This is a genomic window from Bacillus sp. ISL-4 (assembly GCF_018613275.1).
GTDB classification, from domain to species: Bacteria; Bacillota; Bacilli; order Bacillales; family DSM-1321; genus Peribacillus; species Peribacillus simplex_E.
Window position 1 is genome coordinate 1 of sequence record NZ_JAGGQN010000011.1, and the last position, 101,826, is coordinate 101,826.

The window sequence follows — 101,826 nt, forward strand, 5'->3', positions numbered from 1 at the left end:
CCCATGCCGGGCGCACGAAAACCCTCACATCAAAATAAATCAACACATCAAGATATACACCCGCTTTTCCAGCCTCATTCCTGACTCCTGAGCAACAATAACAAGGGGTGTGTATCTCCCCATTAAAACACACACCAAACGCATTGAAGAGAGTAATTCAAGCTCTAAATAACCTGTTTCAAAACAAGGTTACATCAAACTAAAACCCGATTGGTATGGTATAATTACAGAAGGGTGAATTTTTGCTTCAGGAGGTTAAATAATGACGATCAGCAGCATCATATTGGTGGTAGGTGCAGTCTTTATCGGCGCCTTGATGCGGACGATGTTCGGGTTCGGTGAAGCGATAGTCAGCATGCCCCTGCTTGCCTTGCTTCACATTCCGCTTAATACTTCGGTTTCCCTGATTGGATTGGCAGGTCTTACCGTTGCCTCACTAACTGTCGTTAGCGGATGGCATCATATCGAACGTTCGGTATTAATCAGACTCGCTCTTGCAACGGTCATCGGCATACCAGCCGGCCTCGCTTTGCTCCATTATGCACCTTCGATGATCATTACTTCTGCACTCGGTGTTTTTTTGATGGCATATGGAGGATACTCCCTTCTTAAGCAAAAACTTTTCCAGGCTGTGGATAAACCGTTACTCACCTCGAAGGGCTGGGTATGGCCGTTCGGTTTTGCGTCGGGAGTCCTTGGCAGCGCATATAACTTTAATGGAGTGCCGGTCGTCGTATATGGTACTTTACGAAAATGGAAACCAGATCGATTCCGCGGAACATTGCAAGCCCATTTTCTTATATCCGGAATCCTTGTCGTGACGGGGCATGCGCTAGGCGGACTGTGGACAGCCGATTCATTAATTCTCTATGTTTATTCCATTCCAGCCATATTACTGGCGACAGGTCTCGGAATCTTCATGAATAAGCGAATTCCTGCGAAGAAATTCGAAAGCTATTTATTCTTTATCATCATTGCGCTAGGTGTACTATTATTGCTACCCCATGGCTGAAAACCAATAAAAGCCTGATTTCTCATTGAAACATCGAGAAATCAGGCTTTTTGCAGGAATAATAGAATCATAGTCGAAACGTTAACCCCGGATATCCCGTTTGTTATATCCGATAAAGCCAACAGCCAGTAATACCATGGCTATGATGGTAAGTATGGATACTTTCATGAAGTCCATATTTTCAACAGGAAGTTTCGGAATATGGCCAAATGGTGTCAGTTTACCCATCCATTCCGGAAATTGAAGCATTCCCCCTAAATAAACGACTAAGATTGAGTATGTCAAGTAAAGCCAAGTCAAGCCAGATAATTTTGGTGCAATGCCAATAAACAGCACTGCGAGACCAAGCATGATCCACATTGCAGGCAGGTAGACCATTGCTGCGCTATATAAAGTGCCGAAAGCAATCCCTTCATCCATCACCGAATTCCCAACTGCCCAAAGACCGATTGCAGCAAGGGTAATCATGAGAAAACCGCCCATGACGGAGATGATAAGATAGCTGCCCATAAGCCTTGTACGGGATACAGCGCGACTCAGTAAATGTTCAGTACGGTTCTTTTTCTCTTCCCCTTTAAGCTTTAACATCGCCATTAAAGGCGGAATGGTGCAAATCATGGAGATGACTGACATCAACATCGTCAAAAATTGTTCTGTCAGCGAATAGCCTTCAACAGGCGTCAATAGTTCGGCCATCATTTCATTTTTTGCAAAAAAGGATTCCAAATCACCTAAAACAGAACCGTAAGATGCTCCCAAAATGAACATTCCGGCAGCCCACGCAATTAATCCTATACGCTGAAGCCTTAGCGCAAGGCCAAGCGGACTTTTTAAAAACGATGAAGCATATTTCCTGCCTGGCTTAGCCGGTATGAATCCAGCTTCCAAATCTCTGATGGCATTCAAATATAGAGATAGGACAACCAAAGTGATTGCCGCACCGATCGTAAGGATGATGGGCCACCAATAATTTTTCACATATACTTCTGAACCTAAAACCCAACCCAATGGAGAAAACCAGGAAAGGGTATCATTGCTAACGTCCCCAATCGCCCGAATAAGATAGGAGAGAAGCAATACAGTGATGGAATAACCAATCGTACCTCGCGCACTCTCCGTAAGCTGGGCAAATAATGCCGTTATCGCCGAGAAGAAAATACCTGTTGCCCCTAAAGCTGCTCCATACATAAGGGAACCTTCCAAATCCATGCTTTCAATTCCCAGGGCATACAATCCGAAACCCGTTATTATCGCGATCAATGCATTCGTTCCAAACGATACGGAAATGGTTGCAAATAAATTAGCCAACCGGCCAGCCGGCAAAGAACGGATCATCTCGATGCGGCCGTCCTCTTCATCTGCGCGTGTATGGCGCGTAACAAGTAAAATACTCATTATCCCCACGGCCATGGCAGTTAAGAGTAACATTTGATGCGCCATCATCGCTCCGTTTGTATAGTCATCCAGACCGTAACCTTTCCCCACCATCGCTGTCATTGCAGGGTTCCTCATCGTTTCTGCAATGGTTTGCCTTTCTAGCCCAGTCGGGTACAGATCGGTAAATGCCATTGCAACCATAAATGAAAGGACCGATAGGGAAATTATCCAAACAGGGATCCGAATCCGATCTTGCCGTACGATGAATCGGGAGAGCCTTCCTGTATTATGATAGGACAGGTTCGCCATTATAACGCACCTCCCGCCCGAGTATCAGAAGTCTTCCTTTCGCCTTCATAATGGCTCATGAATAAATCTTCCAATGTAGGCGGCGCGCTTTCCAATTTCACAATTCCAAACTGGCTTATATACTTCATGACATTATCCAGTTCATTTGTATCCACTTGGAATGAAAGTGCTTGATCTTTCTTCACGATATCCCGAACACCGTTTACATTCCCTAAAGCAGGGATAGGTTGCTTCGTTTCGACAAGCAAGCTTGTTCTCGTTAAATGACGTAACTCATCCAATGTTCCCGTTTCAATGATTTGTCCTTGCCGAATGATGCCCACTTTATCGCATAATCTTTCCACTTCAGAAAGAATGTGACTGGAAAGTAATATGCTTTTCCCTTCATTTTTCCCATCCAGCACACATTCCTGGAAAACTCTTTCCATCAATGGATCTAAACCTGATGTTGGTTCATCCAATATATAAAGGTCGGCATCAGATGAGAAAGCAGCAATCAAAGCAACCTTTTGCCGGTTCCCTTTTGAATATGTCCCGCATTTCTTGGAAGGATCCAAATCGAATTTTTTTATAAGTTCTTCACGTCTGCTTTTATTGTTTGCCCCGCGTAATTCAACAAATAGGTCAATAACTTCCCCGCCTGTTAAGTTGGGCCATAGGTTCACATCTCCTGGAACATACGCGATCCGCTTGTGAATTTCAACGGCATCTTTCCATGCATCCATGCCAAAAATCTTCGCCTCCCCATCCGTCGCTTTTAAAATCCCGAGCAACACACGGATCGTTGTTGATTTTCCAGCACCATTAGGACCGATGAATCCAAACACCTCACCTTTATTCACTTCAATGTTCACCCCATTTAAAGCGGTAAACTTTCCAAACTTTTTCGTTAAATCCGTTGTTTTCAACACTGATATTCCTCATCCACCTCTTCCTCATTGGATTAAATACGAAAGAAATTATGAAATATTTTAATTGATTTAGTTCATAATATATAAAATATTATTTCCTGACAATAGTTTATGAACTTATTTTATTGTTCTATTACATATTTTTAATTAAACTAAAGTTGAGGTGAAATTAATGGACGGATTTCAACGCCGCAGGGAACAAAAAAAACTGAATATACTAGAGGCTGCCTTGGCTTTATTCATGGAGTATGGTGTCCAAAAGATTTCGATTGGAGAAATAGCCAAAAAAGCAAATGTATCTCAAGTAACGATATATAATTACTTCGAAAGTAAACATAACTTGATTCATGAGGTTTTTATTCATTATACAAATATAGCCTTGGATGAATTTGAACAAATACTTACCAGCAACATTGCTTTCCCTGAAAAAATAAAGCAGCTGATGTTCACGAAGAATGAAACTGCGAAACACATTCATGAAGATTTTTATCAATATTTAATGAGGGAATACACTTCCGGAGTCAATTATATGGAAAAAATATATACAGAAAAGGCTCTGCCACGCTTTATGGATCTGTTTAACCAAGGAAAGGAACAAGGATATGTTGATCCAAATTTATCCAATGAAGCGATTTTATTTTATATAAAAGCGATGAATGAATATATCCAACGGAAAGAGGTTTATCAAAGCATCCTGCCTTTGACTGAAGATATTATGAAGATTTTGTTTTATGGGATAGTTGGGAAAAATGAGAAATGAACCATAACCGCGGATTTAAAAAGGTGGTGTGAATCGATAACTCCAATTCACACCACCTTTTTAAGTCAATGTTAATAGTTTGGCAGAAGTATAATTATACTTCTCGATTGATAAATCAAAAACGGCTCCCGCTTTTAAAAAGACCGTACTTTCGACTATTAAGGTCGGATCTCCTGGCTGCAGGTCCAACAGCTTGGCATCATCATCATTTAGTTTTTCACACGAAATGATTTTATCCGCAAACCCGATATTCAACTTCAAATCATCGACTATATATTCATAAATGGAACCATTTGCGATTTCTTTATTTATGATGGGGATGATGTCTTTATTAAAAAAGGACTCTTCTATTACAATGGGTGCACCATTTAAGTATCTAACCCGTTTGAGGTTATAGATTTTGGTTTTTACCTGGCATTTCATTTTCTTGGCCAATTTTTCATCAGCTTCTATTAACTCTAACTTCAACACTTTACTTTTCATTTCATCATTTGGAAACACTTTGGTTAAGCCACTCATATCCCTCATCGAAATGCATCCCGGTCTGGAAAACTCCCTTAGGAATATGCCGCTTCCTTGCACTTGATAGATATAACCTTGCTCAACCAATATATTGATCGCTTTTCTAATGGTATTCCTGCTGACATCGAACCTCTTCATCAACTCTTCTTCAGTAGGTAACTTAGTATTTAATGTATATTTTCCTTCTACTATTTCTTTCTCCATTTGTTCTACGACCATTCTATACTTTACATCCATATTTCCATATACCTTCCTCTATACATAATGATTTAGAACAATACTTTAGACTGAATGATAGGTTTTCTTTACAATAGTTTATTTTATAACGATTGTAAAGAAACCTCTGTTTCATTCAGACTGTAGACAAATTCGAAGGAAATCCAGTTTACATATAGTTTTCTCTAAGAAATAATCCAGTTGATTGGAACGGAAGGTACGAGACTCCTGCGGGGAAAGCGCGTCCAAGGGAGACCCCACAGGCGCAAAAGCGACGAGGAGGCTCCCGGACCGCCCGTGGAAAGCGAGTGCTTGGAGTGGAAATCAACGCTCCTTTTACAAACACTCAAATAAATGTTTCAGTGTTTCCAGAAATCCGCTCCCTTTCCGCCAACTGTCTGTCAAGCCTCATCAAAGCAAGCTACTTGATTGGCACTATCAATTTTGCACTTTCCTTTATATCATCTAAAAAAAGACGTCCTATCGATTAACGATAGGACGTCTCCAAATCTATAGAATTTCAACTGTCCCCAGACATGCAGTTTATAAATCCTTCATCCTCTTTAATGTGTAAACAAAGTATTCCCAGTTGTTTATGGTCGAAGGGATGCTTACGTGTTCTTCAGGTGTATGTACGGAAAACATATCCGGTCCGATTGAAACAGTATCCAATCCTGGTAACTTATCTATGAATACCCCACACTCGATCCCTGCATGTACAGCGATGATTTCAATATCTTCATGATATTTTTCTTTGTATGTTTCTTCAAATAATTTCTTGAGTTTCGAATCAGGATTATAGGGCCATTCCGGATAATCCGCGTCAACCAATAGCTTGCACCCAAGCGTGTCGGCAATCGCCTTTGCTTGCGTGACCATATTATATTTGATGCTTTTGACCGAACTCCTGATTTCACTTTCGAATATCATTTCCGCTTCATTTGTTGTAACGACACCTAGATTCGTCGAACTTTCCACTAATCCTTCTATTCCCATGCTCATTCCTTGAACGCCATGCGGGATTACGAGTAAGGAGGTAATGGCTTTTGTCACCGTCTCTTTGGAAAAAACATTTGAAGAAACCGTTTCGATCTTTTCAAACCTGATCGATACCTCAGGGTCGGAAGATTGCAGTTCATTTTTAAAAGTATCTTCCCATTGCTGGAGTCTCTCCGTTATCTTCTGAACATCTTCTGCATGAATCAGTACAGTTGCCTCTGCTTCACGAGGAATTGCATTCCCTTTCAGGCCCCCGTTCATTTGCTGTATGTAGCAAGGGAAGTCTGTCGTTAGTTCATGTAATACTCTGCCCAAAAGTTTATTGGAGTTCCCTCTTTCCTTATGGATGGACATACCGGAGTGTCCGCCCTTCAACCCTTTAATCCTGATGTTATAAGATACAGCATCAACAATAGAAGCCAATTCCCATCCGATTGGCAGGACCTGCCGAACGCGTATTCCTCCTGCAGAGCTGACCAGCAGCTTTCCATCTTCCTCCGAATCGATATTGATCATCATTTTTCCCTTGAAGTGAGCCGGATCCACGGCAAGTGCACCGTTCATTGTCGTTTCTTCTTCAGTCGTCATGACTATTTCCAGGGAGGGATGCGGAATATCATTTGCATCCAATAATGCCAAAGCATACGCAACAGCAATTCCATTATCCGCCCCCAAAGTTGTATCCGTCGCATACAACATGTCTCCCACAATCCTTAATTGAAGCGGATCTTTCTCAAAATCATGAAGCGTACCCTTGTTCTTTTCGCAAACCATATCCATATGCCCCTGGATAATGACGGTAGGTGCACTTTCATATCCAATTGTGGCAGGCTTTTTGATGATGACATTCAGCGCCTCATCCTGGATCACCTCCAGGTCCCTATCCTTAGCGAAGTGAACCAGATAGTCACTGATCGCTTTTTCATTAGCCGATCCTCTTGGGATTTCGGAAATCGCTGCAAAATAATGAAACACCGGATGGCTCGATAATTCTTCTAAAGTGCTATACATGAAAAAACACCCTTTCATTTAAAATATTTGTACTCCCTCTCATGCTTTTACTTTTCCATACTGGAACACTGCCACTCTCGTGAACAATGGATACAGAACGTACCCCAGATAAACACCACTCATATTCAGGATAAGGTCATCGACATCCAAACTTCCGCGCCGAAAAACAAACTGACAGATTTCGATGCCCGAAATCGAAAGTAATGGATAAAGCAATTTCCTTTTAGCGGAGGGCTCTTTCCCTTACCTGGACAACAAATACAGCCCGAATGGAATGAACAGACCCACATTGGCGCTAAGGTTATAAAATGACACAAGCCCGTTCATTTCGTTCGATAAATAGAAAAGAATCGTAGAAAAAGGAATCAAATTATACGAATATACCTGCCCTTCTGGTCGAAAGAACAGCAAAATCAATAATGATAAACTGTAGCCAAACAATACAGCCTGCCACAAAAGGCGCGGAATTCGGACCGTTTCACCTCGAAAAAAAAGTACCGCAAACGAAACGAAAAGAAGTATACAAAACCAGACAACGATGATCACTAAAGGATTCAAATATAATCGGAGCTGAAGGAAAAAAGGCAAACCGCACAAAAACAATGCTTGCGACAGCAAAAGGGAAAGCATGACCGATTTTAGAGACATATAACTCCCCCCTTCTATTTCTTTCCAAATCATTGCATATGCTTATATCCTAGGACAACTTTAAGAACCCGTCAATAAACTGCATTAACCTGTCAGTAGAAAACCGTTCGTCGAGGGGACGCTTTTTCGAATAAATCAACCGATGGGAAGGATAATTCGGCCTTCTTCCGGTAAAACAAAAAAGCCGGTTCCCCATGTTCCGGGAATCCTGCTTTTTTGTTTAATCATTTTATAGTGAACGGTACTTTTTCAAACTAATAATATTGATGGTGATAAAAACGGCTGCAAATGCAAGGAGAATGAGGAGATCCAGTAATACCTCATTGAACGTGAAGCCTTTATACATAATGCCGTTCATGGCATCCGATGCGTAATAGAGAGGCATGATCTTCCCGATTTTTTGCAGCCAGTCTGACATGCCATCCAATGGAAAAATCCCTGTAAAGAAGACTTGCGGCACGATGACCAGTGGAATGAATTGTACCATTTGGAATTCAGATGTCGCGAAACTCGATAGTAATGTACCAAGCGATAATGCAACGAGCGCGACCAGTATATTGGTCAGTAAAACGAGCCAAATGGAGCCAACAAGGACGATGTCCAATACATTGACAGCATATAGGACGACAATTATGGTTTGAACGAGAGCAAATAAGCCATATCCAATCACATAGCCCGCTACAATTTCGTATCTTTTAATCGGGGTGGCAAGCAGCCGTTCCAATGTACCACTTGTACGCTCTTTCAAAAGCGCAATCCCCGCTATTAAAAATACAAAGAAGAAAACGAAAAAGCTGACGAGCATCGGACTGAAAGTATCAAAACCTTTTGTGCTGGCATCCCCGTATACATATTGCTTCTCAATTGAAGGAGTGTTTTTTTCATTCCCTTGCAAAGCCTGCATCATTTGCATTTGAATGGCCTTTGCACGTGATGGTTCGTCGTTCAATAGTGTCAGTTTCATTTTGCCATTTTCAACATGCAGCCAGCCATCCGAATCATTTTCAATCATTTTCCCCTGTGAAAATTCCTCAGCAGCCGTTACTTGAAAATCCGCTTGTTTCAATGCTTTGACCATGGTTTCATCACTGCCTGTAACAACGAGTTTCAAATCACTTGCTTCTGTATCGAAAATAAAATACATGAGCGTTAAAATGAGCAATGGAGCCAGGAAAAATAAAGCCAGTGTCCTTCGATCCCGGCGCAGCTGCTGGGTAATTCGAGTAATAAGAGAGGCAATTCTCATTCTTGGCCACCTCCAATCCTTAAAAAAACATCATCAAGCGTTTCCGCAGCAAATTGTGTTTTTAAAGCTGCCGGGGTTCCAGCCGCGATGATTTCACCTTCACGCAGCATCGCCAGTTTATCGCATCGTTCCGCTTCATCCATCACATGCGTCGTGATGATGATTGTCTTATGATCTTCATTTCTTAAACGCTCAAGTTCCTGCCAAATCGATTGTTTCAGCAAAGGGTCTATTCCTACTGTCGGTTCATCCAAAATGAGAATCGCCGGATTTTGGATGAGTGCAACCGCCAGTGACAGACGGCGTTTCATTCCCCCGGAATAATGCGCAACCCGAACATTCAAGTCATTCGTCAACTGTACGATTTCAGCTGCATATTGAATGCGTTCCCTTCGTTCCTTTTTCGAAAAACGGTATAGCTTCGCAAAAAATTCGAGATTTTCAGCTCCCGTCAGTTCTGTATATAAAGCATCGGACTGTGCCATATAGCCGACATCCATTAACAGTGCTTCATTTGGCACTTCATGATCCAGAACCTTGACCTTACCCGCATCAGGCTTAATCAATCCGACAATCATTTTAATCAAGGTCGTCTTTCCGCATCCGGATGGACCTAGCAAGCCAAAAATTCCGCATTTTTCAATATTCAGGCTCAATGGCTGAATGACCTTTTTCTGATGAAAACCTTTGGAAATTCCTTCAATGGAAATCGCGTTTTTCAATGTACACACATCCTCTCTCTTTAATTAACACGGTGTTGAGTGTATCATCATTCTAAGGTAGCATTTGGTCTAATACAATCAACACATTTGGAAAAATGTTCAGTGAAGGAGACATTCCATGGCATCGATTCATGAGGATATGGTACAAAAGACGAAAATGCAGATACAATATCATTTCATTGCACTCGTTGAAGCAGAAGGGTTCTCACATGTATCAGTGAAGAAAATTGCAGAGCGCGCCAACATTAATCGGGGCACGTTCTATTTGCATTACACAGATAAATATGAATTGATGGATCACTTACAGCAGGAATTGTTAAATGAACTTCAAACTCGCATTACTGCCATTTTGCCGAAAGAGGCTTTTATGGCTCTTCATCAACAACAGCTTTACCCGCCCTTCGTAGAGATTTTTCAATTCATCAGTGAACATGCCAACGCTTTGAGGGCCATTCTTGGTGATCAGGGCGATCCTTCTTTTGCCAAAAAAATAAAGCGCGTATTCGGTGAAGTTCTATTGGAGCGTTTGATCAGCCAGCATCCAGCAGCTAAAAATGAAGCGTTCCGCATGTATATGCACGCCTTCCTGACATCGGCGATTTTAGGGGTGATACAGGAGTGGCTGGAGAATTGTGAAGAGCAGACGGCGGAAGAAATGGCGAAAATCCATTTTCAAATCTTGAACTTCATCAGCCAATTGCGCACATTCATACAATGAACGATCAAAGGCATGTTCCATCAACATACCTTTAAATCTGATTACATCCTGGCTTCCGCTCCTATATTACCAACGGAATAATACCTGCTCTTAGAGATGCTCATAGCAAAAAAACTCATTTAAAATAAATGAGTTTAAAAGCAAAACAAGATATGGATTTTTCGCTCAGCGTTCCCGGATAGAGCACAGGGATTTCATAATTGAATACCGCTAATGATGTTAGGATTTTAGTTGATTTACCTTAGGGAAAACAATTTTAAAAACGGATTCTTTTTCTTATCCGTTATCCTTAACTCATCCATGATGATTTGATCCTCATGATCGGCTATCCATTTCCTTAGTGCATCTTTATCCTGGCATTGTGTTAAATATGTCTGGCCACCCTTGCCTGTAGCATTAATAACATATCTATTGAACGTCTTCTCCATAATTGCCCGCCTTTTTAATAAAATGTATTGAATTTTTAAATACGAATGCATTGCTTTTTTTCTTTATCATTTACACAAGAAGCATAATATTATATATTACAAATTTTGATTGGCAAATAGCATGTTCTGCTTGAAATTATTGAATAAAGTACATCGTTGCTGGTTATAATAATCGGATTAATCGAACCTATCATAATGTGCTAACTAATATTTGTCAATACGTTTTTAAAATGTAAATGAAACGTAAATTTTCAGTCTTGTTAAAGAAATATTTTTTTACGATTTAGGGGTTTACAACTGCTAAATGATGGGAGTAGAATACGTTTATCAATTTAATGCATTTCGGCCTAAACTCAAGGGAATTGAGTACGGAGGACCCAATCAATTGGGGTTAATTCTGCCTTGCAGAAGGGATGAGATCAGCTCTTTCGCCATCCTACCCGTCAGCTAACTTCGTCGGCTAAAGCGAAGGAGGTCATAAGACCGCCTATTTCGGGAGTTTTTTTGCACGCTTTTTGTGGCAAAATACTGTTCGTTGTTTTCGCTGGTCTTTTTATTATGCCTTTAAAAAGATTTCTGAAAGCAGATTGATGATTAAAATACCATACAGTTTTACACATTTTTTTAGGTAGGGATGATCATTTGAGAATGAAAAAAAATTTATTGGATCCGCCCAAAATACTTGTACTAGGCTTTGCCTTCCTGATACTTATTGGGGCCTATTTATTAACCCTGCCGATTTCCACAGAAAACGGCAATGGTCTTTCTTTTCTGGATGCTTTATTCACCTCGACTTCCGCTACATGTGTAACAGGACTGGTCGTAGTGGATACAGGAACGACCTTCACCACTTTTGGTGAGTTGGTCATCTTAACACTGATACAGATAGGCGGTTTAGGGTTCATGTCATTTGCGACATTTTTCTTTTTCCTTTTAGGCAAAAAGATTTCTTTAAAAGGCAGGTTACTCTTGCAGGAATCCTTAAATAATCTATCCATGGCAGGTGTAGTCAGGTTAGTGAAACGGCTTTTAATTTTCACGGCCATCATTGAGGGCATGGGTGCCCTTATTCTATCGATTCGCTTTTCTTTTGACATGCCAATCGGCAAAGCAATCTATTACGGGATTTTTCATTCCATATCGAATTTCAATAATGCCGGCTTTGATTTAATGGGGGAATTCAAGAGTTTAACCCCTTATGTATCGGATCCCTTCGTAACCCTTACGGTCGTCTTCCTCATCACGTTTGGCGGAATAGGTTTTATCGTGATGAATGAAATATACGAATACCGTGATACCCATCGTTTATCCATACATACGAAGGTTGTTCTGACGACTAGCTTGGCACTTACGATTGCCGGCGCAATTTTAATCTTTTTATTCGAGTTCGGCAATGCCAAGACATTGCAGCCTTTATCTTTCATGGGTAAAATGCTGTCATCATTATTTCAATCGGTATCACCAAGGACGGCAGGCTCCAATACGCTGAATATCCCTGATTTAACTCAGCCTACATTACTGCTCATCATTTTCTTGATGTTCGTCGGGGCTTCACCCGGATCGACTGGCGGCGGGATTAAAACGACTACATTGGCAACGCTTATCGGAACGGTTTGGTCACAGATTAAAGGAAAGGGTGATGTGGTATTATTCCGGCACCGCATTGTGAGTGAAACGATCTTTAAAGCATTGTCCGTTACATTCATTGGCGTATTCATGGTTTCAATCATCTCCATTCTGCTGACCATCACTGAAAGCGGAAGTGACTTCTTGATGATTTTATTTGAAGCCACTTCAGCATTTGCCACCGTGGGACTTTCAATGGGTTTGACCCCCGAATTATCACCGGTTGGCCGGATGCTCATCATTTTCACGATGTTTGCAGGCCGTGTGGGTCCTTTGACTTTGGCCTTTGCCATCGCTATGAGGCGCAAACCAGATCCGTTCCGACGTCCAAAAGGGAAAATCATGATTGGTTAAACATAAATGAAGGAGTGTAAAAGATGGGAAAACGACAATATGCCGTGATCGGTCTAGGCAGATTCGGAACCAGTGTGGCCCATAGATTATATACGGCTGGCCAAGAGGTATTGGGTATTGATGTCAACGAGGAAAGAGTCGAGAATGCGGAACTGAGCGTTACCCATGCGATCATGGCGGATACGACTGAAGAAGAGACATTGAAATCAATCGGAATCCGTAATTTCGATTGTGTCATCGTAGCCATCGGAAATGACATGCAATCGAGCATTTTAACTACCTTGCTTTTAAAAGAGCTTGGGGTCGATAAGGTCATTGCCAAAGCACTTAATAAAAATCACGGTCAGGTGCTTACTAAAGTCGGAGCCGACTGGGTCATCTATCCTGAGAGGGATATGGGGGAGCGGGTCGCGAACCAACTCCTTTCCCCTAACATGCTGAACTATATAGAACTCTCTAAAGAATACAATATCGAGGAAATCATCCTCCCCATGAGCATGAAGGGAAAAAGCCTCAGGGAGCTTGATCTACGGGCAAAATATAATATCAGCGTCATTGCCATCGTGAGTAATGGAGAAATCATCATAGCCCCCTCACCGGATCAGGATATCCATGAAAATGATATACTTTTAGTGGTTGGCAATAAAGAAGATCTAGCCGTCTTTGCCAATATTGAATAATCCAACAGGTTCCGGCTCATGCTTTATGGACCCTGTACCTATTTTGAATGCAGCATCACTTATACATGCGAGAAGACCGCCATATGGAGGTCTTCTCGATGATATTTTTAACGAGCATCTCTATGCCCTGGATGTATGTATTATTTTATCGTAGTGATTGCTTGGGCAAGAGTGGACTTTATCGTCACTTTATCAAAAGGCAGATGAAGCTTAACGGTAGTCATGGCTATTTCCGGCCGAAGTCCTGAAAGGGTTGTTTGAATACCGATCAAATGTAAGGATTCAATCAATTGTGACAGCTGGTGAGCGGATGCACCATCAATTGCATGAACGCCCGATAGGTCAATGAAAAGCCTTGTGACATTTTTTTCAGCGCACTTTTGTAATGTGTTTTCAAGCAAGGACATGCCCCTAGTCGTGTCAATATCGCCTATCAGGGGAAGCAAAGCCGTGTTCTCTTTAAGGGAAATGATGGGCGTGCTCAATTCATCGATCGTTGCCTGTTGGGCTTTCAAGATTTTATTGGCATATCTATGATTCGCTTCCGTAAACCTCTCCATCACTTCACTGAACACCTTCACCACTATCCGATACCAGGAATTTATTTCTTCCTGCGTATATTTATCTCCATGCAATCCCACAAACCGGTCAATATAATCCAGGTATTGCTCTTGCGTTCGAAAGAATTCCCTCAATATAAAATAGATGGGTGTGTTTAAATGCTGCTCATCCTGACCGATATCTTCAATCCAATCACCAAGCCAATTAAAGAATTCCCTCTCCTCTGTAACAAAGATCTGAAAGAAACGTAAATGGAATTCATTATTTTGCTGCTTAAGTTTTTTAATCACTTTGAAATCGGTTGAGCTATAAACCCCCGCCTTATCGTTCTTATTCAATGTTGCGTACCAATCCTCAGTTAATTGTCCTGCCACACCCAATAAAAAGGAATATAGTTCTTTATTTCTGTGCATAAGTTTCTCCACCTATTTTTTTTATAAAATAGCATTCCAATTGGTCTCAGTAATCAATACATCCAATGCAGCTAATTACAGAAATCAGTATTGTCAGGTTATTGAAATATCATCATCAAAGTAAGCATCGAAGATAACCTCTTCCATACTTAAAATCTTATGATCTGATACCCATTGGTCCCCTCTTTCCATATACCTTCCCAGCCGTTTTTGAAACCATACAAACACTGTTTTTCAAAAAAAAAAATCTGCAAGAACCTACATCTATTATTCTGGTAAATCTGCGTTCACCCAAATAGCATTTTATTATTACAGTTTACCATTTTTATATTTAGTTAACAAATCCTCCCTTTTCTTCCCTGCTCCCAGCCCCTCCGTTCATCACCATTTCGCCCATCTTATGAGAATTACTTTTTCATAAATAAGGCCGTCCATAAACCTTGCACCCCAAAAGTTTCATCCGATTGTTCCATATTCCTCATTTTACGTATTTCCGGCACGTCAAATTCCTTGAAGATCATTCTGAGTTTTTCTTCAGTAAAACCTAATCCGCCTTTAAGGCTTCTTTGCCTATATACTTCCCAATCTGAAAGATCTGCACCACCCAATATGCCGCCTTCGACAAAACAAGTAATCGAATACAATCCCTTAGGCCTTAACGCCTTTTTCACCATCTCCAAATAATTGATCCTTCTATGTGGAGCAATATGGTGAAAACAACCTGAATCATACACGAAGTCATATTGCCCTTCCTCAATATCCAAATCAAATATATTCCTTTGAATGAAGTTCACGTGCACTTTCTTTTCTGCCGCTCGTTCTTTTCCCCAGTCCAATGCTTCCTTCGAAAGATCCACCGCATCAACGGAACAGCCCTTTTGAGCAAGGTAAATGGCATTTCTTCCAGGTCCGCACCCAAGCTCAAGAACCTTTCCTGGCCCAATTAACCCACCATCAAAATATGTAACCAAATTCTCATCAGGGAGATTTTCGAAAAAGGGGACCCCCTTTTCACGGTCTTCATAAAAATCATTCCAGAATGCAGTTGGCTCACGCAATAACGAGTCCAGCATATTCAATAAATCTTCATAGGTTGTAATCGTCTCCGACAATACCTTCACCTCTTCCCATTTTATCCCACCATTTAATTATACTGGTTTCAGCCTGTGCCTATGTAACAGCTGCATCAAAAATTCTTAACATATGGCGTTCAGACACTATTGGACCTTTTTGTTTATATAATGGTCACTGGAATTTAAGGGCATCAAAGATGTCTTCAAACTACCTTCCGATGGTAAGATCCATTCTTACTTAATAACCCGATGAACAGCTCCTTATCCATGTTAGGGAAGACATGGCTTTCATACATGCATTACATGCTCTTTACAGCATTCAGGTTAAACAGGCTATCCCAAGGGAAATGAGGAGTCAGGATCATTTTTTTAGCTTCCAAACAACATTACTCAGCTCTATGATGTATCCTGATGTCTTTGAATCCGCGTTGTATCAAGTTACCTTCTATCTCCTTTATGGAATACAGTTTAAAGTCCTTTGTTCGCTCCATCAATACCATTTTGGACTTATCCATTATTGATAATAGGAGCCTTCCACTCGGTTTTAACACTCGGTATGCTTCACTTAAACCGCGTCCAATATCATCCCAAAAATAAATCGTATGGACGGTGAATACTTTATCAAAGAAGTCATTTTTAAAAGGTAAGCTATCGATATCGGAAACCTGTATTTCCACCACCCCAGCATTTAGATGCTTCCTATTCTTCCTCATTGCTGCTTTGACCATCTCTTCTGAAATGTCGACACCGTAATTCTTGCCAAGAATGTTCACTTGAGCCAATCTGGATAATGTGGGGCTATTCAATTTGGATAGGGGTCCTTTCGGATTTTTCAATTGGCTCCAGATCCACTTCTGAAACATGCCTCCTCCATCACCTTCCTCACATACGTTTACGGATGATTATCTTCCTATACATTCCATTCAGCATGATCGGTCGATCTTCTTCAATTTTCACATTCGTATCATGTCTACCTGAACAAGTCTTCAAACCGCAAACCAATATCCGTTCCTAAAAATCTAATGATGGGCCGCAGAAACTTTTTGGGTAGTGAAAGCACTTCATCTTTAGGGATAAACTTATCGAATAGTATAATTTCCCCCTCGCCTTTTAAAACCCTGATCATCTCCCGAAGGCATTCACCGGCATCAGGTACGACGGAAAGAATCAAACTTCCCACTATATAGTCAAACGATTCATTATCGAATTCCATATGCTGTGCATCCATATCGAGAAAATTGATTGATGTATTATCAAATTTCTCCATCGCTTTTTTTAGCATATCAGCTGATAGGTCTATCGCCGTTATCTCAAGGTCAAGGTTCTTGACCAGCTCCAAATCGGCCCCCGTACCTACGCCCACAAACAGAACCTTTGCATGATCTTGAAAATGCATCTCTTCAAATATTCTTTTCCTGGCATCTAAAAAGAGATGAGAATTGAAGATTTTATCATAAATCGGCGACCAAACCTTATAAATCACTTTATTCCACGAATTATTCAGCATCCCCACCCCTTTGCTTACTTTTTCTATAAAGCATTAAAAATCCCTTCCAAACGGATATTATATCTGACTAATTAGTAAGATTAATCTCCATGCTGCGCTTCCCTGCCCGCTTAAATGCAGACATTACACCTGCGCGATTCATTTCAAATACATTACCTTGACTGTCATAGTAATATACTATAAGATATACCAAAGGAGGTGAGGATTTGGTTCAACGACAACTATCCTCTGACTTGCTTCGCGGACATGTAGATACGATGATTCTAAAACTCCTGCAAAGTGGCGATAAATATGGTTATGAAATCAGCAAACTGATATATATGGATTCGGATGAGCAATATGAAATTAAGGAAGCGACGATGTATTCCAGCTTAAAACGACTGGAAAAGGACGGATGCATCATCTCTTATTGGGGAGATGCCACACAAGGCGGGAGAAGGAAATATTACAAAATCACCCCGATCGGGGAAGACACATATATCCAAAATAAAAATGACTGGGAGCAGGCCAAGCGAATACTTGAGCGCCTCTTGTAAGAAAGGAAGATGAAATGTGATTGAAAAACTGAATGCACATGTTCATAACATTTTTGCCCCGTACAAAAGTGCAAAGACAGCAAAGGAATTGGAAGAAGAACTGCTGCAAAACTTACTGGAAAAATACAATGACCATAGAGGGAATGGTGCCAGTGAGCAGGAAGCGTATAAGCTGACTGTGGATTCGATTGGGGAAGTATCAGAGCTCATGGAATCGCTCAATCTGCAATACAATGTGCTTGAGCAGGCGATAAGCATGGACTATTCCAGGCAACGCTTATTGGATTCCGACTTCCGCTCAGTTTCGGTCCATGATGGAAAATTTAATTCCTGCGATTTAAGCCGTTCTGATTTCAGCCATTCCGACCTGACGAACAGCACATTTAAAAGCACTAACTTAAATAATTGCATCTTTGAAAACGCCAATTTAACCAGTACCTTATTTAAAAGCGCAAATTTAAAAGGAGTAACTTTCAAGAACTGCATTTATAATAAAACCCATTTTAAAGGCTGTAATTTATCTGGTCTTATTTTTGATAAGGAAACATTCAAACAAACCATTTTCGAGGGTTCTTCATTGAAAAAGGCATCATTTCGCGATGCCACACTCATCAATGTTCAATTTCGGATGTCCGATTTAAAGAAAATCGACTTTACTGGAGCTTCGATGGATAAACTCACTTACAACTTTTTACATGGAGCTAAGGTTGATCTTAGCGGCGTGACCATCATCTAAAGGAGGGTTTGACTTTACCGACAGTGATTGTAAGTATCCACCTCAATCATTTGCGTGACCGTGTTTCTGACTGCGGTCGTTTTAAAAGGAATGAGCATGGGAGAATGATTCAATAAGAACCTTGTGCTAAGACATGAAACGTCTTAGCACAGGGTTTTTATATGCTTATCATTCAACCGCCCACCCGCATCTGTATGAACCTTTAGACTTCCACTTCAAATTCTTTAACGTAGACAGCATTCCCGGTGATTTCAATATCGTATATGTCATGGTTTTTGGTAACCGTAACGCGAACTCTCCCATCCTTCCCGATTTCATGTCCCTGTTCGATTAACAGGTGCACCTCATCTTCAAGACCATCCTTTATGTATTTTGCATAATAAGCGCCCATTACACCTGAAGCCGTTCCCGTAACAGGGTCTTCAAGCGTACCTGAAAATGGTGAGGAAAAATGCCTGGCATGCATATGGGCATCACTATCATACGTTTCCAGACAAAAGGGATGAACAGAAGCTCTTGGCATTTCCTTTAATAATTGCGGAAACAGTTTATTGTTCGCCTTCATCCTTTTGAATGAATCGCGTTCTTTTACCGGAACCAGTAAAGTCCATAAGCCTGTACTTCCATAAACAATAGGTAATTCATTTTCCAGATCTTCTATATCAAGTCCCAGGGAACTGGCCAAGCTGCCTTTATCTCCGCTGAACTCTTCAAACTGTGGAGCGGCCTGCTTCATCGTAATGTATACCTCTTGATCCGCGGTCGTATGGATCTTGATTGGCAATATTCCCGCTCCTGTTTCAATCATCAGCTCATCTTTATCCAATAATCCCCTGGTCTTCAGTGCATGGATGGTAGCCATTGTCGCGTGTCCGCAGAGATTCATTTCGTGCCCTGGTGTAAAATAACGGATTCTAAGATCGGCAATATCGGACTCCATGGGAAAAGAGGTCTCATTGAACCCCACCTTCAGCGCTATATCCTGCATTTCCTTTTCCGTCAGTCCATCCGCATCTAAAACCACACCTGCCGGATTTCCTTTATACGGTTTACTACTGAACGCATCATAATGAAAAACCCTTACCCTTTTCAAATCTAACATCTCCTATTAAATGAATGGTACTTCTCTTTTAATAGTAATTCTATATCTTCATTAAAATCCCTCTTTCGTCCTATACTCAGTGAAACGACCATTGATTTTATTTTCTGACTATTGTACAATTACTCAAATTCATCTAATTGTAAAATTCCATGAAGGGAAGGAGTACGTTATAGCTTCTGTTCCAAAGAGAGCTGGTGCTTTGCTGAAAGCCAGTGTCCAGAATATAACCGAAAATCATCCCCGAGAAGTAAAGCCGAATCTTCAGTAAGCTTTACCGGTTTCCCCCGTTATATGGGACAACGTATTATTGTGCGTTTGTAAAGGGTAGTAAAGTGCTTTCGAAGCATTTTATTAAACAAGAGTGGTACCGCGAGTTCAAATCTCGTCTCTTAATGAGTCGGGATTTTTTGTTTTGATCATAATCAATGAAAATAACGGAAAAGCAGGTGCGGGAATAATGCAGACACTATTATTCGTAACAGATTTATACTATGAAGCAAAAGGAAGAAATTATTATGAGGAGGATTTGTTCCTTACTTCGAAACTTAGAGAAGATTTTCAATTAGTACTTTGCCATCCTGAAGACATTGAAACGTTTGAAAAGGATTTTGACCTAATCGTATTTCGAAATGCTGGTCCAGTCGCGAATTTTAAAGATAAGTATCTAGCATTCCGTAACAGAGTGGCTGCTGGTTATTTGAAAACGTACAATTCATTTGTTGGAAAGGCTGATATGAACGGGAAGGAATACTTAATTGAACTGACGAATGCTCAATTCCCTGTCATTCCGACCATCGATACACTTGAATCCTTAAATAAACTTCCTGATGTGGAAACGTATATCGTCAAGCCGAAGGATGGCGCGGATTCCATCGGTTTGGAATTTGTCACGAAAGAAGAATTGGGAAATAAAGTGGATTCAGAATCAAAGAACACATTGGTGCAGCCATTTATCAACTTTGAGTATGAAGTCTCTTTTTATTTTATCGATACAGAATTTCAGTATGCCCTTTATGCGCCTGACAAAGAGAAAAGATGGGAATTAAAAGAATATATACCTACAGAGGCAGACCTGGCCTTTGCTAAACGATTTATTGAATGGAACAATCTTGATTGGGGAATCCAACGCGTTGATGCCTGCCGGAATGAACAAGGTGAACTTTTATTAGTAGAACTGGAAGATCTAAACCCCTATCTTTCCCTGTTGGAATTAACCGATGAAACACGCCGGAGTTTTGTAAAAGCCATGAAAAAATCCTTACAGAAAGCACTGGAAGCTTAGAATGAAAACTGCCGGGTACGAGGTAGGTCGAATAACTGGCTAGCCGAGACCCCAAAGGAAGGGAGAGGTTTTCTGAAATCAACTGCAACCTTTTTACAAATAAAAAAACTGCAGGCAAACTCGCTTTTCTTCGAGTTTGTCTACAGTCTGAAACGACTTTTAATCTATCCGGACCTTTATTTCAAAAGAGATTTATGCCATTTCCACGCACTTTCAATGATTTCTTCCAAATCTATCGATGCTTTCCACCCAAGTTCTTCATATATCTTATTAGCCGAAGCAACAAGACGGGCTGGATCTCCAGGACGACGGTCTGCATACTCGATGGTCGGTTTCACTCCCGTGACTTTTTCACAAGTGTCGATTACATCCTTAACCGAAAATCCTTTTCCATTCCCAAGATTGTAGGTGGCCGTATCCTTCTTTCCGGATAAAAGGGCTTGAAGCGCGATTATATGGGCTTGAGCCAAATCCGTTACATGGATATAATCACGGATGCAAGTGCCATCTTCTGTGTCATAGTCCGTACCAAACACGGAAATCTTCTCACGTTGCCCTAATAAATGCTGTAAAATAATCGGAATCAAGTGTGTTTCCGGGTCATGGCTTTCACCGATTTCTGCCGATGCATGTGCTCCGGCCGCATTAAAGTAACGCAAGACGACATAATGAAGTCCATATGCTTTTGCGAAGTCTCCTAATATCTGCTCTACCATCAATTTCGAGCGGCCATATGGATTAATCGGATTGGTTGGCTGATCCTCATCAATCATATCAACGTTCGGTATCCCGTAAGTAGCTGCCGTTGATGAAAAAATGAAATTCTTAACATCATGCTTGAGCATGGTATTCAACAATGTAAGAGTTGCACCTACATTATTTTCATAGTATTTATAAGGATCTTGGACAGACTCCCCAACCAAGCTATTTGCAGCAAAGTGCATAACAGCTTTAATGGGATACTTAAGGAATATATCATTCAAGACCGCTTCGTCCCCTAAATTTCCTTCCACCAAGATGGCCTTCGAATCGACCAGCGAACGAAAACCGGTTGAGAGATTATCCAGAATGACAACCTCTTCAGTATTCACTAACTCTTTTACAAGATGACTTCCAATATATCCTGCACCGCCAACGACCAAAATCATATAGAATTTCCCCTTTTACTTTAAGCTTAAATGAATTCTTGCCAATTTTCTCAATCTATATATGCCATTAGTGTGAGGTCAAATTATAAGAACCTCCCTCATTTTATAAGCATTTATTGAAGGTTTCCATGGCCAATCCATTATATTGGGTGTAATCAAACTTCGCTAGTTTAGGATTATCATGACTAACCATGGTAGATAGGCCCTTTTCCAGTCCATCTATGCTATTTTCGACAAGTAAACCATATTTACCGTTTTCCAAAACGGTTCGGTTAGCCACTATATCAGTAGCCATGATTTTCATTCCTAAAGTCATTGCCTCCAATAATACCATAGGCTGCCCTTCATAATGTGAGGAAAGAACGAAGCAGTCACATTTTTCCATGAACGAAAATGGATTTTCAAGCTGGCCCAAAAGATGAATGGAATGATTTAAGTCCAGCTCATCAATGATTGCCTGCAAATCTTCCTTTAAAGGTCCTTGACCTAAAATATACAGTTTACTATTTTTGTGTTTTTCATGAAAGCCTGCGAATGCACGTATCAAATTATCTTGACCTTTTTCAGGTGATAATCTTCCCATATTGACAAAGTTAAAATCACTTTTATCAGGATATGGAACGAATTGATTATTCACTTCCAATCCATGGACCTCTTGTACGATTAACGCCTGTTTATCGATCCAGCCTATAGAAATCCCGTCCAATAATATATGGGCATAAGTGCCAAGTTGGGTAACCGATTCTTTATCGAATTCCACGATCCGGCCATTGAAGCTTGGCCCATTTTCCAAGACCATGGCATCTTGCAGCCCATAAGGCTTATCCCAAATATTATAATCGCCTAAGTTAATTTCGGCAGTGCCGCGCACTTCCCGTTCTTTTAACAGGATTGGCTCTTCTATGACTTCGAATGCACCCGTATTTAACCAGCCAATTTTCTTATTATCGATTTCGAAAAGGTAATAGCCGCCTTTGTTGGTTCTGTTATACTTTATGATTCTGACGATTTGCCCTTCAAAATCGATTGCCTTGCTCACTCTTTTGGCCTTGTAGTTCGGATAAGCCTTCGTCCAGATCGTATGGTCCTCCGGATTAGTTATTTTTCCGTACTTCTGATTACCCGTGTTTATTTCCTTCAGCGTCCTATTCTCAATCTTATCAATGAATTTTTTATTGTTTTTATAGTTTCTGGATATTATATACTTTCTTTTCATCATGATTTGCAGCTTGTCATTTAAGCTCATGTCTTCATTGATTGTACAGTGTTCAAGCATGGATAAAGCCGAATTATCTATCCAGCCTATTATTTTATCTTTTACAGATATTCTGCTATAAATCGAATGCTGGGTTTTTGCTTCCTTATCGACGTTTACAATGATCCCTTTAAAATCATGACTGCCAGAGATTTTGTACGTTCCTTCAACCTTATACGGCAACGACCAAATATAGTTTGATCGAGGTCTTACTAACCTTGCAATTTTATCCACTTCTTTTTCATAAATGATGCTGTCTGGCAACAGCTCCACAGCTTCATCACTAATCCAGCCAATGACTTGATTGTTATGGCTGAATTTGTAAAAAGTATTCTGATTAGCATAGGCCTTTCTCGAAATCACGATTTCAGCACCTTCAAATCGTTCTTCCAATGGAAATTGAGTGGCATTCGAAATTCCTGGAAGGGTATTCCAAACATGATTATCCTTAACATCCCTTAATATCGCCCTTGCTTTGAAGCTTTCTGTGATCAATGCCTTTTCATCATTTTCGATAACTTCAGATTCATTTGACTCGATTTGAAGGATTTTATCCGGGTTGATCGAATTCATTACATAATCAAATTTATCGAAGTCTGCATACTCCAATAGATTCTTTCGGTTTAATTCCATCGTTCCCTCAGAAACACTCACCAGTTTATCAAATCGATTGTATACCGAAAAAATACCTCGTAGATTAATACGGTGAGGTCTCTTTCCATTAATGATGCGCTCACTATCAGAAAGCAAATCATTATGCATATAACAAACTTTCTTTTTTGCATCTGCCGCCAGCAGATATTTAGCCCAATAATGGCTATATCCGCTAAAATCGATCACAAAATCAAACTTCGTTTTACCGAATAAACGTGCATGCTCCCTAATATAGGCATTTTCCGGGTAAAGCTTCTTCCCTAAGAACCCTCTTTCCCCTCTGTTATGGATGAATTTATCTTTGTAGACTTCCAAAAATTTATACACAGGCAAGCCAGGTTTGAATAGAAAACGCACATTCTTATTAACCTTGCCCATATTCTTCAAAACCTCGTGCGAGTGAGGAGTGGCAGTAAAACAGCTGACATCATATTTCTCATAATCAATATTATTCATTAAGTTAAGGAAAGAGGATGTAATTCCGTTATCCCTCAATCCGCCCGGATAAATCAATATTTTTTCCTTTGCGGAATCCATGCCAGTAATTGTGTTCAGTTGTTCCGTAGACTTATTGAAAATATTATGGACTATTCTCTCTGTTACTTTTCCATCCTCATGGTTCGTGAATTTTTCCTGCATTTTTTTATATTTATCGGAATATCTCGATTTCACATTTTTAATATCTTTAATGGCCAGTGCCAATTCTTTTGAGTTAAAAAGCATCGGTCCCGGGAGTTCGTCATTTTGGAGATATTGTCCCCTTTGCTCAGCATAAACGTCCGTATCCCATGTGTAAAACAGAATGGGCTTATCGGTAACAAGGTAATCAAAGAAGATACTGGAATAGTCGGTGATAAGCAAATCAACTGCAGCAAGCAATTCATTTGTATCCACATGGTCAGGTATTAGTCGATCCTTGATTTCCGAAAGCTTGGCAGCTTCTTTATATAGAAATGGATGCACCTTAATGAATAGGTTATATCGTTCACCGATTTGACTTTGTAAATCATTAATATCTGCAATGATTTGCAGAAGATCGTTATCTACTTTGGCCAGATTCGTCCCCTTCCAAGTCGGGGCATATAAAATATTTTCCTTAGCATCACTGATTTTCAAACCTAGCGTTCTTAGATAATCCTTATACTCCTCCGGATTCGTGTTCAGCGTCAAATCGATCCTCGGATATCCTTCTTCTATAATTTCACCTTTATACAATCCATTTAACTTATAGCTATGTGTAAATATGTTGGTAGTATGGGCATTAGGGCTCAAAATGAAATCCGCACTTAAAAAGTTCCTAACGACGTTTTGAGAGACCGAAGGGTTACCGGGTATATCAAAGCCCATATTCTTAAGGGGCGTTCCATGCCAGGTATTGATGTAAATTTGATCGCTTTTAGGGATGAAGAAAGACTGGAATGTGGAGTTATTGATTAAATACTCACTCGTTGCCAACCATTTTAAATATTCCTTTGAATTACGTTGAACAAATTGAACATTCGGCATATCCTTATACTTCGCCATTACACCTGAGAGGACACTGAAATCCTGGATGGACCAAATGTGCATGAAATCTTGATAGTCCTGATTTTCCAGCATATATTTAAACATCGCGTATGGACTGTCAGTCATACTGTTTCCATCACGACTCTCATATAGTATTGTGTTTTTTTGCACGCTTAATCTCTCATAATACTTTGCATATCTATTTACTCGCTGATGGTTTTCCTTCATTAAGAAATTGCCGATAGGCTGTTTAAGGAAATCGACTTTTCTTTTTATTACCTTCTTATTCACTAAATAGGCTCCCCTTTTATTGATTTATATTCACCATTTAAAAATATGTTTGCCGTTCATAAACCAAAATAACAACTATGAATGATCAATAGTTGGAGATTTTTTAAAATGATTACTCTATTAAATTAAAAGTTTATGAATGGGCAGTAAAAGTTTATTTGTCCACTGCCTTGTGCAGGTCCAGGATATTTTCCATTACTTTTATGATATCGTCTCTTAAATCAGGACGCTTCAGGGCAAATTCAATGGTCGTTTTCACAAAACCATCAACAACACCGACATCAAAGCGTTTTCCTTCAAAATCGTAAGCGAAGACTTTTTGGATTTCATTCAGTTTTTGGATGGCATCCGTTAACTGGATTTCACCGCCGGCTCCTGTTTCCTGCTTGGCCAGGAAATCGAATATTTCCGGAGTCAGGATGTATCTTCCCATGATGGCTAAATTGGATGGTGCCGTTCCTTGTTTTGGTTTTTCGACGAAACGGTTCACTTCGTATCTTCTGCCTTCTTGCGTAAGCGGGTCAATGATGCCGTATCTATGTGTTTCGTTCTCATTTACCGGCTGCACTCCAATGATGGACGAACCCGTCGCATCATATTCGTTGATTAATTGACGTAGGGAGGGCACATCGCTTTCCACGATATCATCGCCTAAAAGGACGGCAAAAGGCTCATCACCAATAAAATTACGCGCACACCAAACAGCATGTCCGAGGCCTCTCGGTTCTTTTTGCCTAATGTAGTGGATATTAGCTAAATTGGATGGGTATTGCACCTTCTCCAATAAATCGAATTTCCCTTTATCCCTCAAATTATTCTCTAGTTCGTAAGCATTATCAAAATGATCTTCTATCGCTCGTTTATTCTTTCCTGTGACAATGATTATATCTTCGATTCCCGCTTTCACGGCTTCTTCTATAATATATTGAATAGTTGGTTTGTCGACTATTGGCAGCATTTCTTTAGGCATTGCCTTCGTTGCGGGCAAAAATCTAGTTCCCAAGCCTGCTGCAGGTATAATGGCCTTTTTAACTTTTTTCATTCTTTGTAACTCCCTCATATTAAAATAAATCTACAAAAAACACCAATTTTTTCTGAATCATCCTTTTTATAGTAACATAGACTCGTTTTTTGTAAATATATTAACAGAAAAAATACCCTTCTTTTGTAAATGCACCCATAGTTAAAACTTCCATCCAATGCAATATCCCTCTTATAAATAAGGCCATTCCCCGATATTTCAGGAAAAGGCCTTATTTTTTTCACTATACGAATGATAGGTCCAAGGACCTGATTATTTAGCTCCACTCATCATTTCATTCGTCGTTTTTAACGAGTCGTCTGCATCCGGATCTGTTGCGAACAACAGGTCTGCCTATAATTCGGCCATTTCAACGTAAAAAAATGGACGTCACCACAAGGAGCGACGTCCACTAAATTATTCAGCTTCGGCAACAACGGTAAAGCGTTGGTTGATGTGCTGCGGATTTTCAATTTCATCAAGTACTGCAAGGGCAAAATCGGCATAACTAACATAGCTTTCACCCTTTGAGTTTACAAGAAGGCTGTCTTTACCCAGTGTATACCGACCTGTTCTATTTCCTTGCGGATCAAAGAAGGCGGAAGGACTGATGAACGTCCATTGGATACCAGTGGCATTTTGTAAATCGCCAAGGTTCTTGGATTGATTATAGGCTGTTGCAAAGTACTCTTTAGGGAACTCAGGCGTATCCAGCACGCGGATCGTTTTTGCCTCGTCAACGAAAAGGCTTCCAGCTCCGCCAACAACGATCAGTTTAGTTTGAGGAGCCCCTTTCATAGCCTCAATCAAGATTTTTCCTGCCTCGACATGCAGATGTTCTTTCCCTGGAGCAGCGCCAAATGCATTCACTACCACATCGAATCCTTTAATATCCTCAGATTTCAGATCGAATACGTCTTTTTCCAGTACGAATGCTCCTTGAATTTGGACTTTAGCTTCATCCCTGACAATCGCCGTAACATCATGTCCCCTAGTCAATGCTTCCTTTAAAATCAGACTTCCAGCTTTTCCGCTCGCACCAATAATACCGATTTTCATTTTAAATTCCTCCTATATATTGTTTATGAAACTTTAATTGTAACTTAATTACTTACATGTAATAATATAAGTTACAGGTTGCCGTTTTGTCAACTTTATTATTTAGAACAGTTCGGAGATATATACGAGTTTCGTCGATAAATTGCAATTTTCGGAGATATATCCTGGTTTTTCATCGATATATTGCAATTTCCGGAGATATATTCCGGTTTTTCATCGATATACTGCAGGGTTCGGAGATATATCCCGGTTTTTCGTCGATATATTGCTGTTTTCGGAGATATATTGCTGTTTTCGGAGATATATTCTGGTTTTTCGTCGATATATGGCAATTTCCGGAGATATATCCTGATTTTTCGTCGATATATGGCAATTTCCGGAGATTTATCCCGGTTTTTCGTCGATATATTGCAGGGGCCGGAGATTTATTCTGGTTTTTCGTCGATATATTGCTGTTTTCGGAGATATATCCGCTTTTTTCGTCGATATATTGCAGGGGCCGGAGATATATCCTAGTTTTTCGTCGATATATATATATAAAAGCACCATTCCTTTTAGAATGGTGCGCTTAAATTAGCTGTTTTTCTTTTTCATTAGCAGTCCCATGCAGATAGTGATGAGAGTAAACGCGATAAAGGCCAAAAACGGGATTGTGATGAATCCTAGCCAATTTATATACTCACCTGAGCAGGGAACACCACTTTGACACATTTCAAAATGCTTTAGTGCTGGGATTTTTTGCAGACTATAGTGATACCCTGACACCAACATGCCCATAATCGATAATGGGAGGATGTATCGGTGAATTTTCAGATCTTGCTCATAAAAGGCACGACCCAATAAAATAACGAGCGGGTACATCAAGATCCTTTGATACCAACAAAAGGTACAGGGTACATAATGGAGAATCTCACTAAAGTAGAGACTTCCAGCAGTGGCGATGATCGATAGGATCCAAGAAAATAATAGTGGCTTGTTCATCACTATTTCTCCTTCGCTGCATCATCAACCATTTTCTCTAAATCATCAATTGTATTTCCTTCAAACTTCTTGCCATTGACAAATAAGGAAGGAGTTCCAGAAACGCCCAATTCGTCGGCCAAATCCATATCTTTGTTCCATTGGTCCTCGGAATTACCGGCTTTAAAGGAGGAAACTACTTTTTTCACATCTTTGTCATTTGCGATTTCTTTCAATGTTTCTTCTAAGAATTTGTCCGTGAACACATCTTTCTTTTCATACTTCAGGTCCTCTGGCTGCTTATCGTACAGAAGCTCATGGAATTTCCAAAAGGTATCATTTCCTAATTCCTGATAAACACTTTCCGCAAATTTAGCGGATCTGGATGAATCGACGTTAATGAACGAATAATTCATGAAATAAAATTGCGCTTTTCCTGTATCAATCAATTCACTTTGTATAGAAGGAAAGAATTGCTTCTCGAATGTCTTACATACTGGACATTTATAATCACCAAATTCCACTATTTGGACAGGTGCTGATTTTTCACCCAAATAAGGCTGTGATTTATAATCAATTTCATTAACGGCTGTATCTTCGTCCTTCCCCTTTGCCAAAAATATAAAGCCAATAATGATTACAGCAATTAACCCTATCATCCAAAACATGAATGCAGAAGATTGTTTTGGATTACCCTTTTTTTTATTAGCCATCATATACCTCCATCACTTGTAGTTGTGTCGATATTCCTTCTCCAGCCATAGCGGCCGATTTCGATTCCCCCTTCCTGTTGCTTTCACCTGTAACTGATTCATTTACACGTTATAATATAAGTTTCACCATGCTGGTTTGTCAATTACACATACTTTTTATTTTTGCCTTTGCAGAAACGGCGTTACTTGACAAGGATACGGTTAATGGATAAATATTATTCTTGCAGGCCATTATAACTTGTAACCACTTGAATTACATGTTAAATAATTTATACTATATAAGAATAGAGATTTTAAAGGAGAGAAAAAAGAGATGTCCATCAGTACCCGCTTTTCCGTAGGGATCCATATATTATCTCTTTTAGAAATAAACAAAGAAGGCGTTAACACTTCTGATTTTATTGCAAAAAGTGTAAACACCAACCCAGCCTTAATCAGAAAAATCACCGGCATGCTGAAGAATGCTGGCTTAGTGAACGTTCGTCCGGGTATCGCCGGAGCAACATTGGCCAAGGAATTATCGGATATCACTTTGCTTGATGTTTATCAGGCTGTCAACGTTGCCTCCGATAAAGAATTATTTGGAATCCATGAAAATCCTAATCCAGCATGCACTGTTGGAAGAAATATACAAGATACAATAGAACCCATCTTTTCAGTTGCGGAACTTGCCTTGGAAAAGGCATTGGGAGTGGTAACGATCGAGGATGTCGTTAGGGGTATTCTGGAAAAGGATAAAACTTAATAGGAAAAAAAACACATGAGCCTGACCCATGTGTTTTTTGCCGTTTTCTTATTTATACTTAGGAACTTCAATCGTCAATTTATAGGAATCTAGTAAACTATACAAATTATAAATCTGTTTCACTTGTTTTGTTGCCCAGCCAATATCAGTCGCATACTGGTGTGAAGCATATCCATATTTCTCTGCGGCTGTAGGATTCCATCTCATTTTATAAAGCGTGTCCTGTCCAGCAGAGATATACCCTTTGGCGATGAATTCGGCACCGCCTATGATGGCCGCCTCCGGAGTGAACCAGCCAGCATTATAGGCGTATTGAGCGCCGCTGCTTAGCGCCGTTCCGTCAAATGCTCCCACTCCATACATATTATAGACCGTTTTCCCGTTAACCTTTACGCCAGTCGCTAATGGTGAAGTGCCATTCCCGGTCTCCAGCAAAGCATGTGAAATCAGGTAGATTTCATTGACCCCATATTTCTCCCCTGCCGCAGTGAAAGTTGCAGCTTGCCCTTGTAGAATCCCTTTACCTGAAAGGATTCTATTATTCACTTCAGAAACGTTCATGTTGGTGACTTGAGAGAGCTTGACGAATTGGAATGATTTGACTGAATCATTCACAAAATTATTCGGGTTAAGATTATATTCTATATCTTCCGGACTGGCATTTACCCATGTCTTGTTATAATCCACCTCATACCAATAGTATCCGTCAGATCCCTTTACTTTTGATTTAATATTCAATGATTGATTATTGCTGACAGGACCGACTACCCAATAATTAGATCCAGCTCCGCCCCTGACACGCCATCCGGTTCCTTTAACCGTACCTTTTGTAGAATTGATTAAAGTTAATCCATCTTCGCGTATGTAGGTTTTATAATTTTTATCCGTTTGACCATTTACGGCCATTTGAATTTCAACCATCTTTTCCATCGTAAGATCATACTCTTTATCGATCCTGATTATCGATCCATTCGAACTTCCTGGACCTTCCGGTGCTTTGACCGTTAAATATTGCGTACTGACATATCCCGTTTTTCCATTGGCCGTGACTCTTGACCAGCCATTAGATTCTGAATACACCGTTACTGCCGTATTGTTTACAAGCTTGGCTATAATTGAAGCGGAAGCTGATGCTTGTGACCGCATATTCAGACTGGAGCCATCATTCACATTTACATATTTAACTAACGTGTTTTCTTCTCCGTCCGGATTCAGCCCCGGTAAAGAACCAGGCTTCGTTGCTGATAGATAATGCGTACTGACATAACCTTCTCCGCCATACACTTTAACTTTTGACCATCCATTTGATTCCGAGATGACTTCTACCTCTAAACCCCTTGCCAATTTCACAATGACGGAAGCACTTTCTGACGGCTTATTCCGCATATTCATTGAACCCGAGCTGACATTTACATATTTCGTTGTCGTTTTTTCAGGTATGGATGGTTTGGAGTCCATTTCAGGCTTTGTCGTCGAGAGAAAGTCAGTACTGACATACCCATCCTTCCCATTGGCCTTGATTTTCGCCCAGCCTTTGGATTCCGAATAGACCGTCACTTCCGTTGCTTTTGACAGCTTTGCGACTATGCTCGCGCTTTCCGACCCGCTTTTTCTCATATTGAGCGTTCCAGAGCTTACGTTTACATATTTCGTCGTCGTTTTTTCAGGCGTTACTGCCGTTGATCCTGTTCCTGGTTTTGTTGTCGATAGATATTTGGCACTGACATGGCCGTCTTTTCCATTGGCTTTGACTTTGGCCCAGCCTTTGGATTCCGAATAGACCGTCACTTTCGTTCCTTTTGAAAGCTTCGCGACTATGTTCGCGCTTTCCGATCCGCTTTTTCTCATATTGAGCGTTCCAGAGCTTACGTTTACATATTTCGTTGTCGTTTTTCCAGGCGTTACTGCCGTTGATCCCGATCCTGGCTTTGCCGTCGAAAGATATTTGGTGCTGACATACCCGTCCTTTCCATTGGCTTTGACTTTGGCCCAGCCATTGGATTCCGAATACACCGTCACATTCGTTCCTTTTGAAAGGATTGCGACTATGCTTGCAGTAGCTTTTCCACTTTTTCGCATATTGAGGGAACCCGTGACATATTTCGTCGTCGTTTTTGCAGGTGTGGCTGACGTTGCTCCCGATCCTGGCTTTGAAGCAGACAAATATTTGGCGCTGACATATCCATCCTTTCCATTGGCTTTGATTTTCACCCAGCCATTAGCTTCCGAATAGACCGTCACTTTCGTCCCTTTTGAAAGGATGGCGACAACGTTTGCGGTAGCCTTTCCACTTTTTCGCATATTAAGGGAGCCCGTGCTCACATTCACATATTTCGTTGTCGTTTTAACCGTTACCGCAGCTTTGGTTACCGTTCCTGGCTTCGTTGCCGATAGATACTTCGTACTGACATATCCTTCTTTTCCATTGGCTTTGATTTTCGCCCAGCCTTTGGACTCCGAATACACCGTTACCTGTGTGCCTCTTGTCAGCTTTGCGACTATGCTGGCACTATCTATCCCGCTTTTCCGCATATTAAGTGAACCTGTGCTCACATTCACATATTTCGTTGTCGTTTTAACGGTCGCCGCAGCTTTGGTTACCGTTCCAGGCTTCATTGCCGATAGATACTTCGTACTGACATATCCTTCTTTTCCATTGGCTTTGACTTTCGCCCAGCCTTTGGATTCCGAATACACCGTTACCTGTGTGCCTCTAGTCAGCTTCGCGACCATGCCGGCACTATCACTGGCGCTTTTTCGCATATTCAATGAACCTGTGCTCACATTCACATATTTTGTTGTCGTTTTAATCGTTATTGCACTTTTTGTTAAAGTCCCTGGCTTCGTTGCCGATAAATACTTGGTACTGACATATCCATCTTTTCCATTGGCTTTGATCTTCGCCCAGCCTTTGGACTCCGAATACACCGTTACCTGTGTGCCATTTGCAAGCTTTGCAACTATGCTTGCATCCTCCGCCCCGTTTTTTCTCATATTGAGCGAACCGGAACTTACATGTACAAACATGACGCCCTCAATACTGGCCTGTTCCGCATGTAGTGGAGCTGCAGATATTTTTTCTTCGAAAGCAACTGTAGACAACACTGCAAAACAGAAAGTTGGTATAATTAATTTCTTCATCTCATTCTCCCTACTAAAGAATTATGTTTTAAACATTTATTTAAATATCGGTTAAAATCAGTATAATAGTATAGGTATATATGCTCATTCGTCTAAAATATATCATATTCCTTTAGATCTATAGGGAGATAAAAGAGATTGTAACATAATAGTAAACTAATAGACATTTAAGTAATAAAATAGAAATATTCGCAAAGAAGCCTCCCCGGCAAGCAAATGATGAATATAAAGTATATTGATATAATTACTTACCACTCAAATTAATGCTTATGAGACGAGCATCTTTCTGCATTTACTGAATATACATAAAGAGTGAGCACACGATCCTTAGTATTTGACGGATCGAGGCAATAACCTATATAATTACTGTATATAACTTATAAGAATCCTTCTGTTAAGGGGAGTAGCTATACAATAAAGTCGTCAGTACAGGATTGAATCCTCGGCTTTATTGGCAACTGATTTTAGTTGTTTGCAAGACCTTGCCGATTATTTGGTGAGGTCTTTTAATTTTTAAAAGACGGTATGACCAATAATCGGTTATACCGTCTTTTTTGATTCGAAAAATTGCACAATAGAGGTGAAAAGTATGCAGAACTATAATGAATTAGCTCAAAGCGTTAAGATTTCCGATGATAAAAAGCATATATTGCTTGATGCCGACCCATCTTTATCACTTATCGGAAAAGGCCGCAGCGCATATGTATTCAAAATACATTCCACCAATAAGGCACTAAAAGTGTTTTTCCCGGATCATACTCACACAGCTAAAGTTGAAGCTGAAATATACAAAACCGTCCAATCCATTGAATATTATCCAACCCTATATGATGCGGGGGTAAATTACCTGGTTATAGATCACATTGAAGGCAACACTCTTTTTGAATGTTTAACATTGGGAATCCCGATAACGGAAGAAAACATTGCGGAGATAGACCATGCCCTGCAATTGGCAAGGAAAGAGGGATTGAACCCTTCGGATATCCATTTACGAAACATCTTCATCACTTCCGAAAAAAAGGTGAAGATCATTGACGTTGCAAGGTTTAAGCAAGTGAAATCCTGCAATCAGTGGCACGATTTGAAAAGTGCATTTCACCTTTTCTATTCGAAGTCATTTTTTCCGAAGAAGATCCCCAGCTTCATACTGAATTCCATTGCAGCGATTTATAAAAAGAGATTTCTGCCCATCTGATCCTTCCTATAAAAAAATCACATTGGAGGCATATATGAAAAAAATAATGACCATTGCTCTGCTTTCCATCCTTACATTAAGCGGATGCTCAGCTTTAGAAGAAGTCAATTCATCATTGGAGTATGCCGATAATGCTACGGAGTATGTAAATACCGTTAAGGAATTTTCCAATGAGGTGCCTGCATTGTCACAGGACGCCGTCACGAATGCCGAAGCAAGAGCAAATCTTGAAAAAGAACTGGAATTGATGAAAACAGAGATTGAAGAATTCAATGCAACGGAACCACCCCAAATCGCTGAAGGCATCCATGAGAAGATCGTCAGCTCGAATCAACAGCTTTCGGATGGAATTGAATTATATCTGAATAATATTGAAAATGGCCAAATTGACCCTAAGGCATTGGAAGATTCAGAGATAATGAAATCAATCGATAATATAACAGGATTGGCAAAACAAATTGAAAAATTGGGGAATTAAGCATCCTGCAATGAATAAAATCGAATCGCTTGAAACAAATTATTGACATGAAACCATAAGGTTTTATATAATCAACAAAGCAAAACCAATTGGTTTCATATTTTCAGTTAAAAAGGAGAATCAGTATGGAAAATCAACATACACTACAGGATATCAAGAAGACGGTTATTCTTGAAGCCCCCATCCAACAAGTTTGGGATACAGTTTCGACTGCCGAGGGCATAGCTTCATGGTTCATGCCAAATGATTTTCAACCGAAAGTGGGACATGAGTTCCATGTGCAATCACCTTTTGGTCCATCTCCTTGTAAGGTAACGGAGTTAGATGCTCCTCATCGTCTTTCATTCAGTTGGGATACGGACGGTTGGTTCATTTCCTTCATTTTAAAAGAACTGGATGGCAAAACGGAGTTCTCCCTTATTCATGGTGGTTGGAAAGAGCCTGAAACGATTCTTCCGAAACCGAATGAAAAAAGCTCAGTGATTCGCGATAGAATGGATCATGGCTGGGAACAGATCGTTCATGCAAAACTTAAAAAGGTTGTTGAGGGCTAAGTGTCTGCAGCAGAAAAGCATGATGTATTTCAGGCTATCGCCGACCCAACCCGCCGAAAGGTCCTGCAATTGCTTGCTGAAGGGGATTTACCCATTTCAGAAATCACTTCTCACTTTTCCATGAGCCGTACAGCGATTGCCAAGCATCTTCATATCCTTTCTGAAGCTGAATTGGTCAGTGGCCGGAAGGTAGGCAGAGAGAAACGATTTAGGCTTCAGCCAGAACCTTTAGCGGAATTGAAACAGTGGCTTTCTTTTTATGATCAATTCTGGGATAACAAATTATCCATCCTTAAACATGTGATTGAAAATTCAGGGGAAAATGGATTGAAAGTCATCGATAAAGAAAAGGACACGGATGAACCATCATAATGAAAAATCCCCCCGGCGCATTGCACCGGGGGTTTTTTTCATTAGTTTATGCATCCATCTCCACATTGTGTTCTTTGCGCTTCTTGATGACCATTGTTAGCAATAGTAGTAGATTAAAGACAATGATGCATCCAGTAAGGAACACTATACTCGTTGTCAATGCATCCGCTCCAAGGCTCGTACTCATCGCCTGACGAAAGCCCATGACAGAGTATGTCATTGGTATGAACGGGTGAACATGACTGAAGAAGTTATTGGTCAGTTCCACGGGGAACATTCCTCCGCTTGCACCTAGCTGTAATACAAGGAATATCATCGCTAATAAACGACCCGGATTTCCAAATCCTACGGTCAAGAAGGTGACGATGAACATGAAGGTAAGGGAAGTCAATATGGAAACCCCAATGAATTGCCCCATGTTCTCGACCTGTAAATCCATTCCCCAAATCATGATCGCATCCAACACTAATGCTGAAAGCGTCGCTTGGATAAATAGGACCGTAAATTTACTGAACCACCATGCCACTCCTGAAGTAGGCCTTGTGGAAGGCAACCCTGTCGGGAACCCCATATTGAAGGCTATAGCTCCTACAAATAAGCCAAGAGACAATACATAAGGTGCTAGTGCATGACCATAATTCGGCACGTCACTGCTTTTTTGTTCTTTAACCTGTGTCGGTTCAGCAATCATGCTGTAATTATCATCGGTTGTTTTGTTTTCACTTATTTCTTCTGCTCCATCACCGAGTTTTTCCGAAAGCTCGACCGTTCCATCTTTAAGTGAGGATATGCCATCACCCAATTTACCGGAACCTTCAGCAAGTGCTGATGAACCTTCATTGATCTTACCTGCCCCATCGGCAAGCTGGATGACTCCATTGCTTAAAGTAGGCAGATTGCTTGCCAATTGTTCAGTGCCCTTAACAAGTGCTGATGAGCCATCGTTCAAGGCAGCTGAGTTGGCATTCAGTTCATTGGCCCCACTAGCAAGTTTGCTTGCCCCTTCGCCAACTTGGCTAACACCAAACGCATACTTCTCAAGACCATCCCCAAAGGAGGTTGACCCTGCTTGAAGTTGTGAAACTCCATCAACCAGCTGACCAGATCCCTCAGTTAGTTTTGATAGGCCATTATTCAACGAGGAACCGCCTTGTGCTAACTGGTTGATCCCCTTCACTAATTCTGGTGTCCGTTCATTTAAACTTTGTGTTGCCGCCGTTAATTGATTGCTGCCATCAACAGCCTCATTCAAGCCGCCATTTAATTGGGTTGCACCAGGAATCAATTGTTCTTCAAGTGCGTTCCTTATTGCCGTATATCCGTTTAACGCTGAAACGGCGTTTGGATTGACTTTATTCACCGCATTATTTAAATTGGCCACTTGTTCTGGAAGCTGGCCTAATCCATTCAATACAGGCATCACTTTATCCTTTAATTGCGTTGATAAGTCGGATACACTTGCAGCAAGAGTCGATGCGATTTGTTTTTGTGCATCCGCTTGGTTTTGAAGTTCATTTTGAATGGCCCCGATTAATTCGGATTGTTGTTCACTGGTCATGCCTTTGAATGCTTCCGTGTTTTGAACGGCATTGATCGTGCTCTGACCATTATTCGCAATTGTTGATTGAAGTTCCGTTAAGGCCGCTTGACTGTTATTGAGGTCATCAGTAATGCCAGATACGGTACCGGACGCGCTGCTCCCTGCAGGAACCGCTTTTTGCAATTGATTTACACCGCTTTGAATGCTTGTCAGTCCTTGCTTAAGCTGACTCAGCTGTTCTTCTGCGGGCAATTGGCCATCCATTTTTTTCAGGCCGTCATTTAACGCCTGGCCTCCTTCTGCCAGTTTATTGATTCCCTCATTTAAACTTTGCTGACCTGCTGCCAATTTTGGAATTCCTGTCGATTGGTCCGTCAGCTGGCTTGCATTTTGTGATAATTGATTCAACCCATTATTCAAATTCGCACTGCCTGTTTGCGCTTGTGCCAATCCCGTATTTAAAGTTTGCGCTCCTGGAACCACTTTGGCCAGCCCAGTGGAAAGTTGGGATGAACCTTGTATAAGTGCTTCACTATTATTTGTTAATTCCCCTGTGCCTGATGCAAGTTCGTCCGCACCCTTTTGCAATTGACCGACACCGGAAGTATAGTGTGAAATTCCCTTATTTAATTCCGACGCTCCACTTTCAAGCTTGTTGGCTCCTTCCAAAAACTCGCCGACGCCGATTTGAAGTTTATTCGCGCCATCTTTAAAAGTTAATGTACTGGAAGCTAATTTATTCAGATTTTCCGTCACTTCTTTGTTTCCATCATGCAGTTTTTTTGCGCCGTCATCCAGTTTTGATGCCCCATCTGCTGCATCATTGAAGCCATCTCCGATTTCATCCAGCTGGGAGAAAATCGCTTCCGCATATTCTTTTGTGACACTTTCGGCAATTTCCGTTTTCAAATTATTCGTTGCCTGTTTTCCGACCGTTTCAGAAACGAAACTGCGTCCAGGATTCACGTCATACGTCAAATTCATTTTTTTTGGCTTATCATCCATGACGGTTGCAGCATTTTTCGAAAAGTCCTCAGGAATGGTAACGACCATATAATATGTACCATCATCAAATCCTTTTTTCGCCGCTTTTTCCGTTACGAAATGCCATTCTAAATCATCATTGTCCTTTAAATTCTCGATTAGCTCATTACCGACTGTTAAGGTTTTACCCTCATATTCCGCCTTCACATCCTTATTCACGACTGCAACAGGCAATTTCCCTGTATTCCCGTATGGATTCCAAGCGGAACTAAGAAATAGCCCCCCATAAATAATCGGTACGAACAGTAAAACGATTGCGACACCGACCAGTTTTCGATTTGTAAGGAAAAGCTTCCATTCTTGTTTAAGCATGTTCACTTCTTTTCACCTTTCTTTTCACGCAGTACATCACTCAATGACGTTGAATTCCAATTAAGAGTCGGTATGTCCGTGGTGCCAAAGCTTTCTTTCAGCAAATCTGCCACTGTTTGGCTGGAAAAGAACTCTATCAAAAGTTGATCCGCCCGAGAAAACATCCGACGAAGGACGTCCATTCCCTTCTCTGCATACTCTCCATCTTTAAACGCTTTTTCTATAAGTCCCGTATCCGGAAACATCGAAATGGGGCCTTCCATCGCCTCAATGATTTCAAGGTTTTTAATCTTATCTACACTTTTGGCAAGAGTAAGGCCGCCATTATTACCAGGAACGGAAGTGATTATCTGCTTAACGACCAATTTCCTTATGATTTTTTTCAAATAAGAAGGAGACACCTCCAATCGCCTGCTGATCTCATTAGACGAAAGCGGTACATTTTTATCCTGGGTGGAGAGGATAACAATGATGCATATAGCTTGCTCGACCCCTTTTGTTAATTGCAAATCAGTTCACCTCTTTCAGAATCTATGTAGATGTTTGATATCCATAATGGATATTCGGTATCTATAATTAAAACCTGTTTCATCCTAGAAATCAAGTTAATTCTAGAAAAAATTTCTAAAAAAAAGGTGAACCCCTTATGACAGCATAATAAGGGGTTCACCTTTCAAGTTTTTTTATAGGTCATTTAGAAACTCATTGACCGCTTCTGGAGTTTTAGCATTTGCACTGTGCAGATGTGCAACCTTTTCCCCATTCTTAAATACTAATAGTGATGGAATTCCCATTACCGTTTGCTCTTCAGAAACCTCAGGGAACTCGTCACGATCGATTGTAAACCACTGTTTGTCTTCATGTTCTTGAGTGATCTCATCGATGAACATGTCTAAACGTTTGCAGTCCGGACACCATGTAGTTGTAAAAATCCCGACCGTCAGTCCCTCTTGATTGATTTGTTCACGGTATTCTTGTTCAGTATTGATATTTTTCATGATCGTCTCCTCCGGGCTTTCTTATCATCATACTTTAATCCATGAATTAATGTACTCAAGGATTAATATATAATTAATTCCTTTACAGCACAAACGGTTTATCCTGGATCATCTAACTTCTGCCCGGTTCATGTACCTTTTCTATGCTTTGGGCAAAGCCGCATTTTCTTGGAGTCCTAATCTCTCGTTTATGAAAGAGGACATCCTTGAAATGAACTCCCTATTTTCATCAATGAAAAGATAATGACAGCTTTTTTCAAAAATGATCAATTCACTGTCAGGAATTTTTTCGGCGATGAGAATGGATGCCTCTACAGGAGTGATCCAATCATGACGGCCTCCCGCCACTAATGTGGGGCACGGTATTTGATCCAGTTGGTCCACTAAGTCAAATGTTTTCAAAAACTTGGCCCCTTCATTAGCCGCTTCCCAATTAAAATTCGATTTCTTCTTTTGCATCATCTCTTTTTCCGCTTCAGTTCTTACTTTTCCCCTTGATGAGTAAAAATAGAGCGGTTCCATGACCATACTGAATTCAGCCATATGCTGGTTTTCCATAGCCCCCTCAAATAGAAGTTTTGCCATCCTTTTTTGATCATCCGTCCCGGTTTCCTCTATTTTCACCAAGGCCTCTTCTCCGAAAATGTGACTTGGTGAAGTTGCGATTAGAAGAAGGGCAGCCACACTGTCCGGATAGCGAATGGCGTACTTTTGTGCAACCATCCCCCCGTAAGAATGGCCCAATATAATAACCTTTCCCAACCCTAAATAGTTCCGGATCGCCTCTAGATCCTCCACGTTATTCTCCAGGTTATATGTCGATTTCGGACCGCGATCAGAACGGCCGCAACCGCGCTGATCAATGTAAACCAACTGCATCGATGCCGAAAGCGGCGTGAGGAATGGTTTAAATCCAATGTGCTCGCCCCCAGGTCCGCCATGAATGACGAAACAGACCGGCTTCTTTCTCCATGAATTCCCTTCAGGCACCAATTCCGCCCCTTCCACATCGAAATATATCCTTGTTCCGTTAACTTTCGCAAACATCATGACCCTCCTCTTTTAAATCATCTTTTTATTATCAAGCAGCTTCCAATTCACCTTTATTATCCTTGGAAAATTTCCTTGCAATAAGACTGACTCCAATCATTACAATCACATTTATGAGGAGAGCGACAAGACCAATGTTCAAATCTTTAATGGCTTGCGGCAATGCCGGGAAAAGTGTCCCAATTGTAGCGCTTGTTATGGTTGTATACCCAACAGTGGCTAAACCGGCAATGATGCCCGCTGACGCACCCACTTTCGTCACAAAGTTTTTTTGCAGGAGACTGGCGATGAAAGATGGGAATAATTGAGTCACCATGCTGTATCCCATCAATAAAAGGGCCACGATCGTATTTCCTCCAGTCAAAGTAAAATACACGGCAATGAGAGCAAGAACAGGTACGAGCAACTTGGCAATGGTCGTGATTTGTTTATCCGAGGCGTAAGGAGAAAAGTGCTGATACACGTTTTGGCAAGCAGCGTCGCTGAACTCATTAAAATCATCGAGCCTGGAACAAGGGCGGTCAATAGACCCGCTGCCCCGATGACCCCCACAAACCAAGGATCGAAGGTATTGATCGAAAGCTTCAATAGCGCAAGATCCATATCCGATCCTTGCAAACCAGGAACTTTAATGATGGCGGCATAGCCGACAAAGATCGCACCGACGGATAATGCTCCGTAAAGCGGAAGGATGAACGCATTTTTACGGAATGTCTTGGCACTCTTAGCTGTATATGCAGAACCGAACGTTTGCGGCCACATATAGAAACCTAACGTCGTCAAGATGATCGTGGATATAAACCATGAAGCACTCATCCCCATATCCGGGAGTGTCAGGAAATCAGGCTTGACGGCATTGACTGCTTCGAACATCGGCTGGATTCCGCCAAAATAATGAAGCGGAATGTAAATCCCTAAAAATAACGCGACCAAAGCGATCATGATATCTTTGAGAACAGCTGTCCAGACCGATCCATGGATACCTGAAATCATCACATAAACGGTAACTGAAACAGCTCCGATCCAAACGGCAACCGTCGGGGAAATCGAACCATAGGAAGTAGTCGAAACGATGATTCCCAGACCCTTTAATTGCAGCACCAAAAACGGTACCAGTGCCAAAACACCGACGATCGAAACAAGTACCCCCAATAACGGACTTTTGTACTTTTTAACATAAAAGTCTGCTTGTGAAATGAGCTTGTGTTTATTTCCGTAGCTCCAAATGGCGGGATAAATCCAATAAGAAAACAGGTAGCCCAATGCTGCGAACGCCGTTCCGTACAATGCCGGACCGCCTATACCATATGCCCACCCGCTGGAGCCCAGGAAAGTGGAGGTGGAATAAATCTCTCCCGCCAGTAAAATCATGATGATGAAAGGACCGAACCCGCGTCCGCCGACTGTCCACTGTTCAAGGTCCATGTCCTTGCCTTTTCTTGCCCTAATCCCTAAATAAAGTGACAGCAACAGGAAACTGAAAATAATGATGATCGCAATATTCATTTCTCTTCCCTCTCTTTATTCTTGGGATCTAGCATATAAATGATAAAAACGACTAAAGCGGTAAAGATCAGCCACGAAAAGTTCCAGAAAAAGAATAGCGGCATGCCAAGAATATACGATTCGATACTATTAGCCCAAAAAGGCCCGCCAAGTATGGCGATTACAGGAATTAAAGAAAGAAAATAAATTGGTTTCATGGGATTCTCCTCTTGTCTAATGATATGAACTAAATGTGGTAACACGAAGATCGATATCTTTGATTCATCACCTGCGCAGCAACTCGTGAAAAAGTGCGGATCCGCCGCAGTAGTCCCCCTTTCTGCCGTCGTCAATATGTGATATTACTTTTAATCTAGCAATCCGCATGCCAATGTTGGAATTTTCAGAAACATGCGGAGTGAATGGGGTATATATCAAGGAAAGCAGTTGGGCAAAACGTATTATCGAGGATGCATCGGCGTGTTATTGATGTGGGAATCCGTCTTAAACAGTAAAAAAATTTTTACTGGTAAAAATTTTTTTCATCCCTTATAGGGAACAAGAGTCTCTTCAGTTTTTTTACATTCCAAGTGATTTCAGAAATCAGCTCCCTTTCCGCCGACTGTCTTCCAAGCCTCATCAAAGCAAGCGACTGTGGGCTCTCGGCTAACCAGTTATTCGGCAGGAGTGTCGCAAATTTCTTCAGGTAAGGTCGAAAAAATTGCGAACCAACTTTTTTAATAAGACCTGGTTGTACTACTGATTTCACTCCAGGTACTCGCTTTCCGCGGGCGGTCCGGGAGCCTCCTCGGCGCCTTTGCGCCTGTGGGGTCTCCCTTTGACGCGCTATTCCCGCAGGAGTCTCGCACCTTCCGTTCCAATCAACCTTGTTTAAAAAATTCAGATAGAAACCCTTTTTTCAACAAAAGGAGGTTCGGAAGTGTCTCATCCCAAACCATGGTTTTAAAACAAGACTAATTATCCTTCATGTTTTTTACTGTAACCCTCACGAGATTCGACCTTCACCGCACTTTTTTCGACCATCCACGCCTCATGGTCCGGGGTGTCACTTACGAACACCTTTGGTCAACAAACTGAAAAAAAGCCACTATCCAGTGGCTTTTTTCACATCAGTCATATTGGGAGAGTAAGTTGCCAGGAAACACCAAATTTATCAGATATCCATCCAAACTTCTTACTAAAGGAATAATCACCCAATGGCATAAGCTCTTGTCCTCCATCAGCTAAGCTCGAATAAAGCCTGTCAATTTCCTCTTCACTATCACATGTAAGGAATATTGAAAACGAAGGTGTAAACGTAAATTGATGCTTAACATTGCTATCGATGCACATAAATTCCTGATCTTTCAAGGTAAAGGTGGCCTGCATGACACTCCCCTCTGTACCTGCTTCATTGGCACCATACCGTATCATGCTGGTTATTTTCGATCCTTCGATTAAAGATGTGTAATAATTCATTGCTTCTTCCGCATTTCCTTCGAACATCAAGAAAGGTGTGACTTTCATCATTCTCATCAAACTCCTGTTCATCTCTAATTAAGTTTCTTCATTGAATCACGGCGCCCACCAGTTACCTGAAGCCACGATCATTGTCTGTAATTTTATCGTATTGGCAAAATAGTCATCATCGTCTTGTTTCTGTATCGTCCTATCCCATAATTCGTTGATCCATTGCTGGTTGGAGGAATCAACCATGGCACTCACCATGAATGGAGCAACGAAGGTTGTACTATTCCCTTCTTCCACGGCTTTTCCGCTCAGCGTATAGCCGGATTGGATATTTTCAGGATTGCCATCCGTTTCCGCTTTAATCCAATCATTCATCTTCTTCAATTGCGGCAGGGCTCTTTCATCACCAGTCAGTAAGAAATCGAGTGTATAGCGCCATGGTGTCCTGCTGCTGTTCCAGCTGTAATTGCCGTCATTCTCCCCTTCTAAAAAATCAGCATGAGCCGGCTGATATTCTCCCCTGGATTGTACAATGAAGTCCGGCATAAGACCTGTATTGCCGCTTTTATCCTCATAAATCGAATGAATGACCGCATAAGCCTTATCCGTTACATCTTTCCATTCATCAGTCCCGGTTGCCGCCTCAAATGACTTAAAATGATTAAGAAGAAGGTCAGATGAACGAGTCGATTGTCCGTATACCTCACCTTTATCTTCCACCCAGTCCCCTAGCTTAACCAAGGACTGCGACCGATTTATCTCATTCGACATGATCGCAGCCAAGATGTCCTTTGCACTGGCAAGATAGTCGATTTCCCCTTCACTTCCCCACTGGCGATCGGCCAATAACAACGAATAGGCGATATCCATATCGCCATCAGTTGCTGAATTGGCGTCCCCTGGCGTATTGATGATTTTACCCGACTTATCCTTAACTTGCTGCCATGCCATTAAGGAAGGGTCATTATCACTTCCATGGGCTTTATAAAAACGATAAAGACCATCGAAGTATTGCTTGTCCTGGCTGCCTGCCATGATTGCCGTTATCATCATCCCATACCCATGCGCTTCAGAGACGGTCACTGCATTCTTGGGCTCTGCATATCCTTTATCATTGTAAAAAATATAATATTGATCATTTTCATCAGCTGGCTGCTTAAGATATTCATTTTTCCAGGCTTTATAAAAATTCGCTACGCCAGCATCCAACTCCCCCTGTGAAACATTGTCAGGTTTTATCGTACCCGCTTGATAGACAGTATGCTGAGGAAATGCCCTTTTACCGACAAGCTCTTTCTGTTTGGTTTGAGGTACCAATGCTATCGAAGCAATGATCCCAAAAACGATCACGCCCAATGCTATCAATAAACTTCTTTTTTTCATGGCAGTCTCCTTGAGTTATGCTGCAGTATTCACTGCTATTGTATGTTAGGCTATGAACATAAAAATGGTGCTGTTAAAATATATGTCACCAATTCTTCCTCTATTAAACATGACTTTTCTTATGTAATTGCACTATATCATAAGTTATTTTGGATATTTATGTTATTATAAACGTCGAATTCTGAGTGTTTCTACTTAAGTATTTTAAAAAGGAGTGTTTTAATGAAAAGAATCTGTAATCAGTGCCAAACTGAAATGATAGATGATTGCCAAGTAAATGTTCAAGGCGGAATGTATGGAATTAAGATTAGTCAAAAGAAAGGACTTTTCAGTAGTGTTTCTGCAAACCCTAAAGCATCTGTATGCCCAAATTGCGGTTATGTAGCTTTCTATATTGATGAGTTTAGAGAATTTATTAAGTAAAAATATAAATATATACAGCTAACTGACGTTTGTGAGGATAGTAAGTTAGCAAGTATATATTTATGTAAGGAAGAAATATCAGATTATGCTTATCATAGCCTTATTTAAAGAAAGCTGGTATTAATAGTAATAAGTTTATACATGAATCAGTAATAAGATTAAATGGTGGTTTGGAGATACATCAATGGCAGGCAGCCCTGCTTCTGCGTTAGCTTTCATGATTGAATCGATCGAATGAATATAAAACCTACATCATTCTACTTTTTTCAATTCCATAACTCCTTTGCCATCCATTGAAATATACAGTTGCTGATTTATGACTATCGAAAGCGGAAAGATTTCCGACTCTTTATTCGAAAAAATCCACCGCCGTTTCCTTGGACCTAAAAGTAAAAACGAACCTGCTTCAAATTCCCCCATGAAATTCAATCCACTTTCACTTATCGATTCACCATTCCTTACAGGTACACCATTTCTGATCAACTGATTTCCAAAAGCCCTTACTTCATCTGTCGTAATGTTTATTTCACTGATGCACAGGACGTTTTGAGCTAAAAAATACTTAGCCTCGGATTTGGGTGATACGGAATATCTCGATATGAACTCGACAATGTTGCCTGAAGGGTCTGTAAAATAAAAAGCATGTGCGTCCAAATGGCTGAAATAAACTTCGTCATAATCATCTTCTATAGTCAATTCCACTTTTGATTTCGCCCAGGCTTTTGCCGATGTAAATAAATTGGTTGGAATGTTCAGGGCAAAATGATAAAAAGGCTTTTCTTTGTGATGAAATCTTTTAATTTCAAGCACACTTTCCCCTGCCTTAATTTCAAAAACATCATCAGTTTGCGATAATAACTCAAATCCTAACACATCAACATAAAAATTCCGCATTTCTTCCCATGCATGACTATACAAAGTGACCTTATTGATAATCAACGTTCACCCCCCCTTCTACCTAACAAATATTGTAAAGCAATCCTGTATTTGTGCAAACATTCCGTACTTTTCAAAATCATATATTCATATACACGCTGCCCATTTTTACTACAAATCGCCAACAATTAGCGACATGCCAACTCAAAAAGGACCACCAAATTCGGTGGTCCCTCGTGTCAGCTCCATTGAGTCATTTTTTCATCTTAAAAGGTTCACTCTTTAATTTTCAGGCCCAGCATGGCTGCAAATACTATCGCTTGGTCCGGGGAAACTTCACATCCCTTTAAATCTTCCATTGATACGGTAAGCCTTTGAAATGTAGAACTGCTAATATCAATTCCTTTGAGGGGTGTCCGGGAAAAGTTCACTTCATTTAATCTACATGTTTCGAACTTCACTTTGATGAATTTACACTCATAAAAATCAGCACTTTCCAATGAGCAATGATCGAACTTCACTTGCTTTAAGCTGGAATAACCAAAAGCACTTAAATTCAAGTTGCAATTCTCAAAGTAGACATTCCCTAAACTCGCGTCAGACAGGTTAATGCCTAATAGTTTGGACTCTTTGAATTCCACCCGATGAATCGAGCCGCCCATGAAATCAGCATTCGTCAAATCGCAATGATCGAAAATGACATCCGTCAGCTCGATATTCCTGAATGATACATCGCTGAATGTCACATTTTTAAAAACTACCTGTGATAATACGATTTTGTCCATCTTTTCTCTATCGATCGTACAATTGGTTATAATACATGAATCCAGATAAGGCTCATCTTGATAATATATTTCCTGAAAGTTCGTTTGAGTTAAGTCTTGAGGGATCTTTGGCTGTTCAATTCTGATTTTGCCTGACATCTTATCACCTTTTCACTTTATTTCTTCAATCACTGGATAACTTTTTTCCAACTGCATCACACTTCTTTACCGGAAACGGTATGATTTATATTTTAAAGGTCTGAACCGATATGGGTCCACCGCTGGTAATATACTAACCGTAAGCTATATTTCAGTGAAGTTCAATCTAAGAATTTCGCAAAAATGACTATTATTTTTCGTTATTTTGTGTCATCTTCCATCAACATTTTGCAAAAAAAAAGCTGCCTCATCGGCAACTTTTCAACTTTAAACTTCAGTATGTAATCCTGTTGGCATCAGGAAATAATATAGCGCTGCACCTATTATGGCCATCATCCCGCCTATCAGAAAGAAAGCTTGAAAGATATTCCCTCCCACAGTTGGGGAATTGGATACAAAACCAGTTGAAAGCAGAAAAAGGACACCCAATCCCAACAAGAAAAGAGCCATTTTTTTAATACTTCTTTTGAATTGGATATATCCCGTAAGTATGATTAAGTACGATGCTGTGATGACCATAAGAAATGGAAATAATGGTTTGAATTTTGCGGCATACACGAAATAATCGAAATTCGAAATATCATATGCATCCATCGCTTGATCATCATTTACTTGTGTGAAATGCGTGGAATACTTCCTTTCCCAAGGGTTATCCAGAATTTCGCTTCCTTCATACCAGGTACAAAATGTAAAAACCATAAAGAAAAATGCAGCGGTAATTAATTGCAAAAAATTATTAAAAGTCAATCTCATCTCCTCCAGCTGCCATTATACCAATAATTGGTTTATGTTTAAATATGCCGGTTAAAGCAATATGTAAACAAACACTGGTTTATGAATAATATAAAATACCCTCTTTTAAGGAGTGTTTGAGAATATGACTATACGTGGAGAAGATCCTCTTCTTTCAGGAGCATGGATACTAGGTATTGGTGGACTTATTGATGCAATCGGGCAGACCCGGCAAACTTTCACCCACAGCGATTTTGGGAAAGATTTAATCATTAAAGGAAATGGGATTGAAGCTTTCGGAAACTCGTTGCAAGCCATTGGGAGAACTAAGCTGTTAAAATCAGAGAGGGATCTAGCACAAATATATACCATCTTCGGTGCTTGGCTTGAGGCTGCTGGTAATAGTACAAATGCAGTTGGAGTAAGTATTGAACTGAATGGTGCTGAGGAAGAGGGAACAAAAATAGATGCCCTTGGCAGTGGAGTCCAAGGGCTTGGTGCAGCTTTTGAAGCTCTAGGTGCATCTATAGACGAGGATTCATCCTATAGGGCCCTTGCAATTACAGGAAATAGCTTCATTTCTTTAGGCTCTTTTTTAGCAGCGATCGGTAATATTTACGTTTTAAACGAAAAAAGTGTAATTGGAGAACGGATTCTATTGGTCGGTAGCTGAATTCAAGTTATTGGTGCATTTATCTTAATTGATGCCATTACCCTTGAGGTTGAACACATTGAACAAGAGAAACACGAGGAAAATCCGAAAAATGGAAACGGCAATTCCTATCCCTATTCATATAATAATTATTAATACCTGATTAAAGGCTAGCTAAAGATGGATGTCGTTAGCTTTTATTTATCATATAGTGCAGTTGCTTTGCCATTTTCCTTCATCTTACCAACTAACGAAAATACTTAGGTGCCACCAATTCAACTTTCATCCTACCTGGGTCTTCAAAGTAAACAGCGTAATGTTCCTTCCCACCGGCGAATGGGTGCTTGTCGGCATAAAGGATGGTAACTCATCTGTCCCTTAATTTTCTGGTGATCTCATCAACCTGATGACGGGAAGTCGCAGACCCACTCACCCCCTAGTCAAGAAACCTTGTTTCAAGCTTGTATAAAACCATGAACATCTCACCCAATCTCCAACTCTCCCCGTCTTCCCACTCCTGACATAGCCCATCTCGTCCAAAAACCAGCCCCAAAAATCAATGGTCCTCTTTAAATTTGAAACATATAGATCAATATGACACCTGTCATCTACCTTTATGATCGCTTTTTGGTGCGTTTTAATCGAAAGTTTGAGGCTTTTACTCGTGAGTTTCCGCCTTTTACTCGTGAGTTTCCGCCTTTTACTCGTGAGTTTCGGCGCTTTACTCGTGAATTCTGCTATTTTACTCGTATGTTTCAACGTTTTACTCGTGAGTTTCCGCCTTTTACTCGTGAGTTTACGTCTTTTACTCGTAAGTTTCCGCCTTTTACTCGTGAGTTTCCGCCTTTTACTCGTGAGTTTCCGCCTTTTACTCGTAAATGGGCGTTACTCATGAGTTTGGTGCTTTTACAAAATATAAATCCGAGTGGACAGAATGGATTTGTTTTGTTATTATAGTTACCGAGGGTAACAATTACTAAGGGTAACTATATATTGTGAATAAGGGGTGTTTCTGATAGAGACTTACCAAAAGTTCTTTCAGCAATTTTTGCTGCTGTACCGTCCGTTTGAAAATAATCTTAATATCCAGCTGGGCAAGCATGATTTACACAGGGCGCAATGGTCGATTTTACATTTCTTATTCAATTATGATTCGGCAACGCTTGTAGAGCTTGCCAATTATCAAGGTGTGGAAAAACCAACGATTACGAGGACCATTGCCCGCTTGGAAGAACTGGGGTATGTCGAGCATGTGCCCAGCAAAGATAAACGCGAGAAAAGAATGCGGCTTACTGAGCTTGGCAATAATATCTACAGCGAAGTCCGCGTGACAATCGATCAATACGAACAGGACATCTTGAAAGGAATCACTGAAGAGGAACAACTTGCAGCCATACGTATCATGGGCGAAATAAGAAATAACATTATAAAGTAAGGGGATAATAACATGGATCAATCCAGAGCCAGACTGTGGACGAAGGACTTTGTCATCGTTTCGTCCATCAATTTTTTCATAACATTAATCTTTTATTTACTGATGGTGACACTTGCCATCTATGCTGTTAATGAATTGGATGCTTCTACTAGCGAAGCCGGACTCATATCGGGTATTTTTATTATCGGGACGTTAATCGGACGTCTGTTCATTGGCCGTTTCATTGATTCAATCGGCCGCAAGAAAACATTATTCATAGGTTTGATCTTTTTCACTTTGACAACACTTCTATATTTTGTGGACCTTGGAATTGGCTTCCTGCTTGTTAACCGCCTAATCCATGGGATGGCGATGGGCATGGCGAGTACTGCGACAGGAACGATCGTCGCGCAGATCATCCCGGCAACACGAAAGGGAGAAGGCATCGGCTATTACAGCATGAGCGCGACACTTGCGACGGCAATCGGTCCTTTCATCGGTCTGTATATGGCTCAACATACAAGCTTCCAAGTGATTTTCAGTTTCTGCCTGGCTTTAGGGGTGATTTCTTTAATTACTGCATTCTTCCTATATGTCCCGGCATTGAAAGTGACGGCAAAAGTTACGGAAAGCAAAGGGTTCAAGCTTTCCAATTTCATTGAACCTAAGGCACTGCCCATTTCAATCATTACTTTGTTATTGGCATTCTGTTATTCCAGCGTCCTTTCTTTCATCAGTTTCTATGCCATCGAAATCAATCTGGTCAATACAGCAAGCTTCTTCTTTGTCGTTTACGCAGTAGCCGTATTGGTATCACGTCCTTTCTCAGGACCGCTAATGGACCGCAAAGGATCGAACTTCATTATGTATCCGGCATTCATGCTTTTCGGGATCGGCTTGCTGCTTCTAAGTATCACAACCAATAGTTTCACTTTACTGGCAGCTGGTTTCCTCATCGGCCTTGGATTCGGTAATATGCAATCAAGCTCGCAGGCGATTGCCGTTAAACTGACACCGCCTCACCGAATGGGGATGGCAACGTCCACCTTCTTTATCATGCTTGATGCAGGACTTGGATTCGGCCCTTATATTCTGGGATTCATCATTCCAGTAACAGGTTACAGCACACTTTATGTCATCCTGGGCGTTGTGGTCATCGCAACCTCCGTCCTTTACTACTTCTTGCACGGCAAGAAGGAACGTGCAGCCAGAGGGAACTTGGCTTCCATTTAAATGATAATCAACAAAAGGGATATCCCATTGGGGGATATCCCTTTTTCATTGATAATAGGTCCTTATTTTATTTCCAGGTCATCAATATAAAGTCCAAAACTTTTGCTGTTGTTTTTATTTATGACTGTTTCACCTTTATATAAAGTCTTTCCAGTCTTTAAATCTGCTATCAGAAGTTTGGCAGGCTTGCTTGATTTGCCCTCTTGATTCATTTCGTTTAATAGGAAGTACACACGCCCGTTTTTAAAGGCAGCGGTATATTGTTCTTCCTTATTAGCAGCTATATCCAGCTCCGTATCATTCGTTAACGTTTGACTGCTGAGGTCAAATGTTTTAATGCGATATTTACCTGATTTCATTTCAACTGCATAAAGGTTTTTCCCGTCTGCATATCCTGATCTTGCCAAGTCCAGGCTAAGCGATCCTTTTTTAACCGTTTCTAATTTTTCCGTTTCATAATTATAAGATAACAGTTTGCTTTCTTTTAGTTTTTCCTCAAAGGGACCCTCCTCATGATTTACTCCTTTAATTAATGAAATTAAAACCATGTTGTTTGGCTGGGAAGGAGCAACATCAATTGGCATTTCAAAATCAACTTGATTAGGGTTAGTAAAGGTTTCAGATAAAAGCTTTTTATCGCTCAAGACTTTTTTATTAGCTAAATCGATCGTATACAGATGAACTTCTTTCGTTTGCTTCTCATTGTTTGAATTCACATCAATCATCGTTAACACCTGTAGTTTTGAATGAACCAACTGCACATCCCTGACATCAACATTCATGATTCTCTCTTGATCGGGAAGTTCAATTTGGAAAGAAGTCTCCTCTTCGTCTTTCTTCTCCAGTAAACCGATATCAAACTCCGCTTCCATCTTGCCGTTATTCGTAAATTCGCTATTCACCCAAGCGTAAGCCAGGAAATCATCGTCTTCATATAAAGAACTAATGGAATCCTTGCCACGCATAAACGAACGATGTTCTTTTATTAATCTTTCAATTTGATGATCTTGTCTTCCAGTTAAGTTCTCAAAGTAAGAACTTTCACTGGCATATGTGGTTGTATTGGATTCAAATCTTAATGGTTCATAAAAATTACCATTTTCAAGCGTAGCATTTATAATCACCGGATCAAGCTCTTTATCACTGCCTTCCAGTGTCTTGAACGTATACTTTGGAAGGCTGGAAGCGGAGGAAGCTACTTTGACATAATAGGTCCCGATGCTTAAGATGACAACCATTCCAATAATGATGCTGCATAAATAACGTTTCACCTTGTTCACTCTCCTTTAATAGTTTTTGTTATACGGTAACGCGATTTTTCAATAACCAAGAACCAAGCCAAACCGATAATCCCGTCACGATGATTCCTAATGCGAGCAGCAGGCCAAATAATTCATTAGGGTAAAAATAAAAATCCCCAAACTCCATTACGAAAACTGGAGCTAAAAACAACACTGCAGCGATTCCGCAATACACCAAGCCCAAAATGAAACCTTTTATACGGAAACTCCTTTCAAACATGATCGCCGTGAATAATATCGACATGATCATAAGACCGATGCCATAGGAAAGCAGGAATTGCGTGAAGGTACTCGGGATGATCAATGACAAAATCGGAATGATTTTCGTGATGGTGGAAATTGACATTTCATTCAAGAGCGCTTGTGGCACATTTGAATTAAACAGCGCATTTTCCATTGGCAAAATGATGATCTGGAAAGCAATCATTCCCAACACCATCAAGAAGATGGCCGTAGCTTTGGAAAGGTAGATCGATAATCTGGATGTCGGTAACATCAATAGACGATAAATGAATGTATTCTTTCCAAACCAATCACGGTACCAAATAAGGAAAATGTAAAAAATAAGGGCAACCGCACTCAGCGCAATCGGTCCTACAAACAAGAGGGTATGCGCGATATGGCTAAAATCAATGCTTCCATAATTGGCAATATAAGCGGCTTCGGATAGTCTTTCTTTCGCCATGATATCCCTGGCATCATTTAGAAGACTCTTCGTAACGAAGAACACTCCTGCAAATTGCGAAACCAAGGTGATCAACAATAAGCTAATATAGATTTTACTGAATCGATTGATTTCAAAATTCACTAGTTTTATATATCGCATCATGATTGATACACCTCTCTCATTACATCGACTACCGATTTTCCTTCCTCTTCCCGCATTTCTTCTGTATTGAACTCTTTAAGTACTGTACCGTTATCCAATAAAATGACCTTATCGATTAAATGTTCAATATCACCGATTTCATGGGTCGTGATGATGACTCCTCTATCTTCAATAAGGTGGCTCGCAAAGACATCGGCAATTTGCTCGCGGCTAAACATATCGATTCCCGAAAATGGTTCGTCCATCAGTACATAATCCACGTCAAGGGACAGACCAAGCATCAGGTTGAGCTTAGCTGTATTCCCTTTTGACAATTCCGAAATGCGATTTTCCTCTTTAAGCTTGAAAAACCCCATCAGTTGGTTAGCCCTTTCCGAATTCCAGGACGTATAGAAATCTGACATGAAAACCATGGCCTGTTTAATGGTCATTTGCGGAAGCATGGTCGGTGCGTCCGGAATGAAGGTGATTTTTTCATAACTATCCTTAGTCATCTTTTGATCATCGATCAGGATTTCACCTTTATATGGCGTTAATCCCATGATCGCTTTGAGTGTTGTCGTTTTACCGACACCATTTATCCCGATCAGGCAAGTGACTTCCCCTTTATTAGCTGTAAATGAAACACTATCCAAGATCTTTTTCCGGCCATAATTCTTGGAGATCTTTTTTACTTCTATCATTTTTCTTCCTCCTCCCTTATTTCTTCCGAGTATTTTTCTTTAACCACACGAAGCAGCTCATCAACTGGTACATTAATCGGACGAATCGCATCGACAAACGTATCGACGGCTGCCAAAATCAATTCCTGCCTCACAGCCTGTAAAATCGTTTCATTCGTCGTGATTTGACTGGGGAAATTTCGTTCAGTGTGAATCAAGCCCTGTTCCTCCATTTCTTTATACGCTTTTTGAGCAGTATTAGGATTTATGTTCAGTGTAGCCGCCAGTTCTCTTCGGGAGGGAATTTCCTGGCCAGCCTCGAATTTACCTATGGCTATTTGTTCTTTAAAATGCCTAACGACTTGCAGATATACCGGTTCCCGGGTATTTACGTTCATTAAAACCACCCCCTATTTATTTAAAAAGATATGCATAGTGTCTTGCGTGTATGTACTAAGTGGTTCATACACCTTATAGATGTACTATACCCGTAATACACTTAAACTGTCAATAATGAATTTCAACAAAATGAAAACCCCGAATGCGCAGTGCAGTCGGGGTTTTTTAAAAGGAGATGCTAAATCTCATTCGAATAGATGATGCAGCAGCCGATCTTTATCTTCAAAAAACTGTTTCATTAGCAAATAGTGATTGGACTCCTCTAAAGTCACCTCACTCATTCCCTCATCTGAAATTTGGAGGATTTTAGCATCCGGGTAGGCCATGATGATCGGGGAATGGGTGGAAATGATGAATTGGGAACCTTGTTGAACAAGCTCATTTATCCTGGCCAGCATCGATATTTGTCTCAATGGCGACAAAGCAGCTTCAGGCTCATCGAGGATATACAATCCATTGCCTTGAAATCGTTCTACAAAAGCTGAAAAAAACGATTCCCCATGAGATTGCTGATGAAGTGATTTTCCACCGAAGGAATCGATGATTTTCGACCCGAACGAAGCCTCCCTGTCCAATTCCTCTATATTCGTAGCTAAATTATAAAAGGTTTCCGCCCTAAAGAAAAAATTATCCTGCGGTTTGTACACGCCTTTTTTCAAACGGAGGTATTCGTCCAAATTGGAGTGTGAATCATAATTGGAAAAATTGAAATTCAACGTTCCGCCTTCCGGATTGAAGCCATACGCAATCGCAATGCCTTCGAGCAAAGTGGACTTTCCCATTCCATTTTCCCCGATAACATAGGTAACACTGGGATGAAAAGCCACTTCTTGAAGGTGCCTGATAACCGGCAGGTCAAGGGGGAAATGGTCATACGAAGATATTCGGTCTCTATTCAGGTAGATGCCCCTGATGTACTGTGAATCATAATCTAGTTTCATTTGTTATCACCTTCTGTAGAATATATTTGGAGCGCTGAAATGTCCATCATTCTTACATTACACTGCAAACCAAGACGCCATTGATTATCCAAAATTGATAGATTGATAATATTTAATTCTAAATGACCGCCCACTTTGGATGCAATTCAAATAAACTTCCTGTATTCACTCCCGATTCCTTTATCAGGGCAGCCAACTCCTTATCCACATACCGTTGATGTGAATATTCATTGTCCCATAATGAAGTGGCCAGGTATCTCCCGGATTGCCTTTTTCCGATTGCACCAGATAGCATGCCCAGTGCCATATGTCCTTTTGCACCTGCTCAAATCCGGCTTGTTTATCATTTTCAACAGAACAGTCAGCCACTCGAAGTAATTTCCCTTGCCAAAAAATTCCGTAATGTCTTTTGTTCCTTTATTGAACATTTTCTCGTATATATCGACAGAAATACTTGTATATGTACTTCCTTGGTCACTCTTCCCAATTATTTCATCATGCTGATGCTGCATGAAACTATGATAAGAATAAAGATCTTCCCAAACGGAGAGAATGCCTGCTTCATAGGGTTCATTTCTATTCCACCCTCCGATTTGTCCCATGAAACCAGAACATTGGCGCAATTCCCCCCATCCCTCTTGTGCCTTTGAGAATGAACGCTTGTTTTCCTCATTCACTTGGCATTTAATCCACTTCATTAACATGATGATCACCACGCTTCGCCCAATGTTCCGCTTTTTCGTCAACCTCTTTTATAAAATCATTTTTCCCGTTTACATATCCTTTGATATCATCTGGGAATTCCGCTGCCAAGCGCTGCTTCAGCCTGCTATACTTTTGTGCTTCCTCAGGGTGTGCCAGCAAATAATCCCGAAAAGCGAGGTGTCTGGCTATTTCTTCATGTCCTTTTTGAAACATGTGAATATGGTGCGTCCTCTCATCCCCGCCTTTACGAAAAAACCGCCGTCCAGAGATTCCGTTCTCCCCCCTGGCATCATACCCTATCTCTTCCATCTCCTTATTAAAATCAGCCACACATTCCACATCTTTTACCACTGCCAAAATATCTATTACTGGCTTGGCATGGATTGCCGGGATGGCTGTACTGCCAATATGGTATAACTTTATCAATCCAGGCCCGAAAATATCCTGTAATTTTTGGCATTCATCATGAAATAGCTTGGACCATTCTTCCTTATATGGTACGACCTCGACCTTTCTCATGAAAGCCTCCTTGATAGGAATTGGCATTTATATTCCTTTTTTATTTTTCCTTATTTTAACACCAATGTGCATGTATCACAAAAAAGCAGCCAGGATAATTACCCCAGCTGCTTTTTAGATAACGTTTACATTTTATTTGATTTACTTCGCTTTTTGGATGGGGGTCACAGTTGGATCCTTCAAAATAGTTGGTTTCATGCCTCTTCGCTGCGGAATCCCTCTTTCTTCTTGTTTCTTTGCAACCCACATCGTCAGCATGGGTGTTAGAATTGCTGTCACCAATACACTTGTCGCGATGATTGCCGTTGCCGATTCTGCTACAGGAGCAAATTGCGGGTTTAACTCGGCAATAATGAAAGGCACTGCGACTGCGGCCCCCGCTGTTGAGGATGCTGCGACCCCAGCAACACCATCCGAACCTGTAACGTAGCGGTCCAGTAGATATAAGACACCTCCGGAAAGGAAGACGACGGCAACACCCATTAAAATACCCATGAATCCGGATTTTACGATCATGCCAAAATCCAACCCGAAACCTAGAGCCAGTGCGAAGAACGGGATAAGGACCGGTACGGCCTGTCCAAAGAATTCCCGGCATTCTTTATCGATATTCCCTACAATCATACCGACTGCAAATGGAATCAAAGTGGAGACGATCGTTTGCCATGGAAACGTTGCAAGGCCCCCAACACCGAGGATGATCATCGTGAAGAACGGTCCGCTTTCAATACTGATGAACGGGAATGCAGCAGCATCTTCCGTTCTTCCCAATTTTGTCATGAGTGCGGTATAAAGACCGCCATTCGTTTCATTAAAAGCTGCTATCAGCACTAACACCGAAAGACCGGAAAAGAGACCAGTTTGAATCCCGTTCTCTGGAAGCAGTAAAGCTGCCCCATATCCTAATAATGCCGCAAATACGACTTTACCGATAAGCAATGTAAATCCTTTTCTTGCGATATACCCGGATTGCTTAACATCTATCGTAGCTCCGACACAAAAGAAAAAAACGGCTAATATCGATGCGGTACCTGTTAGCATCGCACCTGTAAATCCGCCAAAGAAGGTTGCTGTGTCTGGAAAAATAGTATGTATCAGAGCACCTATGAACAAAGGGACAACCATCATTCCACCAGGGATTTTTTCTATTCCGGCTTTTATTCTCATCACAATCTCTCCACTTCATTATCAAATTTATGATTATTTGTAATTGGAAGTCTAGTTGTGGAGTTAACTGGTTGCTGTTATCGATCATTCAACGTTTAAAAGTTTGTTCTGACTTTCAATAAAGTCCTGTAATTTTTTCCGGCTGGGCATACCATCCATATCACCAGGAGACATGACTTGCAGGGCGCCAATCGCATTACCCCGAGTAACGGTTTCCATCGTGGATATACCTTCAAGCAAGCCGCTGATCACCCCGACGGCAAAACCATCGCCGGCCCCTACTGTATCAACGACTTTTTCGGGTACAAATCCTTTAATATACCCTTCATCATTCGCATTTTTATAATAGGCTCCCTCTGCACCAAGCTTGATGACAATCATTTTAACCCCTTTGTTCAAATAAAATTCGGCCACCTCCTCAGGTGTTTGGAGTCCTGTTAAAACTTCCGCTTCAGACATGCCTGGAAGAAAGAAATCACAAAGGTAAGCTAGCTGATTAATGCAATCAACCATTTTTTGTTTATCCGGCCATAGGTTTGGCCGTAAATTCGGGTCAAATGAAACGGTTTTTCCTTGATTCTTCATAAATATCATGGCAGCAACCGTAAATTCATGGCAGCTTTCAGATAATGCGGATGGGATACCTGTTGCATGCAGATGTTTAGCTTGCAGAAAATATTCTTCTGAGAAGTCGTCAATATCCAGAGTGGAAGCTGCTGAATTTTTTCTGAAATATTCCACTTCTGGGTCTCCATCCAGCACTTTAGACTTGATTAGCATTCCTGTCGGGTGATCACTTGTAAAACGGATACCTGTCGTGTCGACTTTTTCTTTATTCAATTCTCCGATGATGAACTTACCGAAACTGTCGTTGCCAAGTTTCGTCATATAAGCAACATCTAAATCAAGACGCGCCAATCCGCAAGCTACGTTTGATTCTGCTCCCGCAATCGCTCGGGAAAAGGATTTAACTTCATGTAAGGGCTGTACTTCATTTGCATAGAACATGGTCATCGGTTCCCCAAAGGTGATCACATCTAATTCTTTCATTCCTAATTCCCCCTGAAAAAGGTGTATTGTGGTTTAGTAAACCAGAACCACAAGAAAGCGCTTTCTTTTCAATAAAGTCAGATTACCATATAAACCAGTTTTTAACAATATTAATCTTTTTATTTTTAATCTTCATAAAAACTTAGTATTTATCATATTTCCCCTCTTTACCTACTAAAATTTTCTATTAATATTGACTAATTGGAAAATATTATATATATTTTTAATATTGGTAGCGCTAACATTTTTGAAAATTCATAATAAACCGTTTTACTAACTAGGAGGTTATTTATATGCATATGGAAAAACGTTATTCCATTCATCCGTCACAAGCCAAACACTTTGATACAAGTGAAATCCGCAAAAACTTTTTAGTGGAAAATTTATTTCTCGATGATGACGTTTCTTTATGCTATTCCCTTGATGACAGGATCATCATAGGAGGAATCAAACCTGTTTCTAAAGAGGTTAAGCTTGAGGGCCATGATTTCATAAAAGCTGATTATTTTCTTCAACGAAGAGAATTAGGTGTATTTAATATAGGGGGATCAGGAAAGATCTCAGTTGATGGGAAAGTATATACCCTTCAAAATCGTGATTGTCTGTATATAGGATTAGGTTGTAAAGAGCTGATTTTCACTAGTGATTCAGACTCCGAGCCCGCCAAATTTTATTTAGCCTCTGCTCCAGCACATAAAAATTACCCCATTCAACACGTAGCATTCAAGGAAGTGCAAGGAGATGAAATGGGGTCACAGGAAACGGCAAATAAGCGGACGATTCGCAGGATGATTCATGAAAAAGGTATCCAAAGCTGCCAACTGTGTATGGGAATGACTGAATTGGCTCCAGGAAATGTCTGGAACTCCATGCCTCCTCATGTTCATGACCGCAGAGTGGAAGTTTATATGTATTTTGACTTAGCAGAAGATGCCATTTTGTTCCACATGATGGGTGAACCCGATGAAACAAGGCATATTGTAATGAAAAATGAACAAGCTGTCATTTCACCTCCGTGGTCTATACATAGTGGTTCCGCTACAAGCAACTACACATTTATTTGGGCAATGGCTGGAGAAAATTATACATATGAGGATATGGATAACTTTCCTATTTCAGAAATGAAGTAACATGCTAAGAGTGGTTTACTAATCCATATGGGGATGGAGGAAACAAGATGAATTTACTGGATTTTTCAATGGAATTTTTCAGTTTAAAAGGGAAAGTTGCCATCGTAACAGGAGGAAATACTGGATTAGGACAAGGATATGCGGTTGCTTTAGCAAAAGCAGGTGCAGATGTTTTTATCGTTGCCCATGGTGATAATTGGCAGAAAACAAAGGATTTAATCGAAACGACCGGCCAAAAAGCAGTCTTTTATCAAGCAGAACTTACGAATAAAGACAGCCTTAAAGGTATTGTAAAAGGCTGTCTTGAAGCATACGGGAAAATCGATATCCTTGTTAATAATGCAGGAACAATTCGCCGAGCTCCTTTATTGGAATATAAAGACGAAGATTGGAATGCGGTAATGGACATTAACCTGAATTCCCTGTATTTTCTTAGTCAGTTAGTCGCCAAAGAAATGGTTGAACAAGGCAGCGGGAAAATCATTAATATCGCTTCGATGCTCACATTCCAAGGAGGTAAGTTCGTTCCGGCATATACAGCGAGTAAACATGGCGTTGCCGGGCTGACTAAAGCATTCGCAAATGAATTGGCGTCTAAAAACATTCAAATAAACGCGATTGCCCCAGGATATATTGAAACGGCCAATACTGCCGCGCTTCGTGCAGATGAGTCAAGAAACAAAGACATTCTCTCAAGGATCCCGGCTGAAAAATGGGGAACACCCTTTGATGTCATGGGAACAGTCGTTTTTCTTGCAAGCAAGGCCTCTGACTATATGAATGGCCATATCCTCGCTGTTGATGGAGGCTGGCTCGTTCGTTAACCGTTGATCAAGAGTTGCAAATGGATATTTTAAGGTTAACACCCTTAGCCAAAGTGCTTAGGGTGTTTCTTACATCCAATGTTTAACAAAATCTGCTAACTGGCGTTGGAATCGTAATGCTCCTTTGTTATGATGAAGGTATCCCGATCTATTTCAAAGAAATAATATCCTTTAGGAGAACAGCATGAAAAAAAAGAAAACTACCATATCAGATGTTGCTGAGAAGGCTGGCGTTTCCAAAAGTACGGTTTCTCAATATATTAACAAACGTTTTCGTTATATGAGCGCTGAAACAAAAGACAGAATCGAGCAAGTCATCCAAGAACTTGATTTTCGGCCCAATGATAATGCCAGGAATTTAAAAGTGAAAAAAACAAAGGTCATAGGCATTCTCGTAGCAAATATTTTACATACTTTATCCACCGAAATCATCCGTACCGTAGAAGAACAGCTTCAGCAGCATGGCATGAAGGTATTCATATGTGACTCTGCCGATGATCCGGAGAAAGAAAAAGAATACCTTGATTTGCTGGTTTCTACACAAGTAGATGGAATCATCATCTTTCCGGTAGGAAATGATTTTAAAGTCTATAATTACTTGATCGATCATTCAATTCCAATGGTATTCGTTGATCGATTAGTTGATGGAGTTACATCTGATTCCGTTCTATTAGACAATCATGCTGCAATCTTTTTAGCTGTTTCCATGCTGGCTGAAAAAGGACACGAAAATATTGCGTTTTTAACCTTGCCGATTGATATCCCGATCACACCAAGGTTGGAGAGAATCGAAGGATTTAAAAAAGCGATGGCATCTCATAAATTGGAAGTCAGGGAAGATGATATTCATTCTTTACCCAGAAACCAAATTCAAGAAAAAATGGCCCAAATATTCGATGCAGAAAAACCTCCAACAGCCATAGTGGCAGGAAATGATTTAGTGTTACGTGAAATCCTTAGCTATTTGAAAAAGCAAAAAGTCTCGATTCCCGGGGAAGTGGCCATTGTCAGCATTGATGATGTCGCTTATACGGAGTTTTATGAACCATCCATCACAACAATTGGACAACCCATACAGCAAATGGGAATTAAAACAGCAGAGTTATTACTGAGCCGGATAACTAATTCAAATCAGACCCCGTACATTACTTACCGGTTTGCCCCGGAACTAATTGTTCGAAGTTCATGTTAATTGCTCATACAAAAAACGGCAGTTTAAATTAACTGCCGTTACCATTTCCCTTCAGAACAGCTAACCATTTTCTTTCAGGTAATTTACCGAAACACGGCTCAAACTTTCCCCTTGGAAGTCACCCGCCATTTGCTGATTTTATGACATTTAATATAAATGGTGCTTTCGCTTTCGTGTACCCCGCTATATCTGCAGGATGCTTTTGAGCTAAGGATAATTTTAATTCCTGGTATTGTCTTCGTGCATCAGGATGGATTCTTAGATAATCCCTAAATAAAAGATGATTATTCCACTCTTCACTTCCGAATTTGTAGATATGTAAATGGTGTGTACCCGCTCTCCATTGGCCTTTTCTAAAAAAACGCCTTTCAGGAAACTCCTTATGTGCCACAAACTCATAGCCAATGGTTTTTAAGGGATCAATAAACTTGTCCACTTCATCTAAATGCTGAACGCCTGCCATTATATCCAAAATTGGTTTTGAGCCTAAATCTTTTATTGAGGTACTCCCAATGTGCTCAACACAAATAGGTTTGTCCTTTAGGACTTCCTTAATCTTTGCTTTTTCCTGTTCGAACTCAGTAACCCAATTAGGGTTGTAATTCTCAATCGTAACTGGTTTTTCCATTTTTCCCCCAACTTTCATGTTAATCATGTTCAATTAAAAAATCCCCTAGAATGGGGGTCTTGTTTTAGACTATCGTTTTTATCTATTGTAATAATGGGATAAGCGTAGTAATAAGAGCTGTCATCTAATCACATACCTTTTTTACTTTTTGTCACGTGACCACGCGATGATAGGATCCTGAGTACTCGGTTCATAGTACGTTCCGGCATACTCCTTTTCTTTTCCAGTTATTTTATTAGTCCGTATAACTGTGTAAGTTCCTTTATCGTAATTTTTGGTAAGATAATATTTCCGATATGTAAACCCTTTTTCGGGGCCAGTTAAGGTGACTTCGTGTTTGTACTCTTCTGGCTTGTTTAGGTTTTCCTTCACTACACCCTGAATATTCAGTGGTGTTTCTTCAAGCTGAACATCTGTGCGGATATTAACATCTTGGGTCTTTACTTTACCCAGAGGTACAGATGCCATTTCGATTGTTTCTTCGGTTTGTTCCAAGAATGACTTTGTAACGCTGTAGGAGTATAGGATTTTCATAGAGCTTATATCGTTTTTTACTTTGCCTGCCAACTCTGGCATGGCAAAGCTTAAGACAAAGGTAATGGATATTCCGATGATTAATAGTGTTAGCGGAATTTTTTTCATATTTCCTCTTTCTTAATTACGTATTTGTATTCACAAGAATATTGAACATCCTCTGACATCATCAATTCTGTAAATCCCCCTGTTTGGAATCATTAGGAATAATTCCAAATTTCGCAATCAATAGTAAGGCAAAAAAAGTAAAACAACTGAAACTGGTGTTATCACTTGTAAAAAATACACTAGGTATAATACGTGATGCAAGAAGTACATTTAAGATATAGGCAATAAGAAAACCTGCATATGAAATGCAACTCAGATAGTTTCCAACTACTGTTCTTTTGTAATGAACATAATCTGATTTATTTCCTTTTCTGATACTAACTATTTGCCGTATTTGTCTTATGAGACCGTATGTGAATGCAATGATCAACATTACAATAATAAGAAAACTAATTATTGCTTCATTCACTTTTTTATCCCCCCTGTAAATAGGTCTAACACTAATAGATAAAAGCTTTTTACTATCCTTTTTTATGTAATAAATCTGCTTTTTTATCAGGATTATCAGCCCATAGTCAACTAAGCAATCCTCCAAGTACATATTCCTCTATTGCGAAACATCCACTGAAAGAGTCATAACGGCAAACTCATCGCAATGACATAATAACTCCCTTTTGCAAGCAGTGGTTCAACAAGTTGTTTGATTTTTTGATTAGTTGGCTTCACTTCACCTAATGTGCCGTCAAAAACAGCTTGTGGCGAAAGTGATACAACCTTTTGAAGTTCATAATCAGTTGGTTTCCTTATTTTCATGAATGAAAGCATCCTTTCTAAGGGCTAGTACATGTTAGGTAAGTAGTTCCATTGCCATTTGAATATTTGTCCTATTAAAAAATATTACTAATACATTTTCTATACTATTTATAAGTATTCTATTGCTTCTATATTCCTTCCCTTAATCAAATTTACAAATAAAAGAATCTTAATATTATGAGGAAACCTAACAACGACCGTTAACCCCATCCATTTCAAATGGTGTTTTCTTAAATGTGGCTTTCTTGATTTCTCCCTTTCACTACTATCGTTCACATCATATACGGATTACGGATGATAAAGTTTCAAAATAAAGGAAGAAATACCAATCTATTTCCCCATAAATTATAAAAAAAGACCACCAAATTGGTGGTCTTTTTAATTAATTCATATTATAAAACCCAACTGCTTCCATCGAATGTCCCCTTGGAAAGCTATTACCGTCAATATCGATGATTCGTTGTGAAGTTTTTCACGTTTATCGGTTCGGTTCCTGTTGTTATAAAGGCTTTTGTAAGTATCCGATTATGTTTCATAACAACCCTCCCTTAAATCCATAAACTTCATAAAACTTTGTTTTTCTTTTTTTTCATGTACCCGCGAATGAACATTCCTGCAATAATAAGAACCGCAACTACTGCGATTGGCTGGATATAGGGCTTGGCCATCTCATTAATCTGTCCCCAATTGCTTCCTAACTTCATCCCGAGAAATACAAAAAGCACAGACCATGGAAGTACGGCTAGTAGCGTATAATTCGTGAATTTTATTAAAGACATTTTAGAAATCCCTGCTGGTATCGAAATAGCATGTCTGACAACCGGAATGAACCGAGCCGTAAAAATGACACTTGGTCCATAGTTAGTAAACCAAGATTCCGATAGCTCAATATGTTTCTTGTGTATGAAAATATACTTTCCGTATCGTTCTAAAAATGGTCTTCCACCATAATATCCGATTAAATAAACAAAGATCTGAGCGATGGTTCCACCAATTGTTCCGGCAATAACCGCCCCTACAAAACTGATGTTTCCTTGGGATACCAAAAAGCCTCCATAAGATAATACAATTTCACTAGGAATGATTTCAATCATAAGACCGAGGGTAATTCCAAGGTACCCATAATCCATAAGTGTAAGTAGGATAGATTGGATAAAGTCGTTCATAAATCAGCTTCCCTCTTTCATTTTCAGCTTTTCCCTTAAAAAAATCTCGACCGTTGTTGATAATTCCCCTTGTAGATCACCCAATGGCGCCCACTACAAATTGCTGCTGATTAAAGATTCATTAAATACAGAACAGATAATTTTAACATCATGTTACTGGAACTGAATTACCCCTAGCTATAAATTACTTTTGACTGATTGGTTAGATATGACGGCTTACTTGCTTGTTTAAGGTTAAGGATCAATTTCATTACATCCACCATTCCCTCAGTTTTTTCCAACTCTATTTCCTTTTGATAAGATTCGATGGATATTTCCCACTGATCCATTTTTTTATGGTCCTTTAAAATACTGAGTATTTGTTTTTCAAATGGTAAATTGTGATTGAGTTCAAATACAAGTTTATGGTCTTTTAAATACTGTAGATTTATTTCCTCCTGTCCTGGAAGCATTGAATGAACAAAAATCGGTAGCCTTTTCTGAAGTGCTTCACTAATGGTGACACCGCCGGGTTTCGTAACGATTGCGTCCACTTCTTCATAAAGTTTGTTCATTTCTAACCTTGAAGAGATATAGGGTAATGGGTTAATATGAGCTAAATCCCATGTATCTATTGCATCATATAGCTTTTTGTTGTTACCACAAAGTACATAATAATCAAAGTCAGTTGATTTCTTTAACTCATCAGCTAAATTCAATATCCCACCCAGGCCACTATTTCCTCCTGAGATTAAAATTTTGGGGCGATCTGCGTTTTTTAATACACGGGCTCTTTTAGTGATTTCCTCATGCACAGGAATACCAGTTACCATCATACTATGTTTCGGTATTTGATTCTTGATTATTAGCTTTTCTTTCAATTCCTGGGTAGGAAGAAAATGAAAATCAATCCCCTTACTTCCCCACACATTATTAATAAAAAAATCCGTATACACGTTGATAATTGGGATATTGCATTTCCCTTTTATTTTCAACTGGCTTAAAAGATAGGAAGGGAACCCGTGTGTACACACAATTAAATCTGGCTTTTCCTCCGCTATCAATTGTTCCATTTTCTTCAAGAATATATATTGATACCATTTAAAGGAACGTTCCTTCGGCAAGGAAACGTAAAAAAGGTTTTTATAGGCGAGATTATAGGTTTCAGGTGCATAACGGATCCATTTTAAATACCCAGTTGTTATCATTTTTTCTAAAGAGTTACTTGTATAACTTAACAGATCCACTTTTTTCAAAGTAACTCCGTTTGTATGTTTTTTTAACATATCCATTAAGGCCTCTGCAACTTGATGATGTCCTGACTGCATGCGAAAGAGAGGTAAAAACAAAATTTTCTTCATATATGTCATCTCCTATAGAAATCATTCTTTTAATACGATGATTACATACTAAGAAAAAAGACTATTTGCATGTTCAAGAGCTTTTTTCCTCTTACAATATATCACTGATTTTGTTAAAAGCTTTCTTTTTAATCAATTTTTAATGATACGTTCAAGCTATCTTAAGTCCCCTTCTCTAAACTAAATAGCCCGATTAGAAAACCAATTGTAGAAACTGGTTATTCCAATCGGGACGGGAATCATCCTTACGAAGTGGACCCTATTTTTGGGCATTCTTTTTTTTCTTTTTCATATAATTGATAGAAACGTATATCAATAAAAAAACTATGAATACGACACCTAAAAGTGGAACATATTCCGGATTTATATGAAAGGCATTGCCCATATAATACCCTGCCACTATAAAAGGGACAGTCCAGAGAACCGTGCCTAACAGGGAAAAGAGGAGAAATTTACAGAAGGGGATATGATTGATTCCTGCAAAATACGGACTAATTTGTCTTATTCCTGGTAAATAAAATCCAAACACAATTGTTTTTTGGACATTTTTCATATACTTTCCCTGTACTTTCTCCCAGCGATCATTTGTAATGCCCACGTATTTTCCAAATTTATTTATAAAATGATACCCAACGTATTTCCCACATACATAAGCGATAAGCATTCCTATAAAGGCTCCAAGGAATGCACTCAGCGCTGCTAAACCAAAAGAGAGCTTATTTTGTCCAATCAAGACTCCGATGAGAAATAGAAGAGATTCTTCTGGGGCGGGAATTCCCACAATGCCCATGAATAAAAAAAGAAAAATGATAAGATAGCCATATAAGTCAATAAAATGTAAGATACTATCTATATTCATAAAATCCCCCGAATCAGTTTATAAGTCTTTTAATGTAATAAATTGTGTTCCCTTTTTTATTGTTTCTTGTAGGTAAACTTCCAAGGCTTCAATCATATATCGAGGTGCTTCTTTATCCGCCCCCAAGGTTTCCCCACAGTCATGGAGCAGGAGAATGGAACCTTTTGTTGACGTTTTTCGCAATTGATCAAGTAGGTCATTTTTGCATGTTTCCACTTTCCAATCTCCGAAAATGTCTGACCACATGATCACTTGAAATTTCTTACTGGCAATTTGCGTAAAAATATTAAAATGGCCCCATGGAGGTCTGTAAAAAGTGACTTTTTCATGGGTACATTCCATTATGGCCTTTTCAGTCATATCTAACTGTTTCCTTAAATGAAATGGCGAAAGGACCCAGCTTGAAATATGATCAAAATGATGGATTCCAATTGTATGTCCTTCTTCATGCATTCGTTTAATGATATCAGGGTTATTTTTCACTTTACTGCCCACAACAAAAAACGAACCCTTTATCTTATACCTTTTTAAAAGGTCAAGTAATTGTGTCGTATATTCAGGGTTAGGTCCATCATCAAAAGTTAGGGCTATCCTATTATTCCTCTTGATATTTTTGGTTATGCCCAGTCCGCATACACGAATAAATACCGTTGGGACAATCGTATAAACGAGAAATAGCAATAATAAGATACTCAAGCTAATCATCATATTAGTGTCACTCACAGAACACCTCATTCTTGTATTTAGCGGCAAATTATCTTGCGCCTGCTTAATCATTTAGCAAGTAGCAGATTACCTTTTGGGTAAGGACAATACCACCTCTGTTCCTTTTCCATCGGTACTAACCACTTTAATTTCCCCATTATGTTGATTCATTATGTTTTTGGCTATCGACAAACCTAGCCCTGTTCCACCTGTCTCCCGGCTTCTAGCCTTATCCACCCGGTAAAAACGTTCGAAGATATTTTCTATTTCATTCTCAGGTATTCCAATCCCATAATCTTTTACCCTAATGACCGTAGAGTATAACTGATCCTTTACATACACATCAATTTTGTCTGCACTATATTTGATTGCGTTATCTAAAAGGATAATGATCACCTGTTTTATCTTCAATTCATCTGCTATAACCATAATGGAATCTTCTTGATAATGAAAATCTATTTCCCGATCATAGACTTCTTTGAATTGATTAAACACGTTCTGACATAAAGTTATTACATTCAATGATTTATAATCTAAAGTATTTTCCAATTCTGTATCGGCTAATTCTAGCAGCCTTTCCGTCATTTTCTGTATACGGGTTGCCTCTGAATGAATTACATTTATAACATCAAGTGCTTTCTCTTCGTTTTGTATACGACGTCTTCGCAGTAGATCAGCATAACTTTTTATAATCGTAAGCGGGGTCTTTATTTCATGAGAAGCATCCGAAATAAATTGTTTCTGTTTATCCAAATTTGCATCCAATCTGCCCATCATCCGATTGAATGTAACAGCCATTTTTTGCAGTTCATCCTTTGTTTCATGTTGAATGATGATTTTTTTTGGTATACCGCTTTGTTCAATATCCTCCATCGTATTAATCATATTGGAAATAGGTCTCATAATTACATTCGATAACCACCTGCCGCCTAGCAACGATAACCCCGCCCCTAATAGCGTACAAAATGTCAAAATGGAAAGTAATACATCCTTCCCTAATTCCAGTCCTAGTAATCTATCTCCAATTTCTAAAGTTTCAACAACTTTACCTTTAGATAGGATAGGAACCCTAACAATTAATATTTGCTCTTCTTTATGAGCTTGTCTAATTGTACTTCTTTGCGATTCTTGTTCGCTTGAAAATTCTCCTTTAAATTTGGTAATCAAATAATGGTCACTGGTTACTTCACTACTAATTTGAGAATCAGGTTGAATGATCCGTATAAATGAATGATTCGTTAAATATGTTGTTAATTTTTTTTCTATCTCTTGAGGAGAATCATCCTTTTGAATTTCAGCAATAATATTTTGCGCTTTGTGAACTAATATATCCTCTTCCATATTTACAGTAATTTTCATAAAAGAAATAAATACAACTGCATTAACGGCAACCAACACACAGAGTATCCAAGCAGTCGTGATCAGGTTAATTTTTGTAGTAATTTTCATTACTTAATTCTCCCTCACTGTATAGCCAATTCCTCTTACCGTCTGAATAATCGTTGGATCAGAAAAACCTTCTTCCGTTTTCTTTCTTAAATGACGGATATACACATCAATTACATTGGTCTCCCCCTCATACTCATAACCCCATACATTAATCAAGATATTTTCTCGTGTCACTATTTTATTTTTATTGGATAGTAAATAAACGAGTAAATCAAATTCCTTCGGGGTTAACGCTATAGAAAAATCGCCCCTGTTAACCTCCCTAGTATCGAGATTAATGAATAGATCCTTAATTGATAAGATCGATTCCTCTACTTTTGAAGCTTTGGCAGCTATTGAATTCTGACGAATACAAGAACGTATTCTTGCCAATAACTCCTCGATTTCAAAAGGCTTCGTTATATAGTCATTGGCTCCCTGATCTAGTCCCGTCACCTTATCCATCGTAATATTACGAGCTGTTAATAGGATGATTGGCAGTAAGGTGTTCTCATTTCGTATTCTTCTTAAAACTTCAATACCATTCATCTCAGGTAACATAACATCTAAAAGTATTAAATCTAATTTCCCCTGTAATGCAGTTTCCAATCCCGCTTTACCAGTATGGGCCACAAGCACTTCATACCCTTCGTACTCGAGTTCTATCTTTAATATCGTTGCTATCTGGACTTCATCTTCTACAACCAAAATACGCTGTTTCATTTAAAACCCTCCTACTTGAATGCAATATGGAAAGGAAGCCACATCCACATGTATTTATCGAATTTAGCTAGGAATATTCGTTCCATCCTAAATACAGAAAATTGTCGTCCGCTTATAATTCAATACCCTTCTATATTTGCTCCAAAGTCCTGCATTTTACTCGCTTTTACTAATTATTGAAATGCTCTTTCTACAATTTAGCATTATTTTGCTTTTAATTTCGCCTTTTAATTGATTTTTAATCCTTTTTTCAAGTTGCGTTAAGGTTGACTTGATATGGTGAATATATCGAACAAAAGAACTATCCAATAAGGTTTTATCGAAAACGAAATAAAACAAAAGAAGATAAGGAGGATTCATAAATGAATGATACAAAAAGCCCATCCATCGGGCGTCAGATGTTGAACAAGGTTCCTGAAGTCATCATTTACTTCTGGATCATCAAAATAATGGCAACCACTGTGGGCGAGACGGCCGCAGACTTCCTGATTGGAAATCTGAAATTGGGCTTGACCAACACAACTTTAATCATGAGTGTCCTTTTGATCATAACGCTTTTCTTCCAATTCAAAGCGAGTAAGTATGTGCCAAGGATTTACTGGTTTACGGTAGTGATGATTAGCGTTGTAGGCACGCTAATTACCGACAACCTCGTGGACAATCTTGGGGTCAGTCTGGTGACCACAACCATCATCTTCACAGTTGCGATGCTTGCGACGTTTGCGGCTTGGTATGCGAGTGAGAAGACACTGTCCATTCACTCTATCTACACATCCAAACGAGAAACGTTCTACTGGTTGGCCATCTTGTTCACCTTCGCCTTGGGTACCGCAGCTGGTGATCTCATAGCAGAAGGTCTCAGCATGGGCTATTGGAAGTCAGCACTTATGTTTGCGGCATTGATTGGGGTGGTGACCATCGCCCACTACGGTTTCAAACTAAATACAGTGCTTTCCTTCTGGATCGCCTACATCTTGACTCGTCCTCTCGGCGCCTCTCTTGGCGACTATCTGTCACAACCTCGTGATAAGGGAGGCCTTGGTCTAGGTACGACGGGAACCAGTTTGATCTTCCTCACAATTATCTTAGGCTTGGTATTCTATTTGACCAAAACAAGAAAAGATGAGAGCAAAGTTGTGGAGTAGAGGTAGGTCAGTTCTGATAATTCAGCTGTCCGTCACTGAACAGGTTACAGACCTCCGGGAAAAAGGACAATCTTTCCCCGATCTATCTGCTACATTTACTTGATATAGCTTTCATATTCAGGTTTCACCCTATAGATTGCACCCATGCAAGACGCACAAAAGAAAAGGCCACCAAATTGGTGGCCTTTGTTATAGAATGAATTTTATCTTTATTTTACAAAACTGCGGCATTAATTCAAATTTTCAAATCCGTATTTTTCAAAAACCTTCTTTGAATCTTTGTTTTGGAGATACTCATAAAATAGTTGGGCTTCTTTAGGATGCGAACTTTCCTTAATCACACCTACCGGATAGATAATAGGATCGTGCAAGTCTTTATCAGCCACAGAAACGATTTCTACTTTTTCTGAGCTTAAGGCATCTGTTTTATAAACAAGTCCTGCGTCCACATTTCCTGTTTCTACATATGTAAGCACTTGACGAACATCCTTAGCATAGACCAGTTTTCCTTCAATCTCTTTCCAGAGGTTTAGTTTTTCTAATGTTTGCTTTGCATATTGTCCTGCCGGTACTGACTCAGGGGTACCGATGGAAATTTTGGTAGCCTTTGTGATGTCATCTATTCTCTTGATTTCTTTATCTGATTCCTTTGGAACCACCAGCACAAGTTCATTTCCTACTAAGTCGATTCCATTTTTCTCTTCAATCAAATTTTCATCTACTAATTTATCAAATTTATCTTCTGCAGCTGAGAAAAACAGGTCAACAGGTGCTCCTTGGGATATCTGCTGCTGAAGCGCTCCAGAGGCTCCATAGTTATAATGAACTTTCACATTTGCATTCTCTTTTTCAAAAGACTTCTTTATATCATTTAAGGAATCTTGCAAACTTGCAGCTGCCGAAATCGTCAGTTCCACTTTCTCGTCAGCTTGTTGCGTCTGCTTTTCTGCGCTTTTTTCTTCATCACTTGAACACCCTGTCCCCACTATCACAAGCATCATAATCGAAAAAATCATAAGGTATATTTTTTTCAAAGTCCCTCTTCCTTCCTCACTTGTTATAACTAGTTATATCTAATTATAACTAGTATAAGTCGTATAAAAGGTTTTAATCAATGCCCTTTTTGCTGTGAATTTACTTTTTTAAGGACTCTAAGATACAATAAAGAACGGAGGGATGCACATGTCAAAAGAGCTTTCCTATACAATCGAGGAAGTGGCGCAGCTTTTAAAGGTTTCTAAATTGACAATTTATGATCTTGTTAAAAAAGGGGAACTCCCAGTATTCCGAGTGGGAAGACAGATGAGAATGGATGCAAAAGACTTGGAGTTGTATATTAATAACCATAAATCCAGTACATCCCCTGCTCCTGTTGCCGAACCCCCTGGGAACGAAGTGAAGGATTCCCTTAACCTTGTCATAAGCGGGCAAGACATGGTGTTGGATATACTAGGTCAGCACATTCAAAAGCACTCCAGCTATAAAACATTACGAGCTAACACAGGAAGTCTAAGCGGTCTTATATCCATGTACAATGGGGATTCCGACATCGTTAGTTTGCATATGTTTGATGGAGATACTGGGGAATATAATCTTCCTTATATAAAAAAGATTTTGGTCGGTTATCCTTATATTTTACTTAATCTTGTTTCAAGGAAAGCTGGTTTATACGTTAAAAAGGGAAATCCCTTTGGCCTCACAAATTGGACTGATTTAAAACATAAAGACTTGGCCATCATCAATCGGGAAAGAGGATCGGGAGCACGAATTCTTCTTGATGAGCAGCTAAGGATTCACAGAATATCTTCTAAAGATCTTAAGGGATATGAAAACGAAGAGACCAACCACTTAAGTGTGGCTTCAGCGGTTTCTGCGGGGAAAGCGGATGTGGGTGTGGGAATTGAAAAAGCTGCAAAAATCGTTGGAGTTGACTTTGTCCCATTGATTACAGAACGTTATGACCTAGTTATTTTAAAATCTCCGAAAAACGAAGAGCTCATAAGCGTTGTTAAGCGGATTTTATCATCGGATCCATTTCAAGCTGAAATCAAAGCTTTAGGCGATTATGATATTTCTCAGACAGGCTCTATCATTTACGAGACATATTAAACAGGAAGGCTACTGATTCAGCAGCCTTCCTGTTACGTATGCATCAAGCCATGTTCAATGATTTCCCACATACCGTTTTTCATTTCAAACGATTCCATTTGAAGTCACCCCACTTTGAATGCCTTTTTTCGGGTTCTTCTTTTCATATATCTTTGGCAGTTCCTAATAGAAGACTAGCATAAGAAGCCTTTTCTTACGGGGAACACAATACATCTCAGCTATAAAGGAGTTTGGGCTGTCGAGCTAGATAGGAAGGCGTACCATTTTGATCAAGGTTAAGGATCAATTTCATGACCTCCACTATTCCCTCAGGTTTCTCCAACTCTATTTCCTTATGATAGGATTCTATGGATGTGCTCCACTTTTTCATTTTTTTCTGATCTTTCAATATACTCAGCAATTGTTTTTCAAAAGGCTTTTTCTGATTAAGTTTAAATACAAGTCCTTGTTGTTTTAAATACTGCAGATTAATTTCCTCCTGCCCCGGAAGCCTAGAGTGAACAAAAATGGGAAGCCTTTTTCGCAATGCTTCGCTAATCGTGACACCGCCGGGTTTAGTAACGATTGCGTCAACCTCTTCATAAAGCCTATTCATTTCAGACCTTGATGAGATATAAGGCAATGGTTTGATATGAGGTAAGTTCCATGTTTCGATTTCTTCATACAGCTTGTTGTTATTTCCGCAAAGAACTAAATAATCAAAGTCGGTTGAAGTCTTTAACTCATCACCTAAGTTCAAAATCCCTCCCAGACCGCTATTTCCTCCGGATATCAAAATTTTGGGCCGTTCTGTGTTTTTTTGTACAGAAGCATTTTTAGTGATTTCCTCGTGCACGGGAATGCCAGTGACCATCATCGTTTGTTTTGGTATTTGACGCTTGCTCATCAGCTTCTCTTTCACTTCTCGACTAGGAAGAAAATGGGCATCTATTCCTTCGCTTCCCCACACATTATTAATGAAGAAGTCCGTGTACACATTTATTACCGGTGTGCTGCACTTCCCTTTCATCTTTAGCTGACTCAAAAGATAGGAAGGGAAGCCGTGTGTGCACACAATTAAATCAGGCTCTTCCTCTGCTATCAATTGTTCCAGCTTATTCATGAATAATTGCTGATACCATTTAAATATCCGTTCCTTTGGCGAGTGCACATAAAACAGATTCTTATAGGCAAGATTATAGGTTTCCGGCGCATAACGGATCCATGTTAGATAACTGCTTGCGATGAATTTTTCTAGAGAAGTATTGGTATAACTGATTAGATCGATTTTTTTATAAGTAATCCCATTTGAATGCTTTTTTAACATATCCATTAATGCCTCTGCAACTTGATGATGTCCCGACTGCATTCGAAAGAGAGGTAAAAACAAAATCTTCTTCATATGTGTCATCTCCTAAGAAATCATTCTAAAAATACGAAAATATATAGCACATGATATCTTCCTCATAAAATATCGTTGAACAAGTCCTTTTTCATTTCCAACGGTTTATAATAAGGAGCCGACTCAACTTTTGGACATTTGTTTTCTCTTTTTCATGTATTTGATAGTAACATATAGTACAAAAATAATTAAAAATACAACACCTAAATATGGAACATATTTGGGATTAACATCAAAAGCATCCCCCACAAAATAACCGGCCACTATTAAAGGAACGGTCCAGAGTAAAGTGCCTAATAGGGAAAATAGGAAGTATTTCCGAAAGGGTATAGATGATATCCCTGCAAAATATGGACTAATTTGTCTTATACCCGGAATATAAAATCCCAATACCAATGTTTTTTGTGCATTATTCGTATAGTTTTTCTTTGCTTTCTCCCAGCGTTCACTCGTAATCCCAATGAATCTTCCATATTTATTTATAAATGGATACCCCACATATTTTCCGCATGCATAAGCTGCAAGCATTCCGATAAAGGCGCCGAGAATTGCACACAGCATTGCTAACCCCATAGAGAGCTTACCTTGGACAGCCAACACCCCAATTAGGAATAGAAGTGATTCTTCTGGGGCAGGCACTCCCACAATGCCGAAGAATAAAAAAAGAAAAATGATCAGGTATCCATATGAATCAATAAAATGTAAAAGCGTATCTATATTCATAATACCCCCAGAATTAGTTATAAGTCTTTTAAAGTAATGAAGCGTGTTCCTTTTTCCTTACTCTCCTGCAGGTATATTTTTAACATTTCAATCATATAGCCTGGTGCCTCTTTATCCGCCCCCAAAGTTTCACCACAGTCATGAAGCAACAGGATGGAACCTTCCGTCGAAGTGCTTCGCAGTTGATCAAGCAGAGTATTTTTGCAATTTTCCGCCTTCCAATCCCCGAAAATGCCGGACCACATTATCACTCTATATTTCTTACTGAAAAGTGGGGTAAATAGATTAAAATGGCCCCATGGCGGTCTATAAAAAACAACCTTTTCATTCGTAACTTCATTTATCGCCTTTTCAGTCATTTCCAACTGTTTCCGTAGATGGATTGGTGATAGCACCCAACTTGAAACATGATGAAAATGATGGATACCGATAGTATGTCCCTCTTCATGCATTCTTTTAATAATCTCAGGATTACTTTTCACTTTACTGCCAACAACAAAAAAAGTGGCCTTTATCTCAAACTCTTTTAAAAGATCAAGTAATTTTATTGTATATTCAGGGTTTGGGCCATCATCGAAAGTTAGCGCAATCCCATTATTCGAATTGATTTTCTTTGTTATTCCCAGACTGCATACACGAATAAGCACCGTTGGGATAATCGTATAAAAGATTAATAGCAATAATAAAATAATAAAACTAATCAGCCATATATGCATCACACAAAACTATCCTCTCATTATTGATATTACCAATACTGATCCTTTCCCTTTATCATAATCATTTACCACAATGCAGCAAATATTATTGTATTCAGTTAATTCATTAAAAAACCTCTTCTTACAATTTAGCATTTTTTTTTTATTATTTTCACTTATCAATTATTTTTTTATTTTTGTAAAGATTGACAGACCAATAGCCTAGCCAGCTTACAGCAAAATCATAAAACACCCAGACTATAGAAGAAAACGGGTTCCCCTGCAGGTTTTTTCTTGAAAAGGGTTCAGTTGATTTCAGAAATCCGCTCCCTTTCCGCCGACTGTCTGCCAAGCCTCCTCACCGCAAGCAGCTACGGGGTCTTGGCTAGCCAGTTTTTCGGCAGGAGTGTCGCAAATTTCTTCAATCCAATGAGGATTACAGGAAAAAAACATTAAGTATAAACTGGCCTTGTTTTATTATCATGGTTCGGGGTGAGATCAATCCGAACCTCCTTTTGTCGAAAAATGGGTTTCTATCTGAATTTTTTAAACAAAGTTGATTGGAACGGAGGGTACGAGACTCCTGCGGGAAATGCGTAGCCAGGGGAGACCCCACAGGCGCAAAGCGCCGAGGAGGCTCCCGAATCGCCCACGGAAAGCGAGTGCCTGGAGAGGAAATCAACATTCTATATTAACAAACCCTTCAAAAAAACATTCCGTTCATTTCTTCAATCCAATAAGTTTACCTGCAGATTTTTTTCAAAAACATTCCAGTTGATTGGAACGGAAGGCGCGAGACTCCTGCGGGAAATGCGTAGCCAGGGGAGACCCCACAGGCGCAAAGCGCCGAGGAGGCTCCCGGATCGCCCACGGAAAGCGAGTGCCTGGAGAGGAAATCAACATTCTATATTAACAAACCCTTCAAAAAAACATTCCGTTCATTTCTTCAATCCAATAAGTTTACCTGCAGATTTTTTTCAAAAACATTCCAGTTGATTGGAACGGAAGGCGCGAGACTCCTGCGGGAAATGCGTAGCCAGTGGAGACCCCACAGGCGCAAAGCGCCGAGGAGGCTCCCGGACCGCCCGCGGAAAGCAAGTGCCTGGAGTGGAAATCAACATTCTATATTAACAAACCCTCAAAAAAAAACATTCCTTTCATTTCTTCAATCAAATAAGTTTACCTGCAGATTTTTTTCTAAAACATTACAGTTGATTGGAACGGAAGGCGCGAGACTCCTGCGGGAAATGCGAGGCCAGGGGAGACCCCATAGGCGCAAAGCGCCGAGGAGGCTCCCGGACCGCCCGCGGAAAGCGAGTGCCTGGAGTGGAAATCAACATTCTATATTAACAAACCCTCAAAAAAAAAACATTCAGGTTCATTTCTTCAATCCAATAAGGGTCTCATAAGACAGTATTTTATAGACAAACTGAAAAAAACACCCTGAGGGTGTTTTTTAAAGAAATCCAATTAAAGAGCACATTCTTCAATTTCAAATCCAAGGTCTTCGATGATTCCCCAATCGGCTGTGGGTTCTTGACCGGCTGTCGTTAAATAATCGCCGACGAAGATGGAATTGGCTGCATAAAGTGCCATAGGCTGCACGGAACGGAGATTGACCTCACGACCGCCGGCCAGACGGATTTCTTTACTTGGATTAACGAATCTCATCATCGAAATCAATTTCAGGCATTTAGTGGGGGTCAACTCGGAAGTACCCTCAAGCGGCGTTCCATCAATTGCATTGAGAAAATTACAAGGAATGGAATCTGCATCAAGGCTTCGTAAGGATAGGGCGATTTCCACCGCTTCCGCCTCGGATTCCCCCATACCGAAAATGGCACCAGAACATGGGGACATTCCGGCATCCTTCACAGCTTCAACTGTATCTACCCGGTCTTCATATGTATGTGTCGATGTAATTTTGCTGTAGTTTTCCTGTGATGTATTCAAGTTGTGGTTGTAGCGATGAACGCCTGCTTCCGCCAGTTTGCCGGCATGTTCCTCATTCAGGAAACCTAAACAGCAGCAGATTTTAAGATCCGTCGTTTCGCGGATTTCTTTTACCGCATCAATGACATGATCGATTTCCCTGTTGGTAGGACGTCGGCCGGACGCAACGATGCAATAAGTACCCGCTTTGCGACGAATTGATTCTTGCGCTCCCTCGACAATCTTTTCTTTAGTCAGCCAAGCATATTTATCGATTGGGGCTTCAGAAACGATCGACTGCGAGCAGTAGCCGCAATCTTCGGGACATAATCCTGACTTCGTATTGATGATCATATTCAATTTAACCTTTTTCCCATAATGGTGCTTACGTATGAGATAGGCCGCATTCAGAATTTCCAAAACCTCTTCGTCTGGGGCTTGTACGATGGATAATGCCTCTTCCTCCGTCACTTTATATCCTTTGATAACGTTCTCCGCCAACATCTTCCAATCCCTAACCAATGTTTCCAAACCTAATCCCTCTTTTCTTTTAATGTTCTATATTCCTTCCCACGAATCCTCCGCGATTAATTACCTGGATCCTTGGAACGGATTGGATCATTTTGCACACTCAAGACAAAATAAAACTTTTAATATGTTAACCTTTAATATTTTAAGTTAACATATCGATTGAATAATAACATACATACAAAATATTATTCAATGGTCTTTTTTCAATATTTTCCTAGTCTGTCCTTTAAATCCTAGGAAAGATGGCATTTCATATGTTAACTAAATATATAAATTAGTTGACATATAAAATGAGAATCAGGCAAACTAATAGTGGGCATTCTACCAGCCATTTCTAAAAAGGAGGTTGAAAACTTGAAAGCAAGGACGATTTCTTATGTGGCCCTTTTTACCGCGTTAACTGCCATTGGCGCCTTTATTAAGATACCTATCCCTTACATACCATTTACACTGCAAATTCTGGCAGTCTATTTGGCAGGCGCATTATTGGGGCCACGGCTTGGGATGCTCAGTCAGTTATGCTACGTCTTGATCGGACTTATCGGGGTGCCCGTGTTTGCTGAAGGCGGGGGATTCGGCTACATATTCAAACCCACTTTCGGATATTTACTCGGATATATACTGGGGGCCTATGTAAATGGATGGCTGATCAACCGGTTTTCCCTCTCCACGATTCGTTCCATATTCTTTGCTAATGCCGCCTCTTTGCTGACAGTTTACTTTTTCGGCTGCATCTGGCTGTATGGTGCGATGAAGTGGATTGTGGAAACGCCGCTTTCAATCAACCAAACGATTCTCTACGGCTTCTTATTACCTGTACCCGGTGATTTAATGCTATGCATTCTATGTGCTGTCATCATTCAACAAGTACGTCCACGCATTGCAAAATATATAAACGTAAAGGAGCTGAATCATCCATGGGCCAAGCCTACTTTATAACTGGAACTGGCACGGATATTGGAAAAACCATCGTCACGAGTGCGCTCTATCTATCGCTTCAAACATTGGGAAAAAGCGTCACGATCTTCAAGCCATTTCAAACTGGAATCAATGAGGAAAATAATACATACCCGGATATATCTTGGTTTGAGCAGGAACTCGGTGTAAAGGAATCAGGGTTTTACACACTGGAGCCCGAAACCTCCCCACATTTGGCAATTAAATTAACTGGTAGTCAAATCGATGAGAAGAAAGTCGTGGAAAGGGTTCATGAACTTGAAGAAATGTATGACATCGTATTAGTCGAGGGCGCTGGCGGATTAGCTGTGCCGCTCATTGAACGGACGGAAGGTTTCTATATGACAGCGGATTTCATAAGGGATTGTGGCATGCCTGTCCTCTTCGTATCCACTAGCGGTTTAGGGGCGATTCATGATGTCGTGACGACCCATTCTTATGCCCAAGTCCATGATATAAACGTGAAAACCATTTTGTATAATCATTACCGGCCAGAAGATCGGATTCATCAAGACAATATCGAAACCATTGAAAAGCTGACTGGGCTGAATGGTCTCGCCTGCATCCCAACAATGGCCGATGTCAGAAAAGACTTGAGGAACTGCATCCTTGATTTGCTTGGTGATCAAAATTATACCCAACAACTGAAAGAGGTGTTCAAAGCATGAACAGTCAGGATTTAGAACAATGGGATAAGGAATATGTATGGCATCCGTTCACGCAAATGAAAACGTATCGGGAAAGTAAACCGCTGATCATCGAGCGCGGCGAAGGCAGCTACCTGATTGATGTGGATGGCAAACGCTACCTCGACGGCTATGCTTCATTATGGGTGAATGTGCACGGGCATAACGAGCCGGAATTAAACGGCGCCCTTATTGAACAAGTGAATAAAGTCGCGCACTCCACGCTGCTTGGATCTGCGAATGTACCATCGATCTTACTGGCAAAAAAACTGGCAGAGATCACTCCTGGTTCTTTATCGAAAGTCTTCTACTCCGACACGGGATCTGCCGCTGTGGAAATTGCTCTTAAAGTCGCTTATCAATATTGGCAGAATATCGATCCCGTCAAGCATCAGAATAAAAACAAATTCGTCTCACTTGACGAAGCATACCACGGCGATACTGTCGGAGCTGTGAGTGTGGGCGGCATGGATCTATACCATAGAATCTTTAAGCCCCTCTTATTTCAACGGATCTCCGCCCCTTCACCATATGCCTATCACATGACTGAGTATGGGGATCAAGAAGCCGTGAAAAACCATTGCTTGAAGGAACTGGAGAAGTTACTGCAAGAACAATCAGAGGAAATTGCAGGATTGATCATTGAACCGCTGGTACAGGGAGCAGCAGGCATCATAACCCATCCCCAGGGCTTTTTGAAAGAGGTCGAACAATTATGCAAAAAGTACAATATCCTCTTAATTTGTGACGAGGTGGCCGTAGGGTTCGGTCGCACCGGTACAATGTTTGCCTGCGAACAGGAAGATGTCGTCCCCGATATCATGTGTATGGGCAAAGGGATCACTGGGGGATATATGCCACTCGCAGCCACCATCATGAACGAGCAGATCTTTCAATCCTTTTTGGGAGAACGGGAAGAACATAAAACCTTCTATCACGGCCACACCTATACAGGAAACCAGCTAGCCTGTGCACTGGCCCTGAAGAATATCGAGCTGATGGAAAGCCGCAATCTCATTAAAGACATCCAGAAAAAATCTAACTATCTATCACAAAGACTGCAAGCGCTATACGAACTTCCGATCGTCGGTGATATTCGCCAGCGCGGCTTCATGATTGGAGTGGAAATCGTTAAAGACCGTGAAACAAAAGAAACGTTCACCCTCCAAGAGAACGTCGTTTCCGGGATTATCCATACAGCACGGGAAAATGGCCTGATCATCCGGGAACTTGGTCCAGTCATCACGATGATGCCGATCCTTTCCATGTCAGAAAAAGAACTCGATTTCATGGTCGAAACCGTCTACCGTGCCATCCAGGAAGTCTCCATTCATAAAGGATTGATTCCAGCAGCAAACTGATTCAAAAAAGGAACCGGAAGAGCAGGGCTCATCCGGTTTCTTCCTCTTCCCTTTACTCTCCCTTTCCGCCGACTGCCTGCCAAGCCTCATCAAAGCAAGCGCCTGTGGGGTCTCGGCTATCCAGTTTTTTGGCAGGAGTGTCACATATTTCTTCAATTTAATGTGGCTTTATAAAACAGGAAAAAACCATGAAGTATAACCTAGTCCTGTTTTAAAATCACGTTTGGGATTAGACCATTTAGAAGTCACTTTGTAAAAAAAGGGTTTCCATCAAAATTTTAAAACAAAGTTGATTGGAGCGGGTGTTCGAGACTCCTGCGGGAGAAGCGCGTCCAAGGGAGACCCCACAGGCGCGAAGAGCGCCGAGGAGGCTCCCGGACCGCCCGCGGAAAGCGAGTGCCTGGAGTGGAAATTGCTGTATTTTTCATTCTTTAAATAAAAAATCATTTCCTTATTATGGTATTATTTACATAAGATATTTGAGGAGGTTACAAAATGATGTTGGGAGTACCATTCCTGGTTGCTTGTGTCCCTGGAATGTTAGTAATACTTTTGGCGTGGTGGTTTAAGAAATTACATTTTTCTTTATTTATAAGGCTTTTACCAGCTATATTAACCGTAATAACTTCAATTATTTTGTTTTACATTGGTTTTGCGAACATTAGAGGGTTTGAAGGAGCTGGATATGGAATACTGGCTTTCTTTTTACTTCCCTTTGCAATTGTGGCTTCAATTATTGCGAGTAAAAACAGAGGTGTGCAAAGATAGAGTTAAATTTAAATGACTATGAAAATAGGAATATATACAAAGACTAAACGAATAAAAGACCAATTGCCGAAATGAAAAATAGCCGGATATGTTGGGCGTTTGCCCCCTCCACCCGTGTTATTCAATAGCTACATGCAATAATGCAATTGAAAAAATGCTAAGTTGGACCAGCTCGTTCTATAGTTAGAAGGAATGAAATAATAATAAAAAAGATGACCCCGTTTAATTCGGAGGTCATCTTTTTTTTGCTGCTGGCTAAGTGTTAGCGAATGCCTTTCATGTAACCTTGAATCTTTGGAGATAAGACCATAAGGATCAGTCCAAGGACCATTGAAGCAACACCGATCACGCCAAAATAAGCCATTTCGGTTTGAGGTGTGTAGAATCTGACGATTTGTGCGTTCAGTGCTTGTGCTGCTGCACTTGCCAGGAACCAAAGGCTCATCGTTTGTGCCGAGAATGCGGCAGGAGCCAATTTTGTAGTTGCTGAAAGTCCAACAGGAGATAAACAAAGTTCTCCAAGTACTACAAGGAAATAGCTAAGTACAAGCCATAGCGGATTGACTGATGCGTCCGATCCACCGAAATAAACAGGAAGCAGGATCACCAGGAATGATAAACCGGCGAACAATAAGCCTATTGAGAATTTTTGAGGAATGGTCGGCTGACGCTTTCCTAGTTTAATCCATAACCATGCGAACACTGGTGCAAGGGTGATGATGAACAAAGGGTTCAAAGATTGGAACCATGCCGGGTTTATTTTTAGTCCAGCAAAATTCAACTGTGTCCGTTTGTCTGCATAGCTTGCTAATATAGTTGCACCTTGCTCTTGAATCGCCCAGAACATGACAGCTGCTATAAACAAAGGAATATAGGCAATCAAGCGTGAACGTTCAACAGAAGTTGTTTTAGGGCTGCGATACATGAAAATGAAATAAAGGGTCGGAATAACGATCCCTAGGATACCTACAAGATTAATAAAGGTTTGAATCGTTAAGATGCCTTTAGCGGCAGTAATGCCGACGATGGCAGCTATGATAAGTGCAGCTATCCCCAATTTAGTGAATACGCGTTTCTTTTCATTCTGTGATAATGGGTTAGCAGGAAGAGTTCCAGCAAGGCCCAGGTTCTTTTTCTTTGTAGCAACAAAGACGATGAGTCCAATTAGCATACCAATTGCCGCAAGTCCAAAACCAAGATGGAAGCTGTAGTCCATTCCGACTGTACCGACAACAAAAGGTGAAAGGAATGCACCCATGTTGATACCCATATAGAATATACTGAAACCGGAATCCCGGCGTTCGTCATTTTCCGCGTAAATTTCACCGACAATGCTGGAAACATTCGGTTTTAATAAACCAGTACCAAGAACAATGAGTACCATGGAAACAAAGAATATGGAGAGACTGCCTGGTACAGCAAGGACAATATGCCCGAGCATGATCAAGATACCACCGTAAAATACGGCTTTGGAAGTCCCGAAGATCCTATCGGCAAGCCATCCGCCAATTATACCTGACATATATACTAAAGATCCGTAAATGGATACAAGGGCAAGGGCTGTGGGTTCATCAAGACCTAGTCCCCCTTTAGAAACTTCGTAATACATATAGTAAACAAGAATTGCCTTCATGCCATAATAGGAGAAACGCTCCCAGAACTCAGTAAAGAAAAGGGTGAATAATCCTTTAGGGTTTCCAAAAAAACCTTTTTGAGGTACACTATCCACAATTTTCTGTTTATTTATCGTTGCCATACCTAGCCCTCCTTTTATTATTGTATAATAACTTTTATTTTCTCTATTGTAAATAAATATTTAGTATATTTAAATAATTAATTTCAAAATAAATAGAAGAGGGTTGCCACCATTCAAGCCAAAGACCGGATTTCGAAGTTAAAAACACCCCATATAGTCTAATAGAGAGCTGCCATCAAAGATATATTGCCCTAACTTCAACAATGGTATTACGTTTCATATCATGCACATGCAATGAGAATCGGAAAAATAGCGAGAACCATTTTTTAAAAAAACAACTTCAACCGTTATATACACCGTATAATAGATATAAAAAAATGAGGAGGCACGATAATGCTAGGGATCATAACCGTTGTGCTGATTTTTTCCATCCCTATAATCGCCATACTGACAAGCCATTTCGAAAAACAGTCAAAGACCAAACACAATATGCTAAAGGTTGAATTGGAACTAGAAAAACTTAAACATGAAAATTTTCTTATGGAGACGGAAAAAATGAGGCTGGAACTGGATCAGATGAAAGTCGAACAAAAAAGAGACGAGCCAAGGTTACTTTAATCAAGTAACGTTGGTTCGTCTTTTTTTATGGGTATTTTGCCGTTTTAAAAACCTCCCGCCCATCATAAGAATTACAAGTAAGGCCGTTTTAATGGATATATTGATCGCCCACAAGAAGGTCTGACAGCACCTTTGTCGGAATGATGAACTCGACGGCCCCCATATATCCCGGCGCAGCTTCATAGCTGTTAAAGGCGATGACTAGCTTGCCATCTTCGTTTATATAAAAGTTTTGGTTTTCATCGATGCCTTTAAATGCAGTAAGGTCATCATCTTCAACCCAATATACCTTTTCCGGATCTTCTGCCATCTGCCTCTTCATCTGTTCTTTGATGTTCTCACTGATCACCTGAAGATAACGATCATCTTTAAATAAGCTATTTAATGTTAATAGCACTTCATTTTTCTTGTCGACTGTATCGAATTGACTTTCTGTAGAACTGGAAGCAGAAATCTTATCCGTATAACGCTGTACGGATAAGATCGTTTCATTATCCGTCAATATCACATATCCGCTTTCCACGGACATATTGCCCTTTTCCCCTTCCTTCAGTTTTGACATGGAGTCCGTGAATTCCTTATAAAGCTGCTTGCTTTCCGATAAGTATTTCTCATTCAAGCTATCTTCGAGCTGTTTATTCTCCAGACCGGATATGGCAGGTGTTTTGATTACTGCCGAGGAATTATTCGCTTCTTCTTTCCATTCGACGAAGGTAATCACTTTGATGACCTTATCGACTATCGGGATTTCACTCATGGCTTTCGCCGCTGCCGGACTGATGTTTACGGAAGCTGTCACGATCAGAAGCGCTGCAGCCGCTGACATGAGGATATTCCTGCCAACCCTTGGCTTCTTCCTGGGCTTTTCATTCAAGGCAGCTTGTACGACATCATTCAATTCCTTTGGTATCGGTGTTTTCAGATATTCTTCCCGCAGATCTTTTAGTTTTTTTTCCATCTTTTCGTTTCCTCCCGTTCAGTCATGTTGATTCGCAATAGTTGCAGCGCTTTATATAATCTCGTTTTAATCGTGCTTACGTTCTCTTCCATCACTGCAGCTATCTCTTCCAGCTTCAGGTCCTCGAAGAAACGGAGAACGACTACCGTTTTGTACTTGACCGAAAGACCTTCAAGGGCCTTTTGCAAATCCAGGTCAGGATAGTGATCTTCCTCACCGCTGCGTAAGTATTCTATTGTTTCGTCATCTGCGACGGTCAGTTTCTTTTTCTTCCGCAAAACATCCAGTGCCGTTCGGACGATGATCTTATATAACCAACTATCTATAGAAGCAGCGTCTTTGATTTTGCTGCTGGAGACCAGCGCTTTCCTGATTGATTCCTGCACGATATCAAGCGCATCCTCTTGGTTTTTAACATAGTAAAAAGCAAGTCTGTACAAATTTTCTTGCCGTTCGGTTATCCGGGCCGCGATTAATTGATTCATATCTAGATTTTTCATTGCATGAAAGAGCTCCTTACATTTAAATTACGTATCCTGGGTACAAAGGATAGACGTTTGTGCACCCATAAAAGTTTGAAAATGAACAAGGAAATATATAAATATAAAAAAATGAAATTTTTTACAAACTTTTAAGGCTTTTGGCGCGTCTATATAGTAGAATGATTATCGAGGTGGAGTGCATCATGAGTAAATTAAATTATAAAAAAGTCTTTATTTTTCTATTTTGTTTAACAGCTGCTGTGGGAACGTTGGGGTTAGCCATCAAAAGCCTTGCTTTTGATAAGAAAAGAACCGTTTCGGCCTATACGACTGATGAAAATTACCCAGAAGCCGATATTCAAACGTATGTGAAAGATAATACGAAAGGCGGGTATTCAGCCAGCAGGCCCGTTCTGCATTTGGATAATATCGACAAACAGCTAGAAGCCTACATAAAGAAAGAAATTAAGGATTATGAAAAGAAATGGAAAGCATCCGACGGAAAATCTTCCGAGCTTAACCTCACTTATACGATCCTCCATTTCAGCAAACAGACCATTACGATTTCCTTCGATAAATATGAGCAAGTGGAAGGAAAGAAACAGTCTGGATCCCAGATCTTCACTTATGATATTCCATCTCAGCAAAAGCTCTCCATAGAAGACATCTTTGCCACGGATACTGATTATTTATCCGTTTTATCCGATATTGTTTTTGAAGAGTTAACGGAGAAGGAAGAAGAAGGCATTTCAAACAGTCTCATTAAAAAGGAAAACAAACTGAAGGCAGCCAACTTCAATTCTTTTTCAGTCTTGAAAAATACGCTTGTATTCTACGTTAAGACTGATGATTCAACTAAGACCCATACAATAGCCATCAAGAAGGAACTTTTTAAAGATAGTTTGCTAGATTCCTATCAAAGTCAAGATTTGAATGCGGATCGTGTAAAGGAATGGCAGCCGAAGCATATCGTCGCCAAACTGCCCGTGCAAAATGAATGGATCGACCCTTCAAAAAAGGTCATTGCCTTGACGTTCGATGACGGTCCGCATCCAAGTTATACCATGTCCATTCTTAAAGACCTGAACAAGTATGATGGACACGCGACGTTTTTCGTGCTTGGAAGCCGCGTACAGCACTATCCGGAAGTTCTGCAAAAAATGCTGCAGCAAGGAAATGAGATCGGCAACCATTCATGGGATCATCCGCAGCTGACGCGCTTAAGCAAGAACAAAATCAAAAGTCAAATCGAAAAGACCCAAGACGCTGTAGAAAAAGCTACAGGTGCTGAGCCAAATCTCGTCCGTCCCCCATATGGAGCGATTAACAATAATGTGCGCGAATACATGGAGGATATGGAAGTCACACTTTGGGATGTCGATCCCGAAGATTGGAAAGAACGGAATGAAAAGAAAATCATAAACAAAGTGATGAGCAAAGCCAAAGATGGCAGTATCATATTAATGCATGATATCTATCAAACTAGCGCCCAGGCTGCAGGAAAAATCATCAAGCAACTGCATGACCAAGGATATCAACTGGTCACAATTTCTGAATTGGAAAAGGTACAGAAAGATCGTGAACTTTCCGGAATCACCATAAATGAATAATCAAAAGGAAAGAGCCTGTTTCGTGATTCGCAAACAGGCTCTTTCCTTTCAAATAAAATAAGCAGACCTTTGATCATATAGCAAAGGTCTGCTCATTTTATCATTCACCAAGATCTACATTATGATAAACTTGTTGAACATCTTCCAAATCTTCCAATGCATCAATCATTTTTTCGAATTGTGCTTGAGCATCTTCTGGAAGGGTTAGGTCATTTTGGGCAAGCATCGTCAGTTCGGCCACTGTAAAATCGCTGATTCCTGCATCCTTGAATGCTTGTTGTACAGCATGGAATTGTTCAGGTTCGGCATAAACGATGACACTTTCTTCTTCTTCAATGATGTCTCGTACATCAACATCCGCTTCCATTAACAGTTCAAGAACATCATCAGCCGTCTTACCTTCAATCCCGATGACAGCCGTTGCATCGAACATATAAGCAACAGATCCGCTGACACCCATATTCCCGCCATTTTTCCCAAATGCGGCACGCACATCAGATGCCGTCCGGTTCACGTTGTTTGTCAATGCATCCACAATGACCATTGAACCATTCGGACCGAATCCTTCATAACGAAGTTCGTCATAGTTTTCTTCCGAACCGCCTTTGGCTTTTTCAATCGCACGGTCAATGATCGCTCTTGGAACATTGTACGTTTTCGCACGCTCAAGTACGACCCTTAATGCCTGATTGGACTCTGGATCTGGTTCACCTTGTTTTGCCACTACATATATTTCCCGTCCGAACTTAGCATAAATCCGACTAGTATTAGCATCTTTTGACGCTTTTTTTTCTTTAATGTTATTCCACTTACGACCCATTATATTCCACTCTCTTTCATCATTGATATATACGAATAGATTATTAAGATACGGCCCTATGAGAAAACCCACCAGGGGAATTCCATTGAAGATAGGCTATACGTTTACTAGATTATATTATACATCAATTGTATAATTTTGAAAAAGTCCTGCACATCCATCACAGGCATTTATCGAAGCCTTTCGCTATTTTATATGAAATGCTTTGGAAAACATAAGTAGTGGTATAGTATGAAGTGATCGGAAAGGAGAGATGATCCATGAAGGACAACCAAATCATCATCGGGATACCCGGTAAATGGAAGGACCGGACAGAATTGATTAAAACGGTCGCTTCCCAAAGCGAAGGGTATCTGTTAGCCGGGAATGTTTTTCATAACAGCGATAAGAACATTACTTTTCAGGCGGAGATCCATGAATATGAACCCACTTTGAAAGAGAGCTTTTCCTACGCCAGTAAAGACGCCTTTTCGGAGAATGCATTAGAGGAAATCAATGACCATACCTTTACCGTTTATATAATAGCCGATGTATCCGATACCGGAACTGTTATCGATTTGATCGATGCGGGGGCAGCGATCCTAAGGGCAGGCGGAATGGCAGTGAAAATAGAAACGGCTGGAATTGCCCATTCAAAGGGAGATTGGCAGCATCTTCATCATAGCCCGGATATTCTCTCGGTATATGCTCATTTTGTCACGATTATCGGAGAGGAAGATTATTATTGTTCATTCGGAATGAAGGCTTTTGGTCTTCCGGATGCCGTGACACTTAACACAATGAGTCCGAAAGAGGCGGCTGCCCTGCTTAACACATTTAATTATTATCATTTAGGTGAACGTCCTCTCTTTAAGAATGGCGAAACCTTTAGCATTCAACAAGATTCACCAGACTTTATATTGACGGGCCTTCAGGACTTTAGATATGAAGAAGACCATCCCTTCTACAACCCGTTTGGATTATGGAATTTAGGGACAAGTAAATAGAGGGGCGATTCGCTCCCCCAGACTGTAGATAAATTCGTCTAAAGCGAGTTTGCCTGCAGTTTTTTTATTTGAAAAATGCTCCAGTTGATTTCAGAAATCCGCTCCCTTTCCGCCGACTGTCTGCCAAGCCTCCTCGGCGCAAGCGCCTGTGGGGTCTCGGCTAGCCAGTTATTCGGCAGGAGTGTCGCATATTTCTTCAATCCAATAAGGATTACAGTAAAAAAACATCAAGGATAATCTAGTCATGTTTTAATATCATGGTTGGAGATGGGACCGTTTCGAACCTCCTTTTGTCGACAAACTCAAAGGAAAGCAAGTTTTGCCTGCAGTTTTTTTATTTAAAAACGTTCCAGTTGATTTCAGAAATCCGCTCCCTTTCCGCCGACTGTCTGCCAAGCTCATCAAAGCAAACGCCTGTGGAGTCTCGGCTAGCCAGTTATTCGGCAGGAGTGTCGTATATTTCTTCAATCCAATAAGGATTACAGTAAAAAAACATCAAGGATAATCTAGTCTTGTTTTAAAATAATGGTTCGAAATGAGAACGTTCCGGACCGCCCGCGGAAAGCGAGTGCCTGGAGAGGAAATCAACGACCTAGTCTTACTCATCGTCCGGGATGAGACCATCCCTCCCCCCTTTTGACGACAAACTGAGAGGAGTAATTCGCTCCTCCATTTTTATTTTTCAACCGAGTTTTTGACGCCTTTCTTCTTCATGTTCCTTCTTCACAAGGGACATGCCGCTCGCTTGGTATTTGAGGATCTTTTGAATGACCGTGCCGAGATGCGCTCCAGCTTCAACCGGGGGAATTCCTCCTTTATGAATGTTGGAGATGACCATCCTCTCTGCTTCAATCGTGCCCAAACGTGGTTTATAGCAAATATAAGCGCTCAATGATTCAGCACTGACTAGACCAGGCCGTTCACCGATCAACAGGACAATGACCTCAGGTCCAAGGATTTCACCGATATCATCCATCACGGCAACCCGGCCCTTTTCAATATAAAAAGGTGTACCCGTATCCAGACTTGCCACTGCCAAAGATTGTTTGAAAGATAAATAGACATCCTCCACATTTTCTTCGATCGCCTTGGCACTTAAGCCATCGGAAATGATGATTTGAACCGTTGGGGCCTTTATGCATTTGGCTTCTATCAACCGCTTTGCTTCATCCGAAAGCTTCCTGCCATAATCCGGACGCCGTAAATAGACTTCCTTATCAGCGGCCCTCGTTTTCACCTTGAATAAATCCAAGCGTTTCAAAAGAATATCACTGACTTCACCATATACAGCATCGACGGCCGCCGCATGGTCAAAACGAAATTTCAGCCAAGAATTCGTTTTCGGCCGGGTCCCTGACCTGCCCACCCCTATCCGCGCAGGGGTTTTCGCCATCAAGGCATCCAATTCTTCCTTATTATTCATTCCCATATCATCCACTCCTAATGGTTAAATATAGTTGGATCACCGGCACGCTTCGTTAATTTTCCATTCTCCATAATCCCCATCTTCTCCAGCCAGGCTTCATATAATGGGGCAGGCCGCTTATCCATCGTTTGCCTTAAAGTCGCTATATCATGATAACTCAAAGACTGATAGTTTAACATGCAGTCATCCCCCATCGGAGTTGCGATGATGAAATTCACGCCAGCCGCCGTTAAAAGTACACCCAAGTCCTCGATATCATTTTGATCCGCTTTCATATGATTCGTATAGCAAATATCCACACCCATCGGCAGTCCATGCATTTTTCCCATGAAATGATCTTCTAACCCGGCGCGGATGACCTGCTTGCTGTTATATAGATATTCAGGTCCGATGAATCCGACGACCGTATTGACAATGTACGGATCAAAATAGCGGGCAAATCCATAGTTCCTGGCTTCAAGCGTCACCTGATCGATTCCGAAATGCGCTTCAGCCGATAACTCGGAGCCTTGCCCCGTTTCAAAATAAAGATGCTGCGGGCCTGTGCCGGTCCCATAGGCCTTCGCGACCTCATTAGCTTCTTCGAGCAATTGTACGTTAATTCCAAAAGAGCGATTGGCCGTTTCCGTTCCGGCGATGCTTTGAAAAATCATATCGGCAGGCGCACCCTGCTGTACGGCCTTGATTTGCGTGGTCACATGCGCAAGCACACAATTTTGGGTCGGGATGTTCCACTTTTGGATGACATCCTGTGTCGCATGAAGCAGCCGCTTTACGCTTTCGACCGAATCATCGACAGGGTTAATTCCAATGAGTGCATCCCCGACTCCATAGGAGAGTCCTTCTTTTAAAGAAGCCAGCATGCCATCGACATTGTCGGTCGGGTGGTTAGGCTGAAGGCGCGAAGCAAGCGTTCCTTTGTATCCGATCGTGCTATTATTCTTGGTGAGCACTTCGATTTTATTGGCTGCATGGATAAGGTCGAGGTTCGACATTAACTTGGCTGACGCAGCAATCATTTCACTATTCAATCCCCTGCTTAATCGCTTTAAATCCTCGCCGGTCGTTTCGTCACTCAAAATATATTCACGCAGCTCGGCAACGCTCCAGTTCTTCACGGATTGATAGATGGTTCCATTGATGAGACCATCTATGATCCGCGACACCTCATCCTCTTCCGGGGAGAGCAGGGGATAGTTCCTGATGTCTGCCAAGGTCAATTCGCTAAGCACCGCTTTCGCCGCAATCCGTTCTTGGACCGAATCTGCTGCAATTCCAGCAAGCCTATCTCCTGATTTCTCTTCATTCGCTTTGGCCATGACTTCTTTCAACGATTTGAACTGATGGATTTCCCCAAAGTATTGAGTGGATAATTTCATCGTATAATCCTCCTTTTCCTAACTGTGAAAGGTTAGCGTTTTAACTACAACCGGAACGACCCCTGTCCGCAGCAGCCTTCCTATATCTAAATAATCACCATGTTCCACTTCTGTCTGATCAATGCAGATGACCGGCAGATCCGGTTGGTTCGCTAGAATGGTTTGACCAAGTGCCTTCCCATAATCACTATCCATGACAATGATCAGAGGCTGCAGCCAATTCGGTTTTTGCATCAAAGCCTCGGTAAAAGCGACTGCGAGCTGGTGAATGTCCCGAAATGATTGATAAGGTAAATTCGTTAAATAAAAGGCAAAATTCAGCCCCTCCTGCAAGGCGTCGTATATCGTGATCGCATCCTGAACAGCATGTGCCATTCTCGCGGTTACATCATCAATCACCTCATGAAAATCGATCCGATAGACCGGGATATTGCGAACGGGCAGATGAGCATCATTCACCTCAATGGTCGCACCGCTTATTTCAGTCGTATGTGCGCCTGCTCCAAGGACAGTCGCCCGAACCGTTTCAACGGGCTGTTCCCACTCCCATGCTGCCAATTCTTCATTTTCCTTAATAGAGGCGGCAAGCATCATGCCGATATCCCGGAAGCTTTTGTCCTCCCGTTCTTGATGATAGATGCAATCACTGACGCCTCCCGAGAACATCAACACATCGATTCGCCCTTCCCATGATGGCTCCTTCCCCACTAAAAGAAGTTCATCTTCTTTTGTGAATGAACCAGCCAAAAACCTCGAAAGCACCTTCGCCATTTCATTTGTAATCATTGCCCCATCACCGTTCATAGGAGAGAGCCCCTTTGATTTCAGCCATTTCCCTAATGAAGGGGCAACCTTCACCTTCGCTCCCTCCCACTCCACCAAACGGCCTCCTATATGCAGTGTGCAAGTTCCGCAAAGCATGCCGGAACGGTATACGGCAATATTCGCCGTTCCCCCGCCAATGTCTATGTTCGCTACAGTCTTCCTTGTCTTTATGGAATGTTGATGGGCACCCGATCCCTTGGCGGCAATGATTCCCTCCAAGTCCGGACCGGCTGCCGCTACAAGGAATTCCCCCGCCGCTTTAGATAACCGGTAAACCATTTCTTCTGCATTTTGTTTCGTTGCCGTTTCCCCGGTAATGATGACAGCCCCTGTTTGTATGTTATCGATCGTGATCCCGGCTTGATGGTATTCACTTTCCACCATTCTTTGAACTGAAGGTATATCAATTACCGTATCGGATAAAAGCGGGGTCCTGAAAATGGGACTTCGATACAGAATTTTCTTTTCGGTAATTTCAATTTTTGGCACCTGTCCGCCACCCGCCACATTCCTAAGCGAAAGCTCGCTGATGACAAGTTTCGTCGTACTGGTGCCAATATCAATTCCTGCACTGATGATTCGTTCAACCTGTTCATTCATTAAAATCACACCCCAGTTTTACACCACTTGGATTTCATTGCTGTTTTCTTCCTCGTTTTTCGTTTTATATTCATTTACACCGATAATTCCTGCTTCACGATCCTTTTCCTCCAATTCCAAAGCTTTCGGAACGGACAGCCAGTAAGCAAGACCGATTCCAATCGCTCCGGCAGATAGCTTGCCGACAATGATCGGCAATATCAAGGAGGGCTGAAAGTTGGCTGTGAATGATAAATGATCCCCTAATAGGAAGGCCGCACACACGGCGAAGGAAATGTTTATGACCTTATCCTTCGGCGGCATATCTTTAACAAGTTTGAACATCGCTAATATATTGGCTACCGTGGCTAATATCCCTGCACTCCCCGCTTTGCTCAGCCCGATTTTGCCGCCCATCGCTTCAAGCGGCTTGCCTGCGTATTTTTGAATCAGGTAAATCATTGGAAAAGCACCTGCCAGCATTATCCCGATATACCCCGCCGTTTCCAGGGCACGGAACTGGTCTGCCTTATCCGCCATGATCGGATGGAACCCCCAAACACCAAGTACATTGGAAAACAGTCCGGTGAAAATTTCCACGATTGAAAACACGAGTACAAGTTTGATCGCGGCATCCATTATTTTTCCAAACCACATGAAACCTTTGATCATCAAATCCGGCAGGAAATAAAGACCTAACGCGAGCAAGACCACAAAAATAAGAAGAGGGGAAAGATTCAGGGCAATTTTCAAATAGCTCAACGCGAATTCATATGTAGAATCCGCATTCGTGGAAATCACTTCTCGGATTTTCGAATTCGTTGCCACCACCAGCACGCTTGAGATAAAAGCGCCAATCGGAATCGTCAGGATTCCTGACATGACACCAAGTGCCATGTATTTATGATCACGCTTCTCCAGCATCGCAAGTCCCATTGGAATCGAGAATACAATCGTTGCCCCAGACATGAATCCGACAATCATCGCCATGATCCAGCCTTCATATGATTGCTGCAGCTCGGCTGCTAATTGGTAACCCCCCATATCCGTTGCCAAAATCGTTGTTGCGGCGAGGGCGGGATCTGCACCGATCGCAGCGAAAATCGGGCCGCATACTGTATCGATGAACCATGATAAATAAGGGATCGAGGCCATGATTCCAGCTGCCGGGATAAATATATGGCCAACGGTATGCAAGCCTTCCATGAACTGTTTGCCCAAGCCTTGCTCACTGTCTTTAATCGATGCAATAGCACCGACAACGGCACACACCATAATGATATAAATGACGAATTTACCAACCATCTCCATACATATTCCCCCTGAATTCCGATTTGATTTAGCCTTTCGTCTTTAAAAAAAGGGTATAAAAAAAGACGCCTATTATAGCCCAAACTTAGGTTGCTCGGCAGAAATTGCCTGCCTTCAACCAATTTGGTCCATCAAAGCGCCATTGCTTCATCTATTTACTTGTTTTTGATCATTTGCAATGATTCTACGTGCCACCGTCTCCATGGAAAGCTGCTTATCCATACTTAGCCTTCTCAGCTTATTGTAAGCGGTTTCCTCCGTTACATTCTTTCTTTTCATGATAATTCCTTTTGCCTTTTCAATGACTTTACGATTTGTGAGCGTTTCATCCAATTGAGCATTTCGTTCCTGATGCTTCTTTGTATTGGCTGCTTGCAGCAAAGCTATCTCCACCGCCGGAATCAAATTCGCCTCCGTAATTGGCTTTACAAGATATCCGACGATATTCGCGCGCTTCGCCTCGTCGATATATTCACGCTGGCTGAATGCAGTTAAAAGCAGGACCGGAATCTGAAAGGTATTGGATATCACATCACTAGCCTTAAGCCCATTCATTTTTGGCATTTTGATATCCATCAAAACGAGATCCGGCTGTAATGCATGTGCCAATTCAATCGCCTTCTCGCCGTTACGGGCATGTCCTACCACATCGAAGCCTGCATCCTTGAGCATGATCGTTATATCAAGCAGAACAATCGATTCATCCTCCACGACCAAAATCCTCTTGACCACTTCTCCCACCTACCTCTTGTATGGAAATCTTACAGAAGCCAGGGTACCTTCTTTAATCCGATGAATCGAAAACTCCCCATCCAAATCATTTTCCACCGTCATGCGGATGATATCCAGCCCTAAAGTTGGTTTCACTGCCGGTGAATATCCGATGCCATCATCTTTTACTTGAATTTCCAATTCAGGACCATCCTTTTGAAAGCATACGGTAATCTTACCTTCCGTCCCTTCCTTGAAAGCATGCTTCACACAATTATGAATGAGTTCATTCACAACCAGCGCGACAGAAATGCCAATGTCGGAATCAATGGAATGAAGCTCATCACCACTATATTCAATGCTCAGGCTTTGGCGGGCATGACCCTCCGTATGAACGATCATATCGCCAATTTTCCTAATAAGCTCCAGCAGGTCCACATGATCGACCTGACTGCTTGCCAAAATGATTTCATAAACCGACGATATGCTTAACACCCGATTCAAACTGACCAATAAATGGGGCTTGCTTTCTTCAGGGGCTCCTATCCTCATTTGCAGCCGAAGTAAACTGGCGACTGTCTGCAAATTATTCTTCACCCTATGATGAATTTCACGAATGGCCACTGACTTGCTAATCAGTTCTCTCTCTTTATCCCGCAGTTCTGTCAGGTCCCGGATGATGATGAACGTTTCATCGGAATTCTTGTTGCCCAAATGGAATTTCTTTATTTGGAAAATCTTTTTACCAATGTTCATTTCCTTCATTAAAATGTCCTCTTTTGAAGCAAGAACATCGGCAAAGCCAGGAAAATAATCGAAAATGGATTCACCTAAAACACAGTCCGTCATACATATATCCGATACTAGATTAATGGCAGGAGGATTCGTATAGACAAGCCGGTTTTGGTTATTAATCAGGAAAATGGACTCCTCGATAAATTCAGGAACTAAGGAATTTTGTTGATCTTGCCTATCAAACTGTTTTGAAGTTTCAGGTTCTTCGTGAATCACCTTTTCCATGATCAAAACGGCGATGACCCGATTGCATTCCCCCTTGATTGGAACGACACTTTGCTGAACCATTGCTCCCTCTTGAGTCAATGCCCGATTCACGAACATGTCCTTTCCGGTCCGCAATACATAAAATACTGCCGGTTCAAAAGCCTCATAGGCAAATTTTCCGACAACTGGATGATCATAAACCGATTTCACTGAATGTCCGCATGCCTCTGCGACGACAATCGCATGCTTCCCTTCAAGCACCGGACAATCGATAAACACATTCGCTTTATTCAAATTGGCTATCAACGACAAATTCGTTGATAGGTTTTCAAGAATCTGAATATCCTTGTCCAGTAAATGAGTATGCACCTCACATAATTCTCGGACAGTCATTGTCCGTTCCATAGGCAAAACCCCAATAAACGTTTATTCATGGATATTATTATTGATTATTATAGATACCACCCTTATTTTTGTCAATATTCAAAATATTCTTATGTAATGTATTCTAACACCGATATTTAAAACGATTGATTCACAGGCTTATCAATTCACTCGTGAAATAAACACCCATACACCAGCAAACTCTTTGACAGCTATATCAATAAACTTGCAACAGGAGGGAACCCAATTGGCCAGATCAGCCGTTAGATGTAGCACTGTAGAAATCTTTGTACAGTGAGCGATAAAAAAAATCCCCTTTTTTTAAAGAGGACATTTTTTCCTATGAGATTTAGTCTTTATCCCTGTTAATGTAGTCAGATTCCATGCATTACTCATGAATTTCACCTCTTCTGGTTATAGTAAAGAAGAAAATATCGGAGGAGGTACATTCCATGAAAAGTTCAAAGGAATTTGTTGAAAGCATTCAAGAGCAGCAGAAAAAGGAAGAAGGCAATTTCCGCCGTCAAGGCAACGGGAATCCCGCTCAGAAATTACCGAATAAAAAACATTAATGAGGCCCACCTTCAAAAGATCCCAGCCTTAACATAGGGCTGGGATTCTTTTCACTCCGATGTACTTTTTTTCTTCTTCATCTCTTCAATTTCTTTTGAGAATGTGTCTTCTATCTCATTTTTATTTCCATATAAAAAGAGGTTATCGCCTAATTTGATTTTATACTCATATAACTCTTTCCTGATTTTCACTTCTCCGCTTTCAATAAATAAGATATTGATGTCCGCTCCCTGTGATATGACATCAAAGGCTTTGACATCTATGAATTCAGAGTCCTCATAAATATCGATTTCCATGACCACGTCTTCATCTTCTAAAAAAAGGACCTCCTCTATCGGGTGTTCCCATAATTCATAATGATTGTACATTTCACTTTTCATCTTATTCGATATTCTATTATGCAGGAATGGAGATTTCACTAATACGACTAGAACCACCAGAATTCCTATAATGATGCTTAACTCCATCAAGCGCAGATCATCCATAAGCAATGTACTGATCGATGAAATGATAACAGCAAGCGAGAAAGCACCAAATAAAATTAAAAACATGCTTATTTTCCTTCGAATGGGATGATCAATGATGGATTTTGACTCGTCAGTTGTAAAACCAGTACCCGTCAGCATGGAGATAACCTGAAATCTGGCCACTGTGCTTTTTAATCCAGTCAATTTCAGCAAGGTAACCGATATTTCAATAACAAGAACGATGATTATAAAATAAAGCAGCATAAAAAGTAAATTCATCAAAACGATCACTTCCTCATTTATGGTTTACCCTAATCCCGCCAAAAGAATCGTATTCGTTCTTTCAAGTTTCCATCAATATATTCACTTACTTCAAATAACTTCCATTACAAAAAAACGCAGTAAGATCCATTGAATCCTATTGCGTTTTTTACTAATATTCTAATCAAATGCATTTGCCCGTTTTAAATGACGAGTGGGGGGAACTTCGTTTCTCATATGGTCTTCAGCAACAGTTTTTTTAACAGCGGTGTAAATTGCTCTGGCAATTCAGCTACACTCGGAATCATTAGGCGCTCTTTTCCATAGATGTTTTTCATCGTCAATTCTTCACTTTCCTCGATGCCTCCATCCGCTAAAAACAGGCCGATGACTTCTATGCCCTTTTTCCTGGCTTCCGAAACAGCAAGATGTGTATCAACAATGCCATTTTGATCATAATCGCTTGCTGCCGGCTCACCATCGGAAAACACGAGCAAGAACCGGTTCTTTTCCCGCCTTTTTTCCAATTCCATTGCGGCAACCCTGATACTGTATCCGTCCCTGTTGTCTTCCTCTGGTTCAAGCTGCATGATCTTAGCTCCTGAGTTTAGATAAAGAGAACCGGAATGGGACTGGATCACATGGAAGTAGTTCGGCTGATATCCTTCTCTCACTTCATTTGCATCTTCCCAAAATCCAACGATCGAGTGGGGGATCTTTAATTTTTTTAGTACTTCATGAAACAGGACGACCCCTCGTTTCGTTTCATCCATTTTGTTATGCATGGAAGCGGAGCAATCGATCAGCAATGTGAATACGGCATCCATTTCATTTGAATCCTGGTTCTTTTTATAAAAGACCCGAGGATTTTCTTCAAAAACAAGCGGCAGTAATTTCTTCGATAAGCGGCCAAAAACCAAATCTTTTCTTGGTGCGTTCTTTTTATTTTCCAGTGTCTTTTCAATTGTACTGGAGAGTTTTCTCTTGAACGGTTCGATATCCGCAACAAATTCACGGTAGCGTTTCTCTTCCGTAAGTGTTGGCATTTTGGCTTCCTTGATTACCTGAACGACGTCTTTGTTTTCTTCACCAAATGGATGTTCACCACTTTTGCCCATATTCGTTTGTTTCTTCTCCAGCGTTTCCTTCTGATTGTATTCCTTTTGTTTACTTTCCCCTGATGAACCCTGGATGGAAGCCAGTGCTTGGTCGGCATCTTCAGCTTCCCGTGCACCTCCGCCCATCAGACTTGTTTTCGTTCCCTGCTCCAATTCGAATTGAAGAAAAGTCGAATTACTCTCGCCGTTCTTATTCTCCCGGTGCCATGTCGAGAATTTTTCATCAATGAACTCACTTTTTTCTTCGTCTGCATCTTCTGTATCATCGTTTAACAGTTCATCATTTCTAGTCAGTTCATCAAACAAGGTATTTGCCTTATACTTTTCCACATTTGCAATGGGAAAGATGAAATATTCATTCATCGTATCCTCGTATCCATCGTTCACACGGAAAACGATTTGCTCGCAAATCCTCGTGATGTCACTGGTTTTAGTGGCTTCAAAGACAGAATGGATGAACGGCTTGAGTTTCTCCAGTTCTTCCAGCTGCCTTACATTGGCTCTTGGAAAAATCGGGTCAGGCCTGTCAGATTGAAGCAGTAAATATATGAGGCAGTATAATTCATCCAGTGCAAAACTTCTTGTGACATTCGTCGTCAATTGGCTTTCGAAATATTGTTTAAGGTAAGCCCCTCTTACCGAAAACCATTTTTTCGTGCCTGGCCTTTCCTTCTTCACCAATTCTTCCAATCGCAAGTCTTCCAGTAAAGCGAATAATTGGGCCGCAAACTTCGGAAGCGAACTTTCCCCGATGATATCCTGGTACTCCTTCATGCTCTGGATTGTTGAATGATGCAGCGTACCTATCGTCCTAAGGAGCACGTCCGTTTTCAGTCCCGCTTCCTTCACTTCCTTATTGCCATTTTCCCAAAAATGGCTGGCTGTGACCTTATTCTCGATCAGATCAATGAAGGAACCATAATTGTATTCGAATTCCAGCTCAGGAATGCCGGATAAAACAGTCGAGAGATCCTGCAGCTGTAAAAAAAGAGCCGTATCTATTATTGAATCATTGAAACGGATATACTTCATGAGGCATTCTCCTAGTTAGAATAATGTGTCAGCCAAGTTCTTCACAAACTCACGCTCCCGTTCCTCGTCCAACTTATCCACTATGGAACGAAGAATCGCCCGTTTCGGCGGGATCAACACACTCAGATCGCAAGCATCAAGCAAAGCCCTGATCGATGCCGCATCCTCAGCCACCTTCCCTTGATTCACGGCATTTATCAAATCACTCGACAGTTTAACGAACAATTCAATGCTTCTTGGATCCTTCAACTTTGTATTGGTTTCTATCAATTGCTTTAACTGCTCCCCTTCGATATAAGGAACTTCAATTACGACAAACCTATTTTTTAGCGCTTCATTCAGCGGCACTGTACCGACATACCCTTCGTTGATTGCAGCAATCACATTAAAGCCATCTTTTGCCGTTATGACTTCATTCGTGAACGGATTCGTTATTGTCCTTCTGTAATCAAGCACACCATTGATAAGCGGCAGAGTTTCCGGTTTTGCCATGTTGATTTCATCTATATATAGGAAGTGACCATGATTCATCGAATTGGTCACTGGTCCAGGTACGAATTCTATCACTTGTTTTTCCTCTTTGTAAGCCAACGTCTTGAAGCCCAATAAGCTTTCGGCATCCAAGTCGACTGAGCAGTTGACACTGAACATCGGCTGGTTGAATAAATTCGATAATGTCTCGGCAAACTTTGTCTTTCCAGCCCCTGTCGGACCCTTCAAAAGGATATTCTTCCCCATGCTTAAGGCAGTAATGGCATCCACCATCAGCTCCATCTCGGGAGGCAGATATCCGCCGCTCCTGATTAATTCCTCGAATTGAACAGGATTTTTTTTGCTTGCTTGTAATATATTTGCGATTTCTATTGGTAATCGATTGATCATTGTGTTCCTACACCCCTTTCTGAACATTTTAAGGCTCTTTCCCATTAAAAACAAACACTAAATCGAGTAGGAGGAGGCG

Annotated in this window: 99 protein-coding genes, 5 pseudogenes, 1 riboswitch and 1 other annotated feature; of the genes and pseudogenes, 32 read left to right on the forward strand and 72 right to left on the reverse strand. The window is 40.6% G+C overall.

Features of this window, described 5'->3' with window-relative positions; genetic code table 11:
* The first annotated feature begins 262 nt into the window (after nt 1-262).
* Nucleotides 263-1,012 (forward strand): sulfite exporter TauE/SafE family protein, encoded by a 750-nt coding sequence (locus J7J00_RS08880; protein ID WP_214789977.1) that lies wholly within the window; start codon nt 263-265, stop codon nt 1,010-1,012.
* 81 nt (nt 1,013-1,093) lie between these two features.
* Here the strand turns inward: J7J00_RS08880 and J7J00_RS08885 are convergent, their stop codons facing one another.
* Together J7J00_RS08885 and J7J00_RS08890 are read right to left on the reverse strand one after the other, a co-directional pair.
* On the reverse strand, nt 1,094-2,698 hold the full coding sequence (locus tag J7J00_RS08885; RefSeq protein ID WP_214789978.1) for an ABC transporter permease: 1,605 nt from the start codon (nt 2,696-2,698) through the stop codon (nt 1,094-1,096).
* A complete protein-coding gene (locus J7J00_RS08890; protein ID WP_214790128.1) occupies nt 2,698-3,615 on the reverse strand; it encodes an ABC transporter ATP-binding protein in 918 nt (305 codons plus the stop codon). Before J7J00_RS08890 ends, J7J00_RS08885 begins: the two co-directional genes overlap by 1 nt.
* Before the next feature lie 166 nt (nt 3,616-3,781).
* Between J7J00_RS08890 and J7J00_RS08895 the strand changes: the two genes are divergently transcribed.
* A complete protein-coding gene (locus J7J00_RS08895) occupies nt 3,782-4,369 on the forward strand; it encodes a TetR/AcrR family transcriptional regulator (protein WP_214789979.1) in 588 nt (195 codons plus the stop codon).
* 60 nt (nt 4,370-4,429) lie between these two features.
* Here the strand turns inward: J7J00_RS08895 and J7J00_RS08900 are convergent, their stop codons facing one another.
* Nucleotides 4,430-5,128: a GntR family transcriptional regulator gene (locus tag J7J00_RS08900; protein WP_214789980.1), complete on the reverse strand. Its 699-nt coding sequence runs from the start codon at nt 5,126-5,128 to the stop codon at nt 4,430-4,432.
* Between the two features lie 296 nt (nt 5,129-5,424).
* Here J7J00_RS08900 and J7J00_RS08905 point away from each other — a divergent pair, with 296 nt between their 5' ends.
* Nucleotides 5,425-5,598 (forward strand): hypothetical protein, encoded by a 174-nt coding sequence (locus tag J7J00_RS08905; protein WP_214789981.1) that lies wholly within the window; start codon nt 5,425-5,427, stop codon nt 5,596-5,598.
* Between the two features lie 52 nt (nt 5,599-5,650).
* On the opposite strand, the gene J7J00_RS08910 is transcribed toward J7J00_RS08905, so the two are convergent.
* The 5 genes from J7J00_RS08910 to J7J00_RS08930 all read right to left on the reverse strand — a co-directional run bounded on the left by J7J00_RS08910 (nt 5,651) and on the right by J7J00_RS08930 (nt 9,733).
* Nucleotides 5,651-7,117, reverse strand: a complete 1,467-nt coding sequence (locus J7J00_RS08910) for an aminoacyl-histidine dipeptidase (protein WP_214789982.1) — start codon at nt 7,115-7,117, stop codon at nt 5,651-5,653.
* A gap of 39 nt (nt 7,118-7,156) precedes the next feature.
* A complete protein-coding gene (locus tag J7J00_RS08915) occupies nt 7,157-7,333 on the reverse strand; it encodes a VanZ family protein (RefSeq protein ID WP_214789983.1) in 177 nt (58 codons plus the stop codon).
* A gap of 27 nt (nt 7,334-7,360) precedes the next feature.
* A complete protein-coding gene (locus J7J00_RS08920; protein ID WP_214789984.1) occupies nt 7,361-7,765 on the reverse strand; it encodes a hypothetical protein in 405 nt (134 codons plus the stop codon).
* A 229-nt stretch (nt 7,766-7,994) separates the two neighbouring features.
* Complete coding sequence (locus tag J7J00_RS08925) at nt 7,995-9,011, reverse strand: ABC transporter permease (RefSeq protein ID WP_214789986.1); 1,017 nt, start codon at nt 9,009-9,011, stop codon at nt 7,995-7,997.
* Complete coding sequence (locus J7J00_RS08930) at nt 9,008-9,733, reverse strand: ABC transporter ATP-binding protein (RefSeq protein ID WP_214789988.1); 726 nt, start codon at nt 9,731-9,733, stop codon at nt 9,008-9,010. The genes J7J00_RS08925 and J7J00_RS08930 overlap by 4 nt, the downstream gene beginning before the upstream one ends.
* 118 nt (nt 9,734-9,851) lie before the next feature.
* On the opposite strand from J7J00_RS08930, the gene J7J00_RS08935 reads away from it, so the two are divergent.
* A complete protein-coding gene (locus J7J00_RS08935) occupies nt 9,852-10,451 on the forward strand; it encodes a TetR/AcrR family transcriptional regulator (RefSeq protein ID WP_214789990.1) in 600 nt (199 codons plus the stop codon).
* A gap of 236 nt (nt 10,452-10,687) precedes the next feature.
* Here the strand turns inward: J7J00_RS08935 and J7J00_RS08940 are convergent, their stop codons facing one another.
* Entirely contained in the window at nt 10,688-10,879 is a 192-nt protein-coding gene (locus tag J7J00_RS08940) for a hypothetical protein (protein ID WP_076370632.1), read from the reverse strand.
* A 334-nt stretch (nt 10,880-11,213) separates the two neighbouring features.
* Nucleotides 11,214-11,356: riboswitch (cyclic di-AMP (ydaO/yuaA leader) on the forward strand.
* A gap of 171 nt (nt 11,357-11,527) precedes the next feature.
* Between J7J00_RS08940 and J7J00_RS08945 the strand changes: the two genes are divergently transcribed.
* Nucleotides 11,528-12,859, forward strand: a complete 1,332-nt coding sequence (locus tag J7J00_RS08945) for a TrkH family potassium uptake protein (protein ID WP_214789992.1) — start codon at nt 11,528-11,530, stop codon at nt 12,857-12,859.
* A gap of 23 nt (nt 12,860-12,882) precedes the next feature.
* Nucleotides 12,883-13,539 carry a potassium channel family protein gene (locus J7J00_RS08950; protein WP_098373041.1) on the forward strand — a complete coding sequence of 219 codons (657 nt, stop codon included), beginning with the start codon at nt 12,883-12,885 and terminating at the stop codon, nt 13,537-13,539.
* 140 nt (nt 13,540-13,679) lie between these two features.
* Here J7J00_RS08950 and J7J00_RS08955 read toward each other — a convergent pair whose 3' ends face one another.
* The 4 genes and pseudogenes from J7J00_RS08955 to J7J00_RS08970 all read right to left on the reverse strand — a co-directional run bounded on the left by J7J00_RS08955 (nt 13,680) and on the right by J7J00_RS08970 (nt 17,090).
* Complete coding sequence (locus J7J00_RS08955; protein WP_214789994.1) at nt 13,680-14,513, reverse strand: STAS domain-containing protein; 834 nt, start codon at nt 14,511-14,513, stop codon at nt 13,680-13,682.
* A 407-nt stretch (nt 14,514-14,920) separates the two neighbouring features.
* Complete coding sequence (locus J7J00_RS08960) at nt 14,921-15,625, reverse strand: class I SAM-dependent methyltransferase (protein WP_214789996.1); 705 nt, start codon at nt 15,623-15,625, stop codon at nt 14,921-14,923.
* A gap of 347 nt (nt 15,626-15,972) precedes the next feature.
* Complete coding sequence (locus tag J7J00_RS08965) at nt 15,973-16,449, reverse strand: class I SAM-dependent methyltransferase (protein WP_214789998.1); 477 nt, start codon at nt 16,447-16,449, stop codon at nt 15,973-15,975.
* Nucleotides 16,450-16,468: 19 nt separating this feature from the next.
* Nucleotides 16,469-17,090 (reverse strand): annotated as a pseudogene (locus J7J00_RS08970) (class I SAM-dependent methyltransferase).
* A 260-nt stretch (nt 17,091-17,350) separates the two neighbouring features.
* Here J7J00_RS08970 and J7J00_RS08975 point away from each other — a divergent pair.
* Both J7J00_RS08975 and J7J00_RS08980 read left to right on the forward strand, forming a co-directional pair.
* Entirely contained in the window at nt 17,351-17,629 is a 279-nt protein-coding gene (locus tag J7J00_RS08975) for a PadR family transcriptional regulator (protein WP_370662603.1), read from the forward strand.
* Nucleotides 17,630-17,645: 16 nt separating this feature from the next.
* Nucleotides 17,646-18,365: a pentapeptide repeat-containing protein gene (locus tag J7J00_RS08980; RefSeq protein WP_214790000.1), complete on the forward strand. Its 720-nt coding sequence runs from the start codon at nt 17,646-17,648 to the stop codon at nt 18,363-18,365.
* 202 nt (nt 18,366-18,567) lie between these two features.
* Here J7J00_RS08980 and J7J00_RS08985 read toward each other — a convergent pair whose 3' ends face one another.
* Complete coding sequence (locus tag J7J00_RS08985; protein WP_214790002.1) at nt 18,568-19,458, reverse strand: PhzF family phenazine biosynthesis protein; 891 nt, start codon at nt 19,456-19,458, stop codon at nt 18,568-18,570.
* Nucleotides 19,459-19,607: 149 nt separating this feature from the next.
* Nucleotides 19,608-19,860, forward strand: a binding site (T-box leader).
* A gap of 64 nt (nt 19,861-19,924) precedes the next feature.
* On the opposite strand from J7J00_RS08985, the gene J7J00_RS08990 reads away from it, so the two are divergent.
* Nucleotides 19,925-20,749 (forward strand): ATP-grasp domain-containing protein, encoded by an 825-nt coding sequence (locus J7J00_RS08990; protein WP_214790129.1) that lies wholly within the window; start codon nt 19,925-19,927, stop codon nt 20,747-20,749.
* Between the two features lie 176 nt (nt 20,750-20,925).
* Here J7J00_RS08990 and galE read toward each other — a convergent pair whose 3' ends face one another.
* From galE to J7J00_RS09020, 6 genes are all read right to left on the reverse strand, one after another.
* Nucleotides 20,926-21,897, reverse strand: coding sequence for a UDP-glucose 4-epimerase GalE (gene galE / locus J7J00_RS08995; RefSeq protein ID WP_141992531.1), 972 nt, complete (start codon nt 21,895-21,897; stop codon nt 20,926-20,928).
* Nucleotides 21,898-22,000: 103 nt separating this feature from the next.
* Nucleotides 22,001-25,603 carry a CDP-glycerol glycerophosphotransferase family protein gene (locus J7J00_RS09000; protein ID WP_214790004.1) on the reverse strand — a complete coding sequence of 1,201 codons (3,603 nt, stop codon included), beginning with the start codon at nt 25,601-25,603 and terminating at the stop codon, nt 22,001-22,003.
* Nucleotides 25,604-25,757: 154 nt separating this feature from the next.
* A complete protein-coding gene (galU, locus tag J7J00_RS09005) occupies nt 25,758-26,645 on the reverse strand; it encodes a UTP--glucose-1-phosphate uridylyltransferase GalU (protein ID WP_214790006.1) in 888 nt (295 codons plus the stop codon).
* 396 nt (nt 26,646-27,041) lie between these two features.
* On the reverse strand, nt 27,042-27,683 hold the full coding sequence (locus tag J7J00_RS09010) for an NAD(P)-dependent oxidoreductase (protein ID WP_214790008.1): 642 nt from the start codon (nt 27,681-27,683) through the stop codon (nt 27,042-27,044).
* 573 nt (nt 27,684-28,256) lie between these two features.
* Nucleotides 28,257-28,664: a disulfide oxidoreductase gene (locus tag J7J00_RS09015; RefSeq protein ID WP_214790011.1), complete on the reverse strand. Its 408-nt coding sequence runs from the start codon at nt 28,662-28,664 to the stop codon at nt 28,257-28,259.
* A gap of 2 nt (nt 28,665-28,666) precedes the next feature.
* Nucleotides 28,667-29,356, reverse strand: a complete 690-nt coding sequence (locus tag J7J00_RS09020) for a DsbA family protein (protein WP_286201259.1) — start codon at nt 29,354-29,356, stop codon at nt 28,667-28,669.
* Nucleotides 29,357-29,669: 313 nt separating this feature from the next.
* Here J7J00_RS09020 and J7J00_RS09025 point away from each other — a divergent pair, with 313 nt between their 5' ends.
* Nucleotides 29,670-30,101 carry an Rrf2 family transcriptional regulator gene (locus tag J7J00_RS09025; protein WP_098373022.1) on the forward strand — a complete coding sequence of 144 codons (432 nt, stop codon included), beginning with the start codon at nt 29,670-29,672 and terminating at the stop codon, nt 30,099-30,101.
* 48 nt (nt 30,102-30,149) lie between these two features.
* On the opposite strand, the gene J7J00_RS09030 is transcribed toward J7J00_RS09025, so the two are convergent.
* Complete coding sequence (locus J7J00_RS09030) at nt 30,150-33,242, reverse strand: SH3 domain-containing protein (RefSeq protein ID WP_214790015.1); 3,093 nt, start codon at nt 33,240-33,242, stop codon at nt 30,150-30,152.
* A gap of 589 nt (nt 33,243-33,831) precedes the next feature.
* Here J7J00_RS09030 and J7J00_RS09035 point away from each other — a divergent pair.
* The 4 genes from J7J00_RS09035 to J7J00_RS09050 all read left to right on the forward strand — a co-directional run bounded on the left by J7J00_RS09035 (nt 33,832) and on the right by J7J00_RS09050 (nt 35,841).
* Nucleotides 33,832-34,437: a protein kinase family protein gene (locus J7J00_RS09035; protein ID WP_214790017.1), complete on the forward strand. Its 606-nt coding sequence runs from the start codon at nt 33,832-33,834 to the stop codon at nt 34,435-34,437.
* 34 nt (nt 34,438-34,471) lie between these two features.
* Complete coding sequence (locus J7J00_RS09040; RefSeq protein WP_214790019.1) at nt 34,472-34,915, forward strand: DUF6376 family protein; 444 nt, start codon at nt 34,472-34,474, stop codon at nt 34,913-34,915.
* A 125-nt stretch (nt 34,916-35,040) separates the two neighbouring features.
* Entirely contained in the window at nt 35,041-35,469 is a 429-nt protein-coding gene (locus tag J7J00_RS09045) for an SRPBCC family protein (RefSeq protein WP_214790021.1), read from the forward strand.
* On the forward strand, nt 35,470-35,841 hold the full coding sequence (locus J7J00_RS09050) for an ArsR/SmtB family transcription factor (RefSeq protein WP_061465208.1): 372 nt from the start codon (nt 35,470-35,472) through the stop codon (nt 35,839-35,841).
* A gap of 46 nt (nt 35,842-35,887) precedes the next feature.
* On the opposite strand, the gene J7J00_RS09055 is transcribed toward J7J00_RS09050, so the two are convergent.
* The 9 genes and pseudogenes from J7J00_RS09055 to J7J00_RS09095 form a co-directional block, all read right to left on the reverse strand.
* Nucleotides 35,888-38,737 (reverse strand): YhgE/Pip domain-containing protein, encoded by a 2,850-nt coding sequence (locus J7J00_RS09055; RefSeq protein WP_214790023.1) that lies wholly within the window; start codon nt 38,735-38,737, stop codon nt 35,888-35,890.
* Between the two features lie 2 nt (nt 38,738-38,739).
* On the reverse strand, nt 38,740-39,246 hold the full coding sequence (locus J7J00_RS09060; protein WP_076370178.1) for an RrF2 family transcriptional regulator: 507 nt from the start codon (nt 39,244-39,246) through the stop codon (nt 38,740-38,742).
* A gap of 174 nt (nt 39,247-39,420) precedes the next feature.
* The gene (locus tag J7J00_RS09065; RefSeq protein WP_214790025.1) at nt 39,421-39,735 is read right to left on the reverse strand and encodes a thioredoxin family protein; all 315 of its coding nucleotides are present in this window, start codon (nt 39,733-39,735) and stop codon (nt 39,421-39,423) included.
* A 141-nt stretch (nt 39,736-39,876) separates the two neighbouring features.
* Nucleotides 39,877-40,782, reverse strand: coding sequence for an alpha/beta fold hydrolase (locus J7J00_RS09070; RefSeq protein ID WP_214790027.1), 906 nt, complete (start codon nt 40,780-40,782; stop codon nt 39,877-39,879).
* Nucleotides 40,783-40,816: 34 nt separating this feature from the next.
* Nucleotides 40,817-42,291 (reverse strand): annotated as a pseudogene (locus J7J00_RS09075) (sodium:solute symporter family protein).
* Nucleotides 42,288-42,488 (reverse strand): DUF3311 domain-containing protein, encoded by a 201-nt coding sequence (locus J7J00_RS09080; protein ID WP_214790029.1) that lies wholly within the window; start codon nt 42,486-42,488, stop codon nt 42,288-42,290. The pseudogene J7J00_RS09075 and the gene J7J00_RS09080 overlap by 4 nt, the downstream one beginning before the upstream one ends.
* Before the next feature lie 305 nt (nt 42,489-42,793).
* Complete coding sequence (locus tag J7J00_RS09085) at nt 42,794-43,039, reverse strand: hypothetical protein (protein WP_214790031.1); 246 nt, start codon at nt 43,037-43,039, stop codon at nt 42,794-42,796.
* Between the two features lie 365 nt (nt 43,040-43,404).
* On the reverse strand, nt 43,405-43,800 hold the full coding sequence (locus J7J00_RS09090; RefSeq protein WP_141994605.1) for a VOC family protein: 396 nt from the start codon (nt 43,798-43,800) through the stop codon (nt 43,405-43,407).
* Nucleotides 43,801-43,845: 45 nt separating this feature from the next.
* Nucleotides 43,846-45,123 carry a family 8 glycosyl hydrolase gene (locus tag J7J00_RS09095; protein WP_214790033.1) on the reverse strand — a complete coding sequence of 426 codons (1,278 nt, stop codon included), beginning with the start codon at nt 45,121-45,123 and terminating at the stop codon, nt 43,846-43,848.
* A gap of 222 nt (nt 45,124-45,345) precedes the next feature.
* On the opposite strand from J7J00_RS09095, the gene J7J00_RS09100 reads away from it, so the two are divergent.
* Nucleotides 45,346-45,546 (forward strand): nucleic acid-binding protein, encoded by a 201-nt coding sequence (locus J7J00_RS09100; protein ID WP_098373010.1) that lies wholly within the window; start codon nt 45,346-45,348, stop codon nt 45,544-45,546.
* A gap of 252 nt (nt 45,547-45,798) precedes the next feature.
* Here the strand turns inward: J7J00_RS09100 and J7J00_RS09105 are convergent, their stop codons facing one another.
* The 3 genes from J7J00_RS09105 to J7J00_RS09115 form a co-directional block, all read right to left on the reverse strand.
* On the reverse strand, nt 45,799-46,485 hold the full coding sequence (locus tag J7J00_RS09105) for a VOC family protein (RefSeq protein WP_214790035.1): 687 nt from the start codon (nt 46,483-46,485) through the stop codon (nt 45,799-45,801).
* Between the two features lie 212 nt (nt 46,486-46,697).
* Nucleotides 46,698-47,345, reverse strand: coding sequence for a pentapeptide repeat-containing protein (locus tag J7J00_RS09110; RefSeq protein ID WP_214790037.1), 648 nt, complete (start codon nt 47,343-47,345; stop codon nt 46,698-46,700).
* A 267-nt stretch (nt 47,346-47,612) separates the two neighbouring features.
* Nucleotides 47,613-48,092 carry a DUF4306 domain-containing protein gene (locus J7J00_RS09115; protein ID WP_214790039.1) on the reverse strand — a complete coding sequence of 160 codons (480 nt, stop codon included), beginning with the start codon at nt 48,090-48,092 and terminating at the stop codon, nt 47,613-47,615.
* A 130-nt stretch (nt 48,093-48,222) separates the two neighbouring features.
* Between J7J00_RS09115 and J7J00_RS09120 the strand changes: the two genes are divergently transcribed.
* Complete coding sequence (locus J7J00_RS09120; RefSeq protein ID WP_214790042.1) at nt 48,223-48,750, forward strand: DUF6944 family repetitive protein; 528 nt, start codon at nt 48,223-48,225, stop codon at nt 48,748-48,750.
* Between the two features lie 226 nt (nt 48,751-48,976).
* On the opposite strand, the pseudogene J7J00_RS27980 reads toward J7J00_RS09120, so the two are convergent.
* Nucleotides 48,977-49,347, reverse strand: a pseudogene (locus tag J7J00_RS27980) (VOC family protein).
* On the opposite strand from J7J00_RS27980, the gene J7J00_RS09125 reads away from it, so the two are divergent.
* Genes J7J00_RS09125 through J7J00_RS09135 form a run of 3 tightly spaced genes read left to right on the forward strand, consistent with a single transcriptional unit; the run spans nt 49,324 to nt 51,376 of the window.
* Nucleotides 49,324-49,686 carry a hypothetical protein gene (locus J7J00_RS09125; RefSeq protein ID WP_214790044.1) on the forward strand — a complete coding sequence of 121 codons (363 nt, stop codon included), beginning with the start codon at nt 49,324-49,326 and terminating at the stop codon, nt 49,684-49,686. The pseudogene J7J00_RS27980 and the gene J7J00_RS09125 sit on opposite strands and share 24 nt — an antisense overlap.
* A gap of 58 nt (nt 49,687-49,744) precedes the next feature.
* Nucleotides 49,745-50,164 (forward strand): MarR family winged helix-turn-helix transcriptional regulator, encoded by a 420-nt coding sequence (locus J7J00_RS09130; protein WP_214790130.1) that lies wholly within the window; start codon nt 49,745-49,747, stop codon nt 50,162-50,164.
* A 12-nt stretch (nt 50,165-50,176) separates the two neighbouring features.
* On the forward strand, nt 50,177-51,376 hold the full coding sequence (locus J7J00_RS09135; RefSeq protein ID WP_214790046.1) for an MFS transporter: 1,200 nt from the start codon (nt 50,177-50,179) through the stop codon (nt 51,374-51,376).
* A gap of 62 nt (nt 51,377-51,438) precedes the next feature.
* Here the strand turns inward: J7J00_RS09135 and J7J00_RS09140 are convergent, their stop codons facing one another.
* From J7J00_RS09140 to J7J00_RS09180, 9 genes are all read right to left on the reverse strand, one after another.
* Entirely contained in the window at nt 51,439-52,647 is a 1,209-nt protein-coding gene (locus tag J7J00_RS09140) for a hypothetical protein (protein ID WP_214790048.1), read from the reverse strand.
* A gap of 28 nt (nt 52,648-52,675) precedes the next feature.
* Complete coding sequence (locus J7J00_RS09145) at nt 52,676-53,506, reverse strand: hypothetical protein (RefSeq protein WP_214790050.1); 831 nt, start codon at nt 53,504-53,506, stop codon at nt 52,676-52,678.
* Nucleotides 53,503-54,189 (reverse strand): ABC transporter ATP-binding protein, encoded by a 687-nt coding sequence (locus J7J00_RS09150; protein WP_214790052.1) that lies wholly within the window; start codon nt 54,187-54,189, stop codon nt 53,503-53,505. The genes J7J00_RS09145 and J7J00_RS09150 overlap by 4 nt, the downstream gene beginning before the upstream one ends.
* Nucleotides 54,186-54,566, reverse strand: coding sequence for a GntR family transcriptional regulator (locus J7J00_RS09155; protein WP_214790054.1), 381 nt, complete (start codon nt 54,564-54,566; stop codon nt 54,186-54,188). The genes J7J00_RS09150 and J7J00_RS09155 overlap by 4 nt, the downstream gene beginning before the upstream one ends.
* 186 nt (nt 54,567-54,752) lie before the next feature.
* Nucleotides 54,753-55,508 (reverse strand): AAA family ATPase, encoded by a 756-nt coding sequence (locus J7J00_RS09160; RefSeq protein WP_214790056.1) that lies wholly within the window; start codon nt 55,506-55,508, stop codon nt 54,753-54,755.
* Between the two features lie 227 nt (nt 55,509-55,735).
* A complete protein-coding gene (locus J7J00_RS09165; protein WP_214790058.1) occupies nt 55,736-56,206 on the reverse strand; it encodes a YdbC family protein in 471 nt (156 codons plus the stop codon).
* Nucleotides 56,193-56,732 (reverse strand): GrpB family protein, encoded by a 540-nt coding sequence (locus tag J7J00_RS09170; protein WP_214790060.1) that lies wholly within the window; start codon nt 56,730-56,732, stop codon nt 56,193-56,195. Before J7J00_RS09170 ends, J7J00_RS09165 begins: the two co-directional genes overlap by 14 nt.
* A gap of 141 nt (nt 56,733-56,873) precedes the next feature.
* A complete protein-coding gene (locus J7J00_RS09175; RefSeq protein WP_214790062.1) occupies nt 56,874-57,899 on the reverse strand; it encodes a 2-keto-3-deoxygluconate permease in 1,026 nt (341 codons plus the stop codon).
* An 84-nt stretch (nt 57,900-57,983) separates the two neighbouring features.
* Nucleotides 57,984-58,949, reverse strand: a complete 966-nt coding sequence (locus J7J00_RS09180) for a sugar kinase (protein ID WP_214790064.1) — start codon at nt 58,947-58,949, stop codon at nt 57,984-57,986.
* 299 nt (nt 58,950-59,248) lie between these two features.
* On the opposite strand from J7J00_RS09180, the gene kduI reads away from it, so the two are divergent.
* The 3 genes from kduI (at nt 59,249) to J7J00_RS09195 (ending at nt 62,095) form a co-directional block, all read left to right on the forward strand.
* Entirely contained in the window at nt 59,249-60,079 is an 831-nt protein-coding gene (gene kduI / locus J7J00_RS09185) for a 5-dehydro-4-deoxy-D-glucuronate isomerase (RefSeq protein WP_214790132.1), read from the forward strand.
* Between the two features lie 47 nt (nt 60,080-60,126).
* Nucleotides 60,127-60,903, forward strand: coding sequence for a 2-dehydro-3-deoxy-D-gluconate 5-dehydrogenase KduD (gene kduD, locus J7J00_RS09190; protein WP_214790066.1), 777 nt, complete (start codon nt 60,127-60,129; stop codon nt 60,901-60,903).
* Nucleotides 60,904-61,087: 184 nt separating this feature from the next.
* A complete protein-coding gene (locus J7J00_RS09195) occupies nt 61,088-62,095 on the forward strand; it encodes a LacI family DNA-binding transcriptional regulator (RefSeq protein ID WP_214790068.1) in 1,008 nt (335 codons plus the stop codon).
* A gap of 118 nt (nt 62,096-62,213) precedes the next feature.
* Here the strand turns inward: J7J00_RS09195 and J7J00_RS09200 are convergent, their stop codons facing one another.
* The 10 genes and pseudogenes from J7J00_RS09200 to J7J00_RS09245 form a co-directional block, all read right to left on the reverse strand.
* On the reverse strand, nt 62,214-62,723 hold the full coding sequence (locus J7J00_RS09200; protein WP_214790134.1) for a GrpB family protein: 510 nt from the start codon (nt 62,721-62,723) through the stop codon (nt 62,214-62,216).
* Nucleotides 62,724-62,864: 141 nt separating this feature from the next.
* Complete coding sequence (locus J7J00_RS09205) at nt 62,865-63,365, reverse strand: hypothetical protein (protein ID WP_214790070.1); 501 nt, start codon at nt 63,363-63,365, stop codon at nt 62,865-62,867.
* A 61-nt stretch (nt 63,366-63,426) separates the two neighbouring features.
* Entirely contained in the window at nt 63,427-63,774 is a 348-nt protein-coding gene (locus J7J00_RS09210) for a hypothetical protein (protein ID WP_309487152.1), read from the reverse strand.
* A gap of 182 nt (nt 63,775-63,956) precedes the next feature.
* Nucleotides 63,957-64,118: pseudogene (locus J7J00_RS09215) on the reverse strand (GNAT family N-acetyltransferase); the annotation flags it as partial.
* Nucleotides 64,119-64,681: 563 nt separating this feature from the next.
* Entirely contained in the window at nt 64,682-65,284 is a 603-nt protein-coding gene (gene uptA, locus J7J00_RS09220) for an undecaprenyl phosphate transporter UptA (protein WP_214790074.1), read from the reverse strand.
* Nucleotides 65,285-65,457: 173 nt separating this feature from the next.
* Nucleotides 65,458-66,624 (reverse strand): MGDG synthase family glycosyltransferase, encoded by a 1,167-nt coding sequence (locus J7J00_RS09225; protein ID WP_214790076.1) that lies wholly within the window; start codon nt 66,622-66,624, stop codon nt 65,458-65,460.
* Nucleotides 66,625-66,883: 259 nt separating this feature from the next.
* Nucleotides 66,884-67,483: a DedA family protein gene (locus J7J00_RS09230; protein WP_214790078.1), complete on the reverse strand. Its 600-nt coding sequence runs from the start codon at nt 67,481-67,483 to the stop codon at nt 66,884-66,886.
* 18 nt (nt 67,484-67,501) lie between these two features.
* Entirely contained in the window at nt 67,502-68,206 is a 705-nt protein-coding gene (locus J7J00_RS09235; RefSeq protein ID WP_309487153.1) for a polysaccharide deacetylase family protein, read from the reverse strand.
* A gap of 69 nt (nt 68,207-68,275) precedes the next feature.
* On the reverse strand, nt 68,276-69,637 hold the full coding sequence (locus tag J7J00_RS09240) for a sensor histidine kinase (protein ID WP_214790080.1): 1,362 nt from the start codon (nt 69,635-69,637) through the stop codon (nt 68,276-68,278).
* A gap of 3 nt (nt 69,638-69,640) precedes the next feature.
* The gene (locus tag J7J00_RS09245; protein ID WP_214790082.1) at nt 69,641-70,339 is read right to left on the reverse strand and encodes a response regulator transcription factor; all 699 of its coding nucleotides are present in this window, start codon (nt 70,337-70,339) and stop codon (nt 69,641-69,643) included.
* A gap of 362 nt (nt 70,340-70,701) precedes the next feature.
* On the opposite strand from J7J00_RS09245, the gene J7J00_RS09250 reads away from it, so the two are divergent.
* Nucleotides 70,702-71,484 (forward strand): COG4705 family protein, encoded by a 783-nt coding sequence (locus tag J7J00_RS09250; RefSeq protein ID WP_214790084.1) that lies wholly within the window; start codon nt 70,702-70,704, stop codon nt 71,482-71,484.
* A gap of 230 nt (nt 71,485-71,714) precedes the next feature.
* On the opposite strand, the gene modA is transcribed toward J7J00_RS09250, so the two are convergent.
* Nucleotides 71,715-72,518: a molybdate ABC transporter substrate-binding protein gene (gene modA / locus J7J00_RS09255; RefSeq protein WP_214790086.1), complete on the reverse strand. Its 804-nt coding sequence runs from the start codon at nt 72,516-72,518 to the stop codon at nt 71,715-71,717.
* 148 nt (nt 72,519-72,666) lie between these two features.
* Here modA and J7J00_RS09260 point away from each other — a divergent pair, with 148 nt between their 5' ends.
* The gene (locus tag J7J00_RS09260) at nt 72,667-73,593 is read left to right on the forward strand and encodes a helix-turn-helix transcriptional regulator (protein ID WP_214790088.1); all 927 of its coding nucleotides are present in this window, start codon (nt 72,667-72,669) and stop codon (nt 73,591-73,593) included.
* Nucleotides 73,594-73,807: 214 nt separating this feature from the next.
* Here the strand turns inward: J7J00_RS09260 and J7J00_RS09265 are convergent, their stop codons facing one another.
* The 5 genes from J7J00_RS09265 to bioB form a co-directional block, all read right to left on the reverse strand.
* A complete protein-coding gene (locus J7J00_RS09265; RefSeq protein WP_214790090.1) occupies nt 73,808-74,974 on the reverse strand; it encodes an MGDG synthase family glycosyltransferase in 1,167 nt (388 codons plus the stop codon).
* 123 nt (nt 74,975-75,097) lie between these two features.
* Nucleotides 75,098-75,697, reverse strand: a complete 600-nt coding sequence (locus J7J00_RS09270) for a DedA family protein (protein WP_214790092.1) — start codon at nt 75,695-75,697, stop codon at nt 75,098-75,100.
* 17 nt (nt 75,698-75,714) lie between these two features.
* Nucleotides 75,715-76,413: a polysaccharide deacetylase family protein gene (locus tag J7J00_RS09275; RefSeq protein WP_214790140.1), complete on the reverse strand. Its 699-nt coding sequence runs from the start codon at nt 76,411-76,413 to the stop codon at nt 75,715-75,717.
* A 294-nt stretch (nt 76,414-76,707) separates the two neighbouring features.
* Complete coding sequence (locus J7J00_RS09280) at nt 76,708-76,845, reverse strand: hypothetical protein (RefSeq protein WP_214790094.1); 138 nt, start codon at nt 76,843-76,845, stop codon at nt 76,708-76,710.
* Nucleotides 76,846-77,862: 1,017 nt separating this feature from the next.
* Nucleotides 77,863-78,828, reverse strand: coding sequence for a biotin synthase BioB (gene bioB, locus J7J00_RS09285; protein ID WP_286201265.1), 966 nt, complete (start codon nt 78,826-78,828; stop codon nt 77,863-77,865).
* 381 nt (nt 78,829-79,209) lie between these two features.
* Here bioB and J7J00_RS09290 point away from each other — a divergent pair, with 381 nt between their 5' ends.
* The 4 genes from J7J00_RS09290 (at nt 79,210) to J7J00_RS09305 (ending at nt 82,627) form a co-directional block, all read left to right on the forward strand.
* Nucleotides 79,210-79,794 (forward strand): biotin transporter BioY, encoded by a 585-nt coding sequence (locus J7J00_RS09290; protein WP_214790098.1) that lies wholly within the window; start codon nt 79,210-79,212, stop codon nt 79,792-79,794.
* Entirely contained in the window at nt 79,773-80,480 is a 708-nt protein-coding gene (gene bioD, locus J7J00_RS09295; RefSeq protein WP_214790100.1) for a dethiobiotin synthase, read from the forward strand. Before J7J00_RS09290 ends, bioD begins: the two co-directional genes overlap by 22 nt.
* Entirely contained in the window at nt 80,477-81,859 is a 1,383-nt protein-coding gene (bioA, locus tag J7J00_RS09300; RefSeq protein WP_214790102.1) for an adenosylmethionine--8-amino-7-oxononanoate transaminase, read from the forward strand. The genes bioD and bioA overlap by 4 nt, the downstream gene beginning before the upstream one ends.
* Nucleotides 81,860-82,354: 495 nt before the next feature.
* Nucleotides 82,355-82,627 carry a YesK family protein gene (locus J7J00_RS09305; RefSeq protein ID WP_214790104.1) on the forward strand — a complete coding sequence of 91 codons (273 nt, stop codon included), beginning with the start codon at nt 82,355-82,357 and terminating at the stop codon, nt 82,625-82,627.
* 262 nt (nt 82,628-82,889) lie between these two features.
* Here J7J00_RS09305 and J7J00_RS09310 read toward each other — a convergent pair whose 3' ends face one another.
* Nucleotides 82,890-84,383: a peptide MFS transporter gene (locus J7J00_RS09310; RefSeq protein ID WP_214790106.1), complete on the reverse strand. Its 1,494-nt coding sequence runs from the start codon at nt 84,381-84,383 to the stop codon at nt 82,890-82,892.
* Nucleotides 84,384-84,716: 333 nt separating this feature from the next.
* Here J7J00_RS09310 and J7J00_RS09315 point away from each other — a divergent pair, with 333 nt between their 5' ends.
* Nucleotides 84,717-84,941 carry a hypothetical protein gene (locus tag J7J00_RS09315; RefSeq protein WP_214790108.1) on the forward strand — a complete coding sequence of 75 codons (225 nt, stop codon included), beginning with the start codon at nt 84,717-84,719 and terminating at the stop codon, nt 84,939-84,941.
* 88 nt (nt 84,942-85,029) lie between these two features.
* Here J7J00_RS09315 and rsiV read toward each other — a convergent pair whose 3' ends face one another.
* Nucleotides 85,030-85,899, reverse strand: coding sequence for an anti-sigma-V factor RsiV (gene rsiV, locus J7J00_RS09320; RefSeq protein ID WP_141994584.1), 870 nt, complete (start codon nt 85,897-85,899; stop codon nt 85,030-85,032).
* Nucleotides 85,884-86,399, reverse strand: coding sequence for an RNA polymerase sigma factor SigV (locus tag J7J00_RS09325; RefSeq protein ID WP_214790110.1), 516 nt, complete (start codon nt 86,397-86,399; stop codon nt 85,884-85,886). The genes rsiV and J7J00_RS09325 overlap by 16 nt, the downstream gene beginning before the upstream one ends.
* A 185-nt stretch (nt 86,400-86,584) precedes the next feature.
* Between J7J00_RS09325 and J7J00_RS09330 the strand changes: the two genes are divergently transcribed.
* Nucleotides 86,585-87,991, forward strand: a complete 1,407-nt coding sequence (locus tag J7J00_RS09330) for a polysaccharide deacetylase family protein (RefSeq protein WP_214790112.1) — start codon at nt 86,585-86,587, stop codon at nt 87,989-87,991.
* Between the two features lie 100 nt (nt 87,992-88,091).
* Here the strand turns inward: J7J00_RS09330 and J7J00_RS09335 are convergent, their stop codons facing one another.
* Entirely contained in the window at nt 88,092-88,811 is a 720-nt protein-coding gene (locus J7J00_RS09335) for a YebC/PmpR family DNA-binding transcriptional regulator (protein ID WP_053536610.1), read from the reverse strand.
* A 260-nt stretch (nt 88,812-89,071) separates the two neighbouring features.
* Between J7J00_RS09335 and J7J00_RS09340 the strand changes: the two genes are divergently transcribed.
* Nucleotides 89,072-89,797 (forward strand): DUF4261 domain-containing protein, encoded by a 726-nt coding sequence (locus tag J7J00_RS09340; protein ID WP_214790114.1) that lies wholly within the window; start codon nt 89,072-89,074, stop codon nt 89,795-89,797.
* A gap of 682 nt (nt 89,798-90,479) precedes the next feature.
* Here J7J00_RS09340 and eutC read toward each other — a convergent pair.
* From eutC to J7J00_RS09370, 6 genes and pseudogenes are all read right to left on the reverse strand, one after another.
* Nucleotides 90,480-91,205: pseudogene (eutC, locus tag J7J00_RS09345) on the reverse strand (ethanolamine ammonia-lyase subunit EutC); the annotation flags it as partial.
* Nucleotides 91,206-91,237: 32 nt separating this feature from the next.
* A complete protein-coding gene (locus tag J7J00_RS09350) occupies nt 91,238-92,602 on the reverse strand; it encodes an ethanolamine ammonia-lyase subunit EutB (protein ID WP_214790119.1) in 1,365 nt (454 codons plus the stop codon).
* Nucleotides 92,603-92,620: 18 nt separating this feature from the next.
* A complete protein-coding gene (locus tag J7J00_RS09355; RefSeq protein ID WP_214790121.1) occupies nt 92,621-94,027 on the reverse strand; it encodes an ethanolamine ammonia-lyase reactivating factor EutA in 1,407 nt (468 codons plus the stop codon).
* A gap of 18 nt (nt 94,028-94,045) precedes the next feature.
* Nucleotides 94,046-95,317: an ethanolamine utilization protein EutH gene (gene eutH, locus J7J00_RS09360; RefSeq protein WP_214790123.1), complete on the reverse strand. Its 1,272-nt coding sequence runs from the start codon at nt 95,315-95,317 to the stop codon at nt 94,046-94,048.
* A gap of 147 nt (nt 95,318-95,464) precedes the next feature.
* A complete protein-coding gene (locus J7J00_RS09365) occupies nt 95,465-96,049 on the reverse strand; it encodes an ANTAR domain-containing response regulator (RefSeq protein WP_141994575.1) in 585 nt (194 codons plus the stop codon).
* A 9-nt stretch (nt 96,050-96,058) separates the two neighbouring features.
* Nucleotides 96,059-97,435 (reverse strand): sensor histidine kinase, encoded by a 1,377-nt coding sequence (locus J7J00_RS09370; RefSeq protein ID WP_214790124.1) that lies wholly within the window; start codon nt 97,433-97,435, stop codon nt 96,059-96,061.
* A gap of 431 nt (nt 97,436-97,866) precedes the next feature.
* Here J7J00_RS09370 and J7J00_RS09375 point away from each other — a divergent pair, with 431 nt between their 5' ends.
* The gene (locus J7J00_RS09375) at nt 97,867-97,986 is read left to right on the forward strand and encodes a DUF4023 family protein (protein ID WP_061465287.1); all 120 of its coding nucleotides are present in this window, start codon (nt 97,867-97,869) and stop codon (nt 97,984-97,986) included.
* Between the two features lie 51 nt (nt 97,987-98,037).
* Here the strand turns inward: J7J00_RS09375 and J7J00_RS09380 are convergent, their stop codons facing one another.
* From J7J00_RS09380 to J7J00_RS09390, 3 genes are all read right to left on the reverse strand, one after another.
* Nucleotides 98,038-98,733 carry a hypothetical protein gene (locus tag J7J00_RS09380; protein WP_214790125.1) on the reverse strand — a complete coding sequence of 232 codons (696 nt, stop codon included), beginning with the start codon at nt 98,731-98,733 and terminating at the stop codon, nt 98,038-98,040.
* A 215-nt stretch (nt 98,734-98,948) separates the two neighbouring features.
* Nucleotides 98,949-100,865, reverse strand: a complete 1,917-nt coding sequence (locus J7J00_RS09385; RefSeq protein WP_214790126.1) for a vWA domain-containing protein — start codon at nt 100,863-100,865, stop codon at nt 98,949-98,951.
* A 15-nt stretch (nt 100,866-100,880) separates the two neighbouring features.
* Nucleotides 100,881-101,747 carry an ATP-binding protein gene (locus J7J00_RS09390; protein ID WP_214790127.1) on the reverse strand — a complete coding sequence of 289 codons (867 nt, stop codon included), beginning with the start codon at nt 101,745-101,747 and terminating at the stop codon, nt 100,881-100,883.
* Nucleotides 101,748-101,826 lie beyond the last annotated feature (79 nt).

Bases quoted from the DNA above. Each gene is read 5' to 3' on its own strand.
- J7J00_RS08880 (WP_214789977.1), top strand. From the start codon at position 263: ATGACGATCAGCAGCATCATATTGGTGGTAGGTGCAGTCTTTATCGGC.
- J7J00_RS08885 (WP_214789978.1), bottom strand. From the start codon at position 2,698: ATGGCGAACCTGTCCTATCATAATACAGGAAGGCTCTCCCGATTCATC.
- J7J00_RS08895 (WP_214789979.1), top strand. From the start codon at position 3,782: ATGGACGGATTTCAACGCCGCAGGGAACAAAAAAAACTGAATATACTA.
- J7J00_RS08900 (WP_214789980.1), bottom strand. From the start codon at position 5,128: ATGGATGTAAAGTATAGAATGGTCGTAGAACAAATGGAGAAAGAAATA.
- J7J00_RS08910 (WP_214789982.1), bottom strand. From the start codon at position 7,117: ATGTATAGCACTTTAGAAGAATTATCGAGCCATCCGGTGTTTCATTAT.
- J7J00_RS08920 (WP_214789984.1), bottom strand. From the start codon at position 7,765: ATGTCTCTAAAATCGGTCATGCTTTCCCTTTTGCTGTCGCAAGCATTG.
- J7J00_RS08925 (WP_214789986.1), bottom strand. From the start codon at position 9,011: ATGAGAATTGCCTCTCTTATTACTCGAATTACCCAGCAGCTGCGCCGG.
- J7J00_RS08935 (WP_214789990.1), top strand. From the start codon at position 9,852: ATGGCATCGATTCATGAGGATATGGTACAAAAGACGAAAATGCAGATA.
- J7J00_RS08940 (WP_076370632.1), bottom strand. From the start codon at position 10,879: ATGGAGAAGACGTTCAATAGATATGTTATTAATGCTACAGGCAAGGGT.
- J7J00_RS08945 (WP_214789992.1), top strand. From the start codon at position 11,528: ATGAAAAAAAATTTATTGGATCCGCCCAAAATACTTGTACTAGGCTTT.
- J7J00_RS08950 (WP_098373041.1), top strand. From the start codon at position 12,883: ATGGGAAAACGACAATATGCCGTGATCGGTCTAGGCAGATTCGGAACC.
- J7J00_RS08955 (WP_214789994.1), bottom strand. From the start codon at position 14,513: ATGCACAGAAATAAAGAACTATATTCCTTTTTATTGGGTGTGGCAGGA.
- J7J00_RS08965 (WP_214789998.1), bottom strand. From the start codon at position 16,449: ATGTTTCAGAAGTGGATCTGGAGCCAATTGAAAAATCCGAAAGGACCC.
- J7J00_RS08975 (WP_370662603.1), top strand. From the start codon at position 17,351: ATGATTCTAAAACTCCTGCAAAGTGGCGATAAATATGGTTATGAAATC.
- J7J00_RS08990 (WP_214790129.1), top strand. From the start codon at position 19,925: ATGCAGACACTATTATTCGTAACAGATTTATACTATGAAGCAAAAGGA.
- galE (WP_141992531.1), bottom strand. From the start codon at position 21,897: ATGATTTTGGTCGTTGGCGGTGCAGGATATATTGGAAGTCATCTTGTA.
- galU (WP_214790006.1), bottom strand. From the start codon at position 26,645: ATGAAAAAAGTTAAAAAGGCCATTATACCTGCAGCAGGCTTGGGAACT.
- J7J00_RS09010 (WP_214790008.1), bottom strand. From the start codon at position 27,683: ATGAAAATCGGTATTATTGGTGCGAGCGGAAAAGCTGGAAGTCTGATT.
- J7J00_RS09015 (WP_214790011.1), bottom strand. From the start codon at position 28,664: ATGAACAAGCCACTATTATTTTCTTGGATCCTATCGATCATCGCCACT.
- J7J00_RS09020 (WP_286201259.1), bottom strand. From the start codon at position 29,356: ATGGCTAATAAAAAAAAGGGTAATCCAAAACAATCTTCTGCATTCATG.
- J7J00_RS09025 (WP_098373022.1), top strand. From the start codon at position 29,670: ATGTCCATCAGTACCCGCTTTTCCGTAGGGATCCATATATTATCTCTT.
- J7J00_RS09030 (WP_214790015.1), bottom strand. From the start codon at position 33,242: ATGAAGAAATTAATTATACCAACTTTCTGTTTTGCAGTGTTGTCTACA.
- J7J00_RS09035 (WP_214790017.1), top strand. From the start codon at position 33,832: ATGCAGAACTATAATGAATTAGCTCAAAGCGTTAAGATTTCCGATGAT.
- J7J00_RS09040 (WP_214790019.1), top strand. From the start codon at position 34,472: ATGAAAAAAATAATGACCATTGCTCTGCTTTCCATCCTTACATTAAGC.
- J7J00_RS09045 (WP_214790021.1), top strand. From the start codon at position 35,041: ATGGAAAATCAACATACACTACAGGATATCAAGAAGACGGTTATTCTT.
- J7J00_RS09055 (WP_214790023.1), bottom strand. From the start codon at position 38,737: ATGCTTAAACAAGAATGGAAGCTTTTCCTTACAAATCGAAAACTGGTC.
- J7J00_RS09065 (WP_214790025.1), bottom strand. From the start codon at position 39,735: ATGAAAAATATCAATACTGAACAAGAATACCGTGAACAAATCAATCAA.
- J7J00_RS09070 (WP_214790027.1), bottom strand. From the start codon at position 40,782: ATGTTTGCGAAAGTTAACGGAACAAGGATATATTTCGATGTGGAAGGG.
- J7J00_RS09080 (WP_214790029.1), bottom strand. From the start codon at position 42,488: ATGAAACCAATTTATTTTCTTTCTTTAATTCCTGTAATCGCCATACTT.
- J7J00_RS09090 (WP_141994605.1), bottom strand. From the start codon at position 43,800: ATGATGAAAGTCACACCTTTCTTGATGTTCGAAGGAAATGCGGAAGAA.
- J7J00_RS09095 (WP_214790033.1), bottom strand. From the start codon at position 45,123: ATGAAAAAAAGAAGTTTATTGATAGCATTGGGCGTGATCGTTTTTGGG.
- J7J00_RS09100 (WP_098373010.1), top strand. From the start codon at position 45,346: ATGAAAAGAATCTGTAATCAGTGCCAAACTGAAATGATAGATGATTGC.
- J7J00_RS09110 (WP_214790037.1), bottom strand. From the start codon at position 47,345: ATGTCAGGCAAAATCAGAATTGAACAGCCAAAGATCCCTCAAGACTTA.
- J7J00_RS09120 (WP_214790042.1), top strand. From the start codon at position 48,223: ATGACTATACGTGGAGAAGATCCTCTTCTTTCAGGAGCATGGATACTA.
- J7J00_RS09125 (WP_214790044.1), top strand. From the start codon at position 49,324: ATGACACCTGTCATCTACCTTTATGATCGCTTTTTGGTGCGTTTTAAT.
- J7J00_RS09135 (WP_214790046.1), top strand. From the start codon at position 50,177: ATGGATCAATCCAGAGCCAGACTGTGGACGAAGGACTTTGTCATCGTT.
- J7J00_RS09145 (WP_214790050.1), bottom strand. From the start codon at position 53,506: ATGATGCGATATATAAAACTAGTGAATTTTGAAATCAATCGATTCAGT.
- J7J00_RS09150 (WP_214790052.1), bottom strand. From the start codon at position 54,189: ATGATAGAAGTAAAAAAGATCTCCAAGAATTATGGCCGGAAAAAGATC.
- J7J00_RS09155 (WP_214790054.1), bottom strand. From the start codon at position 54,566: ATGAACGTAAATACCCGGGAACCGGTATATCTGCAAGTCGTTAGGCAT.
- J7J00_RS09160 (WP_214790056.1), bottom strand. From the start codon at position 55,508: ATGAAACTAGATTATGATTCACAGTACATCAGGGGCATCTACCTGAAT.
- J7J00_RS09165 (WP_214790058.1), bottom strand. From the start codon at position 56,206: ATGAAGTGGATTAAATGCCAAGTGAATGAGGAAAACAAGCGTTCATTC.
- J7J00_RS09170 (WP_214790060.1), bottom strand. From the start codon at position 56,732: ATGAGAAAGGTCGAGGTCGTACCATATAAGGAAGAATGGTCCAAGCTA.
- J7J00_RS09175 (WP_214790062.1), bottom strand. From the start codon at position 57,899: ATGAGAATAAAAGCCGGAATAGAAAAAATCCCTGGTGGAATGATGGTT.
- J7J00_RS09180 (WP_214790064.1), bottom strand. From the start codon at position 58,949: ATGAAAGAATTAGATGTGATCACCTTTGGGGAACCGATGACCATGTTC.
- kduI (WP_214790132.1), top strand. From the start codon at position 59,249: ATGGAAAAACGTTATTCCATTCATCCGTCACAAGCCAAACACTTTGAT.
- kduD (WP_214790066.1), top strand. From the start codon at position 60,127: ATGAATTTACTGGATTTTTCAATGGAATTTTTCAGTTTAAAAGGGAAA.
- J7J00_RS09195 (WP_214790068.1), top strand. From the start codon at position 61,088: ATGAAAAAAAAGAAAACTACCATATCAGATGTTGCTGAGAAGGCTGGC.
- J7J00_RS09200 (WP_214790134.1), bottom strand. From the start codon at position 62,723: ATGGAAAAACCAGTTACGATTGAGAATTACAACCCTAATTGGGTTACT.
- J7J00_RS09205 (WP_214790070.1), bottom strand. From the start codon at position 63,365: ATGAAAAAAATTCCGCTAACACTATTAATCATCGGAATATCCATTACC.
- uptA (WP_214790074.1), bottom strand. From the start codon at position 65,284: ATGAACGACTTTATCCAATCTATCCTACTTACACTTATGGATTATGGG.
- J7J00_RS09225 (WP_214790076.1), bottom strand. From the start codon at position 66,624: ATGAAGAAAATTTTGTTTTTACCTCTCTTTCGCATGCAGTCAGGACAT.
- J7J00_RS09230 (WP_214790078.1), bottom strand. From the start codon at position 67,483: ATGAATATAGATAGTATCTTACATTTTATTGACTTATATGGCTATCTT.
- J7J00_RS09240 (WP_214790080.1), bottom strand. From the start codon at position 69,637: ATGAAAATTACTACAAAAATTAACCTGATCACGACTGCTTGGATACTC.
- J7J00_RS09245 (WP_214790082.1), bottom strand. From the start codon at position 70,339: ATGAAACAGCGTATTTTGGTTGTAGAAGATGAAGTCCAGATAGCAACG.
- J7J00_RS09250 (WP_214790084.1), top strand. From the start codon at position 70,702: ATGAATGATACAAAAAGCCCATCCATCGGGCGTCAGATGTTGAACAAG.
- J7J00_RS09260 (WP_214790088.1), top strand. From the start codon at position 72,667: ATGTCAAAAGAGCTTTCCTATACAATCGAGGAAGTGGCGCAGCTTTTA.
- J7J00_RS09265 (WP_214790090.1), bottom strand. From the start codon at position 74,974: ATGAAGAAGATTTTGTTTTTACCTCTCTTTCGAATGCAGTCGGGACAT.
- J7J00_RS09270 (WP_214790092.1), bottom strand. From the start codon at position 75,697: ATGAATATAGATACGCTTTTACATTTTATTGATTCATATGGATACCTG.
- J7J00_RS09275 (WP_214790140.1), bottom strand. From the start codon at position 76,413: ATGCATATATGGCTGATTAGTTTTATTATTTTATTATTGCTATTAATC.
- J7J00_RS09280 (WP_214790094.1), bottom strand. From the start codon at position 76,845: ATGTTTTTTTCCTGTAATCCTCATTGGATTGAAGAAATTTGCGACACT.
- bioB (WP_286201265.1), bottom strand. From the start codon at position 78,828: ATGTTGGCGGAGAACGTTATCAAAGGATATAAAGTGACGGAGGAAGAG.
- bioD (WP_214790100.1), top strand. From the start codon at position 79,773: ATGGGCCAAGCCTACTTTATAACTGGAACTGGCACGGATATTGGAAAA.
- bioA (WP_214790102.1), top strand. From the start codon at position 80,477: ATGAACAGTCAGGATTTAGAACAATGGGATAAGGAATATGTATGGCAT.
- J7J00_RS09305 (WP_214790104.1), top strand. From the start codon at position 82,355: ATGATGTTGGGAGTACCATTCCTGGTTGCTTGTGTCCCTGGAATGTTA.
- J7J00_RS09310 (WP_214790106.1), bottom strand. From the start codon at position 84,383: ATGGCAACGATAAATAAACAGAAAATTGTGGATAGTGTACCTCAAAAA.
- J7J00_RS09315 (WP_214790108.1), top strand. From the start codon at position 84,717: ATGCTAGGGATCATAACCGTTGTGCTGATTTTTTCCATCCCTATAATC.
- rsiV (WP_141994584.1), bottom strand. From the start codon at position 85,899: ATGGAAAAAAAACTAAAAGATCTGCGGGAAGAATATCTGAAAACACCG.
- J7J00_RS09325 (WP_214790110.1), bottom strand. From the start codon at position 86,399: ATGAAAAATCTAGATATGAATCAATTAATCGCGGCCCGGATAACCGAA.
- J7J00_RS09330 (WP_214790112.1), top strand. From the start codon at position 86,585: ATGAGTAAATTAAATTATAAAAAAGTCTTTATTTTTCTATTTTGTTTA.
- J7J00_RS09335 (WP_053536610.1), bottom strand. From the start codon at position 88,811: ATGGGTCGTAAGTGGAATAACATTAAAGAAAAAAAAGCGTCAAAAGAT.
- J7J00_RS09340 (WP_214790114.1), top strand. From the start codon at position 89,072: ATGAAGGACAACCAAATCATCATCGGGATACCCGGTAAATGGAAGGAC.
- J7J00_RS09350 (WP_214790119.1), bottom strand. From the start codon at position 92,602: ATGAAATTATCCACTCAATACTTTGGGGAAATCCATCAGTTCAAATCG.
- J7J00_RS09355 (WP_214790121.1), bottom strand. From the start codon at position 94,027: ATGAATGAACAGGTTGAACGAATCATCAGTGCAGGAATTGATATTGGC.
- eutH (WP_214790123.1), bottom strand. From the start codon at position 95,317: ATGGAGATGGTTGGTAAATTCGTCATTTATATCATTATGGTGTGTGCC.
- J7J00_RS09370 (WP_214790124.1), bottom strand. From the start codon at position 97,435: ATGGAACGGACAATGACTGTCCGAGAATTATGTGAGGTGCATACTCAT.
- J7J00_RS09375 (WP_061465287.1), top strand. From the start codon at position 97,867: ATGAAAAGTTCAAAGGAATTTGTTGAAAGCATTCAAGAGCAGCAGAAA.
- J7J00_RS09380 (WP_214790125.1), bottom strand. From the start codon at position 98,733: ATGAATTTACTTTTTATGCTGCTTTATTTTATAATCATCGTTCTTGTT.
- J7J00_RS09385 (WP_214790126.1), bottom strand. From the start codon at position 100,865: ATGAAGTATATCCGTTTCAATGATTCAATAATAGATACGGCTCTTTTT.
- J7J00_RS09390 (WP_214790127.1), bottom strand. From the start codon at position 101,747: ATGATCAATCGATTACCAATAGAAATCGCAAATATATTACAAGCAAGC.